Annotated in this window: 110 protein-coding genes and 1 riboswitch (2 of these 111 only partly in view); of the genes, 58 read left to right on the plus strand and 52 right to left on the minus strand. The window is 71.7% G+C overall.

Annotation, left to right across the window (positions count from 1 at the left end; genetic code table 11):
* Positions 1-897, minus strand: partial view of a BTAD domain-containing putative transcriptional regulator gene (locus HCK04_RS00240; RefSeq protein WP_142644828.1) — the 5' portion only. Its footprint begins 2,022 nt before the window's first position; only the first 897 of its 2,919 coding nucleotides appear in the window; it begins with the start codon at positions 895-897; its stop codon lies off the left edge, out of view.
* A 1,026-nt stretch (positions 898-1,923) separates the two neighbouring features.
* Here HCK04_RS00240 and HCK04_RS00245 point away from each other — a divergent pair.
* The 3 genes from HCK04_RS00245 (at position 1,924) to HCK04_RS00255 (ending at position 6,076) form a co-directional block, all read left to right on the plus strand.
* Positions 1,924-3,216 (plus strand): helix-turn-helix transcriptional regulator, encoded by a 1,293-nt coding sequence (locus HCK04_RS00245; RefSeq protein WP_142644829.1) that lies wholly within the window; start codon positions 1,924-1,926, stop codon positions 3,214-3,216.
* Positions 3,217-3,512: 296 nt separating this feature from the next.
* The gene (locus HCK04_RS00250) at positions 3,513-4,085 is read left to right on the plus strand and encodes a copper resistance CopC family protein (protein ID WP_142644830.1); all 573 of its coding nucleotides are present in this window, start codon (positions 3,513-3,515) and stop codon (positions 4,083-4,085) included.
* A complete protein-coding gene (locus HCK04_RS00255) occupies positions 4,082-6,076 on the plus strand; it encodes a bifunctional copper resistance protein CopD/cytochrome c oxidase assembly protein (RefSeq protein ID WP_260616992.1) in 1,995 nt (664 codons plus the stop codon). Before HCK04_RS00250 ends, HCK04_RS00255 begins: the two co-directional genes overlap by 4 nt.
* A 274-nt stretch (positions 6,077-6,350) precedes the next feature.
* Here HCK04_RS00255 and map read toward each other — a convergent pair whose 3' ends face one another.
* Complete coding sequence (gene map / locus HCK04_RS00260) at positions 6,351-7,199, minus strand: type I methionyl aminopeptidase (RefSeq protein WP_142644832.1); 849 nt, start codon at positions 7,197-7,199, stop codon at positions 6,351-6,353.
* A gap of 43 nt (positions 7,200-7,242) precedes the next feature.
* On the opposite strand from map, the gene HCK04_RS00265 reads away from it, so the two are divergent.
* Entirely contained in the window at positions 7,243-7,419 is a 177-nt protein-coding gene (locus tag HCK04_RS00265; protein WP_185948897.1) for a hypothetical protein, read from the plus strand.
* Positions 7,420-7,608: 189 nt separating this feature from the next.
* Here the strand turns inward: HCK04_RS00265 and HCK04_RS00270 are convergent, their stop codons facing one another.
* Complete coding sequence (locus HCK04_RS00270) at positions 7,609-7,899, minus strand: hypothetical protein (RefSeq protein WP_142644833.1); 291 nt, start codon at positions 7,897-7,899, stop codon at positions 7,609-7,611.
* 104 nt (positions 7,900-8,003) lie between these two features.
* Here HCK04_RS00270 and HCK04_RS00275 point away from each other — a divergent pair, with 104 nt between their 5' ends.
* Positions 8,004-8,966 (plus strand): LysR substrate-binding domain-containing protein, encoded by a 963-nt coding sequence (locus HCK04_RS00275; protein WP_142644834.1) that lies wholly within the window; start codon positions 8,004-8,006, stop codon positions 8,964-8,966.
* 90 nt (positions 8,967-9,056) lie between these two features.
* Here HCK04_RS00275 and HCK04_RS00280 read toward each other — a convergent pair whose 3' ends face one another.
* Entirely contained in the window at positions 9,057-9,635 is a 579-nt protein-coding gene (locus HCK04_RS00280; RefSeq protein WP_185948898.1) for a hypothetical protein, read from the minus strand.
* 118 nt (positions 9,636-9,753) lie between these two features.
* Here HCK04_RS00280 and npdG point away from each other — a divergent pair, with 118 nt between their 5' ends.
* Positions 9,754-10,425 carry an NADPH-dependent F420 reductase gene (gene npdG / locus HCK04_RS00285; RefSeq protein WP_142644835.1) on the plus strand — a complete coding sequence of 224 codons (672 nt, stop codon included), beginning with the start codon at positions 9,754-9,756 and terminating at the stop codon, positions 10,423-10,425.
* Here the strand turns inward: npdG and HCK04_RS00290 are convergent.
* Positions 10,386-10,718 (minus strand): hypothetical protein, encoded by a 333-nt coding sequence (locus tag HCK04_RS00290; RefSeq protein WP_142644836.1) that lies wholly within the window; start codon positions 10,716-10,718, stop codon positions 10,386-10,388. The two genes, npdG and HCK04_RS00290, sit on opposite strands and share 40 nt — an antisense overlap.
* 113 nt (positions 10,719-10,831) lie before the next feature.
* Between HCK04_RS00290 and HCK04_RS00295 the strand changes: the two genes are divergently transcribed.
* Positions 10,832-12,010 carry an aminotransferase class I/II-fold pyridoxal phosphate-dependent enzyme gene (locus tag HCK04_RS00295; RefSeq protein WP_142644837.1) on the plus strand — a complete coding sequence of 393 codons (1,179 nt, stop codon included), beginning with the start codon at positions 10,832-10,834 and terminating at the stop codon, positions 12,008-12,010.
* 51 nt (positions 12,011-12,061) lie between these two features.
* On the opposite strand, the gene panB is transcribed toward HCK04_RS00295, so the two are convergent.
* Complete coding sequence (gene panB / locus HCK04_RS00300; protein WP_142644838.1) at positions 12,062-12,907, minus strand: 3-methyl-2-oxobutanoate hydroxymethyltransferase; 846 nt, start codon at positions 12,905-12,907, stop codon at positions 12,062-12,064.
* Positions 12,908-13,107: 200 nt separating this feature from the next.
* On the opposite strand from panB, the gene HCK04_RS00305 reads away from it, so the two are divergent.
* From HCK04_RS00305 to HCK04_RS00315, 3 genes are all read left to right on the plus strand, one after another.
* A complete protein-coding gene (locus tag HCK04_RS00305; RefSeq protein WP_142644839.1) occupies positions 13,108-14,460 on the plus strand; it encodes an MFS transporter in 1,353 nt (450 codons plus the stop codon).
* 570 nt (positions 14,461-15,030) lie between these two features.
* The gene (locus HCK04_RS00310; protein WP_142645201.1) at positions 15,031-16,545 is read left to right on the plus strand and encodes an MFS transporter; all 1,515 of its coding nucleotides are present in this window, start codon (positions 15,031-15,033) and stop codon (positions 16,543-16,545) included.
* Between the two features lie 7 nt (positions 16,546-16,552).
* Positions 16,553-17,176 carry a TetR/AcrR family transcriptional regulator gene (locus HCK04_RS00315; protein WP_142644840.1) on the plus strand — a complete coding sequence of 208 codons (624 nt, stop codon included), beginning with the start codon at positions 16,553-16,555 and terminating at the stop codon, positions 17,174-17,176.
* A 795-nt stretch (positions 17,177-17,971) separates the two neighbouring features.
* On the opposite strand, the gene HCK04_RS00320 is transcribed toward HCK04_RS00315, so the two are convergent.
* Together HCK04_RS00320 and HCK04_RS40850 are read right to left on the minus strand one after the other, a co-directional pair.
* Positions 17,972-18,664: a response regulator transcription factor gene (locus HCK04_RS00320; protein ID WP_260616993.1), complete on the minus strand. Its 693-nt coding sequence runs from the start codon at positions 18,662-18,664 to the stop codon at positions 17,972-17,974.
* Positions 18,661-19,704 carry a sensor histidine kinase gene (locus HCK04_RS40850; protein ID WP_312845712.1) on the minus strand — a complete coding sequence of 348 codons (1,044 nt, stop codon included), beginning with the start codon at positions 19,702-19,704 and terminating at the stop codon, positions 18,661-18,663. The genes HCK04_RS00320 and HCK04_RS40850 overlap by 4 nt, the downstream gene beginning before the upstream one ends.
* Before the next feature lie 296 nt (positions 19,705-20,000).
* On the opposite strand from HCK04_RS40850, the gene HCK04_RS00335 reads away from it, so the two are divergent.
* From HCK04_RS00335 to HCK04_RS00350, 4 genes are all read left to right on the plus strand, one after another.
* Positions 20,001-20,375 carry a hypothetical protein gene (locus tag HCK04_RS00335; RefSeq protein ID WP_142644842.1) on the plus strand — a complete coding sequence of 125 codons (375 nt, stop codon included), beginning with the start codon at positions 20,001-20,003 and terminating at the stop codon, positions 20,373-20,375.
* Between the two features lie 110 nt (positions 20,376-20,485).
* Positions 20,486-21,436: an ATP-binding cassette domain-containing protein gene (locus HCK04_RS00340; protein ID WP_142644843.1), complete on the plus strand. Its 951-nt coding sequence runs from the start codon at positions 20,486-20,488 to the stop codon at positions 21,434-21,436.
* Entirely contained in the window at positions 21,433-22,998 is a 1,566-nt protein-coding gene (locus HCK04_RS00345) for a hypothetical protein (protein WP_205829659.1), read from the plus strand. The genes HCK04_RS00340 and HCK04_RS00345 overlap by 4 nt, the downstream gene beginning before the upstream one ends.
* 101 nt (positions 22,999-23,099) lie before the next feature.
* The gene (locus HCK04_RS00350; RefSeq protein ID WP_142644844.1) at positions 23,100-23,882 is read left to right on the plus strand and encodes an ABC transporter permease subunit; all 783 of its coding nucleotides are present in this window, start codon (positions 23,100-23,102) and stop codon (positions 23,880-23,882) included.
* Here HCK04_RS00350 and HCK04_RS00355 read toward each other — a convergent pair.
* From HCK04_RS00355 to HCK04_RS00370, 4 genes are all read right to left on the minus strand, one after another.
* Positions 23,879-25,627, minus strand: coding sequence for an NAD+ synthase (locus HCK04_RS00355; protein ID WP_142644845.1), 1,749 nt, complete (start codon positions 25,625-25,627; stop codon positions 23,879-23,881). The genes HCK04_RS00350 and HCK04_RS00355 overlap by 4 nt on opposite strands.
* A gap of 50 nt (positions 25,628-25,677) precedes the next feature.
* Complete coding sequence (locus HCK04_RS44020) at positions 25,678-27,168, minus strand: BTAD domain-containing putative transcriptional regulator (RefSeq protein WP_142644846.1); 1,491 nt, start codon at positions 27,166-27,168, stop codon at positions 25,678-25,680.
* Between the two features lie 81 nt (positions 27,169-27,249).
* Positions 27,250-29,271, minus strand: coding sequence for a sensor histidine kinase (locus HCK04_RS00365; RefSeq protein ID WP_142644847.1), 2,022 nt, complete (start codon positions 29,269-29,271; stop codon positions 27,250-27,252).
* Positions 29,272-29,355: 84 nt separating this feature from the next.
* Positions 29,356-30,561, minus strand: a complete 1,206-nt coding sequence (locus HCK04_RS00370) for an MFS transporter (RefSeq protein WP_221889843.1) — start codon at positions 30,559-30,561, stop codon at positions 29,356-29,358.
* Positions 30,562-30,634: 73 nt separating this feature from the next.
* Between HCK04_RS00370 and HCK04_RS00375 the strand changes: the two genes are divergently transcribed.
* From HCK04_RS00375 to HCK04_RS00385, 3 genes are all read left to right on the plus strand, one after another.
* Positions 30,635-31,600, plus strand: coding sequence for a DUF5937 family protein (locus HCK04_RS00375; RefSeq protein WP_142644848.1), 966 nt, complete (start codon positions 30,635-30,637; stop codon positions 31,598-31,600).
* Between the two features lie 398 nt (positions 31,601-31,998).
* Entirely contained in the window at positions 31,999-33,360 is a 1,362-nt protein-coding gene (gene glnA, locus HCK04_RS00380; protein ID WP_142645204.1) for a type I glutamate--ammonia ligase, read from the plus strand.
* A gap of 156 nt (positions 33,361-33,516) precedes the next feature.
* Positions 33,517-34,275 (plus strand): hypothetical protein, encoded by a 759-nt coding sequence (locus HCK04_RS00385; protein ID WP_142644849.1) that lies wholly within the window; start codon positions 33,517-33,519, stop codon positions 34,273-34,275.
* 85 nt (positions 34,276-34,360) lie between these two features.
* Here HCK04_RS00385 and HCK04_RS00390 read toward each other — a convergent pair whose 3' ends face one another.
* Positions 34,361-35,218 carry an alpha/beta fold hydrolase gene (locus tag HCK04_RS00390; protein ID WP_142644850.1) on the minus strand — a complete coding sequence of 286 codons (858 nt, stop codon included), beginning with the start codon at positions 35,216-35,218 and terminating at the stop codon, positions 34,361-34,363.
* A 69-nt stretch (positions 35,219-35,287) separates the two neighbouring features.
* Here HCK04_RS00390 and HCK04_RS00395 point away from each other — a divergent pair, with 69 nt between their 5' ends.
* Both HCK04_RS00395 and HCK04_RS00400 read left to right on the plus strand, forming a co-directional pair.
* A complete protein-coding gene (locus HCK04_RS00395; RefSeq protein ID WP_142644851.1) occupies positions 35,288-36,001 on the plus strand; it encodes a type 1 glutamine amidotransferase in 714 nt (237 codons plus the stop codon).
* Between the two features lie 258 nt (positions 36,002-36,259).
* Positions 36,260-39,262, plus strand: coding sequence for a bifunctional [glutamine synthetase] adenylyltransferase/[glutamine synthetase]-adenylyl-L-tyrosine phosphorylase (locus tag HCK04_RS00400; RefSeq protein ID WP_142644852.1), 3,003 nt, complete (start codon positions 36,260-36,262; stop codon positions 39,260-39,262).
* Between the two features lie 61 nt (positions 39,263-39,323).
* Here HCK04_RS00400 and HCK04_RS00405 read toward each other — a convergent pair whose 3' ends face one another.
* Positions 39,324-40,136, minus strand: a complete 813-nt coding sequence (locus HCK04_RS00405) for an SAM-dependent methyltransferase (protein WP_142644853.1) — start codon at positions 40,134-40,136, stop codon at positions 39,324-39,326.
* Positions 40,137-40,264: 128 nt separating this feature from the next.
* Here HCK04_RS00405 and HCK04_RS00410 point away from each other — a divergent pair, with 128 nt between their 5' ends.
* The 3 genes from HCK04_RS00410 to HCK04_RS00420 all read left to right on the plus strand — a co-directional run bounded on the left by HCK04_RS00410 (position 40,265) and on the right by HCK04_RS00420 (position 43,347).
* Positions 40,265-41,659 carry a hypothetical protein gene (locus HCK04_RS00410; protein WP_142644854.1) on the plus strand — a complete coding sequence of 465 codons (1,395 nt, stop codon included), beginning with the start codon at positions 40,265-40,267 and terminating at the stop codon, positions 41,657-41,659.
* A 66-nt stretch (positions 41,660-41,725) separates the two neighbouring features.
* A complete protein-coding gene (locus tag HCK04_RS00415; protein WP_142644855.1) occupies positions 41,726-42,970 on the plus strand; it encodes an MFS transporter in 1,245 nt (414 codons plus the stop codon).
* The gene (locus tag HCK04_RS00420) at positions 42,967-43,347 is read left to right on the plus strand and encodes a nuclear transport factor 2 family protein (protein WP_142644856.1); all 381 of its coding nucleotides are present in this window, start codon (positions 42,967-42,969) and stop codon (positions 43,345-43,347) included. The genes HCK04_RS00415 and HCK04_RS00420 overlap by 4 nt, the downstream gene beginning before the upstream one ends.
* A 40-nt stretch (positions 43,348-43,387) precedes the next feature.
* Here the strand turns inward: HCK04_RS00420 and HCK04_RS00425 are convergent, their stop codons facing one another.
* Positions 43,388-43,828 carry a nuclear transport factor 2 family protein gene (locus HCK04_RS00425; protein WP_147942248.1) on the minus strand — a complete coding sequence of 147 codons (441 nt, stop codon included), beginning with the start codon at positions 43,826-43,828 and terminating at the stop codon, positions 43,388-43,390.
* A 57-nt stretch (positions 43,829-43,885) separates the two neighbouring features.
* A complete protein-coding gene (locus HCK04_RS00430; protein ID WP_168065525.1) occupies positions 43,886-44,476 on the minus strand; it encodes an NAD(P)H-dependent oxidoreductase in 591 nt (196 codons plus the stop codon).
* Positions 44,477-44,625: 149 nt separating this feature from the next.
* Between HCK04_RS00430 and sigJ the strand changes: the two genes are divergently transcribed.
* On the plus strand, positions 44,626-45,561 hold the full coding sequence (sigJ, locus tag HCK04_RS00435; protein ID WP_142644857.1) for an RNA polymerase sigma factor SigJ: 936 nt from the start codon (positions 44,626-44,628) through the stop codon (positions 45,559-45,561).
* Positions 45,562-45,651: 90 nt separating this feature from the next.
* Here sigJ and HCK04_RS00440 read toward each other — a convergent pair whose 3' ends face one another.
* Entirely contained in the window at positions 45,652-46,422 is a 771-nt protein-coding gene (locus tag HCK04_RS00440; RefSeq protein WP_142644858.1) for a hypothetical protein, read from the minus strand.
* A 128-nt stretch (positions 46,423-46,550) separates the two neighbouring features.
* Here HCK04_RS00440 and HCK04_RS00445 point away from each other — a divergent pair, with 128 nt between their 5' ends.
* The gene (locus tag HCK04_RS00445) at positions 46,551-47,072 is read left to right on the plus strand and encodes a GNAT family N-acetyltransferase (RefSeq protein ID WP_142644859.1); all 522 of its coding nucleotides are present in this window, start codon (positions 46,551-46,553) and stop codon (positions 47,070-47,072) included.
* A gap of 1 nt (position 47,073) precedes the next feature.
* On the opposite strand, the gene HCK04_RS00450 is transcribed toward HCK04_RS00445, so the two are convergent.
* Both HCK04_RS00450 and HCK04_RS00455 read right to left on the minus strand, forming a co-directional pair.
* Positions 47,074-47,688, minus strand: coding sequence for a class I SAM-dependent methyltransferase (locus tag HCK04_RS00450; protein WP_142644860.1), 615 nt, complete (start codon positions 47,686-47,688; stop codon positions 47,074-47,076).
* Positions 47,689-47,692: 4 nt separating this feature from the next.
* Positions 47,693-48,565 (minus strand): LysR family transcriptional regulator, encoded by an 873-nt coding sequence (locus HCK04_RS00455; RefSeq protein WP_142644861.1) that lies wholly within the window; start codon positions 48,563-48,565, stop codon positions 47,693-47,695.
* An 83-nt stretch (positions 48,566-48,648) separates the two neighbouring features.
* Here HCK04_RS00455 and HCK04_RS00460 point away from each other — a divergent pair, with 83 nt between their 5' ends.
* The gene (locus tag HCK04_RS00460; protein WP_205829660.1) at positions 48,649-49,875 is read left to right on the plus strand and encodes an MFS transporter; all 1,227 of its coding nucleotides are present in this window, start codon (positions 48,649-48,651) and stop codon (positions 49,873-49,875) included.
* 7 nt (positions 49,876-49,882) lie between these two features.
* Here HCK04_RS00460 and HCK04_RS00465 read toward each other — a convergent pair whose 3' ends face one another.
* The gene (locus HCK04_RS00465; protein WP_142644862.1) at positions 49,883-50,284 is read right to left on the minus strand and encodes a hypothetical protein; all 402 of its coding nucleotides are present in this window, start codon (positions 50,282-50,284) and stop codon (positions 49,883-49,885) included.
* Positions 50,285-50,462: 178 nt separating this feature from the next.
* The gene (locus HCK04_RS00470) at positions 50,463-50,825 is read right to left on the minus strand and encodes an MmcQ/YjbR family DNA-binding protein (RefSeq protein WP_142644863.1); all 363 of its coding nucleotides are present in this window, start codon (positions 50,823-50,825) and stop codon (positions 50,463-50,465) included.
* Between the two features lie 106 nt (positions 50,826-50,931).
* On the opposite strand from HCK04_RS00470, the gene HCK04_RS00475 reads away from it, so the two are divergent.
* Positions 50,932-51,459, plus strand: coding sequence for a DUF402 domain-containing protein (locus HCK04_RS00475; protein ID WP_168065527.1), 528 nt, complete (start codon positions 50,932-50,934; stop codon positions 51,457-51,459).
* A gap of 264 nt (positions 51,460-51,723) precedes the next feature.
* Here HCK04_RS00475 and glnA (HCK04_RS00480) read toward each other — a convergent pair whose 3' ends face one another.
* Entirely contained in the window at positions 51,724-53,148 is a 1,425-nt protein-coding gene (gene glnA / locus HCK04_RS00480) for a type I glutamate--ammonia ligase (RefSeq protein ID WP_142644865.1), read from the minus strand.
* 169 nt (positions 53,149-53,317) lie between these two features.
* Positions 53,318-54,352, minus strand: coding sequence for a hypothetical protein (locus HCK04_RS00485; RefSeq protein WP_142644866.1), 1,035 nt, complete (start codon positions 54,350-54,352; stop codon positions 53,318-53,320).
* A 130-nt stretch (positions 54,353-54,482) separates the two neighbouring features.
* Between HCK04_RS00485 and HCK04_RS00490 the strand changes: the two genes are divergently transcribed.
* Complete coding sequence (locus HCK04_RS00490; RefSeq protein WP_142644867.1) at positions 54,483-54,944, plus strand: RDD family protein; 462 nt, start codon at positions 54,483-54,485, stop codon at positions 54,942-54,944.
* An 18-nt stretch (positions 54,945-54,962) separates the two neighbouring features.
* Here the strand turns inward: HCK04_RS00490 and HCK04_RS00495 are convergent, their stop codons facing one another.
* Both HCK04_RS00495 and HCK04_RS00500 read right to left on the minus strand, forming a co-directional pair.
* On the minus strand, positions 54,963-55,619 hold the full coding sequence (locus HCK04_RS00495; protein WP_142616809.1) for a response regulator transcription factor: 657 nt from the start codon (positions 55,617-55,619) through the stop codon (positions 54,963-54,965).
* 3 nt (positions 55,620-55,622) lie between these two features.
* Positions 55,623-56,777 (minus strand): sensor histidine kinase, encoded by a 1,155-nt coding sequence (locus HCK04_RS00500; RefSeq protein WP_142644868.1) that lies wholly within the window; start codon positions 56,775-56,777, stop codon positions 55,623-55,625.
* Positions 56,778-57,043: 266 nt separating this feature from the next.
* On the opposite strand from HCK04_RS00500, the gene HCK04_RS00505 reads away from it, so the two are divergent.
* The 3 genes from HCK04_RS00505 (at position 57,044) to HCK04_RS00515 (ending at position 59,328) form a co-directional block, all read left to right on the plus strand.
* Entirely contained in the window at positions 57,044-57,319 is a 276-nt protein-coding gene (locus HCK04_RS00505) for a hypothetical protein (protein WP_142644869.1), read from the plus strand.
* Positions 57,320-57,363: 44 nt separating this feature from the next.
* The gene (locus HCK04_RS00510; protein ID WP_142644870.1) at positions 57,364-57,822 is read left to right on the plus strand and encodes a CBS domain-containing protein; all 459 of its coding nucleotides are present in this window, start codon (positions 57,364-57,366) and stop codon (positions 57,820-57,822) included.
* A gap of 219 nt (positions 57,823-58,041) precedes the next feature.
* Positions 58,042-59,328, plus strand: coding sequence for an ArsB/NhaD family transporter (locus HCK04_RS00515; RefSeq protein WP_142644871.1), 1,287 nt, complete (start codon positions 58,042-58,044; stop codon positions 59,326-59,328).
* 48 nt (positions 59,329-59,376) lie between these two features.
* On the opposite strand, the gene HCK04_RS00520 is transcribed toward HCK04_RS00515, so the two are convergent.
* From HCK04_RS00520 to HCK04_RS00535, 4 genes are all read right to left on the minus strand, one after another.
* Positions 59,377-60,165: a class I SAM-dependent methyltransferase gene (locus tag HCK04_RS00520; RefSeq protein ID WP_260616996.1), complete on the minus strand. Its 789-nt coding sequence runs from the start codon at positions 60,163-60,165 to the stop codon at positions 59,377-59,379.
* Between the two features lie 14 nt (positions 60,166-60,179).
* Complete coding sequence (locus tag HCK04_RS00525; RefSeq protein WP_142644873.1) at positions 60,180-60,851, minus strand: DUF4191 domain-containing protein; 672 nt, start codon at positions 60,849-60,851, stop codon at positions 60,180-60,182.
* A 29-nt stretch (positions 60,852-60,880) separates the two neighbouring features.
* Positions 60,881-61,822 carry a lipoyl synthase gene (gene lipA, locus HCK04_RS00530; protein WP_142644874.1) on the minus strand — a complete coding sequence of 314 codons (942 nt, stop codon included), beginning with the start codon at positions 61,820-61,822 and terminating at the stop codon, positions 60,881-60,883.
* Positions 61,823-61,957: 135 nt separating this feature from the next.
* On the minus strand, positions 61,958-62,308 hold the full coding sequence (locus HCK04_RS00535) for a hypothetical protein (RefSeq protein WP_168065529.1): 351 nt from the start codon (positions 62,306-62,308) through the stop codon (positions 61,958-61,960).
* Between the two features lie 82 nt (positions 62,309-62,390).
* Here HCK04_RS00535 and HCK04_RS00540 point away from each other — a divergent pair, with 82 nt between their 5' ends.
* A complete protein-coding gene (locus HCK04_RS00540; protein ID WP_142644876.1) occupies positions 62,391-63,029 on the plus strand; it encodes a TetR/AcrR family transcriptional regulator in 639 nt (212 codons plus the stop codon).
* A gap of 11 nt (positions 63,030-63,040) precedes the next feature.
* Positions 63,041-63,328 (plus strand): DUF6204 family protein, encoded by a 288-nt coding sequence (locus tag HCK04_RS00545; protein ID WP_260616997.1) that lies wholly within the window; start codon positions 63,041-63,043, stop codon positions 63,326-63,328.
* Between the two features lie 3 nt (positions 63,329-63,331).
* Here the strand turns inward: HCK04_RS00545 and lipB are convergent, their stop codons facing one another.
* The 6 genes from lipB to HCK04_RS00575 form a co-directional block, all read right to left on the minus strand.
* On the minus strand, positions 63,332-64,003 hold the full coding sequence (gene lipB / locus HCK04_RS00550) for a lipoyl(octanoyl) transferase LipB (RefSeq protein WP_260616998.1): 672 nt from the start codon (positions 64,001-64,003) through the stop codon (positions 63,332-63,334).
* Positions 64,004-64,005: 2 nt separating this feature from the next.
* Positions 64,006-64,746 carry a peptidase E gene (locus HCK04_RS00555; protein WP_142644877.1) on the minus strand — a complete coding sequence of 247 codons (741 nt, stop codon included), beginning with the start codon at positions 64,744-64,746 and terminating at the stop codon, positions 64,006-64,008.
* A gap of 33 nt (positions 64,747-64,779) precedes the next feature.
* Positions 64,780-65,670, minus strand: a complete 891-nt coding sequence (locus HCK04_RS00560) for a TIGR01777 family oxidoreductase (protein WP_142644878.1) — start codon at positions 65,668-65,670, stop codon at positions 64,780-64,782.
* 108 nt (positions 65,671-65,778) lie between these two features.
* Positions 65,779-67,281 carry a 2-oxoglutarate dehydrogenase, E2 component, dihydrolipoamide succinyltransferase gene (gene sucB, locus HCK04_RS00565; RefSeq protein ID WP_142644879.1) on the minus strand — a complete coding sequence of 501 codons (1,503 nt, stop codon included), beginning with the start codon at positions 67,279-67,281 and terminating at the stop codon, positions 65,779-65,781.
* 33 nt (positions 67,282-67,314) lie between these two features.
* Entirely contained in the window at positions 67,315-68,694 is a 1,380-nt protein-coding gene (gene lpdA, locus HCK04_RS00570; protein WP_142644880.1) for a dihydrolipoyl dehydrogenase, read from the minus strand.
* A 154-nt stretch (positions 68,695-68,848) separates the two neighbouring features.
* A complete protein-coding gene (locus HCK04_RS00575) occupies positions 68,849-70,369 on the minus strand; it encodes a leucyl aminopeptidase (RefSeq protein WP_260616999.1) in 1,521 nt (506 codons plus the stop codon).
* A 136-nt stretch (positions 70,370-70,505) separates the two neighbouring features.
* Here HCK04_RS00575 and HCK04_RS00580 point away from each other — a divergent pair, with 136 nt between their 5' ends.
* The 3 genes from HCK04_RS00580 (at position 70,506) to HCK04_RS00590 (ending at position 72,911) form a co-directional block, all read left to right on the plus strand.
* Entirely contained in the window at positions 70,506-70,865 is a 360-nt protein-coding gene (locus tag HCK04_RS00580) for a GntR family transcriptional regulator (protein WP_142644882.1), read from the plus strand.
* On the plus strand, positions 70,862-71,869 hold the full coding sequence (locus tag HCK04_RS00585; RefSeq protein WP_142644883.1) for a DUF1648 domain-containing protein: 1,008 nt from the start codon (positions 70,862-70,864) through the stop codon (positions 71,867-71,869). The genes HCK04_RS00580 and HCK04_RS00585 overlap by 4 nt, the downstream gene beginning before the upstream one ends.
* Before the next feature lie 64 nt (positions 71,870-71,933).
* A complete protein-coding gene (locus tag HCK04_RS00590) occupies positions 71,934-72,911 on the plus strand; it encodes a CPBP family intramembrane glutamic endopeptidase (RefSeq protein WP_168065531.1) in 978 nt (325 codons plus the stop codon).
* 108 nt (positions 72,912-73,019) lie between these two features.
* On the opposite strand, the gene HCK04_RS00595 is transcribed toward HCK04_RS00590, so the two are convergent.
* Entirely contained in the window at positions 73,020-73,973 is a 954-nt protein-coding gene (locus HCK04_RS00595; protein WP_142644884.1) for an adenosylcobinamide-GDP ribazoletransferase, read from the minus strand.
* An 18-nt stretch (positions 73,974-73,991) separates the two neighbouring features.
* Entirely contained in the window at positions 73,992-75,038 is a 1,047-nt protein-coding gene (locus HCK04_RS00600; protein ID WP_142644885.1) for a bifunctional adenosylcobinamide kinase/adenosylcobinamide-phosphate guanylyltransferase, read from the minus strand.
* Positions 75,039-75,202: 164 nt separating this feature from the next.
* On the opposite strand from HCK04_RS00600, the gene HCK04_RS00605 reads away from it, so the two are divergent.
* Positions 75,203-75,409 carry a hypothetical protein gene (locus tag HCK04_RS00605; RefSeq protein WP_079313380.1) on the plus strand — a complete coding sequence of 69 codons (207 nt, stop codon included), beginning with the start codon at positions 75,203-75,205 and terminating at the stop codon, positions 75,407-75,409.
* A gap of 79 nt (positions 75,410-75,488) precedes the next feature.
* Here the strand turns inward: HCK04_RS00605 and HCK04_RS00610 are convergent, their stop codons facing one another.
* Positions 75,489-76,487 carry an aldo/keto reductase family protein gene (locus tag HCK04_RS00610; RefSeq protein WP_142644886.1) on the minus strand — a complete coding sequence of 333 codons (999 nt, stop codon included), beginning with the start codon at positions 76,485-76,487 and terminating at the stop codon, positions 75,489-75,491.
* Positions 76,488-76,550: 63 nt separating this feature from the next.
* Here HCK04_RS00610 and HCK04_RS00615 point away from each other — a divergent pair, with 63 nt between their 5' ends.
* Complete coding sequence (locus tag HCK04_RS00615; RefSeq protein ID WP_142644887.1) at positions 76,551-77,762, plus strand: hypothetical protein; 1,212 nt, start codon at positions 76,551-76,553, stop codon at positions 77,760-77,762.
* A 173-nt stretch (positions 77,763-77,935) separates the two neighbouring features.
* Here HCK04_RS00615 and HCK04_RS00620 read toward each other — a convergent pair whose 3' ends face one another.
* Entirely contained in the window at positions 77,936-78,580 is a 645-nt protein-coding gene (locus HCK04_RS00620; protein ID WP_142644888.1) for a DUF3043 domain-containing protein, read from the minus strand.
* A gap of 147 nt (positions 78,581-78,727) precedes the next feature.
* On the opposite strand from HCK04_RS00620, the gene HCK04_RS00625 reads away from it, so the two are divergent.
* The 5 genes from HCK04_RS00625 to HCK04_RS00645 are packed head-to-tail and all read left to right on the plus strand — an operon-like array spanning position 78,728 to position 82,066.
* On the plus strand, positions 78,728-79,540 hold the full coding sequence (locus tag HCK04_RS00625; RefSeq protein ID WP_142644889.1) for a PspA/IM30 family protein: 813 nt from the start codon (positions 78,728-78,730) through the stop codon (positions 79,538-79,540).
* Positions 79,537-79,815, plus strand: coding sequence for a hypothetical protein (locus tag HCK04_RS00630; protein ID WP_142616785.1), 279 nt, complete (start codon positions 79,537-79,539; stop codon positions 79,813-79,815). Before HCK04_RS00625 ends, HCK04_RS00630 begins: the two co-directional genes overlap by 4 nt.
* Entirely contained in the window at positions 79,815-80,705 is an 891-nt protein-coding gene (gene htpX / locus HCK04_RS00635; protein WP_142644890.1) for a zinc metalloprotease HtpX, read from the plus strand. The genes HCK04_RS00630 and htpX overlap by 1 nt, the downstream gene beginning before the upstream one ends.
* Positions 80,706-80,718: 13 nt before the next feature.
* A complete protein-coding gene (locus tag HCK04_RS00640; RefSeq protein ID WP_142644891.1) occupies positions 80,719-81,267 on the plus strand; it encodes a hypothetical protein in 549 nt (182 codons plus the stop codon).
* A 16-nt stretch (positions 81,268-81,283) separates the two neighbouring features.
* On the plus strand, positions 81,284-82,066 hold the full coding sequence (locus tag HCK04_RS00645) for a maleylpyruvate isomerase family mycothiol-dependent enzyme (protein WP_142644892.1): 783 nt from the start codon (positions 81,284-81,286) through the stop codon (positions 82,064-82,066).
* A gap of 171 nt (positions 82,067-82,237) precedes the next feature.
* On the opposite strand, the gene nadA is transcribed toward HCK04_RS00645, so the two are convergent.
* On the minus strand, positions 82,238-83,392 hold the full coding sequence (nadA, locus tag HCK04_RS00650) for a quinolinate synthase NadA (protein ID WP_221889844.1): 1,155 nt from the start codon (positions 83,390-83,392) through the stop codon (positions 82,238-82,240).
* A gap of 195 nt (positions 83,393-83,587) precedes the next feature.
* On the opposite strand from nadA, the gene erpA reads away from it, so the two are divergent.
* Both erpA and HCK04_RS00660 read left to right on the plus strand, forming a co-directional pair.
* Entirely contained in the window at positions 83,588-83,941 is a 354-nt protein-coding gene (gene erpA / locus HCK04_RS00655; protein WP_079313357.1) for an iron-sulfur cluster insertion protein ErpA, read from the plus strand.
* A gap of 180 nt (positions 83,942-84,121) precedes the next feature.
* Positions 84,122-85,108 carry a carbohydrate kinase family protein gene (locus HCK04_RS00660; RefSeq protein ID WP_142644894.1) on the plus strand — a complete coding sequence of 329 codons (987 nt, stop codon included), beginning with the start codon at positions 84,122-84,124 and terminating at the stop codon, positions 85,106-85,108.
* Between the two features lie 10 nt (positions 85,109-85,118).
* Here HCK04_RS00660 and HCK04_RS00665 read toward each other — a convergent pair whose 3' ends face one another.
* Both HCK04_RS00665 and HCK04_RS00670 read right to left on the minus strand, forming a co-directional pair.
* Entirely contained in the window at positions 85,119-85,433 is a 315-nt protein-coding gene (locus HCK04_RS00665) for a sulfurtransferase TusA family protein (protein WP_168065533.1), read from the minus strand.
* Entirely contained in the window at positions 85,433-86,566 is a 1,134-nt protein-coding gene (locus HCK04_RS00670) for a cysteine desulfurase family protein (protein WP_142644895.1), read from the minus strand. The genes HCK04_RS00665 and HCK04_RS00670 overlap by 1 nt, the downstream gene beginning before the upstream one ends.
* 322 nt (positions 86,567-86,888) lie before the next feature.
* On the opposite strand from HCK04_RS00670, the gene coxB reads away from it, so the two are divergent.
* The 4 genes from coxB (at position 86,889) to HCK04_RS00690 (ending at position 90,947) form a co-directional block, all read left to right on the plus strand.
* Complete coding sequence (gene coxB / locus HCK04_RS00675; RefSeq protein ID WP_240970787.1) at positions 86,889-87,584, plus strand: cytochrome c oxidase subunit II; 696 nt, start codon at positions 86,889-86,891, stop codon at positions 87,582-87,584.
* A complete protein-coding gene (gene ctaD, locus HCK04_RS00680; RefSeq protein WP_260617001.1) occupies positions 87,581-89,245 on the plus strand; it encodes a cytochrome c oxidase subunit I in 1,665 nt (554 codons plus the stop codon). The genes coxB and ctaD overlap by 4 nt, the downstream gene beginning before the upstream one ends.
* Complete coding sequence (locus tag HCK04_RS00685; protein WP_142644898.1) at positions 89,242-89,637, plus strand: cytochrome c oxidase subunit 4; 396 nt, start codon at positions 89,242-89,244, stop codon at positions 89,635-89,637. The genes ctaD and HCK04_RS00685 overlap by 4 nt, the downstream gene beginning before the upstream one ends.
* 134 nt (positions 89,638-89,771) lie before the next feature.
* Positions 89,772-90,947 carry an Ig-like domain-containing protein gene (locus HCK04_RS00690; protein WP_168065535.1) on the plus strand — a complete coding sequence of 392 codons (1,176 nt, stop codon included), beginning with the start codon at positions 89,772-89,774 and terminating at the stop codon, positions 90,945-90,947.
* 2 nt (positions 90,948-90,949) lie between these two features.
* Here HCK04_RS00690 and HCK04_RS00695 read toward each other — a convergent pair whose 3' ends face one another.
* From HCK04_RS00695 to HCK04_RS00720, 6 genes are all read right to left on the minus strand, one after another.
* The gene (locus HCK04_RS00695) at positions 90,950-91,378 is read right to left on the minus strand and encodes a hypothetical protein (RefSeq protein WP_328853988.1); all 429 of its coding nucleotides are present in this window, start codon (positions 91,376-91,378) and stop codon (positions 90,950-90,952) included.
* A 299-nt stretch (positions 91,379-91,677) separates the two neighbouring features.
* Positions 91,678-92,034, minus strand: a complete 357-nt coding sequence (locus HCK04_RS00700) for a hypothetical protein (RefSeq protein ID WP_142644900.1) — start codon at positions 92,032-92,034, stop codon at positions 91,678-91,680.
* A gap of 177 nt (positions 92,035-92,211) precedes the next feature.
* Positions 92,212-93,843 carry a ubiquinol-cytochrome c reductase cytochrome b subunit gene (locus HCK04_RS00705; protein WP_142644901.1) on the minus strand — a complete coding sequence of 544 codons (1,632 nt, stop codon included), beginning with the start codon at positions 93,841-93,843 and terminating at the stop codon, positions 92,212-92,214.
* A complete protein-coding gene (locus tag HCK04_RS00710; RefSeq protein ID WP_142644902.1) occupies positions 93,840-94,919 on the minus strand; it encodes a Rieske 2Fe-2S domain-containing protein in 1,080 nt (359 codons plus the stop codon). Before HCK04_RS00710 ends, HCK04_RS00705 begins: the two co-directional genes overlap by 4 nt.
* Entirely contained in the window at positions 94,916-95,725 is an 810-nt protein-coding gene (locus HCK04_RS00715; protein ID WP_142644903.1) for a c-type cytochrome, read from the minus strand. Before HCK04_RS00715 ends, HCK04_RS00710 begins: the two co-directional genes overlap by 4 nt.
* Positions 95,726-95,742: 17 nt before the next feature.
* Positions 95,743-96,360, minus strand: coding sequence for a heme-copper oxidase subunit III (locus HCK04_RS00720; RefSeq protein ID WP_142644904.1), 618 nt, complete (start codon positions 96,358-96,360; stop codon positions 95,743-95,745).
* Between the two features lie 162 nt (positions 96,361-96,522).
* Here HCK04_RS00720 and HCK04_RS00725 point away from each other — a divergent pair, with 162 nt between their 5' ends.
* Both HCK04_RS00725 and trpD read left to right on the plus strand, forming a co-directional pair.
* On the plus strand, positions 96,523-96,918 hold the full coding sequence (locus HCK04_RS00725) for a response regulator transcription factor (protein ID WP_142644905.1): 396 nt from the start codon (positions 96,523-96,525) through the stop codon (positions 96,916-96,918).
* A 276-nt stretch (positions 96,919-97,194) separates the two neighbouring features.
* Positions 97,195-98,244: an anthranilate phosphoribosyltransferase gene (gene trpD / locus HCK04_RS00730; protein WP_142644906.1), complete on the plus strand. Its 1,050-nt coding sequence runs from the start codon at positions 97,195-97,197 to the stop codon at positions 98,242-98,244.
* A 105-nt stretch (positions 98,245-98,349) separates the two neighbouring features.
* On the opposite strand, the gene HCK04_RS00735 is transcribed toward trpD, so the two are convergent.
* Both HCK04_RS00735 and HCK04_RS00740 read right to left on the minus strand, forming a co-directional pair.
* Positions 98,350-98,637 carry an Lrp/AsnC ligand binding domain-containing protein gene (locus tag HCK04_RS00735; protein WP_142616764.1) on the minus strand — a complete coding sequence of 96 codons (288 nt, stop codon included), beginning with the start codon at positions 98,635-98,637 and terminating at the stop codon, positions 98,350-98,352.
* 67 nt (positions 98,638-98,704) lie between these two features.
* Positions 98,705-100,426 (minus strand): DEDD exonuclease domain-containing protein, encoded by a 1,722-nt coding sequence (locus tag HCK04_RS00740; RefSeq protein WP_142644907.1) that lies wholly within the window; start codon positions 100,424-100,426, stop codon positions 98,705-98,707.
* A gap of 493 nt (positions 100,427-100,919) precedes the next feature.
* Between HCK04_RS00740 and HCK04_RS00745 the strand changes: the two genes are divergently transcribed.
* From HCK04_RS00745 to HCK04_RS00765, 5 genes are all read left to right on the plus strand, one after another.
* Positions 100,920-102,236, plus strand: a complete 1,317-nt coding sequence (locus HCK04_RS00745) for an NYN domain-containing protein (protein WP_142644908.1) — start codon at positions 100,920-100,922, stop codon at positions 102,234-102,236.
* Between the two features lie 149 nt (positions 102,237-102,385).
* Positions 102,386-103,348, plus strand: coding sequence for a C40 family peptidase (locus tag HCK04_RS00750; protein WP_142644909.1), 963 nt, complete (start codon positions 102,386-102,388; stop codon positions 103,346-103,348).
* A 313-nt stretch (positions 103,349-103,661) separates the two neighbouring features.
* Positions 103,662-103,820: riboswitch (cyclic di-AMP (ydaO/yuaA leader) on the plus strand.
* Between the two features lie 67 nt (positions 103,821-103,887).
* Complete coding sequence (locus tag HCK04_RS00755; RefSeq protein ID WP_142644910.1) at positions 103,888-104,508, plus strand: C40 family peptidase; 621 nt, start codon at positions 103,888-103,890, stop codon at positions 104,506-104,508.
* Positions 104,509-104,612: 104 nt separating this feature from the next.
* Positions 104,613-105,521, plus strand: a complete 909-nt coding sequence (locus tag HCK04_RS00760; RefSeq protein WP_142644911.1) for a hypothetical protein — start codon at positions 104,613-104,615, stop codon at positions 105,519-105,521.
* Positions 105,522-105,614: 93 nt separating this feature from the next.
* The gene (locus HCK04_RS00765) at positions 105,615-106,724 is read left to right on the plus strand and encodes a glycosyltransferase family 4 protein (RefSeq protein ID WP_142644912.1); all 1,110 of its coding nucleotides are present in this window, start codon (positions 105,615-105,617) and stop codon (positions 106,722-106,724) included.
* 106 nt (positions 106,725-106,830) lie between these two features.
* On the opposite strand, the gene HCK04_RS00770 is transcribed toward HCK04_RS00765, so the two are convergent.
* Both HCK04_RS00770 and HCK04_RS00775 read right to left on the minus strand, forming a co-directional pair.
* Positions 106,831-107,664 carry an SAM-dependent methyltransferase gene (locus tag HCK04_RS00770; protein WP_142644913.1) on the minus strand — a complete coding sequence of 278 codons (834 nt, stop codon included), beginning with the start codon at positions 107,662-107,664 and terminating at the stop codon, positions 106,831-106,833.
* Positions 107,665-107,970: 306 nt separating this feature from the next.
* Positions 107,971-109,770, minus strand: coding sequence for an AMP-dependent synthetase/ligase (locus HCK04_RS00775; RefSeq protein ID WP_142644914.1), 1,800 nt, complete (start codon positions 109,768-109,770; stop codon positions 107,971-107,973).
* A 239-nt stretch (positions 109,771-110,009) separates the two neighbouring features.
* Between HCK04_RS00775 and HCK04_RS00780 the strand changes: the two genes are divergently transcribed.
* The 3 genes in view from HCK04_RS00780 to HCK04_RS00790 are tightly spaced (at most 14 nt apart) and all read left to right on the plus strand, a layout consistent with a single transcriptional unit that may run on beyond the window.
* Positions 110,010-110,777 carry a metallophosphoesterase gene (locus HCK04_RS00780; protein ID WP_142644915.1) on the plus strand — a complete coding sequence of 256 codons (768 nt, stop codon included), beginning with the start codon at positions 110,010-110,012 and terminating at the stop codon, positions 110,775-110,777.
* 14 nt (positions 110,778-110,791) lie between these two features.
* Complete coding sequence (locus tag HCK04_RS00785) at positions 110,792-111,229, plus strand: SRPBCC family protein (RefSeq protein ID WP_142644916.1); 438 nt, start codon at positions 110,792-110,794, stop codon at positions 111,227-111,229.
* Positions 111,226-111,814: the 5' portion of an ArsA family ATPase gene (locus HCK04_RS00790; protein WP_142644917.1), read on the plus strand. Its footprint extends 572 nt past the window's final position; only the first 589 of its 1,161 coding nucleotides appear in the window; the start codon lies at positions 111,226-111,228; its stop codon lies beyond the right edge, outside the window. The genes HCK04_RS00785 and HCK04_RS00790 overlap by 4 nt, the downstream gene beginning before the upstream one ends.

Raw genomic sequence — 111,814 nt, forward strand, 5'->3', positions numbered from 1 at the left:
TTCCTCGGCCCGCCCCACCAGGACGCTCGCCGCCCGCGGCAACTGGCGGGGAGGCCTCGCCGGGACCTCGGCACCGCTCGCGCGGTCCTGCACCCGCGCGAGCGACGGATCGGCCCGCAGGATCAGTTCGTACCGCTCGCGCAGGGTCGCGCCGGGATCCACGCCGAGCCGCTCCGCGAGCAGCCGTTTGACGTCCAAGTACGTCTGGAGAGCGTCGGCCTGCCTGCCGCAGCGATACAGCGCGAGCATGAGCAACTCGCGGGTGCGCTCTCGTAGCGGTGCCTCCGCGGCCAGCTCGGTCAGCGTTCTCGCGGCCTCCTGGTGCAGCCCCAGGCCGAGCAGCATGTCGGCGTGGTCCTCCCGCGCGGACAGGCGCAACTCCTCGAGACGAGCCCGTTCCGCCGCCGCGAAGGGACCCGGCACGCCGCACAGGGCGGGTCCCGACCAGTACGCCAGGGCGGCGTCCAGCGCGCGCAGGCCGCCTCGCAGGTCGCTCGCACCGCGCAGCCGGCGTGCCTCGGCCAGGTGGCGTTCGAAGTCCTCCACGTCCACCCGCACCTTGCCGCGTTCCAACGCGTAGCCCCGCGACCGGTTCACCAGGATGATGTATGGACCACGCCTGCCAGGGTGGGGCTCCAGCACCCGCCGGAGGCCGGCGATGTAGGTGTAGAGGCTCTGCTCGGCCGTGTTCGGGGGGCCATCCCCCCAAAGGCCGCTGATCAGCACGTCCTTCGGGACCACGCGTCCTTCATGCCCGACGAGCACGCACAGGGCCGCCCGCTGCAGCGGCGGTCCCAGCTCGATGGGATGTCCGCCGCACCAGCCTGCAAGCGGGCCCAGTAACCGCAGACGGGACGGTAAGTCCTGAGAAGTTCCACACTCATTCGCATTATCCATACGTTTTTGGACTCCATGCGGTGATGGCGCCGACGCGTTGAGTGCATCGCCCAGCCCTTTTGGGAGGCCGGTGCGCGTAGCCTGGTGACCAGGCCATCGGTGCGTCCCTCGACGTTCTTGTACAGCTACTGCAATAAGAAGTCATCCCCGTGACGCCGGCTACGGGCACATCGTTGGGCCTGAATCGGCAGAAGCTTCAATATGCCATCATGTATCTAGATTTTGTCTAGATATGTGTAGGGCCCGAGCTCACGCTTGTCACGGGCTGACTTGGGGAGGGAAGCCCCCGGCGACGGCCGCGCCGCCCGGGCATGGACGGCATGGCGTTCCGTCCTGTCCGAGTCTGATGGACCTATGAAACAGAGGGGATCTGCGCCCTGCGAACTCGGGGTAGAGCCGGGCGGGCATCGCGCCGAGCCCGCCACGGGCGGGCCTGGGGAGGGCGGTGGACTGGGGGGCGGCCCGAGGCGCGGTCCGGCGTCTGTCGCCATGTCGATCAATCAGAATGTTGGGCTCGAACCGGCCGACTCGCAATTCCGGATCCATTGGTCGAGCGTCATATTCCGAGTCTGTGGAAATTGTATCCGGAAATGAATCCGGCTCGCCGGAATGGAGGCTTTTCGTTTGGCGAACATTGAGGGTGTGTCGGGGGCGGCCGATTCGAATGCAAGATAAAATAGTGATGCCTGAATCGAAGCGGCTTCAGAAATTTTGATTAATATTGGGTGAGGGCGCCACTGTCGGCCGGGGAGCCAGAGGGGGCGCATGGATGTTGCGGAGTGCTTCCTGGTGTTCCTCTGTGGCGCCCCGGCGCGGCTACCAGGCGGCTTCGATCAGCAGCACTCCAGCCGAAGAAGCAGATTTTTCGCCTCCGTAGGAGACGGGGAAGCGCTCGCTGGCGTAACATCGCCACCAACGGCCAGTATGGCAGAAATGATGACGGTAAGAACGGGTAGGGCAAGGCGGCGCACGGTGGATCTCCCATCAGCTCAGACTGCCGGGCCTACAATATTGCAGGAGTTGCCAATGGCGGCGCAAGATCTGGTCGGACAGCGCATCAAGGCGATTCGTCGTCAGCGCGGGCTCTCGCAAGCGCAGTTGGCGCATCCCGAACTCTCCGACAGTTATGTATCACTGATCGAAAGTGGTAAGCGCACGCCCACTCCTGCGGTTCTCGAACTGCTTGCGCAGAAGCTGGACTGCTCGCTGACCTACCTCGTCAACGGCGTCACCGCCGAGCAGATGGAAGACCTGGAAGTCGGCCTCAGCTTCGCCCGCATGGCACTGGAGAACGGCGATGTCGCCGAGGCCCGCCGCCGGTATGCCGAGCTGCTCGCCGACGGCAACCTCCAGGGACTCGCCTCGCTGCGGGTGGAGGCACGCTACGGCTACGCGCTGGCTTCGGAGGCTTGTGGTGAGCTTGCCGAGGCCATCTCCGTTCTCCAGGAGCTCGGCGAGGCCGAGGCGGAGACGATGACGCAGGACCGCAAGATCGCCGTGGCCCTGGCGCTGTGCCGGTGCCATCGGGAGCGGGGCGACTACTCGGCCGCCGTCCAGGTGGGCGAGCGTGCCCTGGAGAGCCTGTCCCGATCCGGTTGGAGCGACGCTCTGGTGGAGCTCGGCGCGACACTGCTGAGCGTCTACCTGGCGCGGGGCGACCTGCTGCGGGCGGGGCACTTCGCCGCCGAACTGATCGCGGCGGCGGAAGCCCTGGGAACCCCCCGTGCCACGGTCGCGTCGTCCTGGAACGCCGCTCTTGTGGCCGAGCGGGCGGGACGCGGGGAGGAGGCCCTCGCCTTGATCGAGCGTGCGCTGGCGATCCAGTCCGAGACCGGTGAGCCACGCAACCTGGCACGCCTCCGGCAGACGCATGCGAACATGGTGCTGCGGCTGCATCCCGAGGAGTCGGAGAAGGCACGTGACCTCCTGCTCAGGGCGCAGCGGGACATGGAAGGTGCCGCTACCAGCGCCTTCGACAGAGCGCAGGGTGCTCTCGACCTCGCATGGGCCGAAATCGCCCTCCACCACCCCCAGCGGGCCGTCGAGTATGCGCAGGCCGCCGTCGACTTGGTGCGCGGCACCTCGGGGTGGCTTGAGACACGGGCCGCACTGATCCTCAGCCAGGCACGTTTCATGCTCCACCAGGATGAGGAGGCGGCCGCGGAGCTGGACACGGTGAGCCAGTGGCTGGAAAACGCACTGGCCACGCGGAAGGCGGCCGAGGACTGGATGACGATCGCCGAGATGCGCCGGCGGATCGGCGAGGACGAGCAGAGCGTGGCCGCCTACCAGCGCGCTCTCGCCTGCGTCGAGCTCTGACCGCGCACGCGGGTATCGGGCTCACAAGGACGGGTTCTGCCGGGCCGGGGGCTGCTCGCCCCCGGCCCGGCTCGCGTCTCGGGTGACGAGCGCGTGGACCACAAGGGCTCGCGAACGCGCGGATCACAAGGACGAACGCGGCCCGCGAGCGGATCGGCCGGCCCCGCTCGCCGGATCGCGGAGCCGGTAGGCATGCAAGGCCGACGATGGCGTGATCAGGCTCTTTTCCGGGTCATCCCCAGTCTTCCGGTGCGAGGTATGGACCGGACCCCCAGGTCGGTAGCCTGGGAAGTGCCATGAAGAGACCCTTCCTCGCCGCCTTCACCGCGCTCCTGGCGGCTCTCCTGCTGTGTGTCGCGCCGGCCCTGCCCGCTCAGGCGCACACCTCGCTCAAGAGTAGCGACCCGCAGAAGAACGCGCAGGTCAAGACCTTGCAAAAGGTCACGCTCGAGTTCGCGGACTCCGTTCAGTTCCCGGTCGTGGTCGTCCGCGGCGAGGACGGCAAACGCTACGAGAAAGGCGAGCCGGTCGTCGACGGGCCCAAGGTCACCGAGGCGGTGACCGAGCCGGTTCCCCCGGGTCGCTACACGATCGCCTGGCGGGTGGTGTCACCCGACGGGCACCCCCTCGAGGGGGAGATCCCGTTCACCGTGGTCGGCGACCAGTCCGTCGGGGCGGCGACCTCGGCGGCCGCCCCCGACGACCCGGCGTCGTCGTCCGCGCCGGCGGCCGCCGCGCCCGCGACGGCACCCGCGGCCCAGGCCGATGACGGCGGGCAGCAGGGCATCCCCGGATGGACCTGGGCGGTGATCTTCGGGATCGCCGGCATCGGCATCGGGATGTTCCTGAGCCTGCGGAAGAAGCCGTGAACCGGACGGTACGACTGACCGCCGCGGCGCTCTGCGCGGCCGTCGGCGCACTCGTCGTCGCGATGGTGCTCGGCGGTGCCGCGACCCCGCGCATCATCCCCGGCCTGCCCGACGAGGGCACCCTGACGCGCTGGATGCTGCCGCTGTCGAAGCTCGGGATGGACGTCTCCGGCGTCCTGACCGTGGGCCTTCTGACGGCTGCCGCGGCGTTCCTGCCCAACGACAAGGGCCTGCTCGGCAAACAGGCGCAGAGTTACGTGAAGGGCGCGTCGTGGTCCGCGCTGGCCTGGGCGGTCGCCGCGGCGGTGGCCCTGGTCTTCAGCCTGTCGGAGACCCTCGGCGCGCCGGTGGGCCAGATCCTCGCCGGCAACGAGCTGACCAGCTATGCGAGCCAGGTGCCGCAGGGCATCGCGCTGACCCTGGTCGTGCTGTTCGCCGTCGCCATCGCGCTGTTCGCCCGGGGCGCGATCACGGCGGGCGCCGCCGGGGGCCTGCTGGTCTTCGCGCTCGTGACGCTGCTGCCGCCCGCGCTCACCGGGCACTCCTCCTCCTCGCCCAACCACGGTCTCGCCACGACCTCGGTGGCCATGCACCTGCTCTTCCTGGCCCTGTGGGTGGGTGGCCTCGGGGTGGTCTGCCTGCACGCGCTACGCGGGCGCCCCCTCCTGGACGTCGCCGCCGCGCGTTTCTCCCGGATGGCGCTGTGGTGCTTCGTCGGCGTCGGCGTCTCCGGGCTCGCCGCCGCCGCCTCGCGCCTCACCTCGGTCGGCGAGCTGTTCACCTCAAGCTACGGCCTGCTCCTGCTGGCCAAAATCATCGCGTTCTGCGTGCTCGGGTTCTTCGGCTGGCGCCACCGCGGCCGTACGCTGCCGAAGGTGTCGGAGGGGGAGCCGCACGCCTTCCTCCGCCTCGCCCTCGGCGAGGTTCTGCTGATGGGAGCGACGATCGGCCTGGCCGTGGCGCTGTCCCGGACCGCCCCGCCGCCCGTCGACACGCCGGTCGACCGGGCCTTCGAGCTGCTCGGCTACCTGATCCCGCCGCCGCTGACGGTCGCGAACCTGCTGACGCTCTGGTGGTTCGACCTGTTCTTCGCCGTGCTCGCGGTCATCATGGCCGGCCTGTACGGCGCGGGCGTCGTACGGCTGGCCCGCCGGGGCGACCGGTGGCCCATGGGCCGCACGATCAGCTGGTACATCGGCGTCGTCATCCTCGTTTTCAGCACGCAGAGCGGCGTGGCGCGCTATTCGCCCGTGCTGTTCAGCGTGCACATGACCGAGCACATGGTCCTGTCGATGCTGGTCCCGATCTTCCTGGTGCTCGGCGCGCCGGTCACGCTGGCGCTGCGCGCGCTCAAGCCCGCCGTCCGCCGGGGCGATCGAGGCCCGCGCGAGTGGCTCATGGTGATCTTGCACAGCAGGATCATGAAGTTCTTCAGCCACCCCGCCATCGCGACCGCGATCTTCGTGGCGTCGACCTTCGTGCTGTACTTCACCCCGCTGTTCGCCGCGGCGATGGAGGAGCACCTCGGTCACATCGCGATGACCGTGCACTTCCTGCTGAGCGGCTCGCTGTTCTTCTGGGTGATCATCGGTGTCGACCCGGCGCCGTACAAGCTGCCCTACTATGGGCGGCTGCTGCTGCTCATGGTGACCATGCCGTTCCACGCGTTCTTCGGGATCGCCCTGATGAGCATGGGGTCGGTGCTGGCGTCCAGTTACTACGACCAGCTCGGGCGCACCTGGGGCTCCTCCTCGCTGGTCGACCAGCAGATGGGCGGCGGCATCGCCTGGGCCTTCGGCGAGATCCCCACGCTGATCGTGCTGCTCGCGCTCGGCTTCCAGTGGTGGCGCGACGACGAGCGCGTCGCGCGCCGTGCCGACCGCCGTGCCGACGCCGCGGCCGCCAAGTCCGGCGGAACGGGGGACGCGGAGCTGGACGCCTACAACGACTACCTGGCGAAGCTGAACAGGCGGGACAGGGCCGCCGAGTAGGGCCGCCGGTGGTCGGTCGCCGAATAGGCCACCGGCAGCCGGAGGTCCGTGCCGTCGGTCTGCGTCCCCGCCGTGGGCCTGTGTCCCCGCCGTGGGCCTGTGTCCCCGCCGAGGCCCGCGACCTCAAGCACCCACGCGGCACCTCGCGGAGCACAGGAGCGCAGCCGGTGGGAGCACCTGGGGATGCCTCAGGCGCCTGCGCGACGCCTCGGGAAGACGCCGTGGCGCTTCGCCGGAAACACCGGCGAAGCGCCACGAAACCGCTCCGACGTCCTTACGGGAGGGTGAGGATCTCGTAGCCCGACTCGGTCACCACGAGGGTGTGCTCGAACTGCGCGGTTCGCTTGCGGTCCTTGGTCACCGCGGTCCACTTGTCGGGCCAGATCTCGTAGTCGATCGTGCCGAGCGTGAGCATCGGCTCGATCGTGAACGTCATCCCCGGCACCAGGGTCACCGACAGCGAGGGGTCGTCGTAGTGGGGGACGATGAGCCCGGAGTGGAACGAGGTCGAGATGCCGTGCCCGGTGAAGTCGCGGACGACGCCGTAGCCGAAGCGCTTGGCGTACGCCTCGATCACCCGGCCGACGATGTTGAGCTGGCGGCCCGGCGCCACGGCCTTGATCGCCCGCATCATCGCCTCGCGGGTCCGCTCGACCAGCAGGCGCGACTCCTCGTCGACCTCGCCGACGAGGAAGGTGGCGTCGGTGTCGCCGTGCACGCCGCCGATGTAGGCGGTGATGTCCACGTTGACGATGTCGCCGTCGCGCAGCACGGTGTCGTCCGGGATGCCGTGGCAGATCACCTCGTTGATCGAGGTGCACAGCGACTTGGGGTAGCCGCGGTAGCCGAGCGTCGAGGGGTAGGCGCCGTGGTCGCAGAGGAACTCGTGCCCGATGCGGTCGAGTTCGTCCGTCGTCACGCCGGGGGCGACGTGCCTGCCGACCTCTTCGAGCGCCTGCGCGGCGATCCGGCCCGCGATCCGCATCTTCTCGATGGTCTCGGGGGTCTGGACGTCGCTGCCGCCCTTCTTGGGCTCGGCCTTCCCCACGTACTCGGGCCGGGGGATGTGGGCGGGAACCTTGCGAATGGGCGAGATTCGCCCGGGGCGGAGCAGCGTGGTCATGCGGCCAAGTCTAGTTGCGCGTCAAGGGGGCACGATTAAGGACGTGAGCGATCAATGGTGGTTCTGCCTGAAGCACATGAGCGTCGAGCCCGAGAGGGGCTGCCCGAACAAGGACCGGCTCGGTCCCTATGACTCCCGCGACGCCGCCGCCAACGCCCTTCAGACGGCGGCCGAGCGCAACAAGCGCTGGACCGAGCAGGACAAGGACTGGGACGACTGACCCCCTGACACGGGCCCGGGCCCGGTCCTCAGGAACCTGTCGGGCAAGGCTTCGGCGCCTCTGCGTGAGCCCCGCCTCCGGCACCTTCACCCATGCCCGGGCCTCCGGCACCTGTTATGGGCAAGGCCACGGCACGTCTGCGTGAGCCCTGCCTCCGATACTTCACCCGGGCCCTGTTCGTTCGCCCTTTCACCGTCCGGGCGCCGGTGCGGCCTCGGCCGCCTGCCGCCGGGCCGTCGCGCGGCGGGCGACGAGCCGGCCGAGCGTCCAGACGCCGATGCCGCTCCACACCAGGTTGAGGCCCGCCGAGGGCCAGGCCGAGTAGTACGCGCTGTTGATCATCAGGGTGGCCGCCCCGCCGAAGTTGAGCAGCTGGTAGGGCAGCCCGTCCGCGGACATCCTGCCGGACGACACCAGCGCGTACGCGAGCAGGAGGACGACGGCGCCCATGGTGCCGATGATCGTGATGAAGGTGGACATCAGGACGGTTCGCCATCCACGCACATGGTCATGACCCGATGATCCTGCCCGCGGAGAGTGTAGGGCAAGTGAAGGATTCTTAAACCGAACATAAGATCTGCTGCATGGAAATCGACCCGCGGCGGCTGCGGATCCTGCACGAGGTGTCCCGCAGAGGCGGCGTCATGAAGGCCGCTGAGTCGCTGCACCTCACGTCCTCGGCCGTCTCCCAGCAGCTCGCCCAGCTCGAACGGGAGGTCGGCCTCGCGCTGTTCGACCGGTCGCAGCGCAGGGTCACGCTGACCCCCGCCGGGCGGGTGCTCGCCGCGTACGCCGAGCGCATCGAGGAGCAGCTCGCCGAGGCGAGGCACGAGCTCAACCGCTTCGCCGAGCGGCTGTCCGGGCCGGTCACGATCGCGGCGTTCCCCACCGTGATCCGGCATCTGCTGGTCCCCGCGCTGCGCGAGCTGGCCGTACGGCACCCGCGGATCACACCGGTGATCCAGGAGCTGTTCGGGCCGGGCGCGGTGCAGGAGCTGCGCCTCGGCGGCGTGGACCTGGTCGTGACCGAACGGGACATGAGCCAGCCGGCCGCGTCGCTGCCGTCGATGTCGCGGCACCGCCTCTATGACGACGAATACCGCATCGTCGCCCCGCCGTCGTGGGACGAGGTGCCGGCCACCGTCGCCGACCTGGTGGACCTGCCGTGGGTGGCGGGAGTGCCCGACCAGGCGTGCGGGCAGGCGCTCGAACGGCTCGCCCAGCTCCACGGGTTCGTCCCGCGCCGCGTGCACCTGATCGCGGAGTTCCCGCCCGTGCTCGGGCTGGTGTCGGCGGGACACGGGGTGGCGATCGTGCCGTCGCTGGCGCTGCTCGACGTGCCGCCGGGCGAGGTGGTGGTCACCGGCATCCGCGGCGTGGGCACCCGCAGGATCGAGGCGCTGACCAGGGTGAGCCGTACGACGTCGGGGGAGCCCGACGCCATGCAGGCCGTGGTGATCGAGGTGCTGCGTGAGGTGGCCGACGCGGTGGACCGGCGCGTGCGCGAGCTCAGCCGCGCCCCGATCGACTCGTCGCCCGCGTCCTGACCGACGCCCGCCGCGCCGCTCGGCTCGCCCGCGTCCTGACCGCACCGCCTGCGTCCTGGCCTGTCGCGGGCCGGCCGGTCGCCGGACGCCTCAGTCGCTCACGTGGGGGCCGGTGATCCGTTCGGCCAGGCGGGCGAGGCGCTCCCGCAGGCCGGGCCGCCGCACCTCCCCGGCCGCGCTGCTCACCAGGTGCTGCGCCGCGTCGAAGCTCAGGACGGCCCCCTCGGCCGGTATGGCGATTGAGTCGTGGGCCAGGGACTCCAGCTCGGGGTCGCCGCCGTCGATGGCGAGGATCGTGGCGCCGGTGCGGCGGGCGTCGTCCACGCGTTCGAGCAGGGGCACGGGCGCCCGCTGCTCGGCGACCACGAACAGCGTCTCGCCCCGGCCGGCGCTCCGCAGCCGCTCCATCCCGACCCGCAGATGGGCGGGCGCGCCGGGCGGCGGCGCCCAGCGGACCAGCGTGGGGGAGAGCTGTGCGAGCCCCGACAGCCGGGCCTCGTCGGACAGGTGGGCGGTGACGTGCCACGGCTCGTCCTCGGGGGTGCCGACCACGAGAAGCCCTCCGGGCGATCGGGTGGCCCGCAGGGCCAGACCGAGCTCCCGGGTGCGTTCGAGCCATCCGGTGGAGGCGAGCACCTCGCGCAGCAGGTTCACCGATGCGGCGTCCATGACCGTTATGGTGCCTGACATGAACGCGTGAGTCCCGCCAATCGGGTCCGTACTTCGAAGACCGCCCTCGCGAGAGCCGGTGGGGACGCCGCGACGACCTGCTGGCATGATCTGATTCATGGTTGAGCACACCACCGCAGACCTGCCCGACGTCTCCGCGCTGACCATCGGCATCCTGGGCGGCACCGGCGACCAGGGCAAGGGACTGGCCCGCCGGTTCTCGCTGGCCGGGCATACCGTGTTGATCGGCTCGCGCAGCGCCGAGCGCGCGCAGGAGGCGGCCCGCGAGATCGGCGTACGCGGTGCCGCGAACGCCGAGGTGGCGGCCGAGGCGGACGTCGTGATCGTCGCGGTGCCCTGGGAAGGGCACAAGGCGCTGCTGGAGTCCCTGCGCGAACCGCTCGCCGGGAAGATCGTTGTGGACTGCGTCAACCCGCTCGGCTTCGACAAGCAGGGGGCGTACGCGCTGCCGGTGGAGGAGGGCAGCGCGGCCCAGCAGGCGGCGGCGGTGCTGACCGGCAGCCGGGTGGTCGCGGCCTTCCATCACGTGTCGGCGGTGCTGCTGCTCGACCCCGCGGTGGCCGAGATCGACCTCGACGTGCTCGTGCTCGGCGACGACCGCGAGGCCACCGACGTCGTACGCGCGCTCGCCGGCCGCATCCCCGGCGCGCGCGGGATCTACGCGGGCCGGCTGCGCAACGCCCACCAGGTCGAGGCGTTCACCGCGAACCTGATCTCGATCAACCGCCGTTACAAGGCCCACGCCGGAATCCGGGTCACCGACGTGTAGCCATCCGCGCTTCGATTGATCGACGGCCGGCCGGCCGTGGACGGGGAGAAGCGTGTCACGTGGCGGTGGCACAGCCCGGCGTTGCTGTGCGCCACGACGGCGAGCGGCCCGCGTGGCGTGCTCGCCGTCACCTCGCTCACCACCCGCGGCCAGTAGGGCGGCGGACCGGCCGTCACGCCGGTCAGCCGCGGCACCACGGCGGTGTGCCCGCGCGCCCGCAGGGTCTCGGCGACGGGGGTCCAGGTCGAGGGGCCGACGGAGGGGCTGTGCACGAGGAGGAAGCCGACGTCCATTCCCTCATCCTCGCCATGGGCGACCGCGGCGGACGCCTTCTCCGCTCGCCGCGTAACCGGTCGTCGGGTATCTAACCTGACAAGAACGGCCTTTCTAGGTAATTGTGGACGCCATGAGCTCCTTGCATCCGGAAACGCGCGTCGTCCATCTGCCCCGGCCCACGCCGGAGGCCAGCACGCCGATCTCCATGCCGATCTACCAGACCTCGGGATTCGTCTTCGACGACCCGGCCGTCTTCGCCGACGGCATGGGGCGGCCCGACGGGGCGTACGTCTACGGCCGGCTCTCCAACCCCACCGTGCGGGCGCTGGAGGAGGCGGTCGCCGGCCTTGAGGGCGGCGTGGCCGCCGTGGCCACCGGCTCGGGCATGGGGGCGATCAACGCCGTGCTGCTCGGCCTGCTGAAGTCGGGCGACCACGTGATCGCCCAGTCGGCGCTGTACGGCGCCACCGCCCAGACGCTCGCCGACCTCGCGGAGCGCTTCGGCGTCGAGGTCACCCGCGTGCCGGAGGACGACCCCGAGGCCGTACGCGCCGCCGTGCGGCCCACGACGAAGCTGCTGTATCTGGAGACCATCGCCAACCCGATGACGCAGGTGGCCGACCTGCCGGGGATGTGCGCGGCGGCGCGCGAGGCCGGGATCCTCACCGTGGTCGACAACACCTTCGCGTCGCCGGTCCTGTGCCGCCCCATCGAGCACGGCGCGGACATCGTCGTGCACTCCGTGACCAAGTATCTGTCCGGGCACACCGACGTCGTCGGCGGGATCGCCGTGTTCGCCTCCGAGGACGTGTATCGCCGGGTGTGGTCGTACGCGGTGGAGCTCGGCGCGACGACCGACCCGTTCGCCGCGTGGCTGACCCTGCGGGGGATGCAGACGCTGCCGCTGCGGATGGAGCGCCACTGCGCAAACGCCCGCGTGCTCGCGACGCGGCTCGCCGAGCACCCGGCCGTGGCCGCGGTCCACTGGCCGGGCCTGCCGTCCCACCCGTCGCACGAGCTCGCCACCAAGCTTCTGCCGGACTTCGGCGGCGTGTTCTCCTTCGACCTCGCCGGAGGGCGTGCCGCCGGAGAGGCGTTCATGCGCAACGTGCGGCTCGCACTGCTCGCGCCCTCGCTCGGCGGCGTGGAGACCCTGATCCTCCACCCGGCCACGACGTCGCACCGTACGGTGAGCGCCGAGGGCCTGGCCGCGGCGGGCATCGGCGAGGGGACGGTCCGGGTGGCCGTGGGCATCGAGCACGCCGAAGACCTGTGGGCCGACTTCGCCCAGGCGCTCGACGCGATCTGAGGGGTTTCACGGGAAGGGCGGCCGCGGCGTGCGCGGCCGCCCTTCGTGGTGTCAGCGGTAGGTGTGCTCGGGCCGGGGGAAGGCGCCGGAGACGACCTCGTCGGCGTACGCGCGGATCGCCCGGTCCATCTCTCCGGCCAGGTCGAAGTACTTCTTCACGAACTTCGCGGGCTGCGGGGTGAGCCCCATGAGGTCCTGCCAGACGAGGACCTGCGCGTCGGTGTCGGGCCCGGCCCCGATGCCGACCGTGGGGATGCTCAGCGACGTGGTGACCCGCTGGGCGAGGTCGGCGGGGACGCATTCCAGCACGACGGCGAAGGCGCCCGCGTGCTCCAGCGCCTTGGCGTCGGCCATGATCTCGTCACCCGCCTGCCCGCGGCCCTGCACCCGGTAGCCGCCGAAGGCGTTGACCGACTGGGGGGTCAGGCCGATGTGGGCCATGACCGGGATTCCGGCCGACACGAGCATCTCCACCTGAGGGAGGACCCGGTGGCCGCCCTCAAGCTTGACGGCGTGCGCGCCGGCCTCCTTGATGAAGCGGGCCGCGGTCTCCAGGGCCTGCTGGGGTGAGGCCTGGTAGGAGCCGAACGGCAGGTCGGCCACGACCATCGCCCGCGACGAGCCGCGTACGACCGCGGCGGCGAGCGGGATGAGGTCGTCGACCGTGACGGGCAGGGTCGAGTCGTAGCCGTAGACGACCATGGCGGCCGAGTCGCCCACGAGCATCACCGGGATGCCCGCCTCGTCGAACACTCGCGCGGTCATGGCGTCGTACGCGGTCACCATCGGCCACTTCTCGTGGCGTTCCTTGGCCGCCGCGATGTCGCGGACGGTGACTCTGCGCCCTGCGGCCCCGCCGTAGAGGGCGGGCTTGGACACAACGGAAACAGAGGACATGGCTACCTCCAGGCCTCGTGGCGCCCCTGTGGCGTCCCCGGACAGTCAGATCATTGCATGCCGCCATGGGCTGGAACACCCCCATACGGGCGCCGTAATCCGGGCGCCGACGAGTGGGACTAAAGGGACGAAAGAGGCGACCCGGCGGCAGAAATGTCCGAGCCACCCGGCACAATGCCATGCGGAGGTAAGGAACCACGATGGCTTTTGATCGTTACAGGCAGGTGCTCGCCCTGCCGGGTGTGCGGGCGTTGCTGCTGGTCGGCATGATCGCGCGAATTCCCCTCACCGGCACCGGCATGACGCTGACCCTGCATGTGGTGAACGACCAGAAGCTCGGGTTCTTCCAGGCGGGCCTGGTCGGCACCGCCTCCATGGCGGGCGCCGCTATCGGCTCGCCGCTCGTCGGCCGGTTCGTCGACCGGCGCGGGCTGCGGCCGGTCATGGTCGTGACGACCCTCGTGCAACTGTGCCTGTGGTGCGTCGCGCCGTCCATGCCGTACGCCGTGCTGCTGCCGGGGGCGCTGATCGGCGGGCTGTTCAGCCAGCCGGTATTCGGGACCATCCGGCAGTGCGTGGCCGCGATGGTGCCGAAGGAGAACCACCAGACCGGCTTCGCCCTCGACTCGATGGGCGTGGAGCTGTCGTTCATGGTCGGGCCCGCCCTCGCCGTCGCGAGCGTGACGGCGTTCGGCAGCGCCGCGACGATGTACGGCGTGGCCGCCGGGCTGGTGGGCTCGGGAGTGGCGCTGTATCTGCTCAACCCGCCCACGCGGTCGGCGGAGGAGGTGGCGGGGCAGGAGGTCCACGTCCCCCGGCGGCAGTGGCTGCGTCCCGGCCTGCTCGCCCTGCTCTGCCTGGTTTCCGGGCTCACCTTCGTGCTCACCACCACCGAGCTGAGCGTGGTGGCGATGCTCAAGGCGGACGGCGCGACCGCCTGGACCGGGCTGGTGCTCGCGCTGTGGTGCGCGTACTCGCTCGTCGGCGGGTTCGTGTACGGCGGGCTCTCCCGGGGGCTGTCGCCCGGGCTGCTCGCGGGCGGCCTGGCGCTGCTGACCGTGCCCGTGGGCCTGGTCGGCGGGGGCTGGGGCTGGCTGTGCCTGGCACTGGCACCGGCCGGGCTGCTGTGCGCCCCGGCGCTGTCGTCCACCGTGGACGCCGTCAACCGGCGCGTCCCGGCGGCGGCGCGGGGTGAGGCGATGGGCCTGCACGGCACCTCGCTGACGATAGGAGGAGCCCTGGCCGGGCCCCTCGCGGGCGGGCTCCTGGACGCCCATGGCCCGGTCTGGGCCTTCGCCGTGTCCGGAGCGGTCGGTGTCGCGCTGGCCCTGCTCACCACCCTGGTCAGGCGCGACGCCCCGGTCGCCGTCCTCGTCCCGGCCGGATCGCGTGACGCGGCCGGGCCGGATCACGCGAACGGTCTCGGCGTGGCGGCCGGGGCGGACATCGCGACGGGGCCGGAGCGTGTGAGCGGTCTCGGTGCAGTGCCGGGGGCGGACATCGCGGCCGGGCCGGACGCCGCGACGCCCCTGCCCACCGCCGCGCGCGAGTAGGAGCGGTGGCTACTCCCGCGCGCGGGGTAGGCGTGGTGTGTGCTCCGGCGGGGGAGCGGGCGTGATGCGTGCCCCGGCGCCGGAGCAGGATCGGGCGCCCTCTCGCCGGCGTGTGGACCGTGCCGGATCGGGGGATTGAAATACGCCCCGGAGTGGGAATAGAACCGGCCCTCGCGTTGATGTAAAGGGGGCGCGGTCGTCCCTCGGGGCGGCCGGCGAAGGCGTCGGCCGCCTGCTGCGGGTGGCTGCGGGCGGTCCGCTCCGGGGTGGTGTACGCCTGCTCGGCGGGGCCGTGAGAGACGCCATCGCGCCTCCGGGTGCGCCGGATGGCGCGGCTGCCGGGGACGCGCGACACGAGGGTCGGCGCCTCGGCCGAGCACCTTGAACCCAACTGACCAGCGGATATGGCGGCACCGATCCGGATTATGAAACGGTCCCGTTGCGTATCGGAATGACCAGCGCTACGCTTGCGTTGCGAAACTCGGTCGTATCGAAATCATGGGGGAATCAGTGGAAGCTTCGGCAGAAGCTCATACAGGGCACCCACGCCGGTGGCAGGTCCTCGGCGTGATGGTGTTCAGCCTGCTGGCCGTCGTCCTCGACAACACCATCCTCAACGTGGCGATCAAGACGATCGCCGATCCCGTCCACGGGCTGGGCGCGACCCAGAGCGAGCTCGAATGGGCGATGAACTCCTACACGCTGGTGTTCGCCGGCCTGCTGTTCACCTTCGGCGTGCTGGGCGACCGCTACGGGCGTAAGCGGATGCTCATGGCGGGCATGGTCCTGTTCGGCCTGGCCTCCCTGGCCAGCGCGTACGCGCAGGACCCGATGCAGCTCATCGCGGCGAGGGCCCTGATGGGCCTCGGCGGGGCCGCGATCATGCCGGCCACGCTGGCGATCATCTCGAACGTCTTCCCGATCCACGAGCGGGGCAAGGCGATCGGCATCTGGGCCGGCGGCGTCGGCATCGCCGTGGCGATCGGCCCGATCACGGGGGGCCTGCTGCTTGAGCACTTCTGGTGGGGCTCGGTCTTCCTGGTCAACGTGCCCATCGTGATCATCGGTCTCGCGCTGATCGCCGGGATCGTGCCCGACTCCAAGGACCCGAACAAGACCGGTCTCGACCCGATCGGTGTGCTGCTGTCCATCATCGGCCTGATCGCCCTCGTCTACGGCATCGTCCGGATCAGCGACCTCGGCACCGTCGCCGACGTCTCGGTCATCCTGCCGTCGCTGCTGGGCATCGCGATCCTCGCCGCGTTCGTCTGGTACGAGAGCCGGATCGACCACCCCGCCTTCGACGTGCGCAACTTCCGCAACGCCGGCTTCTCCACCGCCATCGCCACCGTCGGCCTCGTGTTCTTCGCGGCCATGGGCGTGATGTTCTTCCTGGCCTTCTACTGGCAGATCGTCCGGAACTACTCGCCGCTGCAGTCGGGGGCGCTCGTGCTGCCGTTCGCGGCCGCTCAGCTGATCTTCGCGCCGCAGAGCGCGCGCATGGTGCAGAAGTACGGCGCCCGCGCCGTCGGCACGGTGGCCATGCTCGTCATCACGCTGGCCCTGGCGTGCTACTCCTTCGTGCAGGTGGACACCCCGATCTGGGTCCTGCTGGCCCTCGGCTTCATCCAGGGTGCCGCGATGGCCAACATCATGCCCCCGGCGACCACGGCCATCATGAACGCGCTGCCGCGTGAGAAGGCCGGCGTGGGCTCCTCGATGAGCAACGTCGTCCGGCAGGTCGGCGGCACGCTGGGCATCGCCATCCTGGGCGCGGTCCTGTCCGCGAGCTACCGCAGCGACATGGAAGACAAGGTCACGGCCCTGCCGGAGCAGCTCCGCCACGTCGTCACCGAGTCCATCTCCGGCGCGGCCGGTGTCGCGGAGAACCTGGGCCCGCAGGGCGCGAAGCTGCTCGACGCCGCGAACGCCGCGTTCGTCACGGGCGTTCACTGGGCGGCCCTCGGCTCGGCTCTCGTCGCCCTCATCGGCACTCTTGTGGTGGCCCGCTGGATGCCGGGCAAGGCTTCGGTCAACGCCGCGGTCGACAAGGCTGAGATCGAAAAGGAAGCGGCGGTAGTGTGAACTGGTCATGAAGACGCAGCAGACGGCTGAGGGGGTGGCCCGCCCGGCGGGCCGCCCGCGCAGCGAGAAGGCGGAACGGTCGATCATCGAGGCCACCCTCGAACTGCTCGGCGAGGGCATCGGTGTGTCGGAGCTGTCCATCGAGTCGATCGCCGGCCGCGCCGGTGTCGGGAAGACCACGATCTACCGCAGGTGGTCCAACAAGGAAGACCTGGTGGTGGACGCGCTGGCGACGCTCAAGCGGCCGATCCCGCTGCCGCAGGGCGGAACCGTGCGAGACGACCTGGTGACCTACCTCCGGGTGATCCAGGAGGAGTCCCTGCACCATCGCACGCGCTGCATCATGAACATCGCCATGAGCGACTCAGAGCGGCATCCCCGGCTGGCGGAGCGGTTCCGCGAGCTTGCCGTGGAGCCGCGCAGGGCGGTCGTGACGGCGGTTCTGCGGCGTGGGATGGAGACCGGGGAGCTGCGTGCGGACCTCGACATCGACATGGCGCTGGCACTGCTCAGCGGGGCCATGATCTGGTCCACGAAGTGGTCTCACTCGGACCAGCCCGATGCCAGCCTCCCCGAGCGGATCGTCGACGAGGCGCTCAAGGGCTTCCGCCCTCGCAACTCCGAGCAGTGACCCGTCTTTCCACCCCCGAGCTGTAACCTCGTCCCTCGATCCCCGAGCTGTGACCCGGCTCCCGAGCCCCGGGCCGTGATGCGGCCCCTCGCCTCCGAGCCATGACCCCGGTCCGTACGGCAGACGGCCGTACGGACCGCCCCGGTCACCGTCGTGCACCGCCGTCCTCGTGATACGCCACGCACGAAACGGCGCATCGAACGGCGCATCGAACGGCGCACAGAGCCGCGTATCGAGCGGCGCGACGGAACCGAGCGCGGAACGGTGCCTCGACCGGTGTGCGGAGCCGAGCGCTAAGCGGCGCACGGAGCGGCGTGACCGACGCGAGCGCTAAGCGGCGCGACGAAGCGAGCGCGGAGCGGCGCATCGAACGGGTGCGTCGCGCTGGGCATCCTCATGGGATGCCGGGTACCACTGGCGGGAAATGGACGCGAGGGCGGGCGGCTGTCTGCCGACGACGCCGTCTCCTAAAGATGTCTCCGATGACTCCGTGACCGATGCCGGACGCCTGCCCGGCATCGGTCACGGCTTTCTTGTCTCGGGCCCGCCTGTTCCAACCGGAGTGGAGCGCGCTTGTCAGCGGGCCTGACCTCAGACCCGCGTCGCGCGCGCCCACCCCTGTGCCGGTGTGTCGCCGGGAATCTCCCAGATCAACGCCCGAGCAGGTCCTTGCTCCGCAGCCCGGCGGCTTTACGGCCGATCGACCAGGCGCCGTGCTGCCGAGCCACCGCGGCGCTGCGCCGCCATGCCGTCGTGCTCCGTGCGCCGTGTGCCGACGGCCATCGGATGGCGGTGTCAGGTCGGCTCGGCCGGGTTGAACCGGTCACCGGTGAAGCGCGGCACGATCAGTCCGGTCTCGTACGCCACGACGACGGCCTGGGTCCGGTCACGCAGGCCGAGCTTGCTAAGCACCCGGCTCACGTGCGTCTTGACCGTCTCTTCGCTGACGGTCAGCCGGTCCGCTATCTCGGAGTTGGACAGCCCCTCGGCCACCAGCCGCAGCACCTGCGTCTCCCGTGGGGTGAGCGCGGCCGGGATGGCGGGCTCGGGAGTCGGCCGCAGGCGGGCGAACTCGGCGATGAGGCGGCGGGTGATCGAAGGGGCCAGCAGCGCATCGCCCGCCGCCACGACGCGGACCGCGTCGAAGAGGCGCTCGGCGGTGACGTCCTTGAGCAGGAAACCGCCCGCCCCGGCGCGCAGCGCGTCGTACACGTACTCGTCCAGGTCGAAGGTCGTCAGGATGAGGACCCGCGTTCCGGAGCCGGCGAGCCGCCGGGTTGCCTCGATGCCGTCCATAACCGGCATACGGATGTCCATGACGACGACGTCGGGGCGCAGTTCCCGGCACATCCGGACGGCCTGCGCCCCGTCGGGCGCGGTCGAGACCACGGCGAAGTCCGGCTGGCTGCCCAGCAGTTCGGCGAAGCCGGTGCGGACGACCAGATGGTCGTCGGCCACCACGACACGGATCGGCGTCCCGCCGGTCACGGACATCCTCCCGCAGAGCCGGCGGGTGCGGCAGGGCCCCACCAGCGGTCAGGACCGTCGGCAGCACCGGAGGCCTGGAAATCATCGGCATCCGGAAGCCGAGGGAGACACGCCTCCACGACGAAACCGCCGCCGGCCGCGGAGCCGATGCACAGTTCGCCACCAACGGCGGCGGCCCGTTCCCGCATCCCGGTCAATCCGTGGCCGGCCGATCCGCGAGCAGCCGATTCGTGTTCGGTCAATCCGTGCCGGGCCGCCTCATATCGGGCGGATTCGTGATCGGCCAATCCATGACCGGCGAAGGTGTGACCAGCTGATTCATGACCGGCCGATTCTTGCCCGGCGAGTACGCGACCAGCCGGTCCGCGAGTAGCCGATTCGTGTTCGGCGAATCCGTGACCGGCCATGCCATCGGGCACGCGCGCGTCTCCGGACGGGACGGCTGCACCGGGCATCACGGCGCCGCCCGGCACGCCCAGGCCGTCGGACCCGCCGGTGCCGGTCGCCGTGCCCGAGGAGAACGGAATGCCTGGGCCGTTGTCCCGTACGCGCAGCCGCAGAGCGTCGCGGGTGTAGTGCAGTTCCACGTCCACGGCGGCGCCCGGCGCATGCCGCCGGGCGTTGGTGAGCGCCTCCTGGATGATGCGGTAAGCGGCGAGTTCGACGCCGGGATCGAGCACGGCGGGGGAGCCGCTGAGAACGAGGCGCACGGCGGTTCCCGAGGCGTCGCGCGCCTCGTCGAGCAGCGCGTTCAGCTCGGTCAGCCGCAGGCCGGGCTGCGGGCGCAGATCCGCCCGTTCCCGGTCGTCCTCACGCAGCACGCCCAGCAGGCGCCGCATCTCGGTCAGCGCCGAGCGGGCGGTGTCGCCGATCGCCCGCAGCCGCTCCGCCCCGGCGGACGGCATGCCCGGCACGGCTACCCGGGCCGTCTCCGCCTGTACGGCGACCATGGAGATGTGGTGGGCGACCACGTCGTGCAGCTCCCGGGCGATGCGCGCCCGCTCGCCCCGGGCGGTGTGCTCCAGGAGGGTGCCGGCGATGACCTGCCGGGCGGCCGGTTGTCCGCGGCCTCATCGGTGGCCCGCCGGGCGACTCCGGCCAAGGTCGCAGCCGGGGCGATGCACGCAAGGAGCAGGACGAGGACGCGCGTTTCGCCCTCCACGGGAACGAGCATCGCCACGCCTCGGGGCAGGGTCCAGGCGGGCAGGCCGAGCAACGCCGCCACGACGTACGGCGCGGCGAGCAAGAGGCCAAGCCGCCGCGCTCCGGTGACACCGAGCCGGTGGAGGCAGACCACCACGACGGCCGCGCGGCGACAGTGAGCGTCCGGAAGGCCGTGAACGACAGCACGCCCGCCGCGCCGACGACCAGGGCGGCGGCCGTCGGCCGGGTCCGCAGGAACACGACCGGCACCGTGGTGGCCAGGGCGAGCAGGCCGAACGCGACCAGACGCAGCGCGGCCCCGCCGGGATCGGCCCCCGGGCCGGTGAGCGCCACGACCACCGTGCTCGGGCCCGCCGGGGTGCCCGGAGTGCTCGCGCCCATGCCCACCGGTGCGGTCGAGCCGTGCCCGAACAGGGGTGGTGTAGTCGCGGCGGGTCCGAACGAGAGCGGCGTCGCGCCGCGGGCGTGCGCGACCGCCTCGGCCAGCGCGAGCAGGGCAGCGAACACACCCAGCGCGGCGGGCGCGTACGAAGTGCCGACGACATAGGCGCGGAAGAAGGAGACGCGGAAGGGAGACACCCCGCCTTGCGCTCGGAGGGCGGAGATCGCTCCCCGCCGTGACGCCGCGCGTTCCCGCCACCGCCTAGCCTGCCGGGCATGCGAGCGGCCATCGAAGTAATCGGACTGCGTAAGCGCTACGGCCGCACCGTGGCGCTGGACGGGATGTCCTTCACGGTGCTGCCGGGCCGGGTCACCGGTTTCGTCGGGCCCAACGGCGCGGGCAAGTCCACCACGATGCGGGTGATCCTCGGGCTCGACACGGTCGACGAGGGATCCGCGCTGGTCGGCGGCCGGCCCTATCGGAGCCTGCGGGCCCCCCTGTGCCAGGTCGGCGCCCTGCTGGACGCCGCCGCCCTGCAGCCTTCCCGTACGGCACGCAACCACCTGCTGTGGCTGGCCCACTCCCAGGGGCTGGGCGCGCGGCGGGTCGACGAGGTGGTCGAGCAGGTCGGGCTGGGGGCGGTGGCGCGGCGCAGGGCGGGCGGGTTCTCGCTCGGCATGCGGCAGCGTCTCGGCATCGCCGCCGCGCTGCTCGGGGATCCGCCCGTCCTCATGCTGGACGAGCCGGTCAACGGCCTCGACCCGGAGGGCATCGTGTGGATCCGCACCCTGCTGCGGTCCCTGGCCGCCGAGGGACGCGCGGTGCTGGTGTCCAGCCATCTGATGAGCGAGATGCAGGACTTGGCCGACCACCTCGTGGTCGCGGGCCGGGGGCGGGTGGTGGCGGACATGAGCGTCGCCGACATGGTCGCCGCCGCCTCCGACGGGCGGGTCACGCTGCGGACGACCGCGCGTCCGGAGGCGATGGAAGTGCTGGCCCGCGCCGGCGCCAGGGTGGCCGTCCAGGACCGCGACACGCTCACCGTCTCCGGGCTGGAGGCGGAGCGGATCGTCGCCCTGCTCGGCGCGAACGGCGTGCCGTTCTCCGAGGTCGCCGCGCATCGCGCGTCGCTGGAGGAGGCGTACATGGAGCTGACCCGGGACGCGGTCGAGTTCCGCGCCACGACCCCCCGAGCCACGACCCCCCGGGACGGGACGGCGACATGATCACGGACCCCACGACAGTCATGGAGACGAACGGGCGCGACGGCTTCCTGCGCCTGGTGCGCGCCGAGTGGACCAAGTTCAGGACCGTACGCGGTTGGGTGGCCGGCATGGCCGTCGGCGTGGCGCTCGTTGTGGCCCTGGGGCTGATGTCCGCGGCGGGCAGCCACGCCTCCTGCGGCATGGGCGATGTCGAGACCGCCTGCACGCTCACGACCGGGCCGGGCGGTGAGGCGGTGAGCGACCGCTTCTTCTTCGTCCACCGCCGGCTGGACGGGGACGGCTCGATCATCGTGCGGGTCGACTCCATGACCGGGCGGATCCGGCTCCCCGACGCCACCCCCGGGGTGCGCAACGTCGTGGCCGGAGTCGTGCCGTGGGCGAAGGCCGGGATCATGGTCAAGGACGGCGTCCGGGAGGGCGCGTCGTACGCCGCGGTCATGGTCACCGCCCGGCACGGCGTGCGGATGCAGCACGACTTCACCGAGGACGTCGCGGGCGGGCCCGGCGGCGTCTCGCCGGGGTCGCCGCGCTGGCTGCGGCTGACCCGGTCCGGCGGCACCCTGACCGGCTACGAGTCCGTGGACGGCAGGCGGTGGACGGTGGTCGGCACGGCCCGCCCGGCCCGGCTGCCGGCCACGGTGGAGGCCGGGATGTTCGTCGCCTCCCCGGGAGACCTCACGGTGAGCAGAGGGAATCTGGGCGGCGCCTCCGTCCAGGTCCGGTTCACCGAGGCGACCGCCGTCTTCGACCAGGTCCGGGTGGAGGGCCGGGCGGGCGGCACGCGGAGCCACGACGACGTCGGCGTGACGTACGAGCCCGACGGCAGCACGCCCCATCACCCGGGCCGCTTCACCGAGTCGGGCGGCACGTTCGCGATCACCGGGCTCGGCGACGTCGCACCGAGCACGGACGGCATGCGGATCGAGAGCACGCTCTCCGGCCTGGTCGCCGGGCTGGTCGCGGTGATCGTGGTGGCGGTGCTGTTCGTCACCGCGGAACACCGGCGGGGCCTGTTCCGCACCACCCTGCTGGCCGCGCCACGGCGGGGCCGGGCGTTCGCCGCCAAGACCGTGGTCATCGGCGCGGTGGCCTTCGCCGCCGGCCTGACCACCGCCGCCCTCACCGTTCCCCTCGGCGCGCGCATCCTCCAGGCGAACGGCAACGCCGTCCTCCCGGCGAGCACGTTAACCGAGCTGCGGGTCGTGGCCGGTGTCGGGGCGCTGACGGCCGCCGTCGCGATCCTCGCCCTCGCCTGCGGCGCCCTGGCGCGGCGCGGTGCGGCGGCGGTCGCCGCGGTGGTCGGGCTCGTCGTGGTGCCCCACATTCTCGCGACCGCCTCCGTCCTGCCCCTGGGCGTGGCGCGGTGGCTGCTGCGGCTCACTCCGGCGGCCGGGTTCGCGGTGCAGCAGAGCGTGCCGGAGTACGCGCAGGTGCTCGGCTACTACAGCCCCCAGGGCGGCTACTATCCGCTGCCGCCCCTCGCCGGGCTCGCCGTGCTCTGCGGCTACGCCGCGCTCGCCGTCGTCCTGGCCGCCGTACGCATGAGCCGGGCCGACGCATGAGCAGGGGCCGGCACGTGAGCAGGCGCCGGCACGTGAGCAGGGCCGAGACGTGAGCAAAAGGCGACACGTGAGCAAAAGCGACACGTGAGCAAGGAGGACGCGTGAGACGCGAGCTTCGCGCGGAGTGGACCAAGACGCGCACCACATCGGGCGCGGCGTGGCTGACGGCCGCCGTCGTCGGGCTCACCGCCGCCGCGAGCGCCGCCGTGGCCGCGACCGTGTCCTGCCCGGCGGCGGGCTGCGACCAGGACGTCCCCCGGCTCGGCCTCGCCGGAATCCAGGCGGGCCAGGCGGCCGTGGCCGTCCTGGCCGTGTTCGCGGTCACCGGCGAGTACGGCACCGGCATGATCGCGACGACGTTCGCGGCGATGCCACGCCGGGGCCGGGTCCTGGCCGCGAAGGCCGCCGTCCTCACCGGCCTGACACTGGCCGCCGGGACGGTCGCGGTGCTCGCGTCCGTGCTGGCGGCACGGCTCATCCTGCCGGGCAACGGGTTCACGGCCGCCAGCGGTCACCCGCCGCCGTCCCTGGCCGACGGCCCGACGCTGCGGGCGGCGGCGGGCACGGCGCTCTACCTCGCGCTGATCGCCCTGCTCAGCCTCGGCGTCGCCACCGCCGTTCGGGACTCCGCGACCGCGGCAGGCGTGGTGTGCGGCCTGCTGTACGTGCTGCCGCTCATCGCGCACATGGTCGCCGACCCGGGCCGGCGGCGGCTGCTCTGGCAGGCCACGCCGGCGAACGCCGGGCTCGCGGTCCAGACGACCACGCACCTGGACGACCTTCCGCTCGGCCCATGGGAGGGCCTCGGCGTGGCGGCCGCGTGGGCCGCCGCCGCGCTGCTCGGCGCCTGGCTGCTGGTCCGCACGCGTGACGTGCGGACTTAGAGGCGCTCGCGCCAGCGGGTGGTGATGGGCAGGCGGCGGTCGCGGCCGAAGTTCTTGGGCGTGATCTTCGGGCCCGGCGGGTACTGGCGGCGCTTGTATTCGGCCTGGTCGACCAGGCGGATGATCTTCGTGACCAGCTCGGGATCGTGACCGGCCGCGACCAGCTCGTCGCGGCCCATGTCCCCCTCCACGTAGTCGCGCAGCAGCCGGTCGAGCACGTCGTACGGCGGGAGCGAGTCGGTGTCGCGCTGGTCGGGCCGCAGCTCGGCGCTCGGCTCCTTGGTGATCGAGTTCTCCGGGATCGGAGGCCGCCCCGGCTGGGCGTTGCGCCACTCCGCGAGCTTCCAGACGACGCTCTTGAGCACGTCCTTGATCGGGGCGAACCCGCCCGCCGAGTCGCCGTACAGGGTGGAGTAGCCGGTGGCCAGCTCGCTCTTGTTGCCGGTGGTCAGCACCAGGTGGCCGTGCTCGTTCGACAGGCTCATCAGCAGCATGCCGCGCACGCGGGCCTGGAGGTTCTCGGCCGCCAGGCCGTGCAGCTCGATCTCCTTCTCGAACGCCGCGACGATGTCGGCGATCGGCACCATCTGGGAGTGGACCCCCTGGCGGCGCACCAGCTCCTCCGCGTCGGTGATCGAGTGGTCCGAGGAGTAGCGCGAGGGCATCAGCACCACGTGCACCCGCTCGGGCCCGATCGCGTCGGCGGCGATCGTGGCGACGAGGGCGGAGTCGATGCCGCCGGACAGGCCGAGGATGACCGAGCGGAAGCCGTTCTTGCGCACGTAGTCGCGCACGCCGAGCACCAGCGCCTGGTAGATCTCGGCCAGGTCGTCCAGCCGCTCGGCGACGACCGGCGTCTCCGGCTCGTACGGCTCGACCGGGGCGGCCGACAGCAGCACCCGCTCGACCGTGATGACCGTGCCGTCGTGCGCGTCGTGGCGCGACTCGCCGGGCTCGCCCGTGCCCTCCGGAAGCTCCAGGTCGGTGACGAACAGGTCCTCCTCGAACTGCGGCGCGCGGGCGACCAGCTCCCCGGAGGCGTCCACGACGAGCGAGTCGCCGTCGAAGACCAGCTCGTCCTGCCCGCCGACCATGTTCACGTACGCGAGCGCGCAGCCCGCCTCGCGGGCCCGCCGCGCGCACAGCTCCAGCCGCACGTCGTCCTTGTTCGTCTCGTACGGCGAGCCGTTGGGGACGACGAGCAGGCCGGCGCCGGCCTCGGCGACCACCGACACGGGACCGCCGTCCTGCCACAGGTCCTCGCACACGGCCACGGCGACGTCCACGCCGTGCAGGCGGAAGATCGGCAGGCGGTCGCCGCGCACGAAGTAGCGATACTCGTCGAACACCCCGTAGTTCGGCAGGTGGTGCTTGGCCGACTTCGTCACCACCCGGCCCTCGTGGAGCAGGGCGACCGCGTCGAGCGGGGCGCCCTTGGGCTGGCCCACGCGCGGGGCGAGGTCGGCCCGGTCGAGGTAGCCAACCACGACGGGGAGATCGCCGAGCCCCTCGTCGGCGAGCCGCGTCGCCGTCTTCGACAGCGCAGTGATCGACGCCTCCACGAACGACGAGCGGAGCACCAGATCCTCGGCGGGATAGCCGGTCAGGAACATCTCGGGGAACACCACGAGGTGAGCGCCGCGCCCGGCGGCCCTGCGGGTCCACTCGACGAGCATGTCGGCGTTGCCGGCGATGTCACCGACGACCGGATTGGTCTGGGCGAGAGCGATACGCAGTTGAGCCACGGTCCCACCCTAAAGTGTCCGATTTGTTGTCGTCAAAGCGACGATAAGGGTCAGGCGTCGCGCGAGCCGGGGCTGACCAGCCCTCTTTCGTACGCGAGGACCACGAGCTGGGCGCGGTCGACCAGGCCGAGGCCACGCAGCAGCGTGGTGACCTCGTCGGCGACCTCCTGCTCCGGCACGGCCAGCGTCATTGCGATCTGCCGGTTGGTGAAGCCCCGGGCGACGAGCTTGATCAGGTCGATGTCGGAGTCGGACAGCCCTTCCGGCGCCGCCGGGTCGCGCCGCCCCGCGAACGCGGCGATGAGGTGCGTGGTGACCGCCGGGTCGAGCAGCGCGTCGCCCGCCACGGCCGCCCGGACCGCCGCGATGAGCTGCTCGGGCGGCGAGGTCTTCAGGACGAAGCCGCTCACCCCGGCCCGCAGCGCCGCGTAGAGGTTCTCGTCGGTGCCGAAGGTGGTCATCATGATCACCTTTGGCGGCGCCTCCGCCGCGAGGATCCGCCGGGCCGCCGCCAGGCCGTCCAGGCGCGGCATCTGGATGTCCATGAGCACCACGTCGGGCCGCACCGACCGGACGAGCGCGATCGCCTGCTCGCCGTTCTCCGCCTCGCCGACGAGGTCGAGCCCCGGCTCGCTGTCGAGGATCACCTTGAGACCGGTGCGCACCAGCGCCTGGTCGTCGGCGATCAGCACCCGCAGGGCCGCCGGGCCGGAGGCCGCACCCGACGCCCCCACCGGCACGGACGGCGCGGACGGCCCGTCCGGCGGCGCGTCCGCGGCCGGACCGGGGGCGTCCAGATGCGCCGCCTGGACGAGGATGTCCTGCTCCAGCCGCTGCAGGGCCGGGCCGAGGTCGAGCCCGAGCTCGTCGCGCAGCGCCACCCGGGCCCGGCGCAGCGCGCCGAGCGCGTCGCCCTGCCGCCCGGCACGGTAGAGCGCGAGGGCCAGCAGCCGCCAGGCCTCCTCCCGCAGCGGATGCGCCGACGCGTGCGCCTCCAGGTCGGGGATCATCGGGCCCGTACGGCCCAGCCGCAGGGCGGCGTCCGCGCGGCGCTCCACGGCGAGCAGGCGAAGCTCGTCGAGCCGCGTGGCCTCGGTCTGCGCCCAGATCAGCTCCTGGAACCCGGCGAGCGCGGGCCCGCGCCACAGGGCGAGGGCCGCCTCCATCCGCTGCAACGTCGCGGCCGGGCCTTCGTGGTCGCTCTTGACCAGGTGCTCGAAGTGCCAGCAGTCCACGTCCTCGACGGCCGCCCGCAGCGCGTAGCCGGGCGGGGCCGACACCAGGACGCCCGCCTCCTCGCGCGGTGCGCGGTCCGGTTCGAGCGCCCGCCGCAGCCGGGAGACGTACCCCTGGATCGTGGACAGCGCCTGGGCGGGCGGCTCGCCGGGCCACAGCTCGTCGATCAGCACGCTCACCGGCACGGCGCGTCCTGCGGCCACGATCAGCCGGGCGAGCACGGCCTGTTGCCGCTGGCCGCCCAGGTCGAGCGTCTCGCCGCCGGAAACCGCTTCGAACGGTCCAAGGGCACGAAAAGTCACCATCGCACGGTAAGCGTAGAGGCAGTGGCGATCACGGTCGCGCCGAGCGGCTCTCGGTTGGGTCGCGAGGCCGGCTGCTGGTGCTCAGGCGGTGAGCGGGAACCGGGCCTCGACGACCGTGCCGCCGGTCTCGGCGGCGGTGACCACGCAGTTTCCGCCCAGCTCGGCGGCGCGCTCGCGCATCGAGGACATGCCGACTCCCGCGCGCGGCCGGGCGGGCGGGCCGACGCCGTCGTCGGCGACCGTCACCCGCAGCTCGCCGCCGCCCCCGGCCGGGTGACGCGTGACGACCACCTCCGCGCGGGTGGCCCGTGCATGACGGCGCACGTTGTTGAGCGCCTCCTGCACGATGCGATAGACCGCGACCTCCACGGCGGCGGGCAGCCCCGCGAGGTCGCCGTCCACCCGCACCGCGATGTCCTCGACGCCGTCCGTCCCGGCGGGCAGCGTCTCCTCGGCCAGTGCGCGTACGGCTCCCTCAAGCCCCAGGTCGTCGAGGGCCGGCGGCCGCAGGCCGTACACGAGCTCGCGGATGTCGCCGGCCACCGCGTCCATGCCGACCCGCAGGTCGTGCAGCAGGGCGTCGGCCGTCTCAGGGGACCGTTCCAGGCTGTGGCGGGCCATGTTGATCGTCATCGCCATCGCCCCGAGCGTCTGGCCGAGCCCGTCGTGCAGGTCGCGGCGCAGCCGCCGCCGCTCCTCCTCGCGGGCGGCGAGGATGCGCTCGCGCGAGCGCTGGAGGTCGGCGGCCATCCGTACGGCGTGGGCGACGTCGGCCACATAGGGGAGCAGCGTGGACAGCACCCGCTCGTCGTGGGCGGCGGCGAACCGCCGTGCCCCCGGCGGGCCGACGAGCAGCCGGCCGACCGGCTCGCCGTGCCAGACGAGCGGCACCTCGCGCGGCGACGGCCCGGCCTGGCCGCTCTCGACATAACGCGGCCTGCCGCCGGCGACCTCGACGGCGACGCCCTCCACGGCCAGGCCCTCGCGCACGACCGTCACCACCGACGCCAGCGCGTCGGCGGGGCCGGCCCGCCGCACCTCCTGCGTCAGCCGTTCGGCGAGCAGCGCCGGATCGCCCACCCTGCCGTAGAGGGCACGGTCGACCACACGCTGCAGGACGCGGCGCAGCGGCTGGAAGAACGCCCCGGCGAACAGCGCCGCCACGAGGCCGCCCACCTGGTGATATCCCGACACGACCAGGCTGGAGACCGCCCCGGCCACGAAGTAGACGACGCCGATCGCGCCCAGGAGCCCGGCGGCGACGAACGTCCGGCTGATCACCGTGTCGATGCCGTACAACCGGTAGCGCAGCGCCGCGAAGAGGATCGCGAACGGGATGAGCGCCGTCCACAGCGTCGCGGGCAGCCACATCGCGGGGCCGAGCAGGTAGAACGCCACGTACACGGCGAAGACGGACAGCGGCCAGGCGATCTGCCGGCGCGTCACCGGGTCGGCGCGCCGCAGCCGGAGCGCGAGCGAGGCCAGCGCCGCCACCACGCATGCCTGGATCACGTACTGCAGGACGTCCCACACCGGGACGTAGTAGGGGATGAGTGCCCTGACCTGCAGCGGGTTATGGATCACCGCCGGCCAGGGGTAACCGGCGGGATCGGGATCGGGTCGCAGCAGGCTCAGGACGACCTCGGCTGCGGTGGCGACAGAGCCGGCGGCGACGACCACGCGCCAGCCGCGGGAGGGGAGCGTCCCGGTGGGGGAGTAGAGCGGAACCATGACCGCCAGCAGCAGGCCCGACACCGCCCAGCAGGTCACCTGGACCGCCCGGGCCGCGACGGCCGCCCCCATGTCGCCCTGCGAGGCCCAGTGGAACATCAGCGCCGTGAAGGCGACGTTGCCCGAACCCAGCAGGCCGCCCGCCCAGATCAGCCAGGCCATGCTGAGCCGGGGCCGCTGGGACACCAGGAACGCTCCCGTGAGCGGGAACGTGAGCGCGACGCCGAAGTCCGGCGTCAACGGGGGGTGCGGCTGCCACTCCTCGGGGATCCGGACCTGGACCAGCACCCCCGCGAGGGTCAGGACCAGCGCCAGGGCCGCCATCGCCCAGGCCGCCGCCCGCACGGGAAGGGCAGGGGGGTTCTCGTCCATGCTGCGATGGATTATGTCCTGTCCCGATCCAGTTCGACCAGGAAAGTCGAGAGGAGCGGGCCGGCGTCTCCCATCCGGCCCGGTTTACGCCGTTTGAGCGGATCGGCGGCGTATGGCGCGGCCGATGAGGAGCTGGCCCACCGCCGCGAGCAGGCCGAAGGCGCCGAACAGCGGCCACACCAGTCCGGGGGCGGCGGCCAGCAGCCGGGTGCCCACGAGGGGCGCGAGCAGGGTGCCGGCCGACCAGGACAGGCCGTACAGGCCCGAGTAGCGCCCGCGCAGGTGGGGCGGCGCGAGCGCCGCGACGATCGCCCCCGGGATCCCGGCCGTGAGCACTTCGCCGAGCGTCCAGACGGCCACGGCCGCCGCGTGCCCGGCCGCCGACGACGCCAGGGAGGTCACCGCGAACCCGACGCCGACGAGCGCGAACCCCGCCGCGAGCACCCTGGACGAGTCGAACCGGGCCAGCCACGCGTTGGTGAGCGGCTGGACGACCACGATCAGCAGGCCGTTGACCGCCATCGCCATGCCGTACGCGCTCGTGGGCAGCCCCTGACCGGTCATGGCGAGCGGCAGCGTGGTGTAGCCCTGCAGGTAGACCAGGGAATACACCAGGTTGCCCACGACGAAGGCCAGCATCAGCCGGTCGCGCAGCACGTCGGCGAACCGGCCGGGCTGCGCGTCCTCGCGGGCCGGGCGGGTCTCCGGGATCGCCCGCCACACGAGGAGACCGAAGATCAGGCAGGTCACGGCGTCCACCCAGAACAGCACGGTGAAGCCCGAGTGGGCGAGCCAGCCGCCCGCGACCATGGCGACCGAGAAGCCGAGGTTGATGGCCCAGAACAGCAGCCCGAACGCCCTCGGCCGGTCCTCCGGCGACACCAGGTCGGCGACGATCGCCTGCGAGGCCGGGCGGTAGGCGTCCACCACGATGCCCAGCACCAGCATGCCCACGACGAGCCCCGGCACGCTGGTGGTGTAGCCGAGCACGATCATGGTGACGGCCGTGGCGACCATGCCGCCCGTCAGCGTGATCCGGCGCCCGAGGCGGTCGGTCAGCCATCCGGCGACCGGCTGCGACAGCAGGGACCCCAGGCCGAACATGGTCATGACCAGCCCGGTGGTGGCGAGCGAGACGCCGCGCGCCTGCGTGAGGTAGATGCCGATGAACGGCTCCACCATCGTGCCGAGCCGGTTCACGAACGTTCCGCCGAACAGCACCCAGAACGGCCGGGGCAAACCCCCGACCTTCGACTGGATGAAGCCGGTCCTGCTGATCACTGTGGTCACGTCGTCCACCCTTGGACACCGGGGCCGCGCCGTGCCAATCTTTTAGCCCTGGCTGAAACATCGGGGGGCGATCATGCCGGTGGAGTGGCGGTTCACGCCGGACGACGTGGCGCGGCTGCGGTTCGCGTTCTCTCCGATGTGGGAGCTGGTCGCCAGCCTCCGGGTGCTGCGCGCTCCGGGCCGCCACTCGCTGCACCTGCCGTGGCTGCGGGCCGTACGGCCGCGCCTGCGTGAGGTGGATCTCACAGATCTGTTCGCGCTGGTCCCGGTGCGCGGCTACGTGCCCGACTTCCTCACCCCGCCGCCCGACACCCCGCTGCCGGACTTCGCCGCCGAGCTGGAGCGGGTGCGCGCCACGCCGCCCACCACGGCGTACGAGGAGATGGTCTGGGTGCAGACGTCCGATCCCGCGGCGCTGCGGCGGTTCGCCGACGACCCGGCGGAGGGCGTGCGGCGGGTGGCCGACCAGCTTCGGGCGTACTGGACGGTCGCCATCGAGGAGTTCTGGCCGCGGATCCGCGCGCTGCTGGAGGGCGACGTCATGTGGCGGTCACGCATGCTGGCGGCCGGGGGAGTGCGCGAGCTGTTCGCCGACCTGCACTCGACCGTCGCCTGGCACGGCGACCGGCTCGTCGCCGCCAAGAACTGCGACTACGTGGGCGATCTCGGCGGGGACGGCCTCGTGCTCGTGCCGAGCGCCTTCTCCTGGCCCGACGTCTGGGTGATGTACGAGCCCTACCTGCCGATGCTGTGCTACCCGGCCCGGGGCGTCGGGACGCTGTGGACGGACGGCACGCCCCCCTGCACGCCCGAGGCGCTGGCCGCGCTCATCGGCCGCACCCGGGCGCAGGTGCTCACCGCGCTGGCCGAGCCGGGCTCGACCAGCGGGCTCGCCCGGCGGCTCGGCCTCACGCCGGGCGCGGTCAGCCAGCACCTCGCCGTGCTGTCCGACGCGGGCCTGGTGGCGCGGCGGCGGCTCGGCCGCGAGGTGCTCTACCGGCGCACCCCGGTCGGCGAGTCGCTCGCCGCCGTCTCCTGATCACCCTGAACCACCCCGGATTCCTGCCGATCACTCCAGGGCCGGCGGCCAGGCCGAGGCGGGCCTCCTCCGCCAGGGCGCGTACGGCTCCCGTCGGCCCGAGGTCGTCGAGCGCGGGGGGACGCAGGCCGTACACGAGTTGACGGACGTCGGCGGTGACGCTGTTCATGCCCTCGCGCCGTCAGGAACGCCGGATCAACGGCATCGACGCTCCGGCCGACGGGTTCGTTCAGTGTGATCCTCGTCACCGTCTCCGCCCGCGGCCCCCGGGGACCGCCGCCGTTCAGGGCCCAGTGGTGAGCCGCAGGACCGACGGCTCACACTCCCCCGTAACCCCTGTGAAACACTCACCAGGCAGACTGGTACGAGACCAGACCTGTGACTCCGTGAGGTACGCCTTGGACCGCCAGCAGGAATTCGTGCTCCGCACGCTCGAAGAGCGAGACATCCGGTTCATCCGGCTGTGGTTCACCGACGTGCTCGGTTTCCTGAAGTCGGTGGCGATCGCGCCGGCCGAGCTGGAGGGCGCCTTCGCCGAGGGCATCGGCTTCGACGGCTCGGCGATCGAGGGCTTCTCGCGGGTCTACGAGTCGGACATGCTGGCCAAGCCCGACCCGGCGACGTTCCAGATCCTGCCGTGGCGCAGTGAGTCGCCGGGCGCCGCCCGCATGTTCTGCGACATCCTGATGCCGGACGGCTCGCCGTCGCACGCCGACCCCCGCTTCGTGCTCAAGCGGACGCTGGCCAAGGCGGCCGACATGGGCTTCACGTTCTACACCCACCCCGAGGTGGAGTTCTTCCTGCTCCGCAACCGGCCGGAGAAGGGCGACAAGCCCGAGCCCATCGACGACGGCGGCTACTTCGACCACACGCCGCACAGCGCGGGCCACGACTTCCGCCGCAACGCGATCATGATGCTGGAGTCGATGGGCATCTCGGTGGAGTTCAGCCACCACGAGGGCGCGCCGGGCCAGCAGGAGATCGACCTCCGCTACGCCGACGCGCTGACCACGGCCGACAACATCATGACGTTCCGGCTGGTCATGAAGGAGGTGGCGCTGGAGCAGGGGGTGTGGGCCTCGTTCATGCCCAAGCCGTTCACCGACTTCCCCGGGTCGGGCATGCACACCCACATGTCGCTGTTCGAGGGCGACCGCAACGCCTTCCACGAGCCCGGCGCCGACTATCAGCTCTCCAAGATCGGCCGGTCGTTCATCGGCGGCCTGCTCCGGCACGCCGCGGAGATCACCGCCGTCTGCAACCAGTGGGTCAACTCCTACAAGCGGCTGTGGGGCGGCGCCGAGGCGATCGCCGGGGCCGGCGGCGAGGCCCCCGCGTACATCTGCTGGGGGCACAACAACCGCTCCGCGCTCGTGCGCGTGCCCATGTACAAGCCGCACAAGGGCGGCTCGACCCGCATCGAGTTCCGCTCGGTCGACTCCTCCTGCAACCCCTACCTCGCCTTCGCCGTCATCCTGGCCGCCGGGCTCAAGGGCATCGAGGAGGGGTACGAGATGCCGCCGGGGGCCGAGGACGACGTGTGGGCGCTGACCAGCGCGGAGCGGCGGGCGCTCGGCATCCAGCCGCTGCCCCAGTCGCTCGACGAGGCGATCTCGGCGATGGAGCACAGCGAGCTGGTCGCCGAGACGCTGGGCGAGCACGTCTTCGACTACTTCCTGCGCAACAAGCGCGCGGAGTGGCAGGACTACCGCCGCCAGGTGACCGAGTTCGAGCTGGGCCGCTACCTGCCCGTGCTCTGACGGAGATCGCGTCACCACGCCGTTACAGGCTGCAAATCTTCCTGACACTCCCGTCTGTTTGGCTGGTCCGTACGCCGGAACAGTAAAATCGGTTCACTTGTTACGACTTTTGCGGGTGAGCCGTATCAAGACGTGACTCAGGGAGGACGTGGCCATATGACGGCGGCTGCGGGGCTGCAGACCGTTCTGACCGTACCGAAGCGTTTCCGGGGACCAGAGGGCACCGCCAACGGCGGCTGGATAGCGGGCACCCTCGCCGGCACGCTGACCGGGCGCGGTCACGACTCGCCGGTGGAGGTCACCCTTCGCAGACCGGTCCCCCTGGAGACCGCTCTGTGCGTCGAGCATGTCGGCAACGCCGTCGTGCTCAGCCAGGGCGACAGCCACCTCGTGGAGGCGATCCCGGTCGCCGAGACGCTGACGCCGCCGCCGTTCGTGCGGTTCACCGACGCGGCCCGCGCGGAGGCGGGCTTCCCCGGCAGGCACGGCCACGCCATCGCGGGCTGCTTCGCCTGCGGGCTGCGTGAGCCCGGCGACGGGCTGCGGATCTTCCCCGGCCCGGTCGAGAGCCCCGCCGACGGCGGCGAGCTCGTCGCCGCGGGCTGGCGGGTGCCGTTCAACGTGACCGACGAGCAGGGCGTGGTGCCCGACTCGATCGTCTGGGCGGCGCTCGACTGCGTCACCGGGTGGGCGCACTACCGCAGCTTCCCCGACCGGCGGCCCATCGAGCCTCCGCTGCTCGGACGGCTGACCGGGCAGGTGTTCCGCCGGGTCTACCCGATGGGCCGATACTCGGTCGTCGCCCGGGCGGAGGGCCGCGACGGCCGCAAGCTGTTCGGCACGAGCGCGGTCTACGAGGTGGACGGCGCGCTCGTCGCCGCCGCCAAGGCCACCTGGATCCTGCCCCGCCAGTGACACGGCCCTGCGCCGGTCAGGGCAGGGCCGGCGCCGGGCGGCCGTGGAGCTCGTCCAGGGCCGCCGGGCGCGAAGGGGCCCGCGCTCACTCCGTGAGGCGGGCGGCGACGACCGCGGCGCAGCGGGGGTCGAACAGGATCGTGTAGTGGTTGCAGTCCGGCACGACCTCGTCGCGCAGGCCGGGCAGCTCGGCCGTCCACCGCTCGGTCAGGTCGTCCGGGAGCATCCCGACGTCCTGGTTCAGCAGCCCCCGCGGCGCGCGGAGCAGCAGCGGCGCCGGCTCGATGCCCTTCAGCGCCGTCCCGATCGCCTCGTGCTCGGTGAGCAGCCAGCGGCCGTCCTGCCGTACGGCGTCCTCGCGGGCGCGTGAGCGGACGGCGTCGTCCGGCCCGGCGGCGTCATAGCGGACGTACTCCTCGATGAGCGGGGACCAGTCGTTCGCGAGCGCGGGGTGGGCGCGGAAGAAGCCGAGGTAGGCGTCCACGCTCGGATAGGTCTGGGAGAGCCGGGCGATGGCCGGGCCGAGCGTCGCCTCCAGCACCTCGTCGGGGTCGGCGCCGGGCGGCAGCGGCAGCGGCAGGCCGCCGTCCACGAGCACGACCTTGGCGTAACGCCGGTGCGCGCCGTGCAGCGCCGCGACGTAGGCGCCCATCGAGTGCCCGGTGAGCACGCTCGTGCCGTCCGCGCCCACGTGCTCGGCGACGCGTTCCAGGTCTTCGGCGTGCCGGTCCAGGCCGTACGGGCCGGGCAGATCGGCGCTGTGGCCGCGCCCGCGCAGGTCCACGGCGACCAGCGACCAGCCGGGTGGCAGCGCGTCGGCGACCGCCCGCCACGCCATGAGGGAGGCGGTGATGCCGTGCGCCGCGATGATCAGGCGGGGACCGCCGCCGAACCTGGCGATCCGCAGCCGTCCGCCGGGGACGGCGACCTCATCGATGTTCATGATGCGGACTGTACGGTACGACCCTGTCCGCTATCGCCTGTCCTGATATGTGTCTTTAAGCTCTCCCGTATGGGTGAACGTCTGACCGTCATCGAGCACGAGGCCGAGGCCGGCCTGGGCTTCTTCGCGGGGTGGCTGGAGGCCGCCGGAGTCGAGACCGAGGTCGTCCGGCCGTACAAGGGGGAGCCGGTGCCCGAGCGCGCCCCCGGCGGGCTGCTGGTGCTCGGCGGCGCCGCGGCGGCCTGGGACGACGAGGGCTACGCCTGGCTGCCCGCGACCAGGGCCCTGATCGCCCGTGCCGTGGACGAGGGCGTGCCGACGCTCGGCATCTGCCTCGGCGCCCAGCTCATGACCATGGCCTGCGGCGGGACCGTCGAGCGCGGCGGCGCGGGCCTGGAGATCGGCCTGGGGGAGATCGAGCCGCTTCCCGAGGCCGCCGCCGACCCGCTGCTTTCCACGTTGCCGTCCGCGTCGCGGAACGGGCCGGTCCGGGCGATCCAGTATCACTACGACGCCATGACCACCCTGCCCGAGGGCGCCGTACGGCTGGCCACCGGCGCGCGCTACCCCAACCAGGCGTACCGGCTCGGCGACCGGGCGTGGGCCGTGCAGTTCCACCCCGAGGCCACGCCCGAGATCTTCGCCTCCTGGACCGAGGGAGGGGAGCTGCCGCCCGAGCGGGCCGCGGAGCTGAACGCGCAGGTCGGGGCCGCCGGAGACGAGCTGAGGCGCACCTGGAGGCCGCTCGCCGAGGCGTTCGCGGCCCAGCTCACCCGGAGCTGACATGCCCTGACGGACCGGAGGAGCGCGCGGCGAAAACGCGTGATGGGCCGATTACGCAGAGAAACCGCTAAGGACGCGCACAACACGGAGGGCTAGCGTGTGCGCTGAGCCCGGCGGGCGCCGGGCGGTGATGTCCGAGGTCGGTTCCGCGGCAGGGGGCCGATCTCTGCGAGGAGGCTTCCGTCCCATGTGTACCGTTACTGGGAAGGTTCGTCTCGGGGGGCCGACGTGATCGACGTCGGGGTGGAGGAAGGAACGGTGAACGCCGCGCCTCGGATACAGACGACGGCAGGGCGCCTGGCGGCGCTCGGATTCGCCGACGGCGCGCGGGCCGAACGGCTGCTCGACGAGCTCGGCCCCGAGGCGGTCGGCGATCTCGCCCTGCTCGACGACCTCGTCAGGGCCGCGGACCCGGATCTGGCGCTGACCACCCTGAGCCGTCTGGTCGAGCGGGACCCGAGCGTGCTCGGGGCGTTCCGCGCCGACCCCGACCTGCGTCGCAGGCTGCTCGGCGTGTTCGGGCTCAGCGCGGCGCTCGGTGAGCACGTCGTGCGGCACCCGGAGTGCCTGCCGTCGATCCAGTGGACGCGCTGGCCCACGCTCGGCGATCTGCGCGAGGAGATGCTGCTCGCGGTCGGGGCCGACCCGGACGCGTCCGAACCCGTGGCCGAGCTTATGGCAGGCGGAGTCGTCGCCGGGCCGGGCACGCCGGCGATGGACGCGCTGCGCGTCGCCTACCGCAACCGCCTGCTGCACCTGGCGTCGCGCGACGTGGCCGGCGAGTGCACGCTCGCCGAGGTCGCCGCCGCGCTGGCCGACCTCGCCTCGGCCGCGCTGGAGGCCGCGCTCGCCATCGCCAGGGCCGAGGTGCCCGACGCGGGCGACGTACGGCTGGCCGTCATCGGCATGGGCAAGTGCGGGGCCCGCGAGCTGAACTACATCTCCGACGTCGACGTCGTCTTCGTGGCCGAGCCCAAGGAGGGCGTCGACGAGACCAAGGCGCTGCAGATCGCCACCCGCCTCGCGCAGGGCATGATGCGGGCCTGCTCGGCGAGCACCCCCGAGGGCGCGCTGTGGGAGGTGGACGCCAACCTGCGCCCCGAGGGCAAGATGGGCCCGCTCGTGCGCAGCATGGAAAGCCACCTGACCTACTACCGGCGGTGGGCCAAGACCTGGGAGTTCCAGGCGCTGCTCAAGGCGCGCCCGGTCGCGGGCGACCTGGAGCTCGGCCAGCAGTACGTCGCCGCGGTCAACGAGCTGGTCTGGCAGGCCGCCGCCCGGCCCAAGTTCGTGGAGGACGTGCAGGCCATGCGCCGCCGCGTGGAGGCGCATGTGCCCGCGGGCGAGGCCGACCGGCAGATCAAGCTCGGGCCGGGCGGGCTGCGGGACATCGAGTTCGCCGTCCAGCTCCTCCAGCTCGTGCACGGCCGTTCCGACCCGCTGCTGCGCCGCCGGGCCACGCTGTCGGCCCTCGCCGCCCTGTCCAGGGGCGGCTACGTCGGGCGTGATGACGCCAAGGCGCTCGCCGAGGCCTACACCTTCCTGCGCCAGGTCGAGCACATGCTCCAGCTCCACCGACTGCGCCGCACCCACGTGGTGCCGTCGGACACCGCCGACCTGCGGCGGCTCGGCCGGGGCCTGGGCATGACGACCGACCCGGTGGGGGAGTTCACCACAACGTGGAAGCGGCACGCGCTGGAGGTGCGGCGGCTCCACGAGAAGCTGTTCTACCGCCCGCTGCTGCAGGCCGTGGCCCGGCTGCCGGAGACCGAGGCCCGCCTGTCCGCGGCCGCGGCCACCGCGCGGCTGCAGGCGCTCGGCTACGCCGACCCCGAGGGCGCGCTGCGGCACATCGCCGCGCTCACCAGCGGTGTCTCCCGCCGGGCGGCCATCCAGCGGACGCTGCTGCCGGTCATGCTCGGCTGGTTCGCCGACGCCCCCGACCCCGACGCCGGCCTGCTCGGCTTCCGCCAGGTGAGCGACAAGCTCGGCGCCACGCCGTGGTATCTGCGCCTGCTGCGCGACGAGACCGCCGTGGCCGAGCGCCTCGCCCACCTGCTCGGCACCAGCAAATACGTCACCGCTTTACTGCTGCACGCCCCCGAGGCCGTCGCGATGCTGGGCTCGCCCGCCGAGCTGGCCGTACGGCCCGCGGCGACGCTCGCCGCCGAGGCCGCCGCCGCGGTGAGCCGCCACGCGGAGGACGCCGAGACCGCCGTCGCCGCCGTGCGGGCGCTGCGCCGCAGGGAGCTGCTCCGCACGGCCTGCGCCGACCTGTCGGGGCTGATCGACATCGAGGAGGTCGGCCAGGCCCTCTCGTCGTTGAACGACGTCACGATCCAGGCGGCGCTCGACACGGCGATCAACAAGGTCACGCTGGAACGGCGCGCTCCGTTCCCGACGCGGATGGCCGTCATCGCCATGGGCCGCCTCGGCGGCCTGGAGAGCTCCTACGCCAGCGACGCCGACGTCATGTTCGTGCACGCGCCGCTGCCGGGGGTGGCCGACAGGGACGCGACCGACGCCGCACACGCGGTGGCCGAGGAGACGCGCAGGCTGCTCGCGCTGCCCGCGCCCGACCCGCCGCTGCAGATCGACGCGGGCCTGCGGCCGGAGGGACGGCAGGGGCCGCTCGTGCGCACGATCGCCTCCTATCGGGCCTACTACGACCGCTGGGCCTCGCACTGGGAGGCCCAGGCGCTGCTGCGGGCCCGGTTCTGCGCGGGCGACCCCGAGCTCGGCCGTGAGTTCATCGCGCTCGTCGATCCGCTGCGCTACCCGGCCGGGGGCATCTCCGCGGACGCCGTACGCGAGATCCGCAAGCTCAAGGCGCGCATGGAGGCCGAGCGGCTGCCGCGCGGGGCCGATCCCGCCCTGCACACCAAGCTCGGCAGGGGCGGGCTGAGCGACGTGGAGTGGGTGGCCCAGCTCATCCAGTTGCGGCACGCGGGCGCCACCCCCGCGCTGCGTACGACGCGCACTCTCGACGCGCTGCGCGCGGCGGCGGCGGAGGGCCTGCTCGACCCGGCCGACGAGGAGGTGCTCGCGCAGGCGTGGCTGTTCGCGTCACGCATCCGCGACGCCCTCATGCTGGTGCGCGGTCGGGCGTCCGACAGCATCCCGACCTCGGTCAAGGAGCGCGTGCTGCTCGCGCGGGCGCTCGGCTATCCCCCCGAGGGCACCGAGGACTTCGTCGAGGACTACCGGCGCGCCACCCGGCGGGCCCGGGCCGTGGTGGAGCGCGTCTTCTACGAGGACTGACTCCGGCCCCGGGCCGGGTGGTTCCGTACGGGCCGGGTGGAGGGGGCAGTGCGGGGGATGGTCAGAGCTTCCTGCCCACGGCCCCGTACCCGCCGTGCACGCGGCCGGTCAGGAAGGGGATCTCGTCCGGGTCCGGGCGCCACTCGCCGACCGCCACCAGGCCGGGCTCCACGAGCTCGAAGCCGTCGAAGAACCGGGCGATCTCCGCGCCGGTACGCAAGGTGAGCGGCACGGGCCCGGTGTTGTACGCCTCGGCGAAGGCCTCCAGGCTCTCGGGGGCGAAGTCGCCGGTGACGTGGGTGACGGCGAGGTAACTGCCGGGCACGACCGCGTCGGTGTAGCGCCTGACGACGCCGAACGGGTCGTCCTCGTCCTTGATGAACATGAGCGTGCCCACGATGACCACGGCGATCGGCTGGTCGAAGTCGAGCGTCGCCAGCGTGTCGGGGTGCTTGAGGATGGCGTCGGGGTCGCGCAGATCGGCCTCGATGTAGGCGGTCCTGCCCTCCGGCGCGCTGCGCAGCAGCGCGCGGGCGTGGACCATCACGATCGGGTCGTTGTCGACGTAGACGACCCTGGCCGCCGGATTCACGGACTGGGCGACCTCGTGGGTGTTGCCCTGGGTCGGAATGCCGGTGCCGATGTCGAGGAACTGGGTGATCCCCTGCTCCGCGAGGAACCGTACGGCCCGGCCGAGGAACGCCCGATTGTCCCGGGCGCCCTGGACGACCCCGGGAGAGGCGGCCTTCACCGCTTCGGCGACCGCGCGGTCGGCTTCGAAGTTGTCCTTGCCGCCCAGCCAGTAGTCGTACACCCGGGCGGGATGCGGCACCGAGGTGTCGAGCTTCGCGGCAGCGGGGGTTTCGTCGGCCATCACATGCTCCGGGGGGAAGGGGGTTTTTCTGATCTTATCCGTGCGCACCCCCGCCCGGTCGTCCGATCGAAATCCGGAATCGCGGAATTCATTGCCCTCACCGTGGCGACGCTGTATCAACGGTACGGGTGATCTCTTTGATCTCGTATTACGCAGACCTGGCTATCGGTCTGATTCTGGCCTTCCTGCTGTTGTCGCTTCTCGTCAGCGGCATCAACGAGGGCATCGTCAGGCTGCTCGGAATCCGCAGCAAGTTTCTGTGGGCATACCTGCGCGACACCCTCGACGGCGCGGAGACGGCGGACGGAACCTCCCGGCTCGACCGGATCCTGGACGCGCTCAGGAGGTTCGGCCGCACGGCGCGCACGGCGTCGGCGCAGGCGGTGCGGGCGGTGTCGCCGGAGGAGGGCCGCTCGCGGCTGCCCGCCGGCGTGATGGGGGTGTTCGCGCGGCTGCCGTTCGGCCCGGACCCGCGGCCCGCGTTCAGCCGGCAGCCGCCCCCGACGCAGAGCCCGCCGCTCACCGCCGCCGCGGGCTCCGTGGCCGCCGAACAGATGACGACCATTCAGATGACGTCCGAGGAGGAGACGGCAGGGGAGGGCGTGGACCCTGCGCACACCGCCGGGCAGGCCGACCCCGAGGAGATCGCCGTCCTCACGGTGGAGCCGGCGGACGTCGGCGCGGGAGCGGGCGGGACGGCCGGGGCCCCGGCCGGCGCGGGGGACGGCGCGGGGGCCGGCGCGGGGGGCGGCGTGCTGCCGCCGGGTCTGGGCAAGTCGATGGCCGAGCTGCTCCACGAGCGGCTGCAGGAGATCGATCACGCCAAGCGCGGGAGGACGAGCATCGCCGACATCCCGCCCGCGCGCTTCGCCGTCGCCGTGATGGAGATCGCCACCGAGCACGGCGGCGTGGACGCCCTCATGCGGGACCTCGACGCGCTGAAGAGCCCCTTCTCCCGCCCGCTCAAGGCCGTGTGGGACAGGGCCAGCCACGACCTGGAGGCGTTCCGGCGCGGCATCGAGGACTGGTTCGACGGTGAGATGGAGCGGCTCAGCCTGCTCTACCGCCGCTACGTCCGCTGGGTCATCGTCGCGCTCGGTCTCGTCGTGACGCTGGTGTTCAGCATGGACTCCCTGGAGTTCGGCAAGACCCTGCTGCGCGACAACGCCTACCGCAGCGCGGTGACGGCCTTCGGCGATACGGGTCCCCAGGCGCTCGAACCGCTGCGCGAGCAGTGCGCGCCCGGCCAGGACCCGTACGCGTGCGTCACCGACGTGCTGAGCACCCCGGCGTTCGTGAAGATCTTCACCTACGCCCCGGTGAGCGTCACGATGGACGCGGCCGACGGCCCGGTGTGGGCCTGGCGCGGCGGGGACTGGTGGCAGCGCCTCACGTCACCGGGCCACTGGCCGGGGTTCCTCGTCACGCTGGTCGCCCTGCTGTTCGGCGCGCCGTTCTGGTGGGACATCCTGCGCCGCGTGAGCGGCCTGCGCGGCCGTACCTCCGGCTCCACCCCCTCCTGACCGGTCGCGTGCCACGGCCGCGATATCGGGTTGCGGCGGCCGACGCGCGTGCGTACGGTCGGCCGGGTGCGCGGGCGAGGGCCGGCCGGGTCGCTGTGGCGGCACCGGGACTTCATGTTGCTGTGGAGCGGCCACACGGTGAGCCTGTTCGGCTCGCAGATCAGCTGGATCGCCCTGCCGATGGTCGCGGTCGCCGGGCTGCGCGCCACCACGTTCGAAGTGGCGGTGCTGGGGGCCATGGGCACGCTGCCGTCGCTGGTCGTGTCGCTGCCTGCCGGCGTGCTGGCCGATCGTCACCGCAGGCGGCGCCTCATGATCGCCTGTGACGCCGGGTCGGCGCTGGCCATGGCGTCGGTGCCGATCGCCGCCGTCGTGGGCCGGGTCACGATGACCCAGCTCTACGTGGTCACGCTGGTCGTCGGCGCGCTCGGCGTGGTCTTCGGCACCGCGTCAGGCAGCCTGACGCCGGTGCTGCTCGGCGGCGACAGGCTCACCGACGGCAACGCCAAGATGAACACCGCGCGCGGTCTCGCCGAGATGGCCGGGCCGAGCGTCGGAGGCTTCCTGGTCGGCCTCGTCGGCGCCGCCCGCGCGGTCGCCGCGGACGCCCTCTCGTACGCCGTGAGCGCCGTGGCCCTGGCGTCGATGCGCCTGCGGGAGCCGAAGCCCGAGCGCACACCGCACCGCGGGCGCTTCCTCGGTGAGATCGCCGAGGGGCTCCGGTTCGTGCTCGCCCATCCTGTGCTGCGCGTGCTCGCCCTCTCCGGGGCGGTCAGCGCCGTGCTGCTGCGCGGGATCAGCTCGATGTGGCTGCTGTACGTCGTGCGGGAGCTGGGCTGGAGCCCCCGGGCGGCCGGGCTCGTCTACGGCCTGAGCCTTGTCGGCGGGGTCGCCGGGAGCATGGTGGCCGGGCGGGTGACGGCCCGGTTCGGCATGGGTCGCGTGATCGTCCTGGGCGCTGCGCTGTCGGCCCCGTTCGAGCTGGTCACCCCCCTCGTGCCGCCCGGCCTGGCCGGCCAGTGGACCGTCGGGCTGGTCTTCACCTTCCTGACGGCCGCAGGGATGGTCCAGACGACCGCGGCCCAGACCGCGCGCCAGTCGCTGTGCCCGCCCGGCATGCTCGGCCGGATGAACGGCTCCACCCACTTCATGCGGGCGGGCCTGCTGCCGCTCGGGCCGCTGCTGGCCGGTGCCCTGGGCACCTGGATCGGCCTGCGCCCCGCCCTGATCATCCTGGGCTCCGCCACCCTGCTGTGGCCGCTCCTGCTGTCCCTGTCACCCGTACGCGCATTGGATGGGAAACGACCATGACCGACGACGACCGGCCGAGCGCCCCCCGGCGGCTCGCCACGCGCTACTTCGAGATGTGGAACACCGGCGACGCCACGTCGGCCGGGGAGATCCTGAGCCCGAGCTGGGTGGACCACGCGCATCCCGAGGTGGCCGGGCCGCAGGGCGTTCGCGAGGCGATCGAGCGGATCCGCGGCGCGCAGCCGGACCTCCGGTTCCGCATCGACGCCATCCTCGGGGAGGGTGACCTGGTGGCGGTCGTGGGGAACGCCGGTCGCGGCCAGGACGCGGACGGCGCCTCTCTGGTCTGGCTCATCCGCGTGCAGGACGGCCTGCTCGCCGAGATGTGGACCTACCACGGCAGCGGCGGGGGCCCGAGGGGCCTTCGGCTCCGGTGACGCCCCGGCCACTGCGGCCCGGGGCGTTCACCGGCGGCTGTCAGGGTTCGAGGTCGGTCACTCCTCGGCCGCTGGCGATGTCGAGCGGCACAGAAGCCTGGTCGTGCACGATCAGCCACTCGCCGCCGGTCTTCCGGAAGCAGAAGGTGCCCCGGACCCATATGCCGTTCGTCGCCGTCCCGTTCGCCAGCGTGCCGCTGAGCCGGCCGAAGCAGTGCCCGAACGCCACGTCGTCGCCCACGGCGAGGGTCAGGTCGCGCACCTCGTAATCGACCTCCTCGAAGACCGCGAACACTTTCGCCCAGTTCTTCAGCTTCGCGTCGATCCCGACGTGTTGCAGCGGCGGCTCGACGTCGAAGGACACGACGTCCGTCGCGTAGAGCCGCCTCAGTGCGTCGAGATCTTTGGCCCGGATCCCTTCGACGACCCTGCCGATGTGCCGCCTGATCGTGGCTTCGTCTTCCTCGCGTCGCGTAGGCATCGCTGTACGTCCCTTCAATCGGTTCTCACCGGTACGACCGGACAGTGCCGGGAAATGTCAGGCCGAGGTGACGGTGACCGGGGTGGCGGCGCGCAGCGGCGCCAAGGCGGTGCTCCAGGCGACGACATGGTCCAGCAGCGTGTCCAGGGCGCCGACACTGTGCGGGCCCGGCCTGAAGACGGTGTAGTCCTCGAACTCGGTCTGCAGCGGCAGCGCGACCTGCGGGGCCACGTCCGCCATCTGCAACGCCCCGCAGACCAGCCGCAACTGCTCGACCGCGCGGGCGCCGCCCGCGATGCCGTACGAGACGAACCCGGTGGCCTTGTTGTTCCACTCGGCGTACAGGTGGTCGAGGGCGTCCTTGAGCACGCCGGGAGCCGAATGGTTGTATTCGGGAGTGACGATGACGAACCCGTCGAAAGAGGCGATGGTGTCCGCCCAGGCCCTGGTGTGCTCGTGCTGATACCGGCCCGCTGACAGCATCGCCGGTGTCGGCTCGTCGAGGTGCGGCAACGGGTGGTCGAGCAGGTCGACCACCGCGAACTCGGCGTCGGTGCGGCGTGCGGCCCTCTCGTGGACCCAGGTGGCGACCTGCTCGCCCCTGCGGCCGGGGCGGGTGCTGCCGAGTATGATCCCGATCTTCGTCATCGTTCTCCTGCTCCAGTGCTGATGCCGGTGCTTCGAGCAGTACGACAACGCGGCGGCCCGGAATGTGAGGCGGCCCGGCCTCACAGATCGCCGCGCTGTCTTGTCGGACCGGTAAGGGCAGCACACGACCCAGGGGAGCTTCCGGAACCATGACCGATCACCCCGGACCAGGACACGACCGGTCGGACGCGGGCCTGAGCGCGATCATCAGCGAGCGGCGTCAGCTCATCAACCTCGGCTACCGCCTGCTCGGCTCCCTGGCCGAGGCCGAGGACGTCGTCCAGGAGACCTACGCCCGCTGGTATGCCATGTCACCGCGGGAGCGGGACGCCATCGCGTCCCCCGGCGCCTGGCTGACCAGGGTCGCCGGGCGCATCTGCCTCAACCTGCTCTCCTCGGCGCGGGCCCGGCGCGAGACCTACGTGGGCGAGTGGATCCCCGAGCCGCTGCCCGACCCCGCGGACCGGGCCACCGGGCGGCCGGACGGCATCGGCGCGGACCCGGCCGACCAGGTCACGCTGGACGAGTCGGTCAGCATGGCGTTCCTCGTCGTGCTCGACGCGATGATCCCGGCCGAGCGCGTCGCGTTCGTCCTGCACGACGTCTTCCGCTACTCCTTCGCCGAAGTGGCGGAGATCGTCGGCCGGACCCCGGCGGCCTGCCGTCAGCTCGCGTCCTCGGCCCGCCGTCGCATCCGCGACTCCCAGGCCGCCGCGCCGCCGGCATCCCGGCAGGCCGCGGTCGTCAGGGAGTTCAAGCAGGCGTGGGAGGCCCAGGACATCAACGCGCTCATCGGGCTCCTCGACCCCGGCGCCACAGGAATCGCCGACGGCGGCGGCATCGCCCCCGCGCTGCTCCGCCCGATCGAGGGCGGCGAGCGGATCGCACGTCACTTCGCCGCGCTCGCCGCCAGGGTGTCCGGCCTGACGCTCCTGGAGCGTACGGTCAACGGCCGGCCCGGCCTGATCGCCCAGCAGGACGCCGTCACCGTGTCGGTGTTCGCGTTCGAGATCGCGGGCGACCGGATCAAGCGCATCTGGGCCGTACGCAACCCCGACAAGCTCCACCCGTGGACGGCCGGCTGACGGGCACGCTCGCCCGCGGCCGGCTCGCCGGCAGGTCATGCCCGTTCGACGCCCCGCGTCCCGGCCGCCGTACGCAGGGCTGCGGCGACGTCAGGCCACCTTCGAGGACGGGGCGGTCCAGGTGTTGCAGGATGCGGGGTCGCCGGTCTTGAATCCCTCGTTGGCCCAGTAAGTGAGCGACTTCCGGCTCCCGCTGTACGTGCCCGCCCAGCCGCGCAGGTAGAAGAGCAGATCGTCCCAGTCCTCGCGGGGACGCCTGAAGGACTTCCAGACGCTTCGCAGGGAGGCTCCGGCGAAGCAGGAGCTCTGCAGGCTGTATCGCCGCGTCTGTTCGGTGAGTTCGGCCTTGCTCCGGTGGTCGAGGTCGAGCCAGGCCCGGTAGATGCGCGTGACGTTCTGCACGTGCTCCCCGTAGTTCGTCGCGAGCAGGTTGAAGAGGTAGAGATCCCCCGGCTCCTGCAAAAGGTCCTTGGAAAGCACGATCAGGATGGTGCGCGATGTCTCGCAGTAGAAGCCGTCCCAATCGCCCTTGCGCCACTTGTCGCCGCAGTACTTCGCCGGCACCTCGGTGGCGTACGTGAGTTTCACCGGCGACGGCTTCAGATTCGCCCGGCGCAATTCGGTGCCCCAGGTGCGGGTGAGGCACCGCAGCATCTCGTTCAGATAGAGCTTCGCGGACCTCGCGTCTCCCTTCTTCACGCGCCTTTCCCGGCACGTGGTGTCCGGCAGCGGGCCCGCGCCGTACAGGCGGTTGTCGGTGAGGGTCCTGCTCTTGACCGGTTGGGCGGCGGCCGTGCCGGTGACGGCCGGGACGAGCCCCAGCGCCACCGTGCCGGCGAGCGCGATCTTGGCGAGTTTCACGGACGACGAGATTAGGCCACACAAAACACTCTCGGCAGCCTTTTTATGGGATATCACCCGATTGTTCCGTGCGCGGCAGCGAGGTGTATAACGGGGCGGCGGCAGCGGAAAACGGATGTGGAGCGTGCATGGTCATCAGACGTGCCGAACCGGCGGACGCGGAGGCGATCGCCGTCGTCCACGTCCGGTCGTGGCAGGCCGCCTATCCGGGGCTCATGCCCCAGGCCTACCTCGACGGGCTCACCCCGGCCATGCGCCTGCCCGTCTGGGAGCGCCTGCTGGGGGAGTCCGCCCCGCCGCGTGCGGAGGTCCTCGTGGCGGAGGCGGACGGCTCGGTCGCCGGGTTCGCCTCGTTCGGCCCCGGCCGGGACGACGACGTCGATCCCGCCTCGGTGGCGGAGATCTCGGCGATCTACCTGATGCCCGAGGTATGGGGCGCCGGGGTCGGCGGGCGTCTCATGGCCGCCGCGCTGGACAGCCTCACTGCCGCCGGATATGAGCAGGCCGTCCTCTGGGTCGTCGACGGGAACAGCCGCGCGCGGTGGTTCTACGAGCGCGGCGGCTGGCGCCCCGACGGCGCCGAACTGCACGACGAGTCGGACGGCTTCCCGCTGACCGAGATCCGCTACCGCCGGGCCCTGGACAGTTGACCTAGCGGCCGGGCTTCGTCCAGGTCAGGGAGTATCGGCGGAGCACATGCCGGCGATAGCGCACGCCCGGCAGCAGGCGGCGCGCCGCGGACCGCACCTGCCCGTAGCTCATCCGCGGTGCGGTCATCGGCATCCCCTCGGGCTCGTGTGCGCGGCGCAGCACCTTCGTGACGCGCACGACGGGAACGGCCGCGATCGTCGCCGCCCACTCCGCGACGGACGCCTCGCGGGCCAGGCCGACCACCACCAGCGTGCCGCCGGGACGCAGCAGCTCGCGCATCCTGGTGAGCGCGGCTTCGAAGTCCATGTGATGGATCGCGGACACCGAGCAGACGAAGTCGTACTCCCCGGCGGGCAGGGCGGCGGTGAGGAAGTCGCCCTCGACGAAGGCGAGCCCGGGCAGGCCGGCCGCGAGCTCGCGGGCACGCGCGATCATCTCCGGCGACCTGTCGACGCCGGTCACGCGCTTGGCCCGGCCGGTCAGCTTCCGGGCGAGCAGCCCGTCTCCGCAGCCGACGTCCAGCGCGTCACCGCACCCCTCGGGGACGGCGCGGAGGATGCCCGGGTGCCGGGCGACGTTGGTGTTCCAGTACGGGTCCGGGTCGGCCTGGCGCATCCGGTCATCGTAGGGCGGGCGCCATGACGAAGTCGCGGAATCGGGTGGCGGGGGCGGCCGGGGCGTGGTCGGTCCGCCAGGTGAGGCCGATGGTGCGGCGGGCGGCCTCCGCCGCGATCCTGACGCCGACGGTGCCCGACAGGCCGGCGAAGGGCTCGGGGACGACGGCTACGCCGAGCCCCGCCGCGACCAGGCCCTCGATGGTCGCGAGATCCTGGCTCTCGAACGAGACGGCGGGGGACACCCCGGCGTCGCGCAGCAGCGCGTCGACCAGGGCCCGGTAGCCGAAGCCGACCGGTGTCGTGACGAGCTCCTCGTCCGCCAGCTCCCGGAGGTCCACCTCCTCCCGGTCGCGCAGCCGGTGGCTCGGCGGCACGACGAGCACCAGCCGCTCCTCCTGCAAGGGGTGCCAGCCGAAATCTCCAGGTGGGCGTGGCGAGATGATCGCGAGGTCGGCGGCCCCGGTGCGCAGATCGTGCACGATCTCGTGCGCCGGTTCCTGGCGCAGCAGGATGCGCATCCGGGGCGCGTGCTCGTGGAAGGAGCGCAGCAGCCGCGGGACGAGGGAGGTGGCGATGGAGTCGAGGAAGGCCAGGCGCACCACGCCGGTGTCCGGGTCGAGCAGGCTCCCGAGGTCGGCCAGCAACTGCTCGTAGCGCGCCGTGAGGTCGCGCGCGGCCGCCACCACGAGCCTCCCGTTGGGCGTCAGGTGGACGCCGTCCGGCGCGCGCTCGAACACCCGGGTGCCGAGCTCGGTCTCGACGCGGGCGAGGGCGCGCGAGAGCGTCGGCTGGCTCGTGCGGAGGATTGCGGCGGTGTCGGTCACGTGCTGGTGATCGGCGAGGGCGACCAGCCAGGCCAGATCCCGGAGCAGCATGAGCGCCATCATACGCATCACGCATCAAAAACCGACTTTCACCGCATTGGACGCATGGAGTCAGAAAGCGCACAGTCGTTCGGGTGACCGCTGTTCTTGAGCCCTCCGCCGTGGAGGGACACCTGCCGGGGACCGCCGGATACCGGCGGGTCGTCGTCGCGCTGTTCGCCGCCGGGGTCGCCACCTTCGCGCTGCTCTACAGCACCCAGGCGATCCTGCCCGAGCTCGCCGAGCAGTTCGGGGTGTCCACCGCGGAGAGCACGCTGAGCGTGTCGCTCACCACGCTCGGGCTCGGTGTCGCGCTGCTGGTGGCCGGCCCCCTGTCCGACGTCGTCGGCCGTACGCGGCTGATCCACCTGTCGCTGACGGCGTCCGCCGTCGTCGCGGCCGCGTGCGCGCTGGCCCCCGGCTGGACCGCGCTCATGGTCCTGAGGTCGCTCCTGGGCATCACGCTGGCAGGGCTCCCCGCCGTCGCCACCGCCTACCTGCGCGAGGAACTGCGCCCGTCCACGCACGCCCGCGCCGCCGGTCTGTACGTCGGCGGCACGGCCCTGGGCGGCATGGCCGGCCGTCTCCTGACCGGCGCCGTCGCCCAGGCCGGCGGCTGGCGCTGGGCGCTCGCCGCGGTCGCCGCACTCGGCCTGCTGTGCGCCCTGACCGTGCGCGTCCTGCTTCCGGCCTCCCGGCGCTTCACCGCGGCCCCGGCAGGCGTACTTGCCCTGCTCCGTGGGAGCCTGCGCGTGGTGTCGGACCGCGGGCTGCTCGCGTTGTACGGCATCGGCGGGTGCTCGATGGGGGCCCTGGTCGCGGTGTTCAACACCCTGGGCTTTCGCCTCGCGGGCGCGCCGTTCCACCTCGGCGTCGGAGCCGCCGGCCTGATGTTCCTCGTCTATCCCATCGGCTCGGTCAGCTCCGTGGTGTTCGGCCGGCTGGCGGACGGCTACGGACGCAGGACCGTGACGCCGCTCGGCTGCCTGCTCGCCGTCGCCGGCGCGCTGGTCACGCTGCCGTCCTCGCTGCCGGTCGTGGTCATCGGGCTCGCGCTCCTCACCGCGGGGTTCTTCGCCGTCCATGGTGTGGCCAGCGGCTGGGTCCCGGCCCGGGCGCACGCGGGCGGGGCGTCCACGGGCCAGGCCGCCTCGCTCTACCTGTTCACCTACTACCTCGGGTCCTCCGTCTTCGGCAGCCTCGCGGGCCGCGCCTGGACGGACGCCGGATGGCCGGGCGTGGTCGCCCTCGCCGTGCTCCTGCTCACCGCCACCGGCGCCCTCACCCTCCTGCTGCGCCGTACCCCCGCCCTGGGGAAGTGACCGTTCGTCACGGGGAGGCGTGAGATAGGCGCAGGTCGCCCCCGAAGGCTTGCGCGATCACGCGTCCCGTCTCGAAGACGAACTCCGCCCCCACCCACTGGGTGGGATCGTCGGGGTCGAATCCCTCGCTCACCTGGACGAGCCGCTCGCCGACATGCCGGATGAAGGGCACCTCGGCGGGTGCGGGCACGATGTCCACCCGGCTGCCGAGCTCCTCCATCGTGTAGCCGTCTCCCGGCTCGTCCGGCACGACGCACAGAGCCCAGTCGGCGGTGTCACGGACCACGACGGTCGTCGTCTCCAGATGAAGCCATACGTGCAGGAGTTCGGGAGCGTCGGACTCATGGGTGAACAGGGCCGCCGTGACCCCGGTCAGGCGCAGGCCCTCCAGGGCGGAAAGTTCCATCATCCCCCCGGCCAAGCCGGCGATCTCACGAGCCCGGCGGTACGTGGTCGCCGCCGATTGGGAGAGGCGCGGGGGTGATCTTCGCGATCAGGACGCGGCGTCGATCCGGGCCACGCTCCCGGTCTGACCTCCCGTGCCGACCCTCGGCGGGCCGGAACCATGGTCCCGTCTTCATACGATCTCAGGCCGGTCTGTGCCGGTCATGCTCGGCCACCAGGCGCTTGGGCGCCTGCTGACGCCATGCCTCTTCCACGAGACTCCTGACGCGCTCCGCCGGGACCCTGCCGAGCTCGACCTGCAGCCCGAGGAAGCTCTTCCGCGCATCCGGACGGCGTACGGCCTCGTAGACGGACGGGTCGGCCTGCGCCGCGTCGACGGCCTGCTGCTCGGCGACGCAGAACACGGCCGTCGTCTCGTCCCTGCCCATGCCGAGGAAGGTCCGGCCTCTGACCTTGAACACGGGAACGTGGAACCGGAAGTGACTGACCTCTTCGACTTCGGGCAGTGCCGTGGCCCAGCGTCGGATGTCGTCCGTAGTTGTCACGAGAGGACATTAACCGGCGGCAGCCGTCCCATCTCCCCGGCCGTGATCCTTGAGCGCAACTGGGAGCGATCAGGCGCTGTTCCCCACCGCGGTCATGCTGCGACTCATGACCTTTGAAGAGGTGCGCGTTCACCACGGCACTGGGCAATGGTGCTCCGGTGTCCGGACCGGCGACAACATCGTGGTTCACGACGTCGAGATCCTTCCCCCGTGGCGGGTTCCGGGCCGGCCCACGACCGATCGCTGCTTCGTCATCGCCGACGAAGGAGTACAGATCAGAAAGCCGGTCACCTTCGTCGACGCGCTCGAAGGCGGCTGGTATATCGACCTCATCGAACTGGAGGAAGCGGGCCCGAAGGAGCTGGCTGTCCACGACCACTACGTGGACATCCTCGTGCCCCCGTTCAACAGACACTACGAAGTGCTGGATCTCGACGAGTTCGCCGACGCGCTGGAGGACGGCGCCATCGATGCCGCCACCGCGGCCAGGGTCCTGCGCGACACGCAGCGCTTCATCGATAAGCACCTGCGCAATCTGAACCAGGACCCGCCGGGCTCATGGCTGGACTTCCCACCGGCGGCCGTCCTGGGCCTGGCGGAGCTGCCGCCCTTCGACGTGGCCCAAAGGCCCTGAGCACCCAGCGGCCGTGCGGGCGATCATCAACGCGGGCAAGCCGGGGGAGGGCCGCTTTGCAGCGCGCAATGCGGAAAGCCCGTGGCAAGGTGCGGGACCTTGCCACGGGCTTTCCGGCTCCACGACTCGCGGCACCGCCTCGCGTCGCTCCTGACCTCTTCGGGCGCCGAACGCCGCCCTCGATGTGGTGCTCGCCGCTCGGACGGAACCGAGGCGGGCCGGATCACCGCGCGACGACCATGCACGTCATCGCGCGGTCACCGGTCACACGTCGTAGTAGAGCTCGAACTCGTGCGGGTGCGGGCGGAGACGGATCGGGTCGACCTCGTTCTCGCGCTTGTAGGAGATCCACGTCTCGATGAGGTCCGGCGTGAACACGCCGCCCTCCAGCAGGTAGTCGTGGTCGGCCTCGAGCGCGTCGAGCACCTTCTCCAGGGAGCCCGGCACCTGCGGGATGTTGCGGGCCTCCTCCGGCGGCAGCTCGTACAGGTCCTTGTCGACCGGCTCCGGCGGCTCGATCTTGTTGCGGATGCCGTCGAGGCCGGCCATGAGCATGGCGGCGAAGGCGAAGTACGGGTTGCAGGACGGGTCCGGCACGCGGAACTCGATGCGCTTGGCCTTCGGGTTCGACCCCGTGATCGGGATGCGGACGCAGGCCGAGCGGTTGCGCTGCGAGTAGACCAGGTTGACCGGGGCCTCGTAGCCGGGCACCAGGCGGTGGTAGGAGTTCACCGTCGGGTTGGTGAAGGCCAGCAGCGACGGGGCGTGCTTGAGCAGGCCGCCGATGTAGTAGCGCGCGGTGTCCGACAGACCGGCGTAGCCGACCTCGTCGTAGAACAGCGGCTCGCCGTCCTTCCAGAGGGACTGGTGGCAGTGCATGCCGGAGCCGTTGTCACCGAAGATCGGCTTGGGCATGAACGTGACCGTACGGCCCGCCTGGATGGCCGTGCTCTTGATGATGTACTTGTACAGCATCAGCTTGTCGGCCGTCTCGAGCAGCGTGCCGAACCGGAAGTCGATCTCGGCCTGACCGGCGGTGCCCACCTCGTGGTGCTGCATCTCGGTCTCGATGCCGGCGTCGATGAGGTTGCGCACCATCTGCGAGCGCAGGTCGGTGAAGTGGTCCATCGGCGGGACCGGGAAGTAGCCGCCCTTGTAACGGGGCTTGTAGCCCAGGTTGCCGCCCTCGGAGGCCTTGCCGGTGTTCCAGGCGCCCTCGATGGAGTCGATGTAGTAGTAACCGGCGTTCTGCTTCGTCTCGAAGCGGACGTCGTCGAAGATGTAGAACTCGGCCTCGGGGCCGAAGTAAACGGTGTCCGCGATGCCGGTGCCCTTGAGGTACTCCTCGGCCTTGCGCGCGACGTTGCGGGGGTCGCGGCTGTAGGCCTCACCGGTCAGCGGGTCGTGCACGAAGAAGTTGATGTTCAGCGTCTTGTGCTGACGGAACGGGTCGAGCACGGCCGTGGAGGGGTCGGGCAGCAGGAGCATGTCCGACTCGTGGATGGCCTGGAACCCGCGAATCGACGAGCCGTCGAACATGAGGCCGTCGGTGAAGACGTTCGGCCCGAAGTTCTCGGCCGGGAAGGTGAAGTGGTGCGTCGTCCCCGGCAGGTCCGTGAACCTGACGTCGACGAACTGCACACCCTCGTCCCGGATGAACTTGAGGACGTCATCGGCGGAGTTGAACACTCTCGAACCTCCCAGGGGCATGGGCTAGCAACCCGAAAATAGGCCGATGCCGTTTCCGCCCCATGTCTCGATTGTTTCGCGCGTGTTAAGGGAATGCGCCGCCAGGGCGGCCGCGGCGATAGCGTCGGCCTACCGTTCCCCGGGCTCCATCGTACGGCCTTTTCGCAGGTCAGGTGCCCAACGCGGCCGGGCAGCGGGGCTTGCCGGAAACGCCGGAGACACGATCATAGGGATCGACGGGCTCGCCGGAGGGTCGTGTTCCCTGTGGATCACCAGGGAATCGCGGACGGACGAATCCGTCGTCCAGTGCGCAATTCGCGCCAAATACGGCGGATCTGTCCGTGTTCCACCAGATGACGAGCTTCCCGTCCTCGCGGTAGGCGGAGAATTCGCTTCGGTGATGTTCGACGACCCTCGTCATGACCAGCGGCGCGCCGGGGCGGCTCACCGGGTGGACGAACAGATAGTCCGTCTTGATCTCGACGCCTCCGCCGGGCCTTTCGGAGATCGTCGTCTCGCCGGAGACCTTCACGATGTCGCCGACCGGCTCGGCGGCGTCCGGCGCGAGGCTGAACACCCACGACCGCGTGCCCGAGGGGCCCTTGTCGTCCAGGTGGCGGAGGAACGCCTCGCGCTGCCGGGGATGCAGCAGGCGGATGAGCTCCTCCGGGCGCCCGCCCCGCACGGTCGCCGGGTCGAGGTGCGCGGCCGACAGCAGCCGCCGTACGCGTTGCAGGGCCTGGCCGACCTCCTGCTCGGTGAGCCCGCCGAGCGCGCGTGCCGCGGGCATGACCAGCCCCTGCTCTCCGTCGGCGTAGTCGATGGCGGGAGTGCCGGCGAACGGGGCGTCGGACGGCGCAGGGACGGGGCCGTGGTCGAACAGGCCCTCCTCGCCGTCGGGAATCGGCGTCAGCACGGGCCCGGGCCGGGCGACCACGGGACCGGAGATCATCAGTTCCTCGCCGCCGGCGGCCGGGCGGACGATGCCGAGCCGCTCCAGGACGTCCGGCCGCAGGACGACGACGAGCCCCACGAGCACGACCAGGCCCGCGATCACCATCAGCACGGCCGGGCGGCGCCGTCGTTCCGGCGGGAACACGTCCGTCTCGGCCGCCGCGGTCATCCGCCGGATCTCGTCCTCGTCGAACTGCGCGACCAGCGCCTCGAAGCGAGCGTCGATGTCATCGGGGTCCGCCGGTCGCACGGTTCCCTCCAAAGCGCTGAGGTCGGAAACGATTCACGATACCGGCATTTAATGGGAAAAGCTTGCCCATGTTGGACGGCCCTGTGGCCGGGCACCGGACCGGCGCCGGTGCCCGATACGCTGGGAAACCATGAGTGACCGGCAGCCGCGTTGGACGCAGACCTGGATGGACGGCCCGCGGGCCGCCGGGGTGAACCTGGGCTATCCGGGGGAGCGCCTCGGCCTGCCCGAGCAGGGCCCCGGAGCGGTCGCGGGGTGGGGGCGCAGGATCGGCGCCGTCGCCGTCGACTGGCTGCTGTGCACCTGGGCCATCGCCGGAGGCCTGCTGCGTTTCCAGGGCAACGACGTCGGCGTGGTCGGCCTCGGCGTCTTCGCCGCGGAGTACGTCCTGCTGGTCAGCACGATCGGCATGACGCTGGGGATGCGGCTGTTCGGCATCCGCGTGGCCAGGCTCGACGGCGGACGGCCGCACGTTCCCGGCGTGCTGGTGCGCACGCTGCTGCTGTGCCTCGCCGTGCCCGCGCTCATCTGGGACCGCGACCGGCGCGGCCTGCACGACCGCGCGAGCGGGGCGGTCGTGGTCAACCTCTGACGCCGCGGGAGACCGCCGTCAGGGTTCGACGAGTCCGGCGCGGATGGCGTAACGGGTCAGTTCGAGCCGGTCGCGCATGCCGAGCTTCTGCAGGATGTTCGCGCGGTGCCGGTCCACGGTCTTCACGCTGATGAAGAGCGTCTCCGCGATCTCCTTGGCCGAGTTGCCCTCGGCGATGAGCTTGACGATCTCCTCCTCCCGGGGCGTCAGGATGCTGTCCGGCACGCGCTCGCCCTGCCGGGCGCGCCGCAGGTAGTCGCGGATGAGGGCGGTGACCGCGCCCGGATAGAGGAAGGGCTCCCCGCGCATCGCCGCCCGGCAGGCCTCCAGGAGGTCCTGGTCGGCGACCGACTTGAGCACGTAGCCCGAGGCGCCGGCCTTGAGCGCCTCGAAGAAGTACTGCTCGTTGTCGTACATCGACAGGATCAGGATCCGGACGTGGGGCGCCTGCCGTGAGATCTCGCGCGCCGCCTGGATTCCCGTCATTCGGGGCATCGCGATGTCGAGAATGGCGAGGTCGATCTCCTCGGATCGGGCGGCCTCGACCGCCTCGGCGCCGTCGGCGGCCTCGGCGACCACCACGAGATCGGGCTCCGCGTCGAGGATCAGCCGCAGTCCGCGCCGGACCAGCGCGTGGTCGTCGGCCAGCAGGATGCGGGTCTTGGCGCTCTCCACCGATCAGCTCTCCTTCACCGGATGAACCGCGTGATCCGCGAGACCCCCGCGATCCGTGTGATCCGCCTGAACCGCGTGCGGGGGGACGACCAGGCGCACGTCCGTGCCGCCGCCGGGCGGGGAGTCCACGGTCAGCCGGGCGCCGATGAGAAGGGCGCGCTCGCGCATGCCGCGGATCCCTGCGCCTTCCTTGTCGACGCCCCCGCGCCCGTCGTCGGCGATGCGCAGCGTGAGCCGTCCCTTCTCCTGCCTGAGCGACAGCTCCACGTGGCGGGCGCGGGAATGCCTGGCCACGTTCGTCAGCCCCTCCTGCGCGATCCGATAGAGGACGAGCTCGACCTCCCCGCTGAGCGGGGGCAGGTCGGTGCCGATCTCACGCGTGATCGCGATCCCGCTCGCCTGCGCGAAATCGCTGCTCAGCGCGCTCAGCGCACTGTGCAGGCCGAGGTCCTCCAAGACGCCGGGCCGCAGCCGTCTGGCGACCCGCCGCACCTCGTCCAGGCTGGCGCGCACCGTCTCCTGGGCGGCGCTCAGCTCCTCCCGGAGCTCCTCGGGCGCCCGGTCGACGACACGCTTGAGCGACAGCAGCGCCACCGTGAGGCTCTGGCCGATCTCGTCGTGCAGCTCGCGCGCGATCCGCTGCCGTTCCCCCTCCTGTGCGGCCAGCGCGTGCGCGCTGCTGGCGCTGCGCTCGGCTTCGAGCCGGTCGAGCATCTCGTTGAACGTGCCGATCAGCTGGGCGAGGTCGCCGTTGCCGCTGTCGGTGAGCCGGTCGCCCGCCCTCAGCAGGTCGACCCGCCGCATGAGAGTGGTGAGCGCGTCCAGCGGGGCCAGGCTCTTGCGGATCAGCAGCGCGTTGGCCGTGATGATCAGGGCCAGCCCCACGATCAGGACCGGTATCTCCGTGAGCAGGACCGGTGAGGACACCGTGGCGGGGGAGAGCGCGAGCACGAACGTCCCGGCGGTGAAGACCAGCCCGTTGATCGCGAACAGCCGCCAGAACAGGGCGCGGGCCGGGTGCCGCGACCGCGCCGCCGCCGTCCCGCCGGTCACCGTGTCGTTCCCCGTGTCGTGCCCCGTGTCGTGCCCCGTGCCGGTACGCGGGCCGGAGTGGGGCCCGGAGCGGGGGCCGGCGCGCGGCTCGGTGCGCTCGTTCACGGCTCACAGCCTGCTCGTACGCGTGCGCCGGTGTCCATGCGGGCCGCCCCCCATCATGCCGTCTTCCTACATGTCATACCTCTCCGGATATGGGTAACGCACCCGATGGTGGTGGCCCGTGCCGTCTCGAAGACTGGTGGCGACGGGCGGACAGGGAGACGCCACGCCGCCGGCGGGCCACACATCCGAGGCACCAGCGGCCGGTGCGAGCGAGAGAGGGCCCCGGCCCCGTGGTGAGGATCCGCCGCAGATGGGAGGTAGCCGAGATGGACGTGACCCGCGCCACCCTGCCCGGCGTCGCGACCGTGGTGCACCAGTGCGTCACCCGCGACGGGCAGCGCTTCGGCGTGCTCGTGGACAAGGCCGGCGGCCGGAGGCTTCTCCTCTACGGCTCCGGGGAGCCCGACACGCCGTTGCAGGTGATCACCCTGGACCAGCGTGAGGCCGACCAGCTCGCCGACATCCTGCACAGCAGGCCCGTCCTCGATCGGCTCGCCCATCTGGAACGCCGCGTCGCCGAGTTCGTGGAGGCGGCGCGATGACCACGTACGGAACCGTCCGCCTCCCCGATCGATGTGATGGCCTGATGCAAGCGCGCGATGTCGTTGTGAACCTGCCGACGGTGACCGTCCACGACCCCGTCGCCCGGGCCGTACGGATCATGGTGCTGAACCGGATGCCCGGGTTGATCGTGGTGGACGGCAGGGGACGGCCGGGATGGGTGCTTCCCGGCACGCAGGTCCTGCGTCTCACGGTGCCCGGGGCCTATCAGGAGGACCCGGCGCTCGCCCGGGCGATCGACGAGGCCCATGCCGACCGCTTCTGGCAGGAGCTGGACGGCATCACGGTGGGCGAGTGCCTGCCGCCCCAGCCGCCCAGGCCGGTCACGGTGCCCCTCGATGCGACCCTGCTCGAAGTGGCCGCCCTCATGACGCGGATGCGCAGCCCCATCACCGCGGTCGTCGGCCCCGACGGCACCCTGGCCGGCGCGATCACCCTGGAGCGGCTGCTCACCAGCCTGGCGCTCGTGCCACCGGGTGAGTGATCGCCCCAGGCCGGTGGCGGGCCGCCCCGCGACCTTTCCGGTCGCGGACCTGCCGTCTCGCGTCCGTACGCGTCGCGCCGTGCGGCGTTTCCACGATCCGGAGGTTCCGATCATTCACCGCTTCGCCATGCCGTCGTCGTCACGGCGCCCGCCTGCCGGGACACCCTGCCGGAACGCCGTCCGCCGTGCGCGCACCGCCGGACCACCGGGGCGCCGCACGTGAGCGCGGCCGTCTCCTTCGCGATCTTCGTGGTGGCCTTCGCCTTCATCGCGGCGGAGAAGGTGCACAAGGTGAAGGTGGTCCTCGTCGCCGCCGGTGCCATGGCCGTCCTGGGGCTGATCCCCGGCGACGAGGTGTTCTTCTCCGAGACCGCCGGAATCGACTGGAACGTCATCTTCCTGCTGCTCGGCATGATGATCATCGTCGGCGTCGTCAAGCACACGGGAGTCTTCGACTACCTCGCCATCTGGGCGGCCAAGAAGTCCAAGGGACGGCCCTACCGGCTGATGGTCATGCTGATGATCATCACCGCGATCGCCTCGCCGTTCCTGGACAACGTCACCACGATCATGCTGGTCGCGCCGGTCACCGTGGTCGTCTGCAACCGGCTCGGCATCCCGGCTCAGCCATACCTCATCGCCGAGGTCCTGGCGTCCAACATCGGCGGCGCGGCGACGCTCATCGGCGACCCGCCCAACATCATCATCGGCAGCCGCGCCGGGCTGACGTTCAACGACTTCCTGGTCCACATGGCGCCGATCGTGGTCGCCGTCTTCGTGGTGTTCGTGCTGCTCACCCGGGTGCTGTTCCGCAGGTCGTTCCGCTACTCGCCGGAACGGGTGGCCGCGGTGATGGCGCTGCAGGAACGGCGGGCGATCACCGACCCGCGCCTGCTCACGCGATGCATGGTCGTGCTCGGCGGGGTGGTCGCCGCGTTCTGCCTGCACCCCGTGCTGCACGTGGAGCCGTCGATCGTCGCCCTGGTGGGTGCCGGGGTGATGCTGCTGGTGTCCCGCGCCGACGTGCCCGATGTCCTGCGCGAGGTCGAGTGGGGCACCCTGGTCTTCTTCATGGGCCTGTTCGTCATGGTCGCCGGCCTGGTGAACACGGGCGTCATCGCCACGATGGGCGGCTGGGCCGTCGGCGCGCTCGGCGGCGACCACTTCCTGTCGGCCACGGCGCTGCTGTTCGGTTCGGGCGTGCTCGGCGCGTTCTTCGACAACATCCCCTACGTCGCTACGATGGTGCCCGTCGTCGAGGAGATGGTCGCCCAGACGCCGGATCCGAAGACCGGGCAGGCACTGTGGTGGTCCTTCGCCCTGGGGGCCGACTTCAGCGGCAACGGCACCGCGGTGGCCGCGAGCGCGAACGTCGTGGCCGTCGGCATCGCCGCCCGGACCGGCCATCGCATCGGCTTCTGGCAGTTCACCCGCTATGGCATCTTCGTCACCGCGCTGAGCATCACGATGGCGTGGGTGTACGTCTGGCTGCGCTACTTCGTCTGACACGCGCGAATGGCGAGTGGGCGGCCGAAGCGGGGAACGCGAGCCGACCTATGAGGCGGCCCGGACGCAGTGGAAGATCGCCGTGCCGGGGAGCAGCCGGCCGCGCAGCGGACTCCAGCCGCCCCACGTGCGGTCGTGCCCCGGCGGCCACTCCGGCTCGGTCAGGCCGGTCAGGACGAGACCGGAGGCGGCGATCAGGCCCACCCAGTCGCCCATCGTCCGGTGGTGCTCCACGTATGACGGCTCGCCGTCCTCGCCGAACTCGACGTACGGCGATCGGTCGAAGTAGGGCCGGTCGGCGGTCAGGCCGCGCGGGCCCGGATCGTCGGGGAAGGCCCACCGCACGGGATGGCTGACGGAGAACACGAACCGGCCGCCCGGCCGCAGCACCCTGCGCACCTCGGCGAGCACCGCCCCGGCGTCCGCCACGAACGGCAGCGCACCGTACGCCGAGCACGCGAGGTCGAACGACTCGTCCGCGAACGGCAGCGTCTCGGCGTCGGCCTGGACGACGGGCAGGGTCACCCCGGCGGACATGTCGATCCGCCGGGAGTGCTGCAACTGCCGGTAGGACAGGTCGACGGCGGCGACCGTCGCGCCCTGTCCGAGCAGCCACCGGCCGCACTGGCCGGCGCCGCACCCGATCTCCAGGACGCGGCGCCCGGCGACGTCGCCGAGCAGCCGGGCGTCGGCCTCGTCCAGGCCCTCGGGGCACCACACGAAGCCGTCGTCGCGCAGGAACCCGCCGTGCTCGGCCTGGTAGTCGTCGGCCGCGCCGTCCCACCAGCCGCGGTTGGCCCGGGAGGTCTGCGACCGGGAGACCGGCCGCCTTCCCACGAAGTCCAACGTCGTCAGCGCATCTTGGGGCCGCGCGGCATCCGGGCGCCCTTGGGGATGGGGCCCTTCGGCATCGGGATGGCCGGGGTGAGCGCGCGCATCCGGTTGTTGACCTCGGACACCGCGCCCTTCTTCAGGTTGCGGGGCAGCTTCATCATGTGCCGCTGGAGCTTGGCCAGGGGGATCTGGCCGTCCGCGTCACCACACTGGATGTCGTACACCGGGACGTCGACCGCGACGCGCTGCACGCGCTTCTTCTCCGCGACGAGCATGCGCTGCACCCGGTTGGGCGGGCCCTCGGAGACCAGGATGACCCCGGGGTAGCCGACGACCCGGAAGACGAGGTCCTGGTCGCGGTTGACCGCGACCGGCTTCTCCTCGACATACCAGGTGCCGCGCAGGCTCTGCAGGATCGCGTACGTCGCGCCCGGCTGCCCGTGGAGCATCGAGTACTGCGCCTTCTGCGCCAGCCGGCTGAAGACGATCATCCCCACCAGAACGGCGGCGAAGACGCCGAAAACGATCCACGTCCAGCCGAAGATCACGCCGATGACGACGAACAGGACGAGCGTGCCCAGAGCCGACGCGTAGACGATCGGCATGCCCTTGGGGTTCGCCTGCTGAATGATCTGTGCGACCATCCGGAGCTGCTTGAGGCGCCCCGGAGACGCTGCGTCTTTCGCCATGGTCTGAAGGATACAAACGTCGAGCTGACTTAATGAAAACGAGACTCGCCCACGCGGGCGGCGATCGCCTGCTGGTACAGGCGTCCGGCCCGGTAGGACGAGCGCACCAGCGGCCCGGACATGACGCCGGCGAAGCCGATCTCCTCGGCCTCCTGCTTGAGCTCCACGAACTCCTCGGGCTTGACCCAGCGGTCCACGGGGTGGTGGCGCGGGGTGGGGCGCAGATACTGCGTGATGGTCACCAGGTCGCAGCCGGCCTCGTGCAGGTCGCGCAGCGCCTGGGTGATCTCCTCGCGCTCCTCGCCCATGCCGAGGATGAGGTTCGACTTGGTGACCAGCCCCGCCTCGCGGGCCATGCTGATGACCCGCAGCGAGCGCTCGTAGCGGAACGCGGGCCGGATCCGCTTGAAGATCCGGGGCACGGTCTCGATGTTGTGCGCGAAGACCTCGGGCCTGCTGGAGAAGACCTCCTCCAGCTGGTCGCGGTCGCCGTTGAAGTCCGGCACCAGCAGCTCGACGCCGCAGCCGGGCACGGCCTCGTGGATCTGCCGGGCGGTCTCCGCGTACAGCCAGGAGCCGCCGTCGGGCAGGTCGTCACGGGCGACACCGGTCACCGTGGCGTAGCGCAGGCCCATCTGGCGCACCGACTCGGCGACGCGGCGCGGCTCGTCCCGGTCGTACTCGGCCGGCTTGCCGGTGTCGATCTGGCAGAAGTCGCAGCGCCGGGTGCACTGGTCGCCACCGATGAGGAAGGTGGCTTCGCGGTCCTCCCAGCATTCGGAGATGTTGGGACAGCCCGCTTCCTGGCACACGGTGTGCAGCCCCGCGCCCTTCACCAACGATTTGATCTCGTTGAAGTTGGGGCCGTTGTGCAGCCGCGTCTTGATCCACGGCGGCTTCTTCTCGATGGGGGTCTGGCTGTTGCGCACCTCCAGGCGGAGGAGCTTTCGGCCTTCAGGAGCGACGGTCATGCGACTTCCTTCGCAGCACTCCGCGGTAGCGGGCCGCGGGCCCGGGGCCCGAGCGGGAGCACGCGGCCCCGCGCCGTACGCGGGCCTGCGTGCCTGTCGGAACGCTCGTTCACGAACCCAGCTTATTACCTGAGTTCAGGTGATCCGGGACAGCTCCCCGACCGTGCGGGCGAGGTGACGGGACAGCTCGGCGCCGTCCGGGAGCCGGATCGCCCGGGGCCTGGTCCAGATCCCGATGGCGATGGGGACGCTGCCGCACAGCCGGCCGATCACGTTCCCGCGCCAGCCGGTGACGATGAACACGCCGGCGGCCAGGAAGGCGGCGGTCACCGCGTGGACGACGGCCGAGAGGGCGAGTGAGGCCAGTTTGGCGGCCGTGTGGCCGGGCCGGTCGAGTCGCCGGCCCCGTAGCCGCAGGAACCGCCTCCTGGTGTCGCGGGGGAGCAGATCGGTACGGACCTCGCCGGGGGGTGAGGAGAGGCTCATGCCGCGAGTATGTCCGAGGCCGTCTCATCCGGCGAGACACCGAAAACTGCAATGCACTGCAAATTTGCAGTAGAGTGCAGCAATGGCCGAGGGACTGCGGGAGCGCAAGAAGCGGCGGACCAGGCAGCACATCGCCGAGGTGGCGGTCGGGCTGTTCGTGGAGCGCGGCTTCGACAACGTCACGATGGCCGAGGTCGCGCGGGCCGCCGAGGTGTCGGTGAACACCGTCTACAACTACTTCCAGGCGAAGGAGGACCTCGTGCTCCCGCCGGAAGAGGCGTCGCCGCGCAGGCTGGCCGACATCGTGCGGGAGCGGCCGCCGGGACGGTCGGCGGCCGGCGCGGTGCTGGACCGGCTGCGCCGGGAGATCCGCGGGCGCGAACGCTCGGTCGGGCTGAGCGCGGGATTCGGGCGCGTGCTGGAGATGATGCGGGCCGCCCCCACGCTGACCGCCCGCCTGGAGGACCTCGGCCGCCGGATGACCGACGAGCTGGCGGCCGAACTGGCCGAGGAGACCGGCGCGGACGCCGGCGATCCGCTGCCGCGCGTGGTCGCCTGGCACATCGGCTGCCTCCACTCGCTGGTGTACGCCGAGATCGGGCGGCGTACGACGGCGGGGGAGAGCCCGGACGCCATCGCGGACGCCGTGCTGGAGCTGCTCGACGTCGCCGAGAGCGTCCTGGGCGAGCGCGTCCGCGCCTATGCCGTACGAGAGGGATGACCGTGTTCAGAGTGACGATCAGAGGGAAGTTCACCGGGCTCGACGACGCCGGGCGGGCGGCGGTGACGGCGGCGGGCGGCATGGGCTACATCGAGGGCGGCACGTTCACCCACGACGCGAGCGTGTCCGCCTTCACCTTCCGCTGCCAGGTGCCCGCCGGGCCGGACGACGGCGAGGACGAGGCCGCACTGGGGGCGATGGCCGCGCTGGACGCGCACGGGCACCCGTACGAGATCCTGCACCTGGCGGTGACCGACATGCGGCAGATCAAGATCCGCCGGAAGGGCCGCGGCGCGTAGGCGTCAGGCGAGGTCCTCCTCGTACAGGTCGTACGGCTCCTCGCCCAGGGCCTCGGCGAGGCGCTTTCCGGCGAACGGGATGACCTCGTCGACCATGATCCGCCGCCCGGTCTCGGCCGCGAGCGACGTGACCCCGGCGTCGTCGCCCGCGATGCGGGTGTACCAGCTCAGGTCGTTGACGCAGTTGAGCGCGAAGCCGTGCATGGTGACCCCGCCGGAGACCCGGATGCCGATCGTGCCGATCCTGCGGTCGGGCAGCCCGTGCGCGGGGTCGCCGGGCACCCACACCCCGCCGGCGCCCTCCACGCGGCGCGCCGTCAGCCCGAAGTCGGCGCAGACCTGGATCAGGACCTCCTCCAGCAACCGGATGTAGGAGGTCACGTCGCCGATGCGGATGATGGGGTAGCAGACGAGCTGCCCCGGGCCGTGCCAGGTGATCTTCCCGCCCCGGTCGACGTCGATGACCGGAGTGCCGTCGACCGGGCGCTCGTGCGGCAGCGTCCGCTTGCCCGCCGTGTAGACGGGGGCGTGCTCCAGCATGAGGCACAGGTCGGAGATCTCGTCGGCCACCCGCCGGGCGTGCAGCCGCCGCTGCAGGGTCCACGCCTGCTCGTACGGTACGTCGACGCCGAGGCGGACGATGGCCACGCCCTTCACGTTCCCATCGCCCTTCACGTTCACAGCGTAGAGGTCAGCAGCCGGGGCTCGATACGCAGCTCCTTCACTGCGGACCCGTCCCGCTCGATCCGGTAGGCGTACCCCTGAGGGTCGGTGGTCACGGCCTGGATGAACTCGGTGCCCACGTAGTGGAGCGCCACGCCCTCGTCGGCGGCGTACCCCTCGGGCAGCTCGCCCGACGCGACCGACTCGTGCAGCAGCGCCCGGCGCTGCGGGTCGGAGTTGTAGTGGACGCCGCACGAGTACGGCAGCAGGCCCAGGCCCTCGGCCCAGGGCCGCAGCTTCGGCCCGAACGAGTCGGTGTTGCCGCCGATGTGCCAGCACAGCGCGCCGGCGCTCTGCCCGGACAGCACGATGCCCGCCCGCCACGCCTCGGCGAACGCCTCGTCCAGGCCGTGCAGCCGCCACAGGGCGGCGAGGTTGGCGACGCTGCCGCCGCTCACGTAGATCGCGTCCTGCTCCAGGATCCACTCGCGGGGGTCCTCGACGTTCGGCATCGGGAAGACCGTCAGGTGGCTCACCTCGACGTCCCAGCGGGCGAACGCGCCGTACATCTTGAGCAGCCAGTCGGCGTCGTCGCCGGTGGCGGTGGCGAGCAGGCCGAGCTTGGGCCGGTCCTGACCGGTGAGGTCGAGGACGTAACGCAGCAGGGCGGTCGGCTCGATGAACCCGTATCGCTCCGTCTGCCGGAACGATCCGCCTCCGATGGCGACGATGTGCGACTGCCCGATGCGGCTCATGCCCATGCTCCTGTTCCCGGATCGAGTGACTCTTCAGAGTACGGCGGCCAGCGCCTCGCCGATGGTGGGATGGGCGAACCGGTGACCGGCGTCGAGCAGCCGCCGGGGGAGCACCCGCGGACCGGCGAGCAGGGCCTCGTCCGCGAACTCCCCGAGCGCCAGGCGCAGCGCGAGACGCGGGGCGGGCAGCGGCATCGTCGGGCGGCGCAGCGCCCTGGCGAGCGCGGCGGTGTATTCGGCGTTGGTCACCGGCTCGGGAGCCGTGAGGTTCACCGGCCCGGTCAGGTGGTGCGCGAGCAGGAAGCGGACCGCGTCCACCCAGTCGGGCAGTGAGATCCACGACGTGTACTGCCTGCCGCTGCCGAGCACGGCTCCCGCGCCCATCTTGAAGATCGGCAGCATCCGGGCGAGCGCGCCGCCCCGGCCGCTGAGCACCATCCCGCTGCGTAGCAGCGTCACCCGCACGCCCGCCTCTTCGGCGGGCGCGGTGGCGGCCTCCCAGGCGCGTGCCAGATCGGCGAGGAAGCCCGTGCCGGCCGGCGCGGACTCGTCCACGGCGCGATCCCCGGTGTCGCCGTAGAAGCCGATCGCGGAGGAGGACAGCAGCACCCGCGGCCCGCGCTCGGCGCGGGCCATCGCGGTGGCGAGGACGTGCGTGCCGCTGACCCGGCTGCCGACCAGCTCCCGCTTGTACGCCTCGGTCCACCGGCGCTCGCCGATGCCGGCGCCGGCCAGGTGGACGACCGCGTCCGCGCCTTCGAGCGCCGCGGGGTCGAGCACGTCGCCCTCCGGGTCCCAGAAGCACTCGTCGGGCCCGGCGGGCGCGCGTCGTACGAGACGGCGCACCTGGTGCCCGTCGGCGCGCAGCGCGCTCACCAGGGCCGTTCCGAGCAGCCCCGAGGAGCCTGTCACCACTGTCGTCATCGTCTCCACGCACGGATCACTACCCGGAAACGAACGGGGCCGCCCCGCCGAGCGCGGGACGGCCCCGTGGTGTCCGGGAGTGCGGCTCGCGCCGCCTGCGGCGTACGGCTACGCCAGGCCGAGCTGGGCCTCGAAGCGGCCCTCCTCGAGACGGTGCTTGATCGTCGTGAGGAAGCGGGCCGCGTCGGCGCCGTCGACCAGGCGGTGGTCGTAGCTGAGCGCGAGGTACACCATCGAGCGGACCGCGATGACCTCGCCCTCCGGGGTGTCCACGACGACCGGGCGCTTGACGACCGCGCCGGTGCCCAGCATGCCGACCTGCGGCTGGTTGAGGATCGGCGTGTCGAACAGCGCGCCCCGGCTGCCGGTGTTGGTCAGCGTGAACGTGCCGCCGGTGATCTCGTCCGGGCTCACCTTGTTGGTGCGGGTGCGCTCGGCCAGGTCGGCGATCTTCCGGGCGAGCCCGGCGATGTTGAGGTCGCCCGCGTTCTTGATCACCGGGACGAGCAGGCCGCGCTCGGTGTCGGTCGCGAAGCCGAGGTGCTCGACGTCGAAGTAGGTGACCTCGTTCGTCTCGCTGTTGATCGTCGCGTTCAGCTTCGGGTGCTGCTTGAGCGCCTCGACCGCCGCCAGGGCGAAGAACGGCATGAAGGTCAGCTTCACGCCCTCGCGCCGCTGGAACTCCTCCTTGGCCCGCTCGCGCAGGCGGGCGATGCGGGTGACGTCGACCTCGACCACGGTGGTGAGCTGGGCCGAGACCTGCAGCGACTCCACCATGCGCTTGGCGATGGTCTGCCGCAGGCGCGACATCTTCTCCGTACGGCCGCGCAGCGTGGTGTCCACCCGCACCTCCGACGCGGCGGGCGCGGCGGCGGCCGGGGCGGCGGGCGCCTGGGCCGGGGCGGCCGGGGCCTGCGGGGCCGGGGTGGCGGCAGCGGCGGCCGCGGCCTGCTCGCGCTGGACGCGGGCGGCCTCGATCACGTCCTGCTTGCGGATCCGGCCGCCGACGCCGGTGCCGGTCAGCGAGTCGAGGTCGACGCCGTGCTCGGCGGCGAGCTTGCGGACCAGCGGCGTGACGTACGGGCCCTCGCCGGACGAGGGCAGCGGGGCCGGCTCGCTCGGCTGCGCGGCCGGGGCCTGCGGAGCCGGGGCGGCCGGGGCCTGCGGAGCCGGGGCGGCCGGGGCCTGCGGGGCCGGGGCGGCGGGGGCCTGCGGGGCCGGGGCGGGCGCCGGGGGCGCCGGCGGCGTCACCACGGCGGGCGCGGGCTGCGGGATCGACGAGACCGGCGGGGCCGGCGCGGGGGCCGGAGCAGGCTCGGGCTGCGGAGCGGGAGCCGGAGCCGCCGGCTCGGCGGCGGCCGGAGCGGCGCCCGCCTCGGAGTCGATCAGGGCGAGCTCGGCGCCGACCTCGACCGTCTCGTCCTCAGCGACGATGATCTTGGTGAGGTAGCCGGCGGACGGCGACGGGATCTCGGTGTCGACCTTGTCGGTCGACACCTCGAGGAGCGGCTCGTCGGCCTCGACGCGGTCGCCTTCCTTCTTCAGCCAACGGGTGACGGTGCCCTCGGTAACGCTCTCGCCGAGCTGGGGCATGGTTACGGAGACCGGCATGGTGTGTCTTCTCTCGCGTTCGCTAGGAGGGCTTCAGTTGTGGACGTGCAGCGGCTTGCCGGCCAGGGCCAGCATGGCCTCGCCGAGAGCCTCGGACTGCGTCGGGTGCGGGTGGATGAGCTGGGCGACGTCGACGGGCGTGGCCTCCCAGTTGAAGATCAGCTGGGCTTCCGCGATCAGCTCGCCCACCCGGCTGCCGACCATGTGGACGCCGAGCACCCGGCCGTCGCGCTCGGCGACGACCTTGACCTCGCCCTGCGTCTGCAGGATCTTGCTCCTGCCGTTGCCGGCGAGGTTGTAGCTCAGCTCGACGACGTCGTGACCACGCTCGCGGGCCACCGACGTGGAGATGCCCACCGAGGCGACCTCGGGCTCGGAGTAGGTGATGCGCGGCACGCCGTCGTAGTCGATCGGCACCGGGTTGAGCCCGGCGATGTGCTCGGCGACCAGGATGCCCTCGGCGAAGCCGACGTGGGCGAGCTGCAGCGTGGGGATCAGGTCGCCCACGGCGTACACGCCCGGCACGCTGGTCTGGCAGAACTCGTTGACCAGCACGTAGCCGCGCTCCATCGCGACGCCGTTCTCCTCGTAGCCGAGGCCGGCCGAGACCGGGCCGCGGCCGACGGCGACGAGCATGATCTCGGCGTCGAGGGTCTTGCCGTTCTCCAGGGAGACGACGACCCCGGTGTCGGTGGTCTTGACGCTCTCGAAGCGGGCGCCCAGCTCGTACTTGATGCCGCGGCGGCGGAAGGCGCGCTCCAGCAGCTTGGAGCTGGACTCGTCCTCCAGCGGCAGCAGGTGCGGCAGCGCCTCGACGATCGTGACCTCGGCGCCGAACGAGCGCCACACGCTGGCGAACTCGACGCCGATGACGCCGCCGCCCAGGATGACGACCGAGGACGGGACGCGGTCGAGGACCAGCGCGTGGTCGCTGCTGATCACCTTCTCGCCGTCGATGTCGAGGCCGGGCAGCGACTTCGGCACCGAGCCGGTCGCCAGCACGACGTTGCGGCCCTCGTAGACCTGGTCGCCGACCACGACGCGGCCGGGGCCGGCCAGGCGGCCCTCGCCCTCGACCACGGTGATCTTCTTGCTCTTGATGAGCCCGGCGAGGCCCTTGTAGAGGCCCCCGATCACCTTGTCCTTGTACGCGTGGACGCCGGGGACGTCGATGCCCTCCAGCCGGGTGCGGACGCCGAACGACTCGCCCTCGCGAGCCTGGTCGGCGAGCTCGGCCGCGTGCAGCAGCGCCTTGGTGGGGATGCAGCCGCGGTGCAGGCACGTGCCCCCGACCTTGTCCTTCTCGATGAGGACGACGTTCATGCCGAGCTCGGCCGCCCGCAGGGCACAGGCGTATCCACCGCTACCGCCACCTAGGACGACGATGTCGTAGGGGCCGCTGCCATCAGCCACTGGAATGCTCCTTGGTCGTATTCGCACCGCCGGGTGGACCCGGCAGCATCTTTTCACTTGTCCTGGAAGATCGTGGCCCCGGCCCTGGCCCGCGCGGGCACGCCGCGTCGGGGCCGGCTTCCTTCTCCGAACAGCCCGCGGGGCTCTTTATCGTTTAAACAGCCTGCGCGGACGTGCCGTTCCCCGCGTAGCGCTCGGCGACGGCGACGAGCGTGCGGGTCATCGCGCCGGTGCCGCCCTTGGGCGTGTAGCCGTGCGGCTCGCCCTTGTTGAACGCCGGCCCGGCCATGTCCACGTGCGCCCAGCGGACGCCCGCGGGCACGAACTCCCGCAGGAAGATGCCCGCGGCGAGCATGCTGCCCCACCGCTCGGGCTGGAGGTTGGCGATGTCGGCCACCGCGGAGTCGAGCCCCTTGCGCAGCTCGGCGGGCAGCGGCATGCCCCAGGCGGCCTCGCCCTGCTCGCCGGCGATGCGGACGATCTCCTCGCGCAGGTCGTCGTCGTTGGACATCACGCCGGCCGTACGCCACCCGAGCGCCACGATCTGGGCGCCGGTCAGGGTGGCGACGTCGATGATCACGTCGGGCTGGTCCTCGGCGGCGCGGGCGATGCCGTCGATCAGCACCAGGCGGCCCTCGGCGTCGGTGTCGAGCACCTCGACGGTCTTGCCACTGTAGGTGTGCAGGACGTCGGAGGGGCGCTGAGCGCTGCCCGAGGGCATGTTCTCCGCGAGGCAGAGGTAGCCGACCGCGTTGACGCGCAGGCCCAGCCGCGCGATCGCGAGGAGCGCGCCGAACACGGCTCCCGCTCCGCCCATGTCCGACTTCATCCAGTCCATGGACGCGGAGGGCTTGAGCGACAGGCCGCCGGAGTCGAAGGTGATGCCCTTGCCGACGAACGCGACCTTCCGGGTGGCCTCGGGGTGGCCGTAGGCGACGCGGACCAGGCGGGGCGGGTTGACCGAGCCCTGGCCGACGCCGATGATGCCGCCGTAGCCGTCCTCCTTGAGCCTGACCTCGTCGAGCACCTCGACCGACAGACCGGCCTCCCCCCCGGTCTCTTGGGCGATCTCGGCGAAGCGCGCGGGCCACAGGTCGGACGGCGGCGTGTTCACCAGGTCGCGGACGAGGGTGACCGAGCCGGCGAGCGTCGTCGCGTGCGCGACGGCCTCCTCCGCCCCGGCCGCGCCGGACAGCACGGTCAGCTCGCCGACGGGCGGCTTGCGGTCGCCGTTGGTGCGGTAGCGCGTGAAGTCGTAGGCGCCCAGCAGACCGCCCAGCGCCACGGCCTCCACCTCGGCGGCCGTACGGGCGGGCAGGGCGAGCGCGGCGGACGCCGTGCCGGCGAGCGAGCGGACGGCCGCTCCCGCCGCGCGGCGCAGGGTTTCCAGGTCGTAGCCGCCCTCGGCGCCGTCCTGCGGCGCGTCGCCGAGGCCCACGGCGACGGCGACGGGCGCGGGCAGCGCCCCGAGAGTGGGGATCTTCACGACCTCTTCGGCCTTGCCGGTGAACCCCATTGTGGTGAGGATCTCGGCGAGTCGTCCGTCCAGGGCCTGGTCGAGGCCTTCGCCTCCGGGAGCCGGGCGTGGACCCTCCGGGGTCGTGTGGACGCCGATTATGAGAGCACTGGTCTCGATGGAGACCGCGTCAGATGCGTTTATGCGCACTGTGGTCACGTGAGCCGATGCTAGCTGGGCTGACTCGGCTACGCATAAACGAGGGTTCATCCTACCTATCGGTAATCCCGATGGTGCCAATAAAAGTAGCACCATCTCGACCTTTCCGGCTTATGGTGCTAATGTCACTAGCACTATGTTGCTCACGCTCGATCTCAACGATCCGCGGCCCCTGCACGAACAGGTGGCCGCCGCCATACGGCGCGCGATCGGAGCCGGGGACATCGCCCCCGGTGATCGGCTCCCGCCGGCCCGCGATCTCGCCCACGCGCTGGGCGTCAACGCGAACACGGTGCTGCGCTCGCTGCGCGACCTGCGCGACGAGGGCCTGCTGGAGTTCCGCCGCGGGCGCGGCGTGTCCGTGCTGCGGCGGCCGGACGGCCGTACGGCGCTGCGGACGCGTGTGCGCGACCTGCTCGACGAGGCCGCCAGGTATGGCCTCACCTCCGATGACGTCGTGGCCCTGGTCAAGGACGTCGGCAAGGAAATGGCATGACCGAGACGAAGGACACCTCCGCGACCGTCTTCCGCACCCGATTCCTGCTGGCCGGCGCCGCCTGGTTCATCCTGGTGGCCGCCGTGCTCGTCGCGGTGCCACTGGTGTTCTCCGATCGCCTGCCGGACCCGGTGGCCACCCATTGGGGTCCGTCCGGCGGGCCCGACCGATCCGCTCCGGCCGTCATCCTCACGGTCGTCCCCCTGGTGCTCTGGGCGGTGCTCGCGGCGTCGTGCCTCGGCTTCGGGCGGCGGCGGCGCCTCGTCACCTCGCGGGCGGGCCGGTCCGGGATCGTCGCGGGTCTCGCCTGGAGCGGGATCTTCCTGATCGGGGTGCAGGCCGTGTCGATCGCCGCGAACCTCGGCAGGTCCCGGTGGCAGGACGCGGCTCCGATCACCTGGCAGGCGATTCTCGTCGTCGCCGTGGCCGTCGCGTGCGCGATGCTCGCGGGCTGGGCGGCACGTCGCGGGCCGGACGAGCAGCCGCCCGCGCCGGACGCGGCCGTACCCGACCTCGCGCCGGGGCGGCGCGTGGTGTGGGTGTCGTCGGCGTCGGCCCCGCTGCTGCTCGTCCTCTCCGGCGCCGCGCTGGCCGCGTCGGCCGCGTTCGCCGTGCTCAGGCTCATGGGCCTGTCCGGCCACGCCTGGCAGACGGCCGCCGTGCTCGCCGTCGTGGCCCTCGCCGGGTTCGCATTCTCGACCGTCTCGGTCAGGGTGAGCTCCGAGGGCATGCGGGTGGCGTTCGGCCCGCTGCGGTGGCCCGCGCGGCGGGTGCCGCTCGACCGGATCGACCGCGCCTGGGTGGAGGAGCGCTATCCGTCCCAGGTGGGCGGATGGGGCTACCGAGGCCTCCCCGGGCGCGCCACGATCATGGTCCGCGGCGGCGCGTGCCTGGTCGTGCGCTACACCTCCGGCGGGCAGCTCGCCATCAGCGTGGACGACGCCGACCGCGGCGCGGCCCTGCTCAACGCCCTCGTGGCCCGCCACGGCACCCGATCGCCCTGACCCGCGTGCCCGAGCGCCGGGCACGCCTTCGTCCGACCCCCCATCCGAGCTCTGGTGAAAGGTGATGCCCGTGATCCGGCGCCACTCCGACGTCTGGCTCTTCCTCCTCGTCGCGTTCGGGGCCTCGTGGCTGATCGCGTCGCCCCTGTGGACGGGACCCTTCAGCCCGGTCGCCTTCCAGCTCACCGCTCTGGTGATGATGTTCACGCCGTCCCTGGGCGTGCTGGCCGTGTGGCTCGTCCGGCGGCGCGGCACGCCGTTCAAGGAATGGGCGCGGGCGACCGGGCTCACGCTCGGGCCCGACCGGAGCACGACGGCCCCGCTCCTGGTGGCGGCGCTGCTCGGCGTGCCGGTGCTCGTGGCCCTCGCCCTCCTCGTCAGCGCCGCCGTCGGCGTGGTGCGCCTCGATGTCGCCGGGCTCAGCCTCTATCGCGAGCAACTGGGCGCGGCCCTCGACAAGGTGCCGCTGGACCCGCGGGTCATGTACGCCCTGCAGGTCGTGCAGGGCGTGCTGATCGCCCCGTTCGTCAACGCGATCCCCGCGTTCGGAGAGGAGTGGGGCTGGCGGGGCTGGTTGCTGCCGCGCCTGCTCGGCGACCCCGCGCTCACCCCTGCGCTCACCCCCGCGCCCGCGCTCGCATCCGGGTCGCCGGCGCAGGGCCCGGGGGAGTGGCGGCCCGCCCGGGTGTGGCCGGCGGTGGTGCTGTCGGGGGTGATCTGGGGCCTCTGGCATGCCCCCCTCACGCTGAAGGGCTACAACTATCCGGCGCTCGGCGCCTGGGCGGCGGTGGTGTTCATCGGCTTCTGCGTCATCTTCGGCGCACTGCTCGGCTGGCTGCGGCTGCGCTCGCGCAGCGTGTGGCCCGCGGTCATCGCGCACGGCTCGATCAACGCCGTGGCGGGCCAGGCGCTGCTCCTCGGCGACGCGGACGCCCCGCCGAACGCGGCGCTCGCCGGGATCACCGGGATCGTCGGCTGGGTGCTGCTCGCGGCGCTGGTCCTCGCCGTCTATCGGCTGCGCCCCGTCGCCGTGCCGCGCTGAGCCGTGCCGCGCTGAGCCGTGCCGCGCTGAGCCGTGCCATGCTGAGCCGTGCCGTGCTGAGCCGTGCCGTGCTGAGCCGTGCCGCGCCGACCGGCGCGTCCACGCCCCTCACAGCAGCAGGGCGGCGACCAGCAGCGTGACGGTCGTGGCCGTTTCCACCAGGGCGCCGAGCACGTCGCCGGTGACGCCGCCCAGCCGCCGTACGGCACGGCGGCGCAGCAGCGCCGCCGCCCCCAGCCCGGCGGCCATAGCGAGCAGCAGCCCGGCCGTCGTGGTCAGGTAGGGATCGACCGACAGGCGGTGCAGCAGCCCGCCGGGTCCCAGGTCCGTGCCGGTGAGGGGCTCGTAGGTCAGCTCGGAGTAGGTGACCAACGTGGGAGGAGCGTCGCCGAAGGGGTTCGGCAGACCGGACGGCCGGCAATACTCCAGCAGCGACGGGCCGGAGGCCGCCACGAGGGCGAGCACCACCACGACTGCCGCCGTCGCGGCGGTGGCCCCGAGCGCGGCGCCGCGCCGTACGGTGCCGGCGACGAGCGCGCCGAGGCCGGTGGGCCGGGCGGCGGGCACCCCGTCGCGGCAGGCCCATGTGACGGCCAGCCTGCCGGTCGCCGCGGCCGCCACGAGCGCGACCCAGGCGGCCGTGTCGTCCCGCGCCAGCACGGCCACCTGCACGAGCAGGGTGATCACGAGGGTGACCACCCCGAAGGGGCCGATGTCGGAGCGCTTCATCACGTCGAGCGCGCCGTCGGCCGGCTTGCCGCTGCCGAGCCCGTCGGCCAGGTCCGCGAGGCCGTCCAGGTGCAGGGCCCGGGTCAGCCACGCCAGCATGCCCACGGCGAGGACGGCGCCGAGCAGCTGCGAGCCCGACAGAGCGCCGGCGACCACGAGCACCACGGCGGCGGCCAGGCCGAGCAGCAGGCCGACGAACGGCGCGAGCGACATCGCGCGTCCCGCCACGGCGCGGTCGACCTCCACCGGCCGTACGGGGAGGACGGTGAGGGTCCCGACCGCGAGCCGCCAGGCCGCGCCGGGGCCGCGTACGGGAGAGGGTTCGCCGGGCACGAGGGGAGATCGTAGTTGTCAGAGGGGCAGCGGGACGACCCGGCCGGAGACCACTAGCGCGACGTCCTCGGACTCGCGGGCGAGGGCCTGGTTGAGCCGGCCGAGCGCGTCGCGGAACAGCCGTCCCGCCGGGGTGGCCGGAATCACCCCGAGGCCCACCTCGTCGCTCACCGCCACCACCCGGGCGCGGGTGCCGCGCCAGGCGGCCGTCAGCGCCTCGCATCGCTCCGCCACCCGGTCGAGGGCGGCGCGGTGGCCGGTCGAGGCCGTGCCGTCCGGCCAGGCGGCGCACTCGTCGAACACGGCGGCGAGCCAGGTGCCGATCCCGTCGACGAGCAACGTCCCCGGGCCGCCGGACAGGACCGACACGAGGTCGGTCGTCTCGACGGTTCGCCAGTGCGCCGGGCGCCGTTCACGGTGGGCGCGCACGCGGGCGAGCCAGGCCGGGTCGTCGCCGCCCGAGGGGCCGGTGGCGACGTAGGTCACCTCGGGTTCGGCGGCCAGGCGGAGCTCGGCCTCCTCGGACTTGCCCGACCGCGACCCGCCCAGCAGCAGCGTCCGCCGGGGCAGCGCCCGCGGGGCCGCCTCCGCGCTCGCGGTGCGCACGACGGTCCCGTCGGGGACGGCCGCCGCGCCCCAGAAACCGAGCCGGCGGGCCAGCTCGCTCTCCGCGGGGACGCGGTGGCCGAGGTGCACCGCGATGATCCGCGTCGCGGGCGTGACCCGTCCGCGGCGGCGCAGGTCGCCCAGCCGCTCCGGGCGGTCGGGCAGGTCCATGAGCACCACGTCGAAGGGCGCGTCCGTGTCCCGGCCGGGTGAGCCGCCGGCGGGGCCCACGGCGTACAGCAGTCGGCCGCCGTCGGGCCCGGTGACCTCGCGCCCGTCGGCCGTCTCGCGGATCACGTACCCGTCGGGCGGGTGGCCGTCCGTCAGCCGTACGCGGCCGTCGAGAACGATCGAGGACGGACGCCGGTGGCCGGGCGCGAGCCTGCCGCAGGACGCGCAGGGACAGCCGGGGACGGGCCAGCCCTCCGGGCCGCCGGTGCCCTCCAGGCGGATCTCCATGCCGCTCCCTTTCCGCGTACGTGTCGCCGGGCTGCCCCGCGTCAGTGGGGAAGGTTGGACGCAGGGAAGAGAGGATAGGGTCCGGCTGCACGGTCTTTGTGCCGCACCGGCCCCGGCGTGAAGTCCCGGCGCGGGGCGGCGAGGAACCGAAGGAGCGGGTGCGCATGATTTGGCGGTGGCGTTACGAGGACGCGAACGGCGGCGAGGTCACGGACCGGCCGCTGCCCCGGGAGATCTTCTCCAGCCAGTCGGACGCGGAGTCGTGGCTGGGGGAGAGCTGGCGCGAGCTGCTCGAGGCCGGTGTCGAGCAGGTCACGCTGATGGAGGACGAGCGGGTCGAATACTCGGGTATGTCCCTGCGCGCCGAGTGAGCCCCGCGGGGGCCGGGACCACGACGATCGTGGCCAGGCCCCCGCGGGGCTCACCGATCCGGCATGACCGCGGACGGCGTCAGGGACGCGCCGGCGGGCTGACGGTCTTGGCCGGGTCGCGCTCCACGACCGGGCCGAGCACGTCGTCGATCTTCTTGAGCACCTCGGCGTCGAGCTTCACACCCGCGGCCTTGACGTTGTCGCGCACCTGCTCGGGCTTGGTGGCCCCGATGATGGCCGACGACACGTTGGGGTTCTGCAGCACCCACGCCACGGCGAGCTGGGCCATCGAGAGCCCCAGGTCGGCCGCGATCGGCTTGAGGTCCTGCACCCGGCGCAGCAGCTCGTCGTCCATCAGCCGGCCGATGAAGCCCGAGCCGGACGGGTCGGTGGCGCGGGATCCGGCCGGCGGCGGCTGGCCGGGCAGGTACTTGCCGGTCAGCACGCCCTGGGCGATGGGCGACCAGACGATCTGGCCCAGGCCCTCCTTCTCGCACAGCGGCACGACCTCGGCCTCGATGACCCGCCAGAGCATCGAGTATTGCGGCTGGTTGGACACCAGGCGGTCGAAGCCCATCTCGTCGGCGATCTTCAAGGCGCGGGCGATCTGGTCGGCCGTCCACTCGCTGACGCCGACGTAGAGCACCTTGCCCTGGCGTACGAGGTCGTCGAAGGCCCGCAGGGTCTCCTCGAGCGGCGTCTCGTAGTCGAAGCGGTGCGCCTGGTAGAGGTCGACGTAGTCGGTCTGCAGCCGGCGGAGCGACCCGTTGATCGACTCCATGATGTGCTTGCGGGACAGGCCACGGTCGTTCTTGCCCTCGCCGGTCGGCCAGTAGACCTTGGTGAAGATCTCCAGCGACTCGCGGCGGATGCCCTTCAGCGCCCGGCCGAGGACCTCCTCGGCCCTGGTCCCGGCGTAGACGTCGGCGGTGTCGTAGGTCGTGATGCCCTCGTCCAGAGCCGCGCGGACGCACTCGACGGCGGCGTCCTCCTCCACCTGCGACCCGTGGGTGATCCAGTTGCCGTAGCTGATCTCGCTGACCATGAGGCCGCTGCGGCCAAGATGACGGTATTCCATGGTCCGACCTTAGATCACGACACCGAGTCACTCTTCCGGGTAGTTGGCGGTAGGGTGCCCGGCGTGCGCCGGTTGATCGCTTCTCGCCCCGCGCGGCTGGCTCTGGCCGTCGCGCTGGTCGCCGGTGTCGCCATAGGGTTCGTCGCCGTCCGCCGCCGCCGTATCGCCGTACAGGCCGCTCCTCGCCCGGTCCCGGCCGCGCGGCCGGCCGCCTCGCCGCAGGAGACGGGAGAGCCGGCCGGGCGCGGCTCCGAGCCCGTGCTCGGATGGCCCACGAGCGAGGATCTCGCGAGGTACGACCGGCCGGAGGCCGGCGCGCCGGTCGCGCGTCTCCTCGACGGGCTGGCGCGGCTGCGGGGGCCGCACGGGCGCAGGGCGCGCCGCTGGACGGCCGGGCTCGTCGCGCTCGGCCTGCTCGTGCTCACGTCGCAGGCGCTGGAGAGCGCCGTGTTCGGCACGCGGCCCGGGGCGTCGTCCGGCTCGACCGCGTACGCGGGAGACCCCGCCGGCCCCTGCCTCGCGGACGGTTGCACGATGGCGGGGAACCACGTGCCTTCCGGTGGTGAGACGGTGGGGGAGGGATACGTGGAGGAGCACGCCGAGCCCTGCCTCGCGGACACGTGCGGCCTGGTCGGCAACGTCGTGCCGTCCACCGCTCCCGTGGGCGCGGAGGCCGTGTCACAGGCGCCGTCCCCCGCTCCCAAGTGCGGGGTCCGGAGGGCGTCCGCGACCCCCGTCGTACGGCCGGTCTCCCGGCGCGTGACGACCGCGGTGAACCGGCAGTGGCGCCGGATAGAGAGGTGGCTGAAGGCGCACGCGCCCAGGACGTACGCCTCGCTGAACGGCCCGGCCACCCGGCGGCTGGTGGCGACGGCCGAGGCGCGGATGGGGACGCGCATCCCCGACTCGCTGCGGGCCTCGCTGCTGCGCCACGACGGAGCCCGGGGAACGGCCGGGTTCCGGTTCTCGCCCTCTTACGCACTCTTGGGCGCCCGCGGGCTGGTCTCCTCCTGGCCCGAGGCGTGCCGGATGGGCGGGGGCATCCCCTTCGCCTGCAACTCCGACGACGGCGACTATCTCGTGACGGACTCCGCCACGGGCGGGGTGGGCTCGGCGGACCGGGATGCGCCCCACTTCGAGAACGAGTGGCCGTCGTACTACGCGCTGCTCAAGGCCACGGCGGACGGCCTCGCGGAGGGCGGCCCGGTGGGCGGGTGGACCCCCGTGGTGCGCGGGGGCGTCCTCGACTGGGAGTGGGCCGGACAGCCGCGTTGACCGGGCCGGACACCCAGGCGGCCCGGACGAACAGGGCGGGAAGGGTGAACAACCCGCGTTGGGCAGGCCGGATCACCCGGGCGGCCCAGGCCCGGGCGACCTGGGCACCCCGGGTAAGACAGCCCGAACCCGATGGCCCGAATCCGACTGTGTGGTTCAGGCGGTCGTGCGGGTCACTTCTTCGCGCCGGCCGTGCCGGTCGTGTTCTTGACGGCGACCGGCAGCCCGCCGGGCAGGACGTTCGGCTTCGGGAAGCGCAGGCGGCGCATCTGGGACGAGCGCATCGCGGCGTAGAAGCCCACGCCCTTGAGGTCCTCGCCCGGGAACTTCGCCGCCGCCTCCTTCTTCACCCTCCCGGCCACGTAGAAGGAGCTCGCCAGCACGAGCACCATCACGACCGGCAGGGACAGCGTGTAGAGCAGCATGACGGCCGAACGCACCGGGATCGGGAACGGCACCATCGACAGCAGCATGATGACGAACACGACGGGCAGGAAGTACTGCCCCGGCAGCCGCCGCGAGTCCACCCAGTCGCGCGCGAACTTGCGCACCGGGCCGCGGTCGCGTGCCGGGAGCGCGCGCTCGTCGCCGCGCAGCATGGCCTCGCGCTGCTTGGCGCGCAGCGCCTTGTCGCGCTCGCGTGCCAGGCGGTAGGCCTCCTTGCGGTTGGCCGGAGCGGTCACCGGGGAGCGGCGGCGGCCCTGCGCCTCGCTCCGCTTCGGGGTAGGACGGCCCTTACCCGGGGTGCCGTGGGGCTTAGGATCCTCTACAGGGACGGGGGAGTCCTCCGCAGAGGTCTGAGTGCGACGTCGGAACACGTCGCTCAGCCTACCGGGAGTGCAACTTAGTGACGCCCTCGCGCGTTATGCGTAGGGTGAACCCAGGCGGCAGCGCCGCCTGACAAGGGGTTTGAGACGGCTGGGGTCACCCATGCACAACCTTGGAGAAGGGGACGGCCGACGCGCATGAGCGTGATGAAGAGACTTTCCATGATCTTCAAGTCCAAGGCCAACAAGGCCCTGGACAAGATGGAGGATCCGCGGGAGACGCTGGACTATTCCTATCAGCGCCAGCTTGAGCTGCTGCAGAAGGTCCGCCGGGGCGTGGCCGACGTGGCCACCAGCCGCAAACGGGTGGAGCTGCAGATCAACCAGCTCGAAGGGCAGGCCGCGAAGCTGGAGAACCAGAGCAGGCAGGCCCTGTCGGCCGGGCGTGAGGATCTGGCCCGCGAGGCGCTGACCCGCCGCAACGGTCTCAACGCCCAGATCGCCGACCTGCGCATCCAGTACAGCAACCTCCAGGGCGAGGAGGAGAAGCTCACCCTCGCCAGCCAGCGGCTCCAGGCCAAGGTCGACTCCTTCCGCACGAAGAAGGAGACCATCAAGGCCACCTACACGGCGGCCGAGGCCCAGACGCGGATCAACGAGGCGTTCTCCGGCATCTCGGAGGAGATGGGCGACGTCGGTCTGGCCATCCAGCGGGCCGAGGACAAGACCGCGCAGATGCAGGCGCGCGCGGGCGCGATCGACGAGCTGCTCGCCAGCGGCGCTCTCGACGACTTCACCGGGCAGCGCGACGACATCCAGGCGGAGCTCGACCGCATGGGCGCCGGTTCGGACATCGAGCTGGAGCTCGCCAGGATGAAGGCCGAGCTCGGCCAGGGCCCGGCGCCCAGGAGCGCGATCGAGCAGGGGCAGCCGGGCCAGCAGGGCCAGGCCGCCCCGTCCACCCAGCAGCAGCACACGCAGCAGCTGCGCCAGCCGGGGGAGGGACTGTGATCGTCAGAATCATGGGCGAGGGACAGGTCGAGATCGGCGCCGCCGACATCGACGTCCTCAACGAGCTCGACAGCGAGCTGGAAGCCGCGATCGAGTCGGGCGACGAGACCGAGTTCCGCACCAAGCTGCACGCGCTCCTCGACAAGGTGCGGCATGTCGGCAAGGCCCTGCCGGACGACTCGCTGGAGCCGTCCGAGCTGATCCTGCCGCCGGCCGACGCCTCGATCGAGGAAGTGCGGGAGATGCTCGGGGACACCGGGCTCATCCCTGGCTGATGGCCTCCACGCGCTTCGCCCCAGATCGCGGCCTCACCGTCCGGATGACCGTGACGATGTTCCTGCTCGGCCTGCTCTACGTCGCGTTCGTGGCCGTCCTGGTCGCGGTGGGCGTACGTGCGGTCACCGTGCTCGTGATCGCCGGGGGCCTCCTGCTGGCGCAGTACTTCCTGTCCGACAAGATCGCGCTGTTCGCGATGCACGGGCGGGAGGTCTCCCCGCAGGAGGCTCCCGAGTTGCACGGCATCATCGACCGGCTGAGCGCGATGGCGGGGATGCCGAAGCCCCGCGTGGCGATCGCCGACTCGGATCTCCCCAACGCGTTCGCCACCGGACGCAACCAGAAGAACTCGGTGGTCTGCGTGACCACCGGCATCCTGCGCAGGCTCGACACGCGGGAGCTCGAAGGCGTGCTGGCCCACGAGATGTCGCACGTGGCCCACCGCGACGTGGCGGTGATGACGATCGCCTCGTTCCTGGGGGTCGTGGCCGGTCTGATGACGCGCTTCGCGCTCTACACCGGTCTGGGCGGCCGGCGGAACGACAACGGGCCCCCGATCGGGCTGATCATCTTCGCGGTCTCGGGCCTGGTCTACGCCGTCAGCTTCCTGCTGACGCGGGCGCTGTCGCGTTACCGCGAGCTGGCCGCCGACCGCGCGGGCGCGCTGCTGACGCAGCAGCCGAGCGCCCTGGCCAGCGCTTTGGTCAAGATCAGCGGCGAGATCGGCAGGATCCCGACCAGGGACCTGCGCGAGGCGCAGCCGTTCAACGCCTTCTTCTTCGCGCCCGCCGTTTCCGGCCAGAGCATCGCCTCGCTGCTGTCGACCCACCCCCCGCTGGAGCGCCGGCTGGACCAGCTCGCCAGGATCGCCGCCGCGCTGGGCCGCTGATGAGGGGACGCTGATGGGCTGGTTCGACTCGCTGCTCGGCCGCTCCAAGCCCGCCAGGCCCGACCTGGACGCACTGTTCGCCCTGCCGTCGGCCGCCGTGACGCTGCAGGCCGCCACCGGCTTCGCCCCCGCGGGCACCGGGTCGGTGTGCTTCCGCGCCGCCGAGGGCGGCGCCTTCGCCCGGCTCGAACAGGACATCGAGGCCCTGATGGGCAGGGTCGAGGTCTCCCGGGACTCCTACGGCTACACCTGGCTGCAGGTGCGCAACCCCGACGTGGCCGGGCTCGTGACCGACCTGCATGCCGCCAACTCGTCCCTGGAGTCGGCCGGGTTCGGCCCTTCGCTGCTGTGCTCGCTCGTCACCTTCGCCGACCCCTCCCACCGGAAGCTGGCGATCGTGTATCTCTACAAGCGCGGCACGTTCTACCCCTTCGCCCCCATGGGCGAACCGCGCCGCGACAACGCGCTGGAACTGCAGGTGCGCGGCGTCCTGGACCGCGAGCTCCCGATCGAACCCGAACTCGCGAGCTGGTTTCCCGTCTGGGGCGCCCCGGGCCTCTGACTCCTTGGGAGCCCCCATGACCGAGTGGACCCACCTGCGGCACACCGAGGCCGCCGCCGCGGAGATCGGCCGGATGGCCGAGGCCGTACGGGGACGGGACGGGACGACACCCGTGCCGACCTGCCCGGGATGGGACCTCAGAGAGCTGGTCGAGCACACGGGGGCCATCCACCGGTGGGCCGCCGCGATGGTGCGCGACGCCGCCGTCCGCCGGTACGACCGCGCGGCGATGGACCACGGCTTCCCCGAGGACTTCGCCGGCCACGCCGACTGGCTGGAGGCGGGAGCCGTACGGCTCACCGAGGCGCTGAAGAGCCGCGACCCGGAGACCGAGGTGTGGAACTGGACGCCGAACCGCACCGCCCGGTTCTGGTCGCGCCGCCAGCTCCACGAGACCGTCGTCCACCGCGCCGACGCCGAGATCGCCCTCGGGATCACCCCGGAGGTGGACGAGGACGTCGCGGCCGACGGGGTCGCGGAGTTCTTCGACACGCTTCCGCACGCCCGGTGGCGCTCCCATATCGCCGAGCTGAAGGGCGACGGTGAGACGATCTCCTGGCGGGCGGAGACGGGCGGGGCCTGGCTCGTACGGCTCATGCCCCAGGGGTTCGCGTACGAGCGGCTCGGCGTGCCGGATGCGGTCACCGCGGATGTCACCGCGAATGTCAGCGCGAATGTCACCGTGCGCGCGGAGACGACCGGCGACCTGATGCTGACCTTGTGGGGACGGCGCGAGCCCGGCGCGGTCGAGGGCGACACGGCCCTGCTGGACTGGTGGCGCGAGCGCGCCAAGATCTGAGGCCGGGATCCGCACGGACCGGATCCGCGGCAGGGGCCGTGGAACGCCGGGACAACCCCCCGACACCCCGGACACCCCGGATGTCCCGGACAACATGGAGAAGCGCGAAAACGCAGGGCGCCCCCGGGAGATCCGGGGGCGCCCTGCGTCACGGGGCCGCTGTTACGACGGTTACGGCAGGGCCAGCATGCGGTCGAGGGCGACCTTGGCCCAGTGGGTGGTGTCCTCGTCGACGGTGATCTGGTTGACCACCTCGCCGTCGGCCAGCGACTCCAGCGCCCAGACCAGGTGCGGCAGGTCGATGCGGTTCATGGTGGAGCAATAGCACACGGTCCGGTCGAGGAACGTGATGGTCTTGTCGGGGAACCGGTTCGCCAGCCGGCGCACCAGGTTCAGCTCCGTGCCGACGGCCCACGAGGACCCGGCCGGGGCCTCCTCCAGCTTGCGGATGATGTATTCGGTCGAACCGACGTAGTCGGCCTTGGTCACGACCTCGTGGCGGCACTCGGGGTGCACGAGCACGTTCACCCCGGGGATGCGCTCGCGCACCTCGTCCACGCATGCGGCGGAGAAGCGCCCGTGGACCGAGCAGTGGCCCTTCCACAGGATCATCTTCGCGTTCTCCAGCTGCTCCCGGGTGAGGCCGCCGTTCGGGCGGTGCGGGTTGTAGACCACGCAGTCGTCCAGCGACAGCCCCATCTCCAGCACGGCCGTGTTGCGGCCCAGGTGCTGGTCGGGCAGGAACAGCACCTTCTCGCCCTGCTCGAAGGCCCAGTCGAGGGCTCGCCTGGCGTTCGAGGAGGTGCACACGGCGCCGCCGTGCCGTCCGCAGAACGCCTTGATGTCGGCGCTGGAGTTCATGTACGTGATCGGCACCACCTGGTCGGCGATGCCGGCGTCCTCCAGGGCGTCCCAGCAGTCCTCGACCTGGGTGAAGGTCGCCATGTCGGCCATCGAGCAGCCGGCGGCCAGGTCGGGGAGCACCACCTTCTGGGTGTCACTGGTCAGGATGTCGGCCGACTCGGCCATGAAGTGGACACCGCAGAACACGATGTACTCCGCCTCGGGGCGGGCGGCGGCCTCGCGGGCGAGCTTGAACGAGTCGCCGGTCACGTCGGCGAACTGGATGACCTCGTCACGCTGGTAGTGGTGACCGAGCACGAACAACCGGTCGCCGAGCCGTTCCTTGGCGACGCGGGCGCGCTCCACGAGGGTCGGATCGGACGCTGGAGGCAGCTCGCCCGGGCAGTCGACGCCGCGTTCGCTGTGCGGGTCGGTGCCCCGGCCGAGGATGAAGAGCGGAAGGCCGGTCTCGGTGATCGTCACGACCACACCCCCTCGGGGACTTATCGTCTAACTGACGACTAATCATTACACATCACGTCGCCTGGTTCGTCGCGCGGTCGCCTGTGGGGCATCTGGAATGTGTAGGGCTGCACGGGTGTTGGTAGCGTCTAGTAGGACGTCAGAACCAATCGAACCGCCCCGAAGGGCGGTTGGCGCAGACGCGGGAGTCAGCACATGACGGTTGAGAGCAGCGAGACCACGCAGCAGGGCCTGATCCTGACTGACGCGGCCGCGGCCAAGGTCAAGAGCCTGCTCGAGCAGCAGGGCGAGGAAGGGCTGCAGCTCCGGGTGGCCGTCCAGCCGGGTGGCTGTTCCGGCCTGCGTTACCAGCTCTTCTTCGACGACCGGTCGATGGACGGCGACGTGGTCTCCACCTTCGGCGGCGTGAACGTCGTCACCGACCGGATGAGCGCGCCGTACCTCATCGGGGCCACGGTCGACTTCGTCGACACGATCGAGAAGCAGGGCTTCACGATCGACAACCCCAACGCGACGGGGTCGTGCGCCTGCGGCGACTCGTTCAACTGACAGCGAGCGCGTGCCCGGCGCGCGCCGGGTCGCGCCGCGCTCAAGGGTGGGTCGAACGCCCCGTACGGATCGCTTCCGTACGGGGCGTCGTCATGCCGGAGACGGTACGCTCAGAAGGTTCGGCGGGATCAACGTCCCCGCCCTTGTCTCCCTGATGCTGACAACGAGGAGAATGACCCCGTGCGCATCGCCGTCACCGGCTCAATCGCCACCGACCATCTGATGACGTTCCCCGGCCGCTTCGGCGACCAGCTCATCGCCGAGCAGCTCGACCGGGTGTCGTTGTCGTTCCTCGTCGACGAACTGCAGATCCGCCGTGGCGGATGCGCGGCCAACATCGCGTTCGGCATGGGCTGCCTCGGGCTCACCCCGGTCCTCGTCGGCGCCGTGGGCACCGACTTCGCCGACTACCGCTCCTGGCTGGAGCGCCACGGCGTCGACTGCGAATCGGTGCACGTCTCCGAGCTGCACCACACGGCGCGCTTCCTGTGCACCACCGACGAGGACCACAACCAGATCGCCTCGTTCTACACCGGCGCGATGGCCGAGGCGCGGGAGATCGAGCTGGGCCCGATCGCCGACCGTCTCGGCGGGCTCGACCTCGTCCTGATCAGCCCCAACGACCCGGCGGCGATGCTGCGGCACACCGACGAGGCGCGGCAGCGGGGCATCCCGTTCGCCGCCGACCCGTCGCAGCAGCTCGCCCGCATGCCGGGCGAGGAGATCCGCCAGCTCGTGGAGGGCGCGGCGTACCTGTTCAGCAACGACTACGAGCTCGGGCTGATCGAGCAGAAGACCGGCTGGTCGGGCGAGGAGATCCTCGACCGGGTCGGCGTCCGGGTGACCACCCTCGGGCCGAAGGGCGCCAGGATCGACCGGAAGGGCGAGCCGTCGCTGCACATCTCGCCGGCTCCCGAGCTGGGCAAGGCCGACCCGACCGGCGTCGGCGACGCCTTCCGCGCCGGGTTCCTCGCGGGCCTCGCCTGGGGGCTGTCGCTGGAGCGCTGCGGCCAGATCGGCAACCTCACCGCCACCCACGTGCTGGAGCAGGTCGGCTGCCAGGAGTACGAGCTGAGCCAGCGCGTCTTCCTGGAGCGCTTCGCCGCGGCGTACGGCGCCGACGCGGCCGGAGAGGTGGGGCAGCACGCCCGCTGCCACTACGCCTGACGGCGGGCGCTCAGTAGTTGCGGCGCACGTGGATGGACCAGCCGCCCTGCGGCAGCTCGTAGCTCCCCACGTGCTCGTGTGACTTCAACCGGCACCAGGCCGGGACGTCGGTGAACGCGGCGGGGTCGTCGGCCAGCACGGCGACCACGCCGCCCGTCGCCACCTGGTTGATGCGCTCGGCCAGCATGATGATCGGGATCGGGCACTTGCGGCCCAGCGCGTCGATCGTCAGCGCGGGCGGCTCCGCCGGCTGGACCGGCGGGGCGGGCTCGGCCGCAGCCGCCTCAGGAGACCGCCGGGCGCCGCCCGTCCGTCTGCGCCACATCAGTGCACCCCCAAGCTCGACCGGATCCGCCGCACGATGTCCGGAAGCACCGCGAGGAAACGATCGACGTCGTCCTCGGACGCGCCACGGGGCAGCGATACCCGCACATTCCCATGCGTAAGCACGCCCATCGCCTCCAGAACATGCGATGGACGAAGCGTACTCGCCGTGCAGGAGCTCCCGGACGAGACGGCGAAACCGGCCTTGTCGAGCTCGGTGAGCAGCGCCTCGCCCTCGACGTACAGGCAGGAGAAGGTGACGATGTGCGGCAGCCGCAGGACGGGGTCGCCGACGACCTCCACGTCGGGCACCAGCCGGGGCACCTCGGCGCGGATCCTGTCGACCAGGGCGGACAGCCGTCGGCCCTCGGCCTCCGCCTCCTCGGCCCGGGCGCGCAGCGCCGCGGCGGCGGCCACGATCGCGGGCACGTTCTCGAACCCGGGCACGCGCCGCCGTTCGCGTTCGTCCTCGGGCAAGGGCGAGCGCCAGCGCACGCCCTTGCGCACCGCCAGCACGCCCACCCCGGCCGGGCCGCCCCACTTGTGCGCGCTCGCGGTCAGGACCGACCAGCCCTCCGGGACCGGCAGGCGGCCCGCCGACTGCGCGGCGTCGACCAGCAGCGGCACGCCCGCCTCCCGGCAGGCCCGCGCCGCCTCCTCGACCGGCTGGAGGGTGCCCACCTCGTGGTTGGCCGTCTGCAGGCACGCCAGGGCCGTGCCGGGCCGCGCGACGGCCTCGGCGAACGCGTCCGCGTCCACCCGGCCCGTACGGCTCACGCCGACGATCTCCACCTCGCCGCCGTCGCGCTCGTGGAGGGCGCCCGCGTGCAGGACGCTGGAGTGCTCGACGGCGCCCGCCACGAGGCGGTTCCCGGCCCGGCGGCGGCCGGCCAGCGTGCCGAGCACGCCCAGGTGCACCGCCTGCGTCCCCGAGGCGGTGAACGACACCTCGTCGGGCCGGGCGCCGATCAGTTCGGCTACCTCTGCCCGCGCGCGCTCCAGTAACATCTGGGCCCGGCGTGCCGTGCCGTACAGGCGGGCGGGATCGGCCCAACCGGCGTCGATCGCCGCCAGCAGGGCGTCACGGGCCGCGGGATGGAGAGGTTCGGTCGAAGCCGCGTCCAGGTAGGCCACAGTTAGGACATTAACGGGGGCTGCTCAGAGGGGCGGCGCCGGTCCGCGCTAATGTGTCCCCCAGCGTGAACTCAACCAAGTAAAGGGCAGACCGGCCGCAAGGTTGGCGCAGGTCTCACCCAATGGTCAATTGGAAAAATCGCCCAGGAGAGGAACTCTTGGGCTTCATCTGTGGGGTAGGCGATCCGTGAGTCCGACCCGCCGTACGACACGGCGACCGTGGGCACGCCGCCGGTTGCCCGGAGCCGCCGCCCTGGCGCTGCTGGTGGCGTCCGGGACGGCGTGTAGCAACCAGGCGATCGATCAGTGGTCCCGTGGGGGCATGCCGGAAGGTGTCACCAAGCAGGCCGGCATCGTCCAGACGCTCTGGAACGGGAGCTGGATCGCGGCTCTCGCCACCGGTGTGGTCGTCTGGGGACTGATCCTGTGGGCGTGCATCTTCCATCGCAAGAAGAAGAACAGCCCCGATCAGCTGCCTCCGCAGGTGCGCTACAACCTGCCGATCGAGATCCTCTACACGGTGGTCCCGGTCATCATGGTCGCGGTCTTCTTCTACTTCACGGCACGTGACGAGACCGAGATCACGCGGATCAGCAACGACGCCCCGGTCAAGGTGGCCGTCGAGGGCTACCAGTGGAGCTGGCGCTTCACGACCGAATACCAGGGCCAGAAGGCCGTGGTCGCGGGCGTGCCGGTCGACCTCAGCAAGCAGAGCCCGGAGAACCCGCAGGGTCCGCAGCTCGTGCTGCCGGTCAACACCCAGGTCCAGTTCGACCTGCACTCGCCCGACGTCATCCACTCGTTCTGGGTGCCGGCGTTCCTGTTCAAGCAGGACGTCTTCCCGGGCAACGTGCACAACAAGTTCCAGATCACGACGCTCGACAAGACGGGCGTCTTCGTCGGCCGATGCGCCGAGCTCTGCGGCACCGACCACAGCAGGATGCTGTTCTCCGTGAAGCTCGTCCCGCAGGCCGAGTTCGACCAGTACATCAAGAGCCAGGCGGGGAGTGCGCAGTGACCGCCATCCAGCAACCGGTCGGCCTCGCCGCGCGGCCGTACCGCAAGGGCACGGTCATCGCCAAGTGGCTGTCCTCGACCGACCACAAGGTGATCGGGCACCTCTACCTGATCACGTCGTTCGTGTTCTTCCTCATCGGCGGCCTCATGGCGCTGGTGATGCGGGCCGAGCTCGCGCAGCCGGGGCTGCAGTTCGTGTCCAACGAGCAGTTCAACCAGCTGTTCACGATGCACGGCACGATCATGCTGCTCATGTTCGCGACGCCGCTGTTCGCCGGCTTCGCCAACGAGCTGATGCCGCTGCAGATCGGCGCGCCCGACGTGGCGTTCCCCCGGCTGAACATGGTGAGCTACTGGCTCTACCTGTTCGGCAGTCTGATCGCCGTCGGCGGCTTCTTCACCCCGAACGGGTCCGCGTCGTTCGGCTGGACCGCGTACGCGCCGCTGTCGAACGCGGTGACCTCGCCGGGCCTCGGCAGCGACATGTGGGTGCTGGGCCTGGCGATGTCCGGTCTGGGCACGATCCTCGGCGCGGTGAACTTCATCACCACGATCCTGACCATGCGGGCCCCCGGCATGACGATGTTCCGGATGCCGATCTTCACCTGGAACATCCTGCTGACCAGCATCCTGGTGCTGCTGGCCTTCCCGGTCCTGGCGGCCGCGCTGCTCGCTCTCGAGGCCGACCGCAAGCTGGGCGCGCACATCTTCGACTCGCCCACGGGCGGGGCGATGCTGTGGCAGCACCTGTTCTGGTTCTTCGGTCACCCCGAGGTCTACATCATCGCGCTGCCGTTCTTCGGCATCATCACCGAGATCCTCCCGGTCTTCAGCCGCAAGCCGATCTTCGGCTACATCGGCCTGGTCGGCGCGACCATCGCCATCGCGGGCCTGTCGGTCACCGTGTGGGCGCACCACATGTTCGTGACCGGGCAGGTGCTGCTGCCGTTCTTCTCGTTCATGACGTTCCTCATCGCCGTGCCGACCGGTGTGAAGTTCTTCAACTGGATCGGCACCATGTGGCGGGGACACCTGTCGTTCGAGGCGCCGATGCTGTTCGCGGTCGGCTTCCTGGTGACCTTCCTGTTCGGCGGTCTGACCGGCGTCATCCTGGCGTCGCCCCCGCTGGACTTCCACATCAGCGACACCTACTTCGTCGTGGCCCACTTCCACTACGTGGTCTTCGGCACCGTGGTGTTCGCGATGTTCGCGGGCTTCTACTTCTGGTGGCCCAAGTTCACCGGCAAGATGCTGAGCGACAAGATCGGCAAGCTCCACTTCTGGCTGCTGTTCTTCGGCTTCCACCTGACCTTCCTGGTGCAGCACTGGCTGGGCGTCATCGGTTTCCCCCGGCGCTACGCCGACTACTCGGCGACCGACGGCTTCACCGACCTGAACATGGTCTCCTCGGCCGGCGCGCTCCTGCTCGGCCTGTCCACCCTGCCGTTCTTCTACAACGTGTGGGTGACGTGGCGTAAGGCGCCCAAGGTCACGGTGGACGACCCGTGGGGCTTCGGCGGCTCGCTCGAATGGGCGACCTCCTGCCCGCCGCCGCGGCACAACTTCACGTCGCTGCCTCGGATCCGGTCCGAGCGCCCGGCGTTCGACCTCAAGTACCCGCACATCACCGCCAAGCCTGAGCTGGTGGAGGAGTCCCGATGAAGATCCAGGGGTGGATGTTCCTGCTCTGCGGCGTCTTCTTCGCCGCCGCGGACGTGGTCTACTGGTTCTGGTCCAAGGAGCCGACCGGCACCACCGCCATGGCGATCTCCGTCGGCCTGGCTCTCATGATCGGCTACTACCTGCTGTTCACGGCGCGCCGCATCGGCGACCAGCCGGAGGACAACAAGGAGGCCGAGATCAGCGACGGCGCGGGCGAGATCGGCTTCTACAGCCCGCACAGCTGGTGGCCGTTGTTCGTCTGCCTGTCGGCCGCGCTGACGTTCTTCGGCTTCGCGGTCGGCTGGTGGCTGTTCTTCATCGGCCTGTTCTGCACCGTCATGAGCATGATCGGATTCGTGTTCCAGTACTACCGGGGCAACTTCTCGCACTGAGCGGGTGGAGGGCCTCTGACGGCCGGTCGGCGATCTCGCCGGCCGGCCGTCGTGTTCTTTGCCGCCATGCGGTCCCCGGACTGCCCGAACGGTACGTCATCAGGGAATAACCCCCGGAAAGCGACGCTAGGGGGATGGACGTGCGTGCTGGGGCGGGGGCGCTGGCCCTTCTCGTGATGGTTGCCGGATGTTCCACGTCGAGCGGACGGGATGAAGACCAAGGCCCACGGACGGCGATCAGCATCAGCCCGCTCGACGGCGCCGCGGGCCTGCCGCCCGAGCTGCCGATCCTCATCGGTGCGGCGAGCGGCACGCTCACCCACGTGGCCGTACAGGCCGGGGGAAAGCCCGTCGCGGGCGTGTTCAGCCCCGACCGCACCCAGTGGCGCAGCGAGCGCTCCATGGCCCCGGGGACGTCCTACAGCGTCGAGGCGACGGCGGCGGGGCCCGGCGGCTCGACGACCAGGACCGTCCGCTTCACCACGAAGCAGGCCGCCAAGATCTTCGGCATCTCCACCCTGCTGCCCAACAAGGAGGACACCGGCCTGAAGGTCGGCGTCGGCATGCCGATCATCATCACCTTCGACAAGCCGGTCACCGACCGCGTGTCCGTCGAGCGCAACCTGATTGTGCAGGCGTCCAAGCCCATCGAGGGCGCCTGGCACTGGCTCGACGACAAGAACGTGGTCTTCCGCCCGGAGAAATACTGGCCGACGTACACGAAGGTCCGCGTCACCGCGCGCCTGGCCGGCGTCAGGGGCGGCGAGGGCATGTACGGCAAGCAGGACTACGTCAGGAACTTCGAGATCGGCCGCTCGCAGATCAGCGTCGCCAACACCCAGACGCACCACATGAAGATCGAGCGGGACGGCAAGCAGATCAAGAACATGCCGATCAGCGCGGGCATGGGCGACGTGCTCCGCCACCACACCACCAGCGGCATCCACGTGGCGATGTCCAGGGAGGACGTCACGGTCATGACGTCGCCGGACGCGGGCCCCGGGCAGGCCGGCTACTACCAGACGACGGTGTACAACAGCGTCCGCATCTCCAACACCGGCGAGTACGTCCACGGCGCTCCGTGGTCCGTGGGCGACCAGGGCAACTCCAACGTCAGCCACGGCTGCGTGAACGTCAGCCCGGAGAACGCCAAGTGGTTCAAGAACAACACCCTGATCGGCGACCCGATCATCGTCACCGGGACGCCGCGCAGGCTGGAGGCCACCAACGGCTGGAGCTACTGGCAGGACTCCTGGCCGCAGTGGCTCAAGCGGAGCAGCCTGCGTGCCGCTCCCTCCGAGAGCCTGTGAGCTCACCGCCGTACGGGCGGCCCGTCTCGGATAACGGCGGTGGCGGCGGCCCCGCCCAGCAGCAGCGCCCACCCTGTCAGGCGGCCGTCCAGCCGCCCGCGCGCCCACAGGATGCCCAGACAGTACGGCACCAGCCAGCCGGTCGCCACGTTGGTCCAGCCCACTCCGTGCGTCCAGGACGGCCCGTCCAGGCCGAACCTGACGAGGTCGGCCAGGGCGACGGCCGCGAGCGGCCACACCGGGTGCAGCCGGGCGGCGAGCGGGGTCGCCGCCGTCAGCGCGGCGAAGACCAGCAGGAACCACATCGGCGACCACACCAGCTTGACCAGCGCGTGGACGGTGCCCGGATCGGCCCCCCACGCGAGCATCGCGACCGCCGCCGCGCTCCACACGCCCACCAGGGGCACCGCAGGGCGGAACAGCCGGCCCATCCGGGCGGCGGCCCACCGGCCCGTGGCCCTCGCCCCTGGCCCGCGCGCGGCCGTGGCTCTCGACGGCCACCCGCCCGCCCACGAAGAAGAACACGGCCATGGTCTGGAACAGCCAGGAAGCGGGCGCGAGCCGCGGCATGTACTTCAACGGGCTGGTGACGCGCAGCATGCCGCTGTCGGCGACGGGGGCGGTCACCAGCCAGTGGCCCGCCACCACACCGGCGATGGCGACGGCGCGCAGCGCGTCGACGGCCCGGTCGCGCCCGCCGGGTGTCGCCGCCTCGACGCGCTGGACGAGGTCACGGAGCATGGCTCACCCCGGTGGGAGCATGCCCCGGCAGGATCCGGGCGATGCTCGCCAGAGCGGGCGATCCGTCGTCCAGATAGTCGCTGTGACCACCGTCGCCCGCGGCGAAGATCCGGGCGCCGAACCCGGGGGCCATGGGGTCCGCGCCGAGCCCGATCGTGCCGAAGGGCAGGCGCACGGGATCGAGGCCACCCGGCTGATCACCGAGGGCTGCGGCGCGCAGGTCCTCGTCCTGACCGTGATCGGCGAAACGCGGAAACACCGAGCGAGCCGGAGGGGGCGCGCCGGAGTCTGGAGTGAGGAGCGCGCGGGAGCGGAGCGACCAGAGCGTGACGAGGGTTGTGTTCATCGCGCGTCTCCGGCACGACTCATCGCGCGCCTCCGGCACGACTCATCGCGCGCCTCCGGCACGACCGGCGGGTCCGAGCACCCCGATGAGCGACGCGGGAAACACAGAAACGCAACGGCCCGGCGGGGGAGTGGTTCCCCCAGCCGGGCCGCTTCGTGCCGGTAGGTCAGGTGCCCGTCAGTGGAGCTCCTTGCGGTCGCCTGCGCCGACGCCCGCGTGCTCCCCCTCGTGGCCCTCCTCGTGGTGGCCGTCGGTCAGCGGCACGTGGTCGGTGCCGTACGCCTCGCTCAGCTTGGCCCGGAGCCGGCCGAGGGCGCTGCGGGCGCTCTTGGGCGGGATGCCCTCGCCGTCCTCGGCGCTTTCGAGCACCGGGATCTCCTTCTTGCCGCGGATGTGCTCGGCGATGTCCTCCGCCGGCGGCGTGTGGATCTCGATGTACTGGCCGTTCGGCATCCGCTTGATGACGCCGGACTCCACGCCGTGGGACAGCACCTCGGCGTCCTTGCGCTGGAGGCCGATGCACATCCGGTAGGTGATCCAGTACGCGATCGCCGGGCCGACGAAGATCGCGACCCGCCCGAACCAGGTCGTCGTGTACAGGCTGATGTGGAAGTTCGCCGAGATCTCGTCGTTGGCGCCCAGCAGCCACAGGATGCCGTAGAAGGTCATGCCCGAGATGCCGATGGCCGTACGGTGCGGGTTGTTGCGCGGCCGGTCGGCGACGTGGTGCTCGCGGCGGTCGCCCGTGACCCACTGCTCCAGGAACGGATAGAGCGCCAGGCCCGTCATGACGATGCCCAGCGGCACCAGCGCCGGGATCAGCACGCTGAACGTCACCGTGTGGCCGAGGAAGTTGATCTCCCAGGCCGGCATGAGACGCAGCGCGCCCTCCAGGAAGCCCATGTACCAGTCGGGCTGGGAACCGGCCGAGATGTCCGCCGGCGTGTACGGCCCGAACAGCCAGATCGGGTTGATCTGGGCGAAGGTGCCGAGCAGCGCGATGACGCCGAACGTGAACAGGAAGAACGCGCCCGCCTTGATCATGAAGGCCGGGTAGAACGGGGCGCCCACCACGTTCTTCTCGGTCCTGCCCTTGCCCGGCATCTGCGTGTGCTTCTGCACCCACATCAGGATCATGTGGGCCGTGACGAGCGCGAGCAGGATGCCCGGGATCAGCAGGATGTGGATCGAGTAGAACCGCGAGATGACGTCGTGGCCCGGATACTCGCCGCCGAACAGGAAGAACTGGAGGTAGGTGCCCACGATCGGGATCGCCAGCATGACGCCCTCGGTGATCCGCAGACCGGCGCCGGAGAGCAGGTCGTCGGGGAGGGAGTAGCCGGTGAGGCCCTCAAGGAGCGCCAGCGAGAGCAGCAGGATGCCGATGATCCAGTTGAGCTCGCGCGGCTTGCGGTACGCGCCGGTGAAGAAGACACGGAGCATGTGCACCGTCATGCCGGCCACGAACAGCAGCGCCGCCCAGTGGTGGATCTGCCGCATGAGCAGACCACCGCGGATGTCGAAGCTGATGTGCAGCGCCGAGGCGTAGGCCTCCGACATCTTCACGCCGTACAGCGGGGCGTAGTTGCCCGTGTATGTCGTCTCGGCCATACCCGGCTTGAACCAGAACGTCAGGAACGTACCGGTCAGCAGCAGGATGATGAACGAGTAGAGAGCGATCTCCCCCAGGAGGAACGACCAGTGGTCGGGGAAGATCTTCCTCAGGTTGCGCTTGAGGAAGTTCCCCGCGCCGATGCGGTCGTCGACGAACGTCGAGACGCCTGTGATGGCCTTCGGGGGAGCGTTCATGATGCTTTCTCCCTAACTTCGGCTTCGGCGTCGCCGCGCTCCCAGAAGCTGGGACCGACCGGGACGTCGAAGTCGGACTTCGCGACGAGGTAGCCCTCCTCGTCGATTCCGATGGGGAGCTGCGGCAGTGGCCGCGCGGCGGGCCCGAAGACGACCTTCGCGCCGTCCGCCGCGTCGAAGGTCGACTGGTGGCACGGGCACAGGATGTGGTGCGTCGTCTGCTCGTAGAGCGCCGCCGGACAGCCCACGTGGGTGCAGATCTTGGAGTAGGCGACGATGCCGTCGTGCGTCCAGTTCAGGTTCGTGCCGGACTTGAGCTCCTCCGGACGGAACTTGAGCAGGATCAGCGTCGCCTTGGCCAGGGCGTTCAGGTCCTCCTCGTAGCCCTCGGGGACCACGGAGAGGATGCCGCCGGGCGAGTTGAAGTCGGCCGCGCGGATCGGCTGGCCGGAGCCCTCGACCACGAGGCGGCGCGGCTTGCCGTCCTTGGTGGGCTCGCCCCAGACGGTGTGCCTGAGCGAGGTCCCCGGCAGCGGGCCGAGGTCCTTCAGCAGCACCAGCGGCGCCAGGCCCAGCGGAGCGGCGGCCAGCAGCAGCGTGCGGCGCAGCAGCCTGTGCTTGACGAAACCGCTCTCGTCGGCGCCCTGGAGGAAGGTCTCCTGGACGTACTCACGCGTGTCGTCGTCGGAGCGCATCTCGTGGCGCTCCTGGACGAGGTTGTACTTCGGCATGATCCGCCGGACCCAGACCGTGAGCCCCGCGGCCAGCGAGAGCAGGGCCAGGGCCAGGGTGCCGCCGAGCGCGAGGTTCGACGTGGCCGTCCTGTCGATCGTGCCGACCTGGAAGATCACGTACGAGGCGATGAAGCCGGCCCCGGCCAGGAAGGTGACCAGGAACAGCAGAGCGACGAGGCGCTCGGCCTTGCGGGCCTTGACCGGGTCCTGCGGGATCACGCCGGGAACGCCCTCGGGCGCGTGGACCGGGTCGGTGTCGACGATCGGCGCGTCCGCGGGCGGAGTGCCGAGGACGCGCGTCGGCACCCGGCCGCTCTCGGGGAACTCGTTCTGCTCTGTCATGCCGCCCGTCGCTTCTTCGCTGTGATCCAGATGGAGGCCAGGATCAGGAGGCTGAGACCCACGACCCACGCTACAAGGCCCTCGGTGACGGGACCGATACGGCCCAGACCCGAACCGCCCGGGTCGACCTGCGACCGCACGTGGGTGATGTACGCGATCATGTCACGCTTCTGCTCCGGCGTGATCGTCGAGTCGTTGAACACCGGCATCGCCTGCGGGCCGGTGGCCATCGCCTCGTAGATCTGCGTCGGCGTCGCCGGGTTCAGCGGCGGCGCGTACTTGCCGTAGGTCAGCGCGCCGCCGGCGCCCACGAAGTTGTGGCACTGGATGCAGTTGGCGCGGAAGAGCTCGCCGCCCTTGGCCGGGTCGCCCTTGGCCGGGTCGACCTGCTCGGCGCTGGGCACCGTCGGGCCGCCGCCCAGCGACTGGACGTACGCCGCGAGCTGGTCGACGGCCTGGTCGGTCGCCCACTCGGCGCGCGGCTTGCGCGGAGCCTGGGGACCCGCGTCGGCGGCCGGCATGCGGCCGCTGCTCACCTGGAAGTTCACAGCGGCGGCTCCGACGCCGATGAGCGTCGGAGCCTTCTTGGTGCCTTCGGCGTTCATGCCGTGGCAGCTCGCACAGTGCGCCACGAAGAGGCTCTTGCCCTGCGCCACGTCGTCGGCCTTGCCGGACGCGATCGCGGCGTCCGCGGTGCTGCCGTTCGGCGCCGCGAGCGCATAGCCGCCGCCGAGCAGGCCCAGCGCGAGCGCCACGACGGCGACTCGCGCGAGGGGATGGCGCCGTCGGGCGGTGATGGAATTCACCGAAATCCCCGTTCCGATCATTTGATGATGTAGATGGTCGCGAAAAGGCCGATCCAGACCACGTCGACGAAGTGCCAGTAGTAGGACACGACGATCGCGCTGGTCTGCTGCTCATACGTCAAGCGCTTCGCGGCGTACGTGCGTCCCAGGATGAAGAGGAACGCGATCAGACCACCCGTCACGTGCAAGCCATGGAAGCCCGTGGTCAGGTAGAACACCGAGTCGTACGGAGAGTGCGAGAGGATGTGACCCTCCTTCGCCAGGTTTCCGTACTCCCAGAGCTGTCCGCCCACGAAGAACGCACCCATCAGGAAGCTTACGACATACCAGAATCGCAGCTTCTTGACCTGGCCTTTCTCGACGGCCCACACGCCCAGCTGGCACGTGACGCTCGACAGAACCAGGACGGTCGTGTTGAAGGTCGCGAACGGGACGTTGAGGTCCGCCTCGGGCCAGTGAGTGCCCTGCCCCAGGCTGACCGACCGGATGGTGAAGTACATCGCGAACAGCGCCGCGAAGAACATGAGCTCAGAGGACAACCACACGATGGTGCCGACCTGAACCAGGTTCGGCCGGCTGGACCCGTGCGGTCTCGTCGTCGTAGTAATTGCGGATGCTGTCGCCACGCCCAGCATTATTGCGGCTCCCCAGGTCGGGTCGCCCCACGACCCCCCGCTAGGGTCCATCTGCGCCTACGAAACGGGCATGTCATCGCAATCGCCCCGGGGCTGCGAGCCCTGCAGCCGCGCCGGTAGCATCACGATGACCATACCCCGCGATTCGACAGTGAGCGTGAAATGAGGGTTCTCGTCTACAGCGACGACGCAAGCACCCGGGAGAAGGTGCGGCTGGCCATCGGGCGGCGCCCCGCCGCGGACGTGCCCCTCGTCGAGATCGTCGAGTGCGCGACCCAGCCGGCCGTGATCAAGCACCTCGACTCCGGCGACATCGACGTCGCCATCCTTGACGGCGAGGCGCAGCCGGCCGGCGGGATGGGGGTCAGCCGGCAGGCCAAGGACGAGGTGCACAACTGCCCCCCGATCCTGCTGCTGATCGCCCGCAGGGACGATCGCTGGCTGGCCAACTGGTCCCGCGCCGACGCCGTCGTCGCGCAGCCCATCGACCCCGTCGTCCTGGCCGAGGCCGTGGCCGACCTCATGCGGCGCCGTCTCAGCCTCACCAAGGCGCACTGAGCCGCGCGCCCCGAGCCGCGCCCGTGAAGGGGTGCCCTCAGCCGGACGTGCCGAATCGGGCGCGCCGGGCGGGGCACACCGAACCGGGCGCTCCAACGAAGGCGCGGGAGCCCCGGCGCGTCGTCAGGCGGGCCCGCAAGCGGGGGCGCCGGCGCCGGGCACACCCTGACCCTGGACGCCGGGCGCGGTCGCGCCCGGCCCCGCGTCCCGGCCTTCCGGCCGCGCCGCACAGCCGACACGCCGACCCGACTCCACATCGAATCCGCGGAGCCCACCATGGACACGCGCACCACCTGGCCCTCCACGCTGAACGCCCTGCTGGCGGGCGAGAACCTCACGGCCGACGAGACGGCCTGGGTAATGGGGGAGATCATGTCGGGGTCGGCCACCCCGGCGCAGATCGCCGCCTTCGCCGTCGCCCTGCGGGCCAAGGGCGAGACCGTCGCCGAGGTGACGGGCCTCGTCCGCACCATGTTCGAGCGCGCGACCCCGCTCACGGTCGAAGGGCGGGTGGTCGACATCGTCGGCACCGGCGGCGACCGGGCGCACACCGTCAACGTCTCGACCATGGCCGCCATCGTCGCGGCGGCGGCCGGGGCCCGGGTCGTCAAGCACGGCAACCGGGCGGCCTCCTCGCTGTGCGGCGCGGCCGACGTGCTCGAACACCTGGGCGTCGCCCTCGACCTGTCGCCGGAGACCACCGCCAGGGTCGCCGTGGAGGCCGGCATCGCCTTCTGCTTCGCGCCCGTCTACCACCCGGCGCTGCGCTTCACCGGCCCGCCGCGCAAGGAGATCGGCGTGCCGACGGTGTTCAACTTCCTCGGGCCGCTGGCCAACCCCGCGCGCCCCGCCGCCCAGGCGATCGGCGTGTTCGACGCGCGCATGCTGCCGGTCATGGCCGGGGTCTTCGCCGAGCGCGGCGTGTCGGCGCTGGTCTTCCGGGGCGACGACGGCCTCGACGAGCTGTCCACCGCGGCCCCGTCGACTGTCTTCGTCGTCCGCGACGGCACCGCGACCCAGACGACGATCGACCCGGCCGACCTCGGCATCCCCCGTTCCCAGCCGGGCGACCTGCGCGGCGGCGACGTCGAGTTCAACGCGGCGGCGGTGCGCGACCTGCTGCGCGGCAAGACGGGGCCGGTGCGCGACGCGGTGCTGCTGAACGCGGCGGCCGGCCTGGTCGCCTACGACGGCCCGGGCGACGACCTGACCGGCGACCTGCGCGCGGCGTACGCCCGCGCGGCCGAGGCGGTCGACTCGGGCAGGGCCGCGCAGACCCTGGAGCGCTGGATCGAGATCAGCAGCGCGCTCGGCGGAAAGGGCTGATCGCGCTCCCGATCGGGATCGCCTCCACCGCGGGAGGGCCCGGCCGTCCGCCGTGACGGGGACGTGCCGGGTCCGGCCTGAACCGCCGCGCCGCCGGGCGGGGTCTCAGTCGGCGTCGGCGAGGCCGATGGAGAAGGCCGCCTCCAGGTCGTGACGGGAGTAGGTGCGGAAGGCGATGTGCGTCTCGGTGTGCCGCACGCCCGGCACCTTGTTGACGCGGCCGGGCACGACCTCGGCCACCTCGTCGTATCGGCCGACCCTGACCATGGCCAGCAGGTCGAACTCGCCGGTGATCGAATACACCTCGCTGACGCCCTCGATCTCGGCGATGGCCTGGGCGACCTCGGGGATCCTGTCGACGTCCGCCTTGATGTGGACGATCGCGGTGACCATGCGCGTCTCTCCTGCTGTCTCGCGGCTCGGGTCTGTCGCCCCCGACCTTAGTGCCACCCCCGCGGCCTCACCGCAGGGGCCGTCCCTCACGGCGGTCGCCGCGCTGGTGCCGGTAGGCGCGCTCGATGCGCTCGACCAGGCGCCCGGCGCCGTACGCGGGGAGGCTCCAGGTGCCGTCGACCTGGACGAGGCGCACGCCGGGGGAGTCGAGCCAGCGCAGCACGCACTCGGTCTCCTCGGCGCTGGCGGCCGGGGTGGGCCCGGGACCGGGGACGACGGTCTCCGCCGTGGCGACCAGCGCGTCCACGTACGGCGTGGGGTGGGCGCCCCTGGGCATCACGCCGGCCGCGGCGAGCCTGCCGTGCCGGATGACGTGGATGTCCCAGCCGCCGTCGAAGGCGGGGCTGGCCGCGACCATCTGCGGGATGCCGGTCAGGGACCGCAGGCGCTGCATGCGCGCGGCGGTCCTGACGTAGGCCGCGAGGCGGTCCCGGTCGACGGCCGCCTCCTCATAGCGCTGCTCGGCCGACAGGCGGCTCATGCGCGCCTCCATCGCCGAGAAGACCGCCTCCGCGTCGAGCTCCATCGCGTGCCGGGCGCGGCGGACGTGGCGGGCGTAGCTCTCCTCGCTCTCGCGGCCCTCGCAGGGCGCGCCGCAGCGGCCGATCTCGGCGAGCGCGCAGGCGGGGCGGCGCACGCGGGGCGACAGCCGTTCGGTGCACTGGCGCAGCGGCAGCGCCTCGTGCATGGCGGTCCGCGCGTCGTCGGCGGTGCGGCTGCTGCCGAACGGGCCGAGATAGGTCGCGCCGTCGTCCTTCACCTCGCGCACGACGCTGAGCCGCGGGAACGCCTCGTCGGTCAGCTTGAGCCAGACCACCCGCTCGGGGAAGCGGGACCGCCTGTTGTAGCGCGGCTTGGTGGCCCCGATCATCCGCAGCTCGCGGATCTCGGCCTCCAGCGCGGTGGCGCAGACGATCGTCCTGACCCGCTCGGCGATGCCGACCATCTCGCGGATGCGGGAGCGGGTCTCGCTCGCGGTGAAGTAGCTGCGCACGCGGTTGCGCAGGTTGGAGCTCTTCCCGATGTAGAGCGCCTCGCCCTTGGCGTCTTCGAAGATGTAGACGCCGGGCGCGCCGGGCACCCCGTCGGCGAGGTGGCGTTTGCGCTGCTGCTCCGGCGTGGGAGCGCGCACGAAGCCGCGCAGGTCTTCCAGCGTGTGCACGCCGAGCGACCCGACCCGGGCGATGAGGCCGTGCAGCACGTCGACCGTGGCCTTCGCGTCGGCCAGCGCCCGGTGGCAGGGCTCGGTGGAGCTGCGGAAGACCCGCGCGAGGGTGGCCAGCTTGCAGTTGGGCGTCTCGTCGCGGGTCAGCACGCGGCGCGCGAGGTCGGCGGTGTCCACCACCGGGTTGGCCGGGGGCGGGTAGCCGTTGACCTGGCACGCCGCCTTCAGGAACGACATGTCGAACGGCGCGTTGTGCGCCACCAGCGCGACGCCCGCGATGAACTCCAGGAAGCTCGGCAGCACCTCGGAGAACTTCGGCGCGGCCACGACCATCGCGTCGGTGATGCCGGTCAGCACGGAGATGAACGGCGGGATCGGGCCACCGGGGTCGACCAGCGTGGCGAACTCGCCGATCACCTCGCCGCCGCGCACCTTCACCGCGCCGATCTCCGTGATGGCGTGCTCCGCGGACGACCCGCCGGTGGTCTCCAGGTCGAAGACGACGAACGTGACCTCCCGCAGGGGAGTGCCGAGCTCGTCCAGCGTGCCCTGTACCGCATCCACGCCCAAGACCATAGAAGTCCCGACCGACAATTGCCGCACCCACCCCATGCGGAGGTCAAGCGACGGTCAGGCGGGCGGCTGCGCCCAGGCCGCTGCGGCGCGCCATTCGCGGGCCGGCATCGCGTAGACCAGCTCGTCGCTCCAGGCCCCGGCGAAGCGTGTGAACACCGCCGAAAGCGTACGGACGGGAATCGGGCCGTCCGCGAAGGGGTTGTGCGTCGCCGGGTCCCGGCCCCGGCGGACGTCGTGACAGATCATGAACGCGACATGGTCACGGTGTGACGGCCGTACCCTTAAAAGAAGACAGGAACATGGGAGTGTCTCGCAGATCTTGCCGTGGGAGGGCGGTCCGGTGGGCGCGCCGTGAGGCTCACGCCTCGGGGACGCCGGATATCGGGACGTTCTCGCATTCGGGGGCGACAGCACCGCGAGGCGCCGCCGGGGCGACCCCAGTGGGCAGAAGATCTGTAGGACACGGCCGAGGAGCGACGAGATGAGTTCAGCCGGAGAAGGCCTGTCTCGTCCGTTGCCCGAGCAGGTCCGTTTACACGTGGTGGAGGTCGCCGCGCAGGTGCTGGGCTCGATGCCCGCCGCGGCCGTGCCGCCGCCGTTGCGCAACATCGCCAGGTTCGACCCGCGCAAGCGCGCCCGTCTTGGCAGCGCGCCGATCGCGGCCCAGCTGGAAAACGACAAGGAGTTCCGCGAGCGGGTGGCCGAGGCGGTGGAGACCGCCTGGCCCGAGCTGGTGGGGAGCCTGGCCGAGGGCACGGTGCCCCCGGCGGCCGAGCCGGTGCTGGTCGCGGCGGCGGCCTACCTGACCCGCCCGCCCGGCTGGCCGGACCTGGTCGAGCAGGCGCGGACCGACCTTGAGCAGGCCGCCGCCGCGGGCACCCAGCGGGAGCAGGCGGAGACGCGGCTGCGCGAGCAGCTCGCGGCGCAGCGTGCCTCCGCCAAGGAGGAGATCGACCGGGTGCGCGAGCAGCTCAAGGCCGCCCGCGTGGAGAACTCCGACCTGCGGCGCAAGCTGCACGACGCCCGCGAGCGGGTCAAGGCCGCCGAGACCAGGGCGGCCGAGCTGGAGGCCGAGACGGCCGAGGCGCGTGCCAGGGCTGCCAGCGCCAACGGCGCGGCCGAGACCGAGCTGCGCCGGCTCAAGGAGCGCCTGGCGGACGCCGAGCGCCAGCTCGAGGCCAGCCGCAGGGCCGCCCGCGAGGGCCGCAGCATCGAGGACGCCCGGGTGCGGGTGCTGCTTGACGCGCTCCAGGACGCCGCCTCCGGGCTGCGCAAGGAGCTCGGCCTGCCCACGACGATCAGCAGGCCGGCCGACTACGTGAACGCGGTGGTGCCCGGCGAGCCGGGCGTGACGGCCGTGCCCGCGCGGGCGCTGGCCAACGACGACCCGCAGCTTCTCGACCAGCTCCTGGCCATCCCTCACCTGCATCTGATCGTCGACGGTTACAACGTGACCAAGACCGGTTATCCGTCGCTGACCCTCGCCGACCAGCGAGCCCGGCTGCTGACCGGGCTCGGCGGGCTCGCCGTGCAGACGCGGGCGGAGGTGACGTGCGTGTTCGACGGCGCCGAGCTGAACGGGCCCGTCCAGGTGTCCGCGCCGCGCGGGGTGCGGGTGATGTTCAGCGCGCCCGGGGAGATCGCCGACGACCTCATCCGCACGCTGGTGCGGGCGGAGCCGCCGGGGCGGGCCATCGCGGTCGTCTCCTCCGACCGGGAGGTGGCCGAGTCGGTGCGCCGCATGGGTGCCCGGCCGGTGCCCTCGATCCTGCTGCTGCGCCGTCTCGGCCGCGGTTGACGCGTCCCGCGCACGCCCCGGACCTGCGACGTCACAGTAGGTGACGACTGCCGCGAATACCTGCGAATAGGTTGAAGCTTCAAGATCGCCTAGATAGAGTCGCGCCGCAGGTTTCGTCGATCAAAGAGGTTTATCCTCAAGGGGGCTCAGTGCGAGGGCGTGTGCCGGTGGCCGCCGGTCTGGCCGCCGTGGTCCTGCTCACTCCGATGACGGGCGCGCAGGCGGATCCGAAGCCCACTGTCGCGCAGGTGAAAGCGAAGCTGAGCAAGCTCAACGCGCAGGCCGACCAGCTCGTGGACCGTTATAACGCGGCCAACGAGAAGTGGAAGAAGGCCCGGCAGAAGTACCTCACGATCAACGAGGACTACAAGAAGCAGAACGCCCGGGTCGAGGAGCTACGCTCCGGGCTGGTCTCGATGGCCGTCAGCAGCTACCAGGTCGGCGACATGGGGTCGTGGGGCGGCGTCTTCTACAGCTCCAACCCCGACGCCATGCTCAGCGGCCTCGCCACGCTCAACCACATGTCGGCCGAGCGGGCCGGGCGGCTCAAGGCGTACGAGGGCGCCATCAAGGACCTCAAGAACCGCCGCAACCAGAGCAAGCAGGTCTACAAGGAGGCCGCCGACGTCAAGGACGAGCTGGCGGACGAGAAGGAGAAGGTCGACAAGCTCGTCCGGGAGCAGATGAAGCTGCTGCGCTCGCTCGGGACGTTCAACCCCGGCAACCCCAACAGCGCCGGCGTCGTCTACAACGGGCCGGCGTCCGGCAACGCGCTGGCCGCCCTCCAGTTCGCCTACAAGCAGATCGGCAAGCCCTACCGCTACGGGGGCACCGGACCGGGCGCCTGGGACTGCTCCGGGCTCGTGCAGGCCGCGTGGGCGGCGGCGGGCGTCCGGCTGCCCCGGACGAGCTACGAGCAGTGGGCCTGGGGCGCGAGCCGCCGGGTCTCGCTCGACGACCTCCAGCCGGGCGACCTGCTCTGGCACGCCGGATACGGGCACGTCGGCATCTACGCCGGCGACGGGAAGGTCGTTCATGCCCCGCAGACCGGCGATGTTGTGAAAGTCGTCACACTCGCCGAGTATCACGCGATCGGAGCCGTGCGCCCCTGACGGTCCCGCCGTCTCCGTGACGATCTGTGACTGACGCGGCAAATGTGACCCCATCGGCGCTTGTTGTGCAAATTGTGGGCAGGGTCACATTTGGCGCATTCGCGGTGTGGGTAAGCTGCGATTTCTTCTCCGCGGCCTTCGTTATGCGATCTTTATCCGGCTGGAGCGCTTTGCCGAACGCCGCGAGTCCTGGGTAGCTTCTGGGCCGCGGCGAGCACGCCTCGCCGCCGTGCGTCCCGGTCCGGCCGGCCGGTCGCAGTCATCCAGCGGCATCGGCGTCCTTCATCACCCTCCCCCGTGGGATCCCCCCGACGCCGATGGCCAGCCGAGTCCGTGCAGTCAGGAGGCACGGAGCCGGGGAACCACCGACCTTCACGCGAAGGTCCGGGGTGAATCGGCGCATCGCGCGCCGTAGGGCGACTTCCCCGCCCGAACCCGTCAGCTAACCCGGTAGGCGTGAGCGGAAGACTCGAGGAGAGATCCTGTCTACCACCCCCAGTCTGTCCCGTCTTGCCCGAATTGCCGTTAGTGGTGCCGCGTTGACGGCATCCGTAGGTGTCGCTGGAGCACATCCGGCGGCGGCAGCCGGCACGGCGGCCGACCCGGCGGCCGACCCGGCGACGGTCACGGTCGTCACGACGGCCACGGCGACGAAGACGGCCACCAAGACGGCCACGAAGACGGCCACGAAGACGGGCGCCGAGGAGAGCGCGAAGACCGCCGCCCGCAACGCCGCCGCGAAGAAGCGGACCAAGAGGCACACCGCCAAGCGGAAGATCAGCAGGGCCTCGCTCCAGCGGGCCAGGGCCCGGCGCGCGGTGAAGGCCGCCGAGAAGCAGATCGGCGACCCCTACCGCTACGGAGCCACGGGACCGGGCGCGTTCGACTGCTCGGGCCTGGTCCAGTACGCCTGGCGCAAGGCCGGCGTACGGCTGCCGCGCACGACGTGGTCCATCCGCAGCGCGGTCAGGAAGAAGGTGTCCTGGGGGCACTTCGAGCCCGGTGACCTCATCTTCACCAGCGGCGGCGGCCACGTCGGCATGTACGTCGGGCACAACAGGATGATCCACGCCCCGCACAGCGGCACGCGGGTCAGGATCGACAAGCTGGACGCCTACCGGAGGAGCACCTTCGTGGGTGCCGTCCGGCCGGGCGTCTGACGGGCACCGGTCACCAAGCCCCCTCGACCGGCGCCGTCCTTACGGCCCCGTCCACCTCGCCGAGGTGGGCGGGGCCGTGACATGCGCTGGCTACCATGCACGGCGTGACTGTCACGAGCGGCGTGCCCGCGTGCGCGCCGGGCGTGCGTGCCGGAGCCGGCCGGAGCCGGCCCGGACCCGCCGGGGCCACTCCCCGCCGGATCGCGGCCGTGGCCGTCGCGCTGGCCGCGCTGCTGGCCGGGCCCGCCGCCGCGGCGCCGCCCGACCCGCTGCGCGCCCTGCGGCTCGACGCCCGCGCCGCCGTACGCGAGCATCCCGGCATGTGGACCGGCGCCTCGGTCGCCCGCGGCGAGCGCGCCGTCGTCGTCGGGTCGCCCCGGCCGCTGGTCGCCGAGATCGCCGCGCTGGCCGGCCGCGCGGGCAGTACGGTCACGAGGGTCTGGGGCGGGCTCGGCGGCGCGGTGGTCCTGGTGCCGCGCACCGAGGAGCAGGCCGCCGTGCTGGCCGCGCCGGCGAAGGTGGACGGCCTGGCGGCCGTCGCCACCGGCGACCGGGTGATCGTGCAGCCGGCCGCGTTCGCCCGCCTGTCCGCGACCGGCCGCCTGGTCGTCATGACCCACGAGCTGACGCACGTCGCGACCGCCGGCCGCCGCACGGTGCCGATGTGGCTCATGGAGGGCTTCGCCGACTACGTGGGCTACCTGGACAGCGGGCTGCCGGTCCGTACGGTCGCCGCCGAGCTGGCCGCCGACGTCGCGGCCGGGAGGGCGGCGCTCGGCGGCCTGCCGGGGCCCGCCGACTTCGCCGCCAGGCCCGCCCAGGCGTACGAGGAGGCGTGGCTCGCCTGCCGCTACATCGCGGCCCGGTTCGGCGAGCCGAGGCTGGTCGCCCTCTATCGCGCCGCGCTGCGCGAGGAGATCGGCGCCGCCCTGCGGGAGGAGCTCGGGCTGACCGCCGGCGACCTGACCCGCGCCTGGCGGTCGTGGTCGCGCGAGCAGCTCGCCCGGACCTGATCGTCCGACCGCGACGACCCGGCCGGGACTGCGACAATGCGTTCTCGGGCGGCGCGGGGGGACCGCGTGATCACGCCGGCAGCGGGGGTGAGGATGACGAAGCGGACGCTGATCGTCACGAACGACTTCCCGCCCAGACCGGGCGGCATCCAGGCGTTCGTGCACGGCCTCGCCGTGCGCAGGCCGCCCGGCTCCGTGGTCGTGTACGCCCCGCGCTGGAAGGGGTGTGAGGAGTTCGACGCCCGCCAGCCGTACGAGGTGGTCCGGCATCCCTCCTCGCTGATGCTGCCGACCCGCGCGGTGGCGCGACGGGCGGCGGCGCTGGTGGAGGACGGCGCGACCGTCGTCTTCGGCGCGGCGGCGCCGCTGGGGCTGCTGGCTCCCGGCCTGCGCGCCGCGGGCGCGGGCCGCATCGTCATGCTCACCCACGGGCACGAGGCGTCGTGGGCCCGCCTGCCGGGCGCGCGCGCCCTGCTGCGCCGCATCGGGGCGGGGGCCGACATCGTGACCTATCTCGGCGAGTACACCCGCCGCCGGATCGCCCGGGTCGTGCCCGCCTCCCGGCTCGTACGGCTCGCGCCCGGCGTGGACACGACCCTCTATCGTCCGGGGGCGGGCGGCGACCGGATCCGCGCGTCCCTCGGCCTGGGCGACCGGCCGGTGGTCGTGTGCGTCTCCCGGCTGGTGCCGCGCAAGGGCCAGGACGTGCTGCTGCGGGCCTGGCCGCTCGTTCTGCGGCGGGTTCCCGGCGCGGTCCTGCTGCTGGTCGGCGGCGGCCCGCTGCGGCGGTCGCTGGAACGGACGGCGGCGGGGGCCGGCCTGCGCGGCTCGGTGGTCGTCACCGGGTCCGTGCCCTGGGCGTCCCTCCCGGCCTACTACGACGCGGGCGACGTGTTCGCCATGCCCTGCCGCAGCAGGTTCGGCGGGCTCGACGTGGAGGGCCTCGGCATCGTCTATCTGGAGGCGTCGGCCACCGGGCTGCCCGTGGTCGCGGGCTCCTCCGGGGGCGCCCCCGACGCCGTACGGCACGGCGAGACGGGCCTGGTGGTCGACGGCACGTCGCACACGGCGGTGGCCGCCGCGGTGGGCGATCTGCTGGCCGACCCCGCCCGCGCCCGCGCGATGGGCGAGCGGGGCCGGGCCTGGATCGAGGAGGAGTGGCGCTGGGACCTCGTCGCGGCCCGGTTCGCCGCGCTGCTGTGAGGCAGCCTCAGCCGGTGGGCACGGCCCGCTGTGTGGCTGCCTCAGCCGGGAGCACGCCCGCTGTGCGGCCGCCTCGTGGGCACGCCCGCGAGGTCGTTCCGGCCGGTCAGGGCTTGCGGCCCACACCGCCGGCGACGCAGATGCCGCCGAGGTCGAGGGGGTAGCTCACGGGCTTCTCGGGACGCCACTCGGGCACGTGCACCACGCCGGGCTCGATCAGTTCGAGGCCGTCGAAGAACCGCACGATCTCGGGCATGTCGCGGGCGCGGCCGGTGCCCAGCATCTGCAGCAGCACCGCCTCCAGCTCGCGCATCTCCGGCGCGCAGGAGCAGAAGTGGGTGAGCTGCATGTAGCTGCCGGGTGCCAGGCGGGCCTTGTAGGTGTCCACGAGGCCGTCGGGGTCCTCCTCGTCGGCGAGGTGGTGGACCACGGCGACCAGCAGCAGGCCGATGGGGCGGGAGAAGTCGAGGAAGCCATCGACCTCGGGGTGGCCGAGGATCACCTCGGGCTCGCGCATGTCCGCGGTGATCACGCGGGTGCGCTTGTCGGTCTGCAGGATCGCCCGCGCGTGGGCCAGCACGATGGGGTCGTTGTCCACGTAGACGACCTTCGCGGCGGGATCGATCCGCTGCGCGACCGAGTGGGTGTTGTCCATCGTGGGCAGGCCCGAGCCGATGTCGAGGAACTGGTCGATGCCCTGCGCGGCCATGTACTTCACGCCGCGGAACAGCATGGCCCGGTTGTTGCGGGCGCCCTCGCCGCGGTCGGGGAAGTGCCGCATGCCCTCCGTGGCGACCGCGCGGTCCACCGCGAAGTTGTCCTTGCCGCCGAGGAACGCGTCGTACACGCGCGCGATGCTGGGCTTCGTGGTGTCGATCTCCGGGGGGAGGTAGTCGGGATCGCGGTGCGTCCAGTTCCATCTGCCGGCTCTGTCGCTCATCGCCCGCCCCTCTCCAGACAATGATCATGGATGCGCTTGGAGCATAACCAAGCGAAACGCGCTGCTGCGGGACGGCTGCGATGTTTCCGGTGGTCAACAGGGCCGGCGCGGCGTCGCCGCAGGTCGTCCGTCACCGGCGGCGAAGAAGACCCACTCCCATAGGGGGCTGATCACCGCATGTCCCCGGCCGTCCCGGTCCTCTCGCGCGACCGCGGCCCGCGCCGTCCGGAGGGTGCGCCGACGCCGATGAAACTTTCAGGAGTTCCGTCGGCGCGCCCGGCGCACCCGCGGTGTCCAGGTCGCCGCTCAGTCGCCGTACAGCTCGTCGATCTGCTTGGCGAAGTCGCGGGCCACGACGTGTCGCTTGATCGACTGCTTCGGCGTGACGTGGCCGCTCTCCTCGCTCAGCTCGATGTCGAGGATGCTGAACTTCTTGATCTGCTCGGCCTTGGAGACCATCCGGTTGGCGTCGTCCACCGCCTGCTGCACCTCGGCGATGACGGCCGGGTCGGAGCACAGCTCGGCCATGGACGCGCCGGAGCGGCTGTTGGCCTCCTTCCACTGCTCCATCGCCTCGTGGTCGAGGGTGACGATCGCCCCGATGAACGGCCTGCCGTCGCCGACGACCATGACCTGGCTGATCAGGCGGTGCGCCCGGATGGCGTCCTCAAGCGGCGCAGGGGCGACGTTCTTGCCGCCCGCGGTGACGAGGATCTCCTTCTTGCGGCCGGTGATGCTCAGGTAGCCGTGTTCGTCGAGCTGCCCGACGTCCCCGGTGTGGAACCAGCCCTCCGGGTCGATCGCCTCCTTGGTGGCGCGCTCGTTGTTCCAGTAGCCGTCGAAGACGTGGCGGCCCTTCACGAGGATCTCGCCGTCGTCGGCGATCCGGATGCTCACGCCGGGGAACGGCTTGCCGACCGTGCCGATCTTGTTGGCGCCCGGGATGTTGACGGTCGAGGGCGCGCTGGTCTCGGTGAGCCCCCAGCCCTCGAACACCTCGATGCCCACGCCGCGGAAGAAGTGGCCGAGCCGCTCGCCGAGGGCCGAGCCGCCGGAGACGGCCGCCGTCAGCGCGCCGCCCGTGGCCGCCCGCAGCTTGCCGTACACGAGCTTGTCGAAGGCCGCGTGCTTGAGCCGGGCGCCGAGGCCGGCACCGCCGGAGCTCTCGGCCCTGCTCCACTCGATCGCGGCCCGTACGGCGGCGTGGAAGATCTTGCCCTTGCCCTCCGCGTTGGCCTTCTGCTCGGCGGCGTTGTAGACCTTCTCGAACACGCGCGGCACGCCCAGCAGGAACGTGGGCTTGAACTCCCGCAGGTCGGGGGCCACGTTCTTCATGTTCGGGCTGTGCGCGAGCACCGTGCCGGTCTCGATCAGGACGACCTGGATGATCCGGGCGAAGCTGTGCGCCAGGGGGAGGAAGAGCAGCGCGGCCCGCCCCTCCACGTCGAACATCGACTCCAGCGGCCCGCGCGAGACGTTGCGCGCGGTGAACAGCAGGTTGTCGTGGGTCAGGCGGCAGCCCTTCGGCATGCCGGTGGTGCCCGAGGTGTAGATGATCGTGGCGAGGTCGCGTCCGCCCCGGCTCGCCCTGCGCTCGGCGAGCGTGTCGTTGGACACGTCGGCGCCCAGGCGCTCCAGCTCGGCGAACGCGCCGCCGTCGATGCGCCACAGCAGCGGCAGCTCGGGCACGGCCTCGCGTACGGTCTCCTCGTGCGCGGCCGTCTCCACGAACGCGGCCTTGGCGCCGCTGTCGGTCAGGATCCACTTCACCTGGTCGGCGGAGGAGGTCTCGTAGATCGGCACCCCGACCGCGCCGGCCGCCCAGATGGCGTAGTCGGCGACCGTCCACTCGTAACGGGTGCGCGACATCAGGCCGACCCGGTCGCCGGGCTCGATCCCGGCGGCGATCAGCCCCTTGGCGACGGCCGCCACCTGGTCCCTGAACTGCGCGGCGGTGACCGGTGTCCACGGCGCGGCCGGGTCCTCGCTCTCCTTGCGGCGGATGATGACGGCGTCCGGCTCGTCCACACCGCGCTGGAACACCACGTCGGTGCAATTGGCGGACGGGGGCACGTCCACCAGCACGGGAACGCTGAACTCGCGCACGGGTCACTCCTTCGCGCACGTCCGCGCGATCCCCCTGCGCAGGGCGGGGACCGCGTTGCGGGCATAACTCTTCGTGTCTCACCGGACGCTACCGTGCGATGTTACGCATGGGTAGGTTCGTCACCCAGGCGTTATCCGGGGGAGCACGCGGACGCTATCAGTGTCCCCCGCGCGGTGGGCCCGACACCTTCCCGTTACCCAAGCGGATGCTAGGTAAAGCGGCCGTTTACCATGTCGGCATGCGCATCCACGTCGTCAGCGACGTCCACGGCCGGGCCGACGCGCTCGCCCGTGCGGGTGACGGGGCCGACGCCCTGATCTGCCTCGGCGACCTGCTCCTGTTCATCGACTACGCCGACCGCTCGCAGGGCATCTTCCCCGACCTGTTCGGCGCGGAGAAGGCGAGCGAGTACGTGGGACTGCGCACGGCGGGCCGCTTCGACGAGGCGCGGCAACTGTCGTCCGGGTTGTGGGCCTCCCTCGACGGCGACCCCCGCGACCACATCGAGGCGGCGGTCCGCCGCCAGTACGAGCAGATCTTCACCGCCATGCCCACTCCGGCCTACCTCACGTACGGCAACGTGGACATGCCGCGCCTGTGGGCCGACCATCTGCGGCCCGGCCAGCGGGTACTCGACGGCGAGGTGGCCGAGATCGGCGGGCTGACCTTCGGGTTCGTCGGCGGCGGCCTGCGCACCAGATACCGCACGCCGTACGAGATCGACGACGAGGAGTACGCGCGCAAGGTCGAGGCGGTGGGCGAGGTGGACGTGCTGTGCTGCCACATCCCGCCCGCAGTCCCCGACCTGCTGTACGACGTGGTGGCCCGGCGGTTCGAACGGGGGAGCGAGGCCACGCTGGAGGCGATCAAAAGGACGCAGCCGCGCTTCGCGCTGTTCGGCCACGTCCACCAGCCCTTGGTCGGCCGCACCCGCATAGGTCGCACGGAATGCGTCAACGTCGGCCATTTCCGCGGCCGTGGCACGCCTTTCGCCCTGGAATGGTGAAGTACGGTTGGCGCATGGCTGATCGCACTTCGTCGAGCATCACGATCGGCGCCGGCCGGTCGACAATCATGGCCGTCATCGCCGACTTCCCCGCCTATCCGGAGTGGGCCGGCCAGGTGAAGAAGGTGGAGGTCCTGGAGACGGGCGCGGACGGCCGCGCCTCCCGGGTCCGCTTCGTCCTCGACGCGGGCGTGATCAGCGACGACTACGTCCTCGGGTACGACTGGGACGAGGACGCGGGCGTGACCTGGCGGATGGTCGAGGCCGGGAAGATGCTGTCGGGCCTGACCGGCAGCTACCGCCTGACCGAGAACGGCGGCGGCACCGAGGTCACCTACGACCTCGCGGTGGACCTGAAGGTCCCGATGATCGGCATGATCAAGCGCAAGGCCGAGAAGGTCATCGTCGACACCGCGCTGAAAGGGCTCAAGCGGCGCGTCGAGAGCCGATGAGAATCCTCCTCTTCACGGGGAAGGGCGGGGTCGGCAAGACCACGGCGGCCGCCGCGACCGCCACGCTCGCCGCCGGGCGGGGCAACAAGACGCTGGTCGTGTCCACCGACACCGCGCACTCGCTCGCCGACGCGCTCGGCGTGCCGCCCTCGTCGGAGCCGGTCGAGGCCGCGCCCGGCCTGCACCTGCAGCAGGTGGACACCCAGAGGTCGCTTGAACGGCACTGGGGAGAGTTACGCGACTACGCCGGCAACGTGCTGGCCGAGCTCGGTCTCGACGAGGTCACCGCCGAGGAGATCACCGTGCTGCCCGGCGCGGAGGAGATCCTCGCGCTGCTCGAACTGCGCGAGCAGGCCCGCACCGGCCGCTGGGACGTGATCGTCGTCGACTGCGCGCCGACCGCCGAGACGCTGCGCCTGCTCGCGCTGCCGGAGGCGCTCGACTGGCACGTCAACCGCCTGCTCCCCACGGGCAGGCGGATGCTCAGGGCGCTGTCGCCGGTCATCCGGCACGTCGCCAAGGTGAGCGTCCCCGAGGGCGAGGTCGTCTCGGCGGGGGAGCGGCTGCACCGCGGCCTGCTGGAGG

The organism is Microbispora sp. CL1-1, from assembly GCF_012034195.1.
GTDB lineage: Bacteria > Actinomycetota > Actinomycetes > Streptosporangiales > Streptosporangiaceae > Microbispora.

What these genes read in the sequence shown, in the direction of transcription:
- HCK04_RS00365 (WP_142644847.1), bottom strand. Translation starts at nt 29,271, where the DNA reads ATGGACGAGAACCCCCCTGCCCTTCCCGTGCGGGCGGCGGCCTGGGCG.
- HCK04_RS00555 (WP_142644877.1), bottom strand. Translation starts at nt 64,746, where the DNA reads ATGAGCCGCATCGGGCAGTCGCACATCGTCGCCATCGGAGGCGGATCG.
- HCK04_RS00450 (WP_142644860.1), bottom strand. Translation starts at nt 47,688, where the DNA reads ATGCGCCAGGCCGACCCGGACCCGTACTGGAACACCAACGTCGCCCGG.
- HCK04_RS00690 (WP_168065535.1), top strand. Translation starts at nt 89,772, where the DNA reads ATGGACGTGCGTGCTGGGGCGGGGGCGCTGGCCCTTCTCGTGATGGTT.
- HCK04_RS00705 (WP_142644901.1), bottom strand. Translation starts at nt 93,843, where the DNA reads ATGAACGCTCCCCCGAAGGCCATCACAGGCGTCTCGACGTTCGTCGAC.
- HCK04_RS00395 (WP_142644851.1), top strand. Translation starts at nt 35,288, where the DNA reads ATGGGTGAACGTCTGACCGTCATCGAGCACGAGGCCGAGGCCGGCCTG.
- HCK04_RS00665 (WP_168065533.1), bottom strand. Translation starts at nt 85,433, where the DNA reads ATGTGGCGCAGACGGACGGGCGGCGCCCGGCGGTCTCCTGAGGCGGCT.
- HCK04_RS00290 (WP_142644836.1), bottom strand. Translation starts at nt 10,718, where the DNA reads ATGGACGTCGGCTTCCTCCTCGTGCACAGCCCCTCCGTCGGCCCCTCG.
- htpX (WP_142644890.1), top strand. Translation starts at nt 79,815, where the DNA reads ATGGCCTCCACGCGCTTCGCCCCAGATCGCGGCCTCACCGTCCGGATG.
- HCK04_RS00735 (WP_142616764.1), bottom strand. Translation starts at nt 98,637, where the DNA reads ATGGTCACCGCGATCGTCCACATCAAGGCGGACGTCGACAGGATCCCC.
- sigJ (WP_142644857.1), top strand. Translation starts at nt 44,626, where the DNA reads ATGACCGATCACCCCGGACCAGGACACGACCGGTCGGACGCGGGCCTG.
- HCK04_RS00785 (WP_142644916.1), top strand. Translation starts at nt 110,792, where the DNA reads ATGGCTGATCGCACTTCGTCGAGCATCACGATCGGCGCCGGCCGGTCG.
- HCK04_RS00720 (WP_142644904.1), bottom strand. Translation starts at nt 96,360, where the DNA reads ATGCTGGGCGTGGCGACAGCATCCGCAATTACTACGACGACGAGACCG.
- HCK04_RS00605 (WP_079313380.1), top strand. Translation starts at nt 75,203, where the DNA reads ATGATTTGGCGGTGGCGTTACGAGGACGCGAACGGCGGCGAGGTCACG.
- HCK04_RS00725 (WP_142644905.1), top strand. Translation starts at nt 96,523, where the DNA reads ATGAGGGTTCTCGTCTACAGCGACGACGCAAGCACCCGGGAGAAGGTG.
- HCK04_RS00645 (WP_142644892.1), top strand. Translation starts at nt 81,284, where the DNA reads ATGACCGAGTGGACCCACCTGCGGCACACCGAGGCCGCCGCCGCGGAG.
- HCK04_RS00625 (WP_142644889.1), top strand. Translation starts at nt 78,728, where the DNA reads ATGAGCGTGATGAAGAGACTTTCCATGATCTTCAAGTCCAAGGCCAAC.
- erpA (WP_079313357.1), top strand. Translation starts at nt 83,588, where the DNA reads ATGACGGTTGAGAGCAGCGAGACCACGCAGCAGGGCCTGATCCTGACT.
- lipA (WP_142644874.1), bottom strand. Translation starts at nt 61,822, where the DNA reads ATGACCGTCGCTCCTGAAGGCCGAAAGCTCCTCCGCCTGGAGGTGCGC.
- HCK04_RS00340 (WP_142644843.1), top strand. Translation starts at nt 20,486, where the DNA reads ATGCGAGCGGCCATCGAAGTAATCGGACTGCGTAAGCGCTACGGCCGC.
- HCK04_RS00275 (WP_142644834.1), top strand. Translation starts at nt 8,004, where the DNA reads ATGGAAATCGACCCGCGGCGGCTGCGGATCCTGCACGAGGTGTCCCGC.
- HCK04_RS00295 (WP_142644837.1), top strand. Translation starts at nt 10,832, where the DNA reads ATGAGCTCCTTGCATCCGGAAACGCGCGTCGTCCATCTGCCCCGGCCC.
- HCK04_RS00445 (WP_142644859.1), top strand. Translation starts at nt 46,551, where the DNA reads ATGGTCATCAGACGTGCCGAACCGGCGGACGCGGAGGCGATCGCCGTC.
- HCK04_RS00505 (WP_142644869.1), top strand. Translation starts at nt 57,044, where the DNA reads ATGGACGTGACCCGCGCCACCCTGCCCGGCGTCGCGACCGTGGTGCAC.
- HCK04_RS00425 (WP_147942248.1), bottom strand. Translation starts at nt 43,828, where the DNA reads ATGCCTACGCGACGCGAGGAAGACGAAGCCACGATCAGGCGGCACATC.
- HCK04_RS00745 (WP_142644908.1), top strand. Translation starts at nt 100,920, where the DNA reads ATGAGTTCAGCCGGAGAAGGCCTGTCTCGTCCGTTGCCCGAGCAGGTC.
- HCK04_RS44020 (WP_142644846.1), bottom strand. Translation starts at nt 27,168, where the DNA reads ATGGTGACTTTTCGTGCCCTTGGACCGTTCGAAGCGGTTTCCGGCGGC.
- coxB (WP_240970787.1), top strand. Translation starts at nt 86,889, where the DNA reads ATGCCGGAAGGTGTCACCAAGCAGGCCGGCATCGTCCAGACGCTCTGG.
- HCK04_RS00780 (WP_142644915.1), top strand. Translation starts at nt 110,010, where the DNA reads ATGCGCATCCACGTCGTCAGCGACGTCCACGGCCGGGCCGACGCGCTC.
- HCK04_RS00245 (WP_142644829.1), top strand. Translation starts at nt 1,924, where the DNA reads ATGGCGGCGCAAGATCTGGTCGGACAGCGCATCAAGGCGATTCGTCGT.
- trpD (WP_142644906.1), top strand. Translation starts at nt 97,195, where the DNA reads ATGGACACGCGCACCACCTGGCCCTCCACGCTGAACGCCCTGCTGGCG.
- HCK04_RS00455 (WP_142644861.1), bottom strand. Translation starts at nt 48,565, where the DNA reads ATGCTGCTCCGGGATCTGGCCTGGCTGGTCGCCCTCGCCGATCACCAG.
- HCK04_RS00580 (WP_142644882.1), top strand. Translation starts at nt 70,506, where the DNA reads ATGTTGCTCACGCTCGATCTCAACGATCCGCGGCCCCTGCACGAACAG.
- HCK04_RS00280 (WP_185948898.1), bottom strand. Translation starts at nt 9,635, where the DNA reads ATGGACGCCGCATCGGTGAACCTGCTGCGCGAGGTGCTCGCCTCCACC.
- HCK04_RS00270 (WP_142644833.1), bottom strand. Translation starts at nt 7,899, where the DNA reads ATGTCCACCTTCATCACGATCATCGGCACCATGGGCGCCGTCGTCCTC.
- npdG (WP_142644835.1), top strand. Translation starts at nt 9,754, where the DNA reads ATGGTTGAGCACACCACCGCAGACCTGCCCGACGTCTCCGCGCTGACC.
- HCK04_RS00385 (WP_142644849.1), top strand. Translation starts at nt 33,517, where the DNA reads ATGACGGCGGCTGCGGGGCTGCAGACCGTTCTGACCGTACCGAAGCGT.
- HCK04_RS00525 (WP_142644873.1), bottom strand. Translation starts at nt 60,851, where the DNA reads ATGGCGAAAGACGCAGCGTCTCCGGGGCGCCTCAAGCAGCTCCGGATG.
- HCK04_RS00540 (WP_142644876.1), top strand. Translation starts at nt 62,391, where the DNA reads ATGGCCGAGGGACTGCGGGAGCGCAAGAAGCGGCGGACCAGGCAGCAC.
- HCK04_RS00420 (WP_142644856.1), top strand. Translation starts at nt 42,967, where the DNA reads ATGACCGACGACGACCGGCCGAGCGCCCCCCGGCGGCTCGCCACGCGC.
- HCK04_RS00510 (WP_142644870.1), top strand. Translation starts at nt 57,364, where the DNA reads ATGCAAGCGCGCGATGTCGTTGTGAACCTGCCGACGGTGACCGTCCAC.
- HCK04_RS00600 (WP_142644885.1), bottom strand. Translation starts at nt 75,038, where the DNA reads ATGGAGATCCGCCTGGAGGGCACCGGCGGCCCGGAGGGCTGGCCCGTC.
- HCK04_RS00375 (WP_142644848.1), top strand. Translation starts at nt 30,635, where the DNA reads ATGCCGGTGGAGTGGCGGTTCACGCCGGACGACGTGGCGCGGCTGCGG.
- HCK04_RS00685 (WP_142644898.1), top strand. Translation starts at nt 89,242, where the DNA reads ATGAAGATCCAGGGGTGGATGTTCCTGCTCTGCGGCGTCTTCTTCGCC.
- HCK04_RS00590 (WP_168065531.1), top strand. Translation starts at nt 71,934, where the DNA reads ATGCCCGTGATCCGGCGCCACTCCGACGTCTGGCTCTTCCTCCTCGTC.
- HCK04_RS00585 (WP_142644883.1), top strand. Translation starts at nt 70,862, where the DNA reads ATGACCGAGACGAAGGACACCTCCGCGACCGTCTTCCGCACCCGATTC.
- HCK04_RS00695 (WP_328853988.1), bottom strand. Translation starts at nt 91,378, where the DNA reads ATGGGCCGGCTGTTCCGCCCTGCGGTGCCCCTGGTGGGCGTGTGGAGC.
- sucB (WP_142644879.1), bottom strand. Translation starts at nt 67,281, where the DNA reads ATGCCGGTCTCCGTAACCATGCCCCAGCTCGGCGAGAGCGTTACCGAG.
- HCK04_RS00610 (WP_142644886.1), bottom strand. Translation starts at nt 76,487, where the DNA reads ATGGAATACCGTCATCTTGGCCGCAGCGGCCTCATGGTCAGCGAGATC.
- HCK04_RS00250 (WP_142644830.1), top strand. Translation starts at nt 3,513, where the DNA reads ATGAAGAGACCCTTCCTCGCCGCCTTCACCGCGCTCCTGGCGGCTCTC.
- HCK04_RS00560 (WP_142644878.1), bottom strand. Translation starts at nt 65,670, where the DNA reads ATGACGACAGTGGTGACAGGCTCCTCGGGGCTGCTCGGAACGGCCCTG.
- HCK04_RS00315 (WP_142644840.1), top strand. Translation starts at nt 16,553, where the DNA reads ATGAAGACGCAGCAGACGGCTGAGGGGGTGGCCCGCCCGGCGGGCCGC.
- HCK04_RS00640 (WP_142644891.1), top strand. Translation starts at nt 80,719, where the DNA reads ATGGGCTGGTTCGACTCGCTGCTCGGCCGCTCCAAGCCCGCCAGGCCC.
- HCK04_RS00305 (WP_142644839.1), top strand. Translation starts at nt 13,108, where the DNA reads ATGGCTTTTGATCGTTACAGGCAGGTGCTCGCCCTGCCGGGTGTGCGG.
- HCK04_RS00465 (WP_142644862.1), bottom strand. Translation starts at nt 50,284, where the DNA reads ATGATGGAACTTTCCGCCCTGGAGGGCCTGCGCCTGACCGGGGTCACG.
- HCK04_RS00765 (WP_142644912.1), top strand. Translation starts at nt 105,615, where the DNA reads ATGACGAAGCGGACGCTGATCGTCACGAACGACTTCCCGCCCAGACCG.
- HCK04_RS00535 (WP_168065529.1), bottom strand. Translation starts at nt 62,308, where the DNA reads ATGAGCCTCTCCTCACCCCCCGGCGAGGTCCGTACCGATCTGCTCCCC.
- HCK04_RS00390 (WP_142644850.1), bottom strand. Translation starts at nt 35,218, where the DNA reads ATGAACATCGATGAGGTCGCCGTCCCCGGCGGACGGCTGCGGATCGCC.
- HCK04_RS00310 (WP_142645201.1), top strand. Translation starts at nt 15,031, where the DNA reads ATGGTGTTCAGCCTGCTGGCCGTCGTCCTCGACAACACCATCCTCAAC.
- HCK04_RS00345 (WP_205829659.1), top strand. Translation starts at nt 21,433, where the DNA reads ATGATCACGGACCCCACGACAGTCATGGAGACGAACGGGCGCGACGGC.
- HCK04_RS00405 (WP_142644853.1), bottom strand. Translation starts at nt 40,136, where the DNA reads ATGGCCGACGAAACCCCCGCTGCCGCGAAGCTCGACACCTCGGTGCCG.
- HCK04_RS00700 (WP_142644900.1), bottom strand. Translation starts at nt 92,034, where the DNA reads ATGAACACAACCCTCGTCACGCTCTGGTCGCTCCGCTCCCGCGCGCTC.
- HCK04_RS00710 (WP_142644902.1), bottom strand. Translation starts at nt 94,919, where the DNA reads ATGACAGAGCAGAACGAGTTCCCCGAGAGCGGCCGGGTGCCGACGCGC.
- HCK04_RS00430 (WP_168065525.1), bottom strand. Translation starts at nt 44,476, where the DNA reads ATGACGAAGATCGGGATCATACTCGGCAGCACCCGCCCCGGCCGCAGG.
- HCK04_RS00770 (WP_142644913.1), bottom strand. Translation starts at nt 107,664, where the DNA reads ATGAGCGACAGAGCCGGCAGATGGAACTGGACGCACCGCGATCCCGAC.
- HCK04_RS00475 (WP_168065527.1), top strand. Translation starts at nt 50,932, where the DNA reads ATGACCTTTGAAGAGGTGCGCGTTCACCACGGCACTGGGCAATGGTGC.
- HCK04_RS00490 (WP_142644867.1), top strand. Translation starts at nt 54,483, where the DNA reads ATGAGTGACCGGCAGCCGCGTTGGACGCAGACCTGGATGGACGGCCCG.
- map (WP_142644832.1), bottom strand. Translation starts at nt 7,199, where the DNA reads ATGACCACGCTGCTCCGCCCCGGGCGAATCTCGCCCATTCGCAAGGTT.
- panB (WP_142644838.1), bottom strand. Translation starts at nt 12,907, where the DNA reads ATGTCCTCTGTTTCCGTTGTGTCCAAGCCCGCCCTCTACGGCGGGGCC.